Origin of the sequence: Citrobacter sp. Cpo012, from assembly GCF_030333015.1 — a bacterium.
Taxonomy (GTDB): Bacteria; Pseudomonadota; Gammaproteobacteria; order Enterobacterales; family Enterobacteriaceae; genus Citrobacter; species Citrobacter portucalensis.
Map to the genome: position 1 here is coordinate 228,338 of NZ_JAOWGR010000037.1, position 114,692 is coordinate 343,029.

At 49.9% G+C, this 114,692-nt stretch carries 112 protein-coding genes, 2 tRNA genes and 1 pseudogene (1 of these 115 cut by a window edge); 47 read left to right on the top strand and 68 right to left on the bottom strand.

Annotated features, from left to right (window positions below):
• Positions 1 to 58 carry the 3' end of a c-type cytochrome gene (locus tag OGX90_RS10995; RefSeq protein ID WP_125363183.1) on the top strand. The gene continues 1,151 nt to the left of window position 1, outside the view, so the window shows 58 of its 1,209 coding nt (coding positions 1,152-1,209); the start codon falls outside the window, past its left edge; its stop codon occupies positions 56 to 58.
• Positions 59 to 101: 43 nt separating this feature from the next.
• Here the strand turns inward: OGX90_RS10995 and pdxR are convergent, their stop codons facing one another.
• The gene (gene pdxR / locus OGX90_RS11000; protein ID WP_286623812.1) at positions 102 to 1,577 is read right to left on the bottom strand and encodes a MocR-like pyridoxine biosynthesis transcription factor PdxR; all 1,476 of its coding nucleotides are present in this window, start codon (positions 1,575 to 1,577) and stop codon (positions 102 to 104) included.
• Between the two features lie 106 nt (positions 1,578 to 1,683).
• On the opposite strand from pdxR, the gene puuE reads away from it, so the two are divergent.
• The 6 genes from puuE to OGX90_RS11030 all read left to right on the top strand — a co-directional run bounded on the left by puuE (position 1,684) and on the right by OGX90_RS11030 (position 9,265).
• The gene (gene puuE, locus OGX90_RS11005; RefSeq protein ID WP_286623814.1) at positions 1,684 to 2,946 is read left to right on the top strand and encodes a 4-aminobutyrate transaminase; all 1,263 of its coding nucleotides are present in this window, start codon (positions 1,684 to 1,686) and stop codon (positions 2,944 to 2,946) included.
• Positions 2,947 to 3,159: 213 nt separating this feature from the next.
• Positions 3,160 to 5,292 (top strand): TonB-dependent receptor, encoded by a 2,133-nt coding sequence (locus OGX90_RS11010; protein WP_234692309.1) that lies wholly within the window; start codon positions 3,160 to 3,162, stop codon positions 5,290 to 5,292.
• Between the two features lie 9 nt (positions 5,293 to 5,301).
• Entirely contained in the window at positions 5,302 to 6,312 is a 1,011-nt protein-coding gene (locus OGX90_RS11015) for an ABC transporter substrate-binding protein (RefSeq protein ID WP_234692308.1), read from the top strand.
• A 157-nt stretch (positions 6,313 to 6,469) separates the two neighbouring features.
• Positions 6,470 to 7,525, top strand: a complete 1,056-nt coding sequence (locus OGX90_RS11020; protein ID WP_008784637.1) for an ABC transporter substrate-binding protein — start codon at positions 6,470 to 6,472, stop codon at positions 7,523 to 7,525.
• Entirely contained in the window at positions 7,512 to 8,516 is a 1,005-nt protein-coding gene (locus OGX90_RS11025) for a FecCD family ABC transporter permease (RefSeq protein ID WP_234692307.1), read from the top strand. Before OGX90_RS11020 ends, OGX90_RS11025 begins: the two co-directional genes overlap by 14 nt.
• Positions 8,513 to 9,265, top strand: coding sequence for an ABC transporter ATP-binding protein (locus tag OGX90_RS11030; RefSeq protein ID WP_234692306.1), 753 nt, complete (start codon positions 8,513 to 8,515; stop codon positions 9,263 to 9,265). The genes OGX90_RS11025 and OGX90_RS11030 overlap by 4 nt, the downstream gene beginning before the upstream one ends.
• Here OGX90_RS11030 and OGX90_RS11035 read toward each other — a convergent pair.
• From OGX90_RS11035 to OGX90_RS11065, 7 genes are all read right to left on the bottom strand, one after another.
• Complete coding sequence (locus OGX90_RS11035; protein ID WP_057067216.1) at positions 9,252 to 9,974, bottom strand: substrate-binding domain-containing protein; 723 nt, start codon at positions 9,972 to 9,974, stop codon at positions 9,252 to 9,254. The two genes, OGX90_RS11030 and OGX90_RS11035, sit on opposite strands and share 14 nt — an antisense overlap.
• Before the next feature lie 186 nt (positions 9,975 to 10,160).
• Positions 10,161 to 10,237, bottom strand: a tRNA-Val gene (locus OGX90_RS11040).
• 4 nt (positions 10,238 to 10,241) lie between these two features.
• A tRNA-Val gene (locus OGX90_RS11045) sits at positions 10,242 to 10,318 on the bottom strand.
• A gap of 199 nt (positions 10,319 to 10,517) precedes the next feature.
• Positions 10,518 to 11,000, bottom strand: coding sequence for a glutathione peroxidase (locus tag OGX90_RS11050; RefSeq protein WP_032943274.1), 483 nt, complete (start codon positions 10,998 to 11,000; stop codon positions 10,518 to 10,520).
• A gap of 168 nt (positions 11,001 to 11,168) precedes the next feature.
• Entirely contained in the window at positions 11,169 to 11,717 is a 549-nt protein-coding gene (locus OGX90_RS11055; protein ID WP_234692305.1) for a GNAT family N-acetyltransferase, read from the bottom strand.
• Between the two features lie 33 nt (positions 11,718 to 11,750).
• A complete protein-coding gene (locus OGX90_RS11060; RefSeq protein WP_063941528.1) occupies positions 11,751 to 12,083 on the bottom strand; it encodes an EmrE family multidrug efflux SMR transporter in 333 nt (110 codons plus the stop codon).
• A gap of 161 nt (positions 12,084 to 12,244) precedes the next feature.
• Positions 12,245 to 12,427: a GNAT family N-acetyltransferase gene (locus tag OGX90_RS11065; protein WP_128611921.1), complete on the bottom strand. Its 183-nt coding sequence runs from the start codon at positions 12,425 to 12,427 to the stop codon at positions 12,245 to 12,247.
• A gap of 168 nt (positions 12,428 to 12,595) precedes the next feature.
• Between OGX90_RS11065 and OGX90_RS11070 the strand changes: the two genes are divergently transcribed.
• Together OGX90_RS11070 and OGX90_RS11075 are read left to right on the top strand one after the other, a co-directional pair.
• Positions 12,596 to 13,231: a GNAT family N-acetyltransferase gene (locus OGX90_RS11070; RefSeq protein ID WP_234692304.1), complete on the top strand. Its 636-nt coding sequence runs from the start codon at positions 12,596 to 12,598 to the stop codon at positions 13,229 to 13,231.
• 159 nt (positions 13,232 to 13,390) lie between these two features.
• The gene (locus OGX90_RS11075) at positions 13,391 to 15,268 is read left to right on the top strand and encodes an ATP-dependent nuclease (protein ID WP_249358558.1); all 1,878 of its coding nucleotides are present in this window, start codon (positions 13,391 to 13,393) and stop codon (positions 15,266 to 15,268) included.
• 316 nt (positions 15,269 to 15,584) lie between these two features.
• Here OGX90_RS11075 and OGX90_RS11080 read toward each other — a convergent pair whose 3' ends face one another.
• Entirely contained in the window at positions 15,585 to 16,187 is a 603-nt protein-coding gene (locus OGX90_RS11080; RefSeq protein WP_286623822.1) for a site-specific integrase, read from the bottom strand.
• Between the two features lie 144 nt (positions 16,188 to 16,331).
• Positions 16,332 to 17,102, bottom strand: coding sequence for a DeoR/GlpR family DNA-binding transcription regulator (locus tag OGX90_RS11085; RefSeq protein WP_003832721.1), 771 nt, complete (start codon positions 17,100 to 17,102; stop codon positions 16,332 to 16,334).
• Positions 17,103 to 17,364: 262 nt separating this feature from the next.
• Here OGX90_RS11085 and OGX90_RS11090 point away from each other — a divergent pair, with 262 nt between their 5' ends.
• The 3 genes from OGX90_RS11090 to OGX90_RS11100 all read left to right on the top strand — a co-directional run bounded on the left by OGX90_RS11090 (position 17,365) and on the right by OGX90_RS11100 (position 20,206).
• Entirely contained in the window at positions 17,365 to 18,501 is a 1,137-nt protein-coding gene (locus tag OGX90_RS11090; protein ID WP_032934445.1) for an MFS transporter, read from the top strand.
• A gap of 1 nt (position 18,502) precedes the next feature.
• Positions 18,503 to 19,618 (top strand): gluconeogenesis factor YvcK family protein, encoded by a 1,116-nt coding sequence (locus OGX90_RS11095; RefSeq protein WP_032942972.1) that lies wholly within the window; start codon positions 18,503 to 18,505, stop codon positions 19,616 to 19,618.
• Positions 19,619 to 19,690: 72 nt separating this feature from the next.
• Positions 19,691 to 20,206, top strand: a complete 516-nt coding sequence (locus OGX90_RS11100; RefSeq protein ID WP_003832724.1) for a phosphoribosyltransferase — start codon at positions 19,691 to 19,693, stop codon at positions 20,204 to 20,206.
• Between the two features lie 529 nt (positions 20,207 to 20,735).
• Here the strand turns inward: OGX90_RS11100 and OGX90_RS11105 are convergent.
• Complete coding sequence (locus OGX90_RS11105; RefSeq protein WP_267451926.1) at positions 20,736 to 21,650, bottom strand: LysR family transcriptional regulator; 915 nt, start codon at positions 21,648 to 21,650, stop codon at positions 20,736 to 20,738.
• A gap of 114 nt (positions 21,651 to 21,764) precedes the next feature.
• Here OGX90_RS11105 and OGX90_RS11110 point away from each other — a divergent pair, with 114 nt between their 5' ends.
• The 4 genes from OGX90_RS11110 (at position 21,765) to OGX90_RS11125 (ending at position 27,338) form a co-directional block, all read left to right on the top strand.
• Positions 21,765 to 22,913 carry a M20 family metallopeptidase gene (locus tag OGX90_RS11110; protein ID WP_286623824.1) on the top strand — a complete coding sequence of 383 codons (1,149 nt, stop codon included), beginning with the start codon at positions 21,765 to 21,767 and terminating at the stop codon, positions 22,911 to 22,913.
• A gap of 108 nt (positions 22,914 to 23,021) precedes the next feature.
• A complete protein-coding gene (dcuC, locus tag OGX90_RS11115; RefSeq protein WP_208744345.1) occupies positions 23,022 to 24,404 on the top strand; it encodes a C4-dicarboxylate transporter DcuC in 1,383 nt (460 codons plus the stop codon).
• Between the two features lie 40 nt (positions 24,405 to 24,444).
• A complete protein-coding gene (locus OGX90_RS11120; RefSeq protein WP_286624012.1) occupies positions 24,445 to 26,139 on the top strand; it encodes an NAD-dependent malic enzyme in 1,695 nt (564 codons plus the stop codon).
• A 155-nt stretch (positions 26,140 to 26,294) separates the two neighbouring features.
• Complete coding sequence (locus OGX90_RS11125; RefSeq protein WP_286623827.1) at positions 26,295 to 27,338, top strand: hypothetical protein; 1,044 nt, start codon at positions 26,295 to 26,297, stop codon at positions 27,336 to 27,338.
• 109 nt (positions 27,339 to 27,447) lie between these two features.
• Here the strand turns inward: OGX90_RS11125 and trpS are convergent, their stop codons facing one another.
• From trpS to OGX90_RS11145, 4 genes are all read right to left on the bottom strand, one after another.
• Positions 27,448 to 28,452 (bottom strand): tryptophan--tRNA ligase, encoded by a 1,005-nt coding sequence (trpS, locus tag OGX90_RS11130; RefSeq protein ID WP_204191742.1) that lies wholly within the window; start codon positions 28,450 to 28,452, stop codon positions 27,448 to 27,450.
• A gap of 215 nt (positions 28,453 to 28,667) precedes the next feature.
• Positions 28,668 to 30,452: a diguanylate cyclase gene (locus OGX90_RS11135; RefSeq protein ID WP_286623830.1), complete on the bottom strand. Its 1,785-nt coding sequence runs from the start codon at positions 30,450 to 30,452 to the stop codon at positions 28,668 to 28,670.
• A gap of 119 nt (positions 30,453 to 30,571) precedes the next feature.
• Complete coding sequence (locus OGX90_RS11140) at positions 30,572 to 31,681, bottom strand: AI-2E family transporter (RefSeq protein ID WP_003832733.1); 1,110 nt, start codon at positions 31,679 to 31,681, stop codon at positions 30,572 to 30,574.
• Positions 31,682 to 31,980: 299 nt separating this feature from the next.
• Positions 31,981 to 32,346 carry a VOC family protein gene (locus OGX90_RS11145; RefSeq protein WP_057067224.1) on the bottom strand — a complete coding sequence of 122 codons (366 nt, stop codon included), beginning with the start codon at positions 32,344 to 32,346 and terminating at the stop codon, positions 31,981 to 31,983.
• Between the two features lie 320 nt (positions 32,347 to 32,666).
• Between OGX90_RS11145 and OGX90_RS11150 the strand changes: the two genes are divergently transcribed.
• Positions 32,667 to 33,626 (top strand): YbgA family protein, encoded by a 960-nt coding sequence (locus OGX90_RS11150; RefSeq protein WP_234692952.1) that lies wholly within the window; start codon positions 32,667 to 32,669, stop codon positions 33,624 to 33,626.
• Positions 33,627 to 33,638: 12 nt separating this feature from the next.
• Here the strand turns inward: OGX90_RS11150 and OGX90_RS11155 are convergent, their stop codons facing one another.
• The 7 genes from OGX90_RS11155 to OGX90_RS11185 all read right to left on the bottom strand — a co-directional run bounded on the left by OGX90_RS11155 (position 33,639) and on the right by OGX90_RS11185 (position 40,032).
• Positions 33,639 to 35,567, bottom strand: coding sequence for a putative bifunctional diguanylate cyclase/phosphodiesterase (locus OGX90_RS11155; RefSeq protein ID WP_048235445.1), 1,929 nt, complete (start codon positions 35,565 to 35,567; stop codon positions 33,639 to 33,641).
• A gap of 17 nt (positions 35,568 to 35,584) precedes the next feature.
• Complete coding sequence (locus OGX90_RS11160; protein WP_003832739.1) at positions 35,585 to 36,079, bottom strand: putative pterin-binding protein; 495 nt, start codon at positions 36,077 to 36,079, stop codon at positions 35,585 to 35,587.
• 410 nt (positions 36,080 to 36,489) lie between these two features.
• The gene (locus OGX90_RS11165; RefSeq protein WP_008784655.1) at positions 36,490 to 37,131 is read right to left on the bottom strand and encodes a helix-turn-helix transcriptional regulator; all 642 of its coding nucleotides are present in this window, start codon (positions 37,129 to 37,131) and stop codon (positions 36,490 to 36,492) included.
• Positions 37,132 to 37,258: 127 nt separating this feature from the next.
• A complete protein-coding gene (locus OGX90_RS11170; protein WP_100272521.1) occupies positions 37,259 to 38,227 on the bottom strand; it encodes a threo-3-hydroxy-L-aspartate ammonia-lyase in 969 nt (322 codons plus the stop codon).
• A 27-nt stretch (positions 38,228 to 38,254) separates the two neighbouring features.
• A complete protein-coding gene (locus OGX90_RS11175; RefSeq protein ID WP_003832744.1) occupies positions 38,255 to 38,650 on the bottom strand; it encodes a RidA family protein in 396 nt (131 codons plus the stop codon).
• Between the two features lie 245 nt (positions 38,651 to 38,895).
• The gene (locus OGX90_RS11180; protein ID WP_234692951.1) at positions 38,896 to 39,204 is read right to left on the bottom strand and encodes a monooxygenase; all 309 of its coding nucleotides are present in this window, start codon (positions 39,202 to 39,204) and stop codon (positions 38,896 to 38,898) included.
• Between the two features lie 36 nt (positions 39,205 to 39,240).
• Entirely contained in the window at positions 39,241 to 40,032 is a 792-nt protein-coding gene (locus tag OGX90_RS11185) for a PhzF family phenazine biosynthesis protein (protein ID WP_208744339.1), read from the bottom strand.
• Between the two features lie 129 nt (positions 40,033 to 40,161).
• Between OGX90_RS11185 and OGX90_RS11190 the strand changes: the two genes are divergently transcribed.
• On the top strand, positions 40,162 to 40,860 hold the full coding sequence (locus OGX90_RS11190) for an RluA family pseudouridine synthase (protein ID WP_286587671.1): 699 nt from the start codon (positions 40,162 to 40,164) through the stop codon (positions 40,858 to 40,860).
• 37 nt (positions 40,861 to 40,897) lie between these two features.
• On the opposite strand, the gene mdtK is transcribed toward OGX90_RS11190, so the two are convergent.
• Positions 40,898 to 42,271 (bottom strand): multidrug efflux MATE transporter MdtK, encoded by a 1,374-nt coding sequence (gene mdtK / locus OGX90_RS11195; protein WP_008784661.1) that lies wholly within the window; start codon positions 42,269 to 42,271, stop codon positions 40,898 to 40,900.
• Positions 42,272 to 42,488: 217 nt separating this feature from the next.
• Between mdtK and OGX90_RS11200 the strand changes: the two genes are divergently transcribed.
• Positions 42,489 to 43,136 carry a riboflavin synthase gene (locus OGX90_RS11200; RefSeq protein ID WP_003832752.1) on the top strand — a complete coding sequence of 216 codons (648 nt, stop codon included), beginning with the start codon at positions 42,489 to 42,491 and terminating at the stop codon, positions 43,134 to 43,136.
• 41 nt (positions 43,137 to 43,177) lie between these two features.
• Here the strand turns inward: OGX90_RS11200 and cfa are convergent, their stop codons facing one another.
• A complete protein-coding gene (cfa, locus tag OGX90_RS11205) occupies positions 43,178 to 44,326 on the bottom strand; it encodes a cyclopropane fatty acyl phospholipid synthase (protein WP_048214272.1) in 1,149 nt (382 codons plus the stop codon).
• 290 nt (positions 44,327 to 44,616) lie between these two features.
• The gene (gene punC, locus OGX90_RS11210) at positions 44,617 to 45,822 is read right to left on the bottom strand and encodes a purine nucleoside transporter PunC (protein ID WP_032943314.1); all 1,206 of its coding nucleotides are present in this window, start codon (positions 45,820 to 45,822) and stop codon (positions 44,617 to 44,619) included.
• Positions 45,823 to 45,934: 112 nt separating this feature from the next.
• Between punC and punR the strand changes: the two genes are divergently transcribed.
• Positions 45,935 to 46,867 carry a DNA-binding transcriptional activator PunR gene (punR, locus tag OGX90_RS11215; RefSeq protein WP_003029215.1) on the top strand — a complete coding sequence of 311 codons (933 nt, stop codon included), beginning with the start codon at positions 45,935 to 45,937 and terminating at the stop codon, positions 46,865 to 46,867.
• Here punR and purR read toward each other — a convergent pair.
• Positions 46,864 to 47,889 (bottom strand): HTH-type transcriptional repressor PurR, encoded by a 1,026-nt coding sequence (purR, locus tag OGX90_RS11220; protein WP_003832757.1) that lies wholly within the window; start codon positions 47,887 to 47,889, stop codon positions 46,864 to 46,866. The two genes, punR and purR, sit on opposite strands and share 4 nt — an antisense overlap.
• Positions 47,890 to 48,186: 297 nt before the next feature.
• Here purR and cydH point away from each other — a divergent pair, with 297 nt between their 5' ends.
• Positions 48,187 to 48,276, top strand: coding sequence for a cytochrome bd-I accessory subunit CydH (cydH, locus tag OGX90_RS11225; protein WP_003029209.1), 90 nt, complete (start codon positions 48,187 to 48,189; stop codon positions 48,274 to 48,276).
• 175 nt (positions 48,277 to 48,451) lie between these two features.
• Complete coding sequence (locus OGX90_RS11230; RefSeq protein ID WP_008784665.1) at positions 48,452 to 49,621, top strand: MFS transporter; 1,170 nt, start codon at positions 48,452 to 48,454, stop codon at positions 49,619 to 49,621.
• A 39-nt stretch (positions 49,622 to 49,660) separates the two neighbouring features.
• Here the strand turns inward: OGX90_RS11230 and sodB are convergent, their stop codons facing one another.
• The gene (sodB, locus tag OGX90_RS11235; RefSeq protein ID WP_003029205.1) at positions 49,661 to 50,242 is read right to left on the bottom strand and encodes a superoxide dismutase [Fe]; all 582 of its coding nucleotides are present in this window, start codon (positions 50,240 to 50,242) and stop codon (positions 49,661 to 49,663) included.
• 127 nt (positions 50,243 to 50,369) lie between these two features.
• Positions 50,370 to 51,200, bottom strand: coding sequence for a C40 family peptidase (locus OGX90_RS11240; protein WP_008784666.1), 831 nt, complete (start codon positions 51,198 to 51,200; stop codon positions 50,370 to 50,372).
• Positions 51,201 to 51,534: 334 nt separating this feature from the next.
• Here OGX90_RS11240 and grxD point away from each other — a divergent pair, with 334 nt between their 5' ends.
• The gene (grxD, locus tag OGX90_RS11245) at positions 51,535 to 51,882 is read left to right on the top strand and encodes a monothiol glutaredoxin 4 (protein WP_003832760.1); all 348 of its coding nucleotides are present in this window, start codon (positions 51,535 to 51,537) and stop codon (positions 51,880 to 51,882) included.
• Between the two features lie 53 nt (positions 51,883 to 51,935).
• Here the strand turns inward: grxD and rnt are convergent, their stop codons facing one another.
• The 4 genes from rnt to OGX90_RS11265 form a co-directional block, all read right to left on the bottom strand.
• Positions 51,936 to 52,583: a ribonuclease T gene (gene rnt / locus OGX90_RS11250; protein WP_003029200.1), complete on the bottom strand. Its 648-nt coding sequence runs from the start codon at positions 52,581 to 52,583 to the stop codon at positions 51,936 to 51,938.
• Between the two features lie 95 nt (positions 52,584 to 52,678).
• Positions 52,679 to 53,086: a lactoylglutathione lyase gene (gene gloA, locus OGX90_RS11255; protein ID WP_286623834.1), complete on the bottom strand. Its 408-nt coding sequence runs from the start codon at positions 53,084 to 53,086 to the stop codon at positions 52,679 to 52,681.
• A gap of 97 nt (positions 53,087 to 53,183) precedes the next feature.
• Positions 53,184 to 54,281: an alkene reductase gene (locus tag OGX90_RS11260; RefSeq protein WP_286623836.1), complete on the bottom strand. Its 1,098-nt coding sequence runs from the start codon at positions 54,279 to 54,281 to the stop codon at positions 53,184 to 53,186.
• Positions 54,282 to 54,335: 54 nt separating this feature from the next.
• On the bottom strand, positions 54,336 to 54,935 hold the full coding sequence (locus OGX90_RS11265; protein WP_003832766.1) for a TetR/AcrR family transcriptional regulator: 600 nt from the start codon (positions 54,933 to 54,935) through the stop codon (positions 54,336 to 54,338).
• Between the two features lie 101 nt (positions 54,936 to 55,036).
• Here OGX90_RS11265 and OGX90_RS11270 point away from each other — a divergent pair, with 101 nt between their 5' ends.
• The 3 genes from OGX90_RS11270 (at position 55,037) to sodC (ending at position 56,828) form a co-directional block, all read left to right on the top strand.
• Positions 55,037 to 55,276: a DUF1289 domain-containing protein gene (locus OGX90_RS11270; RefSeq protein WP_003832768.1), complete on the top strand. Its 240-nt coding sequence runs from the start codon at positions 55,037 to 55,039 to the stop codon at positions 55,274 to 55,276.
• A gap of 49 nt (positions 55,277 to 55,325) precedes the next feature.
• The gene (locus tag OGX90_RS11275; protein ID WP_048214269.1) at positions 55,326 to 56,222 is read left to right on the top strand and encodes an aldo/keto reductase; all 897 of its coding nucleotides are present in this window, start codon (positions 55,326 to 55,328) and stop codon (positions 56,220 to 56,222) included.
• An 81-nt stretch (positions 56,223 to 56,303) separates the two neighbouring features.
• The gene (gene sodC / locus OGX90_RS11280; protein WP_128611931.1) at positions 56,304 to 56,828 is read left to right on the top strand and encodes a superoxide dismutase [Cu-Zn] SodC; all 525 of its coding nucleotides are present in this window, start codon (positions 56,304 to 56,306) and stop codon (positions 56,826 to 56,828) included.
• Here sodC and OGX90_RS11285 read toward each other — a convergent pair.
• The 3 genes and pseudogenes from OGX90_RS11285 to OGX90_RS11295 all read right to left on the bottom strand — a co-directional run bounded on the left by OGX90_RS11285 (position 56,804) and on the right by OGX90_RS11295 (position 59,943).
• A pseudogene (locus OGX90_RS11285) lies at positions 56,804 to 58,844 on the bottom strand (FUSC family protein). The gene sodC and the pseudogene OGX90_RS11285 sit on opposite strands and share 25 nt — an antisense overlap.
• A complete protein-coding gene (locus tag OGX90_RS11290; protein WP_286623838.1) occupies positions 58,841 to 59,704 on the bottom strand; it encodes an efflux RND transporter periplasmic adaptor subunit in 864 nt (287 codons plus the stop codon). Before OGX90_RS11290 ends, OGX90_RS11285 begins: the two are co-directional and overlap by 4 nt.
• Positions 59,705 to 59,706: 2 nt before the next feature.
• A complete protein-coding gene (locus OGX90_RS11295) occupies positions 59,707 to 59,943 on the bottom strand; it encodes a DUF1656 domain-containing protein (protein WP_003029180.1) in 237 nt (78 codons plus the stop codon).
• Positions 59,944 to 60,135: 192 nt separating this feature from the next.
• On the opposite strand from OGX90_RS11295, the gene slyA reads away from it, so the two are divergent.
• Positions 60,136 to 60,576, top strand: a complete 441-nt coding sequence (gene slyA / locus OGX90_RS11300) for a transcriptional regulator SlyA (protein WP_234692945.1) — start codon at positions 60,136 to 60,138, stop codon at positions 60,574 to 60,576.
• Positions 60,577 to 60,622: 46 nt separating this feature from the next.
• Here slyA and slyB read toward each other — a convergent pair whose 3' ends face one another.
• Positions 60,623 to 61,090: an outer membrane lipoprotein SlyB gene (gene slyB / locus OGX90_RS11305; RefSeq protein ID WP_003029175.1), complete on the bottom strand. Its 468-nt coding sequence runs from the start codon at positions 61,088 to 61,090 to the stop codon at positions 60,623 to 60,625.
• Positions 61,091 to 61,364: 274 nt separating this feature from the next.
• Between slyB and anmK the strand changes: the two genes are divergently transcribed.
• From anmK to pdxY, 5 genes are all read left to right on the top strand, one after another.
• Complete coding sequence (anmK, locus tag OGX90_RS11310; protein ID WP_008784673.1) at positions 61,365 to 62,486, top strand: anhydro-N-acetylmuramic acid kinase; 1,122 nt, start codon at positions 61,365 to 61,367, stop codon at positions 62,484 to 62,486.
• Positions 62,487 to 62,573: 87 nt separating this feature from the next.
• Positions 62,574 to 62,903, top strand: coding sequence for a C-type lysozyme inhibitor (gene mliC / locus OGX90_RS11315; protein ID WP_003029170.1), 330 nt, complete (start codon positions 62,574 to 62,576; stop codon positions 62,901 to 62,903).
• A 59-nt stretch (positions 62,904 to 62,962) separates the two neighbouring features.
• A complete protein-coding gene (gene pdxH, locus OGX90_RS11320; RefSeq protein WP_003029169.1) occupies positions 62,963 to 63,619 on the top strand; it encodes a pyridoxamine 5'-phosphate oxidase in 657 nt (218 codons plus the stop codon).
• Between the two features lie 126 nt (positions 63,620 to 63,745).
• On the top strand, positions 63,746 to 65,020 hold the full coding sequence (gene tyrS / locus OGX90_RS11325; RefSeq protein ID WP_100272513.1) for a tyrosine--tRNA ligase: 1,275 nt from the start codon (positions 63,746 to 63,748) through the stop codon (positions 65,018 to 65,020).
• 64 nt (positions 65,021 to 65,084) lie between these two features.
• Positions 65,085 to 65,945, top strand: coding sequence for a pyridoxal kinase PdxY (gene pdxY, locus OGX90_RS11330; protein WP_100272512.1), 861 nt, complete (start codon positions 65,085 to 65,087; stop codon positions 65,943 to 65,945).
• 76 nt (positions 65,946 to 66,021) lie between these two features.
• On the opposite strand, the gene gstA is transcribed toward pdxY, so the two are convergent.
• From gstA to blr, 12 genes are all read right to left on the bottom strand, one after another.
• Complete coding sequence (gstA, locus tag OGX90_RS11335) at positions 66,022 to 66,627, bottom strand: glutathione transferase GstA (protein ID WP_003832787.1); 606 nt, start codon at positions 66,625 to 66,627, stop codon at positions 66,022 to 66,024.
• A 104-nt stretch (positions 66,628 to 66,731) separates the two neighbouring features.
• Positions 66,732 to 68,237 carry a dipeptide/tripeptide permease DtpA gene (gene dtpA, locus OGX90_RS11340; protein ID WP_020996425.1) on the bottom strand — a complete coding sequence of 502 codons (1,506 nt, stop codon included), beginning with the start codon at positions 68,235 to 68,237 and terminating at the stop codon, positions 66,732 to 66,734.
• 613 nt (positions 68,238 to 68,850) lie between these two features.
• A complete protein-coding gene (gene nth, locus OGX90_RS11345) occupies positions 68,851 to 69,486 on the bottom strand; it encodes an endonuclease III (protein WP_234692944.1) in 636 nt (211 codons plus the stop codon).
• The gene (locus OGX90_RS11350; RefSeq protein ID WP_008784678.1) at positions 69,486 to 70,178 is read right to left on the bottom strand and encodes an electron transport complex subunit E; all 693 of its coding nucleotides are present in this window, start codon (positions 70,176 to 70,178) and stop codon (positions 69,486 to 69,488) included. Before OGX90_RS11350 ends, nth begins: the two co-directional genes overlap by 1 nt.
• 2 nt (positions 70,179 to 70,180) lie before the next feature.
• Positions 70,181 to 70,801, bottom strand: a complete 621-nt coding sequence (rsxG, locus tag OGX90_RS11355; protein WP_008784679.1) for an electron transport complex subunit RsxG — start codon at positions 70,799 to 70,801, stop codon at positions 70,181 to 70,183.
• 9 nt (positions 70,802 to 70,810) lie between these two features.
• Positions 70,811 to 71,863 carry an electron transport complex subunit RsxD gene (gene rsxD, locus OGX90_RS11360; protein ID WP_234692943.1) on the bottom strand — a complete coding sequence of 351 codons (1,053 nt, stop codon included), beginning with the start codon at positions 71,861 to 71,863 and terminating at the stop codon, positions 70,811 to 70,813.
• Positions 71,864 to 73,981: an electron transport complex subunit RsxC gene (gene rsxC / locus OGX90_RS11365; RefSeq protein ID WP_286573773.1), complete on the bottom strand. Its 2,118-nt coding sequence runs from the start codon at positions 73,979 to 73,981 to the stop codon at positions 71,864 to 71,866.
• Positions 73,974 to 74,552 (bottom strand): electron transport complex subunit RsxB, encoded by a 579-nt coding sequence (rsxB, locus tag OGX90_RS11370; protein ID WP_252429896.1) that lies wholly within the window; start codon positions 74,550 to 74,552, stop codon positions 73,974 to 73,976. The genes rsxC and rsxB overlap by 8 nt, the downstream gene beginning before the upstream one ends.
• Positions 74,552 to 75,133 (bottom strand): electron transport complex subunit RsxA, encoded by a 582-nt coding sequence (gene rsxA / locus OGX90_RS11375; protein ID WP_003029144.1) that lies wholly within the window; start codon positions 75,131 to 75,133, stop codon positions 74,552 to 74,554. The genes rsxB and rsxA overlap by 1 nt, the downstream gene beginning before the upstream one ends.
• Before the next feature lie 75 nt (positions 75,134 to 75,208).
• Positions 75,209 to 75,649, bottom strand: a complete 441-nt coding sequence (locus tag OGX90_RS11380) for a DUF2569 domain-containing protein (RefSeq protein ID WP_020996422.1) — start codon at positions 75,647 to 75,649, stop codon at positions 75,209 to 75,211.
• A 91-nt stretch (positions 75,650 to 75,740) separates the two neighbouring features.
• The gene (gene ydgT, locus OGX90_RS11385) at positions 75,741 to 75,956 is read right to left on the bottom strand and encodes a transcription modulator YdgT (protein WP_008784684.1); all 216 of its coding nucleotides are present in this window, start codon (positions 75,954 to 75,956) and stop codon (positions 75,741 to 75,743) included.
• 291 nt (positions 75,957 to 76,247) lie between these two features.
• Entirely contained in the window at positions 76,248 to 76,373 is a 126-nt protein-coding gene (gene blr / locus OGX90_RS11390) for a division septum protein Blr (protein WP_003029134.1), read from the bottom strand.
• 241 nt (positions 76,374 to 76,614) lie between these two features.
• On the opposite strand from blr, the gene OGX90_RS11395 reads away from it, so the two are divergent.
• A complete protein-coding gene (locus OGX90_RS11395) occupies positions 76,615 to 77,655 on the top strand; it encodes an oxidoreductase (RefSeq protein WP_060682249.1) in 1,041 nt (346 codons plus the stop codon).
• A 104-nt stretch (positions 77,656 to 77,759) separates the two neighbouring features.
• Here the strand turns inward: OGX90_RS11395 and add are convergent, their stop codons facing one another.
• Positions 77,760 to 78,761, bottom strand: a complete 1,002-nt coding sequence (gene add, locus OGX90_RS11400) for an adenosine deaminase (protein ID WP_008784687.1) — start codon at positions 78,759 to 78,761, stop codon at positions 77,760 to 77,762.
• Between the two features lie 443 nt (positions 78,762 to 79,204).
• On the opposite strand from add, the gene OGX90_RS11405 reads away from it, so the two are divergent.
• Positions 79,205 to 79,621, top strand: a complete 417-nt coding sequence (locus OGX90_RS11405; protein ID WP_048235434.1) for a hypothetical protein — start codon at positions 79,205 to 79,207, stop codon at positions 79,619 to 79,621.
• A gap of 44 nt (positions 79,622 to 79,665) precedes the next feature.
• Here OGX90_RS11405 and OGX90_RS11410 read toward each other — a convergent pair whose 3' ends face one another.
• The 3 genes from OGX90_RS11410 to malX all read right to left on the bottom strand — a co-directional run bounded on the left by OGX90_RS11410 (position 79,666) and on the right by malX (position 83,989).
• Positions 79,666 to 81,015 carry a sensor domain-containing diguanylate cyclase gene (locus OGX90_RS11410; protein ID WP_286623843.1) on the bottom strand — a complete coding sequence of 450 codons (1,350 nt, stop codon included), beginning with the start codon at positions 81,013 to 81,015 and terminating at the stop codon, positions 79,666 to 79,668.
• A 198-nt stretch (positions 81,016 to 81,213) separates the two neighbouring features.
• A complete protein-coding gene (locus OGX90_RS11415; RefSeq protein WP_286623847.1) occupies positions 81,214 to 82,386 on the bottom strand; it encodes a MalY/PatB family protein in 1,173 nt (390 codons plus the stop codon).
• Between the two features lie 10 nt (positions 82,387 to 82,396).
• Complete coding sequence (gene malX / locus OGX90_RS11420) at positions 82,397 to 83,989, bottom strand: maltose/glucose-specific PTS transporter subunit IIBC (protein WP_032943348.1); 1,593 nt, start codon at positions 83,987 to 83,989, stop codon at positions 82,397 to 82,399.
• 169 nt (positions 83,990 to 84,158) lie between these two features.
• Between malX and OGX90_RS11425 the strand changes: the two genes are divergently transcribed.
• Positions 84,159 to 85,187 carry a Mal regulon transcriptional regulator MalI gene (locus OGX90_RS11425; RefSeq protein WP_048226587.1) on the top strand — a complete coding sequence of 343 codons (1,029 nt, stop codon included), beginning with the start codon at positions 84,159 to 84,161 and terminating at the stop codon, positions 85,185 to 85,187.
• Positions 85,188 to 85,234: 47 nt separating this feature from the next.
• Here the strand turns inward: OGX90_RS11425 and OGX90_RS11430 are convergent, their stop codons facing one another.
• A complete protein-coding gene (locus OGX90_RS11430) occupies positions 85,235 to 86,743 on the bottom strand; it encodes a YdgA family protein (protein WP_079934113.1) in 1,509 nt (502 codons plus the stop codon).
• Positions 86,744 to 86,849: 106 nt separating this feature from the next.
• Positions 86,850 to 88,025 (bottom strand): mannose-6-phosphate isomerase, encoded by a 1,176-nt coding sequence (gene manA, locus OGX90_RS11435; protein ID WP_103285159.1) that lies wholly within the window; start codon positions 88,023 to 88,025, stop codon positions 86,850 to 86,852.
• 262 nt (positions 88,026 to 88,287) lie between these two features.
• On the opposite strand from manA, the gene fumB reads away from it, so the two are divergent.
• Together fumB and fumC are read left to right on the top strand one after the other, a co-directional pair.
• Positions 88,288 to 89,934 (top strand): class I fumarate hydratase, encoded by a 1,647-nt coding sequence (gene fumB, locus OGX90_RS11440; RefSeq protein ID WP_008784695.1) that lies wholly within the window; start codon positions 88,288 to 88,290, stop codon positions 89,932 to 89,934.
• Positions 89,935 to 90,075: 141 nt separating this feature from the next.
• Positions 90,076 to 91,479 (top strand): class II fumarate hydratase, encoded by a 1,404-nt coding sequence (fumC, locus tag OGX90_RS11445; protein ID WP_286623850.1) that lies wholly within the window; start codon positions 90,076 to 90,078, stop codon positions 91,477 to 91,479.
• Here the strand turns inward: fumC and tus are convergent.
• From tus to OGX90_RS23835, 3 genes are all read right to left on the bottom strand, one after another.
• Positions 91,476 to 92,405 (bottom strand): DNA replication terminus site-binding protein, encoded by a 930-nt coding sequence (gene tus, locus OGX90_RS11450; protein WP_234095842.1) that lies wholly within the window; start codon positions 92,403 to 92,405, stop codon positions 91,476 to 91,478. The two genes, fumC and tus, sit on opposite strands and share 4 nt — an antisense overlap.
• Before the next feature lie 73 nt (positions 92,406 to 92,478).
• Positions 92,479 to 93,780 (bottom strand): two-component system sensor histidine kinase RstB, encoded by a 1,302-nt coding sequence (rstB, locus tag OGX90_RS11455; RefSeq protein WP_103285163.1) that lies wholly within the window; start codon positions 93,778 to 93,780, stop codon positions 92,479 to 92,481.
• Between the two features lie 230 nt (positions 93,781 to 94,010).
• Positions 94,011 to 94,529 (bottom strand): hypothetical protein, encoded by a 519-nt coding sequence (locus OGX90_RS23835; protein ID WP_103014909.1) that lies wholly within the window; start codon positions 94,527 to 94,529, stop codon positions 94,011 to 94,013.
• 234 nt (positions 94,530 to 94,763) lie between these two features.
• Here OGX90_RS23835 and OGX90_RS11465 point away from each other — a divergent pair, with 234 nt between their 5' ends.
• Entirely contained in the window at positions 94,764 to 95,108 is a 345-nt protein-coding gene (locus OGX90_RS11465; RefSeq protein WP_032944411.1) for a DUF1294 domain-containing protein, read from the top strand.
• A gap of 25 nt (positions 95,109 to 95,133) precedes the next feature.
• Here OGX90_RS11465 and OGX90_RS11470 read toward each other — a convergent pair whose 3' ends face one another.
• The gene (locus tag OGX90_RS11470) at positions 95,134 to 95,925 is read right to left on the bottom strand and encodes an MBL fold metallo-hydrolase (RefSeq protein WP_250670954.1); all 792 of its coding nucleotides are present in this window, start codon (positions 95,923 to 95,925) and stop codon (positions 95,134 to 95,136) included.
• 189 nt (positions 95,926 to 96,114) lie between these two features.
• Here OGX90_RS11470 and OGX90_RS11475 point away from each other — a divergent pair, with 189 nt between their 5' ends.
• Both OGX90_RS11475 and OGX90_RS11480 read left to right on the top strand, forming a co-directional pair.
• Positions 96,115 to 96,957 carry an aminoglycoside phosphotransferase family protein gene (locus tag OGX90_RS11475; protein ID WP_286623853.1) on the top strand — a complete coding sequence of 281 codons (843 nt, stop codon included), beginning with the start codon at positions 96,115 to 96,117 and terminating at the stop codon, positions 96,955 to 96,957.
• A 119-nt stretch (positions 96,958 to 97,076) separates the two neighbouring features.
• Positions 97,077 to 98,105, top strand: a complete 1,029-nt coding sequence (locus tag OGX90_RS11480; protein ID WP_286623857.1) for a HoxN/HupN/NixA family nickel/cobalt transporter — start codon at positions 97,077 to 97,079, stop codon at positions 98,103 to 98,105.
• Positions 98,106 to 98,171: 66 nt separating this feature from the next.
• Here OGX90_RS11480 and rstA read toward each other — a convergent pair whose 3' ends face one another.
• A complete protein-coding gene (gene rstA / locus OGX90_RS11485) occupies positions 98,172 to 98,915 on the bottom strand; it encodes a two-component system response regulator RstA (RefSeq protein ID WP_003832842.1) in 744 nt (247 codons plus the stop codon).
• 117 nt (positions 98,916 to 99,032) lie between these two features.
• Here rstA and OGX90_RS11490 point away from each other — a divergent pair, with 117 nt between their 5' ends.
• Positions 99,033 to 99,368 (top strand): GlpM family protein, encoded by a 336-nt coding sequence (locus OGX90_RS11490; RefSeq protein WP_008784705.1) that lies wholly within the window; start codon positions 99,033 to 99,035, stop codon positions 99,366 to 99,368.
• Here OGX90_RS11490 and folM read toward each other — a convergent pair.
• From folM to ydgH, 6 genes are all read right to left on the bottom strand, one after another.
• Complete coding sequence (gene folM, locus OGX90_RS11495) at positions 99,365 to 100,087, bottom strand: dihydromonapterin reductase (protein ID WP_128611546.1); 723 nt, start codon at positions 100,085 to 100,087, stop codon at positions 99,365 to 99,367. The genes OGX90_RS11490 and folM overlap by 4 nt on opposite strands.
• A gap of 265 nt (positions 100,088 to 100,352) precedes the next feature.
• A complete protein-coding gene (locus tag OGX90_RS11500; protein WP_286573765.1) occupies positions 100,353 to 100,832 on the bottom strand; it encodes a hypothetical protein in 480 nt (159 codons plus the stop codon).
• Positions 100,833 to 100,885: 53 nt separating this feature from the next.
• Positions 100,886 to 101,413, bottom strand: a complete 528-nt coding sequence (locus OGX90_RS11505) for a hypothetical protein (RefSeq protein WP_079933999.1) — start codon at positions 101,411 to 101,413, stop codon at positions 100,886 to 100,888.
• Between the two features lie 45 nt (positions 101,414 to 101,458).
• Positions 101,459 to 102,604, bottom strand: a complete 1,146-nt coding sequence (locus tag OGX90_RS11510) for a hypothetical protein (RefSeq protein ID WP_167819913.1) — start codon at positions 102,602 to 102,604, stop codon at positions 101,459 to 101,461.
• A gap of 653 nt (positions 102,605 to 103,257) precedes the next feature.
• The gene (locus OGX90_RS11515) at positions 103,258 to 104,640 is read right to left on the bottom strand and encodes an amino acid permease (RefSeq protein WP_048214240.1); all 1,383 of its coding nucleotides are present in this window, start codon (positions 104,638 to 104,640) and stop codon (positions 103,258 to 103,260) included.
• A 245-nt stretch (positions 104,641 to 104,885) separates the two neighbouring features.
• Entirely contained in the window at positions 104,886 to 105,830 is a 945-nt protein-coding gene (ydgH, locus tag OGX90_RS11520) for a DUF1471 family protein YdgH (protein WP_003832856.1), read from the bottom strand.
• 525 nt (positions 105,831 to 106,355) lie between these two features.
• Between ydgH and pntA the strand changes: the two genes are divergently transcribed.
• Together pntA and pntB are read left to right on the top strand one after the other, a co-directional pair.
• Positions 106,356 to 107,885 carry a Re/Si-specific NAD(P)(+) transhydrogenase subunit alpha gene (gene pntA / locus OGX90_RS11525; RefSeq protein WP_286623861.1) on the top strand — a complete coding sequence of 510 codons (1,530 nt, stop codon included), beginning with the start codon at positions 106,356 to 106,358 and terminating at the stop codon, positions 107,883 to 107,885.
• A 10-nt stretch (positions 107,886 to 107,895) separates the two neighbouring features.
• Positions 107,896 to 109,284, top strand: a complete 1,389-nt coding sequence (pntB, locus tag OGX90_RS11530; RefSeq protein WP_003832859.1) for a Re/Si-specific NAD(P)(+) transhydrogenase subunit beta — start codon at positions 107,896 to 107,898, stop codon at positions 109,282 to 109,284.
• A 42-nt stretch (positions 109,285 to 109,326) separates the two neighbouring features.
• Here pntB and OGX90_RS11535 read toward each other — a convergent pair whose 3' ends face one another.
• Positions 109,327 to 110,178: an aldo/keto reductase gene (locus OGX90_RS11535; RefSeq protein WP_032943372.1), complete on the bottom strand. Its 852-nt coding sequence runs from the start codon at positions 110,176 to 110,178 to the stop codon at positions 109,327 to 109,329.
• Positions 110,179 to 110,440: 262 nt separating this feature from the next.
• Here OGX90_RS11535 and OGX90_RS11540 point away from each other — a divergent pair, with 262 nt between their 5' ends.
• On the top strand, positions 110,441 to 111,637 hold the full coding sequence (locus OGX90_RS11540; RefSeq protein ID WP_286623863.1) for a multidrug effflux MFS transporter: 1,197 nt from the start codon (positions 110,441 to 110,443) through the stop codon (positions 111,635 to 111,637).
• A 31-nt stretch (positions 111,638 to 111,668) separates the two neighbouring features.
• On the opposite strand, the gene OGX90_RS11545 is transcribed toward OGX90_RS11540, so the two are convergent.
• Entirely contained in the window at positions 111,669 to 112,703 is a 1,035-nt protein-coding gene (locus OGX90_RS11545) for an AI-2E family transporter (RefSeq protein WP_003832866.1), read from the bottom strand.
• A gap of 138 nt (positions 112,704 to 112,841) precedes the next feature.
• Here OGX90_RS11545 and OGX90_RS23900 point away from each other — a divergent pair, with 138 nt between their 5' ends.
• The 3 genes from OGX90_RS23900 (at position 112,842) to mdtI (ending at position 113,801) form a co-directional block, all read left to right on the top strand.
• On the top strand, positions 112,842 to 113,012 hold the full coding sequence (locus OGX90_RS23900) for a protein YdgV (RefSeq protein ID WP_087050578.1): 171 nt from the start codon (positions 112,842 to 112,844) through the stop codon (positions 113,010 to 113,012).
• Positions 113,013 to 113,119: 107 nt separating this feature from the next.
• The gene (gene mdtJ, locus OGX90_RS11550) at positions 113,120 to 113,485 is read left to right on the top strand and encodes a multidrug/spermidine efflux SMR transporter subunit MdtJ (protein WP_162623449.1); all 366 of its coding nucleotides are present in this window, start codon (positions 113,120 to 113,122) and stop codon (positions 113,483 to 113,485) included.
• On the top strand, positions 113,472 to 113,801 hold the full coding sequence (gene mdtI, locus OGX90_RS11555; protein ID WP_003832870.1) for a multidrug/spermidine efflux SMR transporter subunit MdtI: 330 nt from the start codon (positions 113,472 to 113,474) through the stop codon (positions 113,799 to 113,801). The genes mdtJ and mdtI overlap by 14 nt, the downstream gene beginning before the upstream one ends.
• A 34-nt stretch (positions 113,802 to 113,835) precedes the next feature.
• Here the strand turns inward: mdtI and OGX90_RS11560 are convergent, their stop codons facing one another.
• A complete protein-coding gene (locus OGX90_RS11560) occupies positions 113,836 to 114,657 on the bottom strand; it encodes a trypsin-like serine peptidase (RefSeq protein ID WP_286623865.1) in 822 nt (273 codons plus the stop codon).
• Positions 114,658 to 114,692: the final 35 nt, after the last annotated feature.

Genomic DNA, 114,692 nt, shown 5'->3' on the forward strand with positions numbered 1-114,692 from the left:
AGGGAATGGCGAAGTAAGCCAGGAAGACCTGGCTGGCGTTAAAAAAGCGTCACATTAAACAGTTTGCCGGAGAAGGTGCTTGCACCGTTATCCGGCAGTGCTTACACGGTGTTTACCCTGATAATATCCGCGAGTCGGGTAAACGCCGACGTCATTTCATTTTCTTCGATACTGGCAAATCCCAGCAACAGGCCGCTGCGTTTCTCTTCATTCACGTAGTAGCGTGACAGTGGGCGCACCAACAACCCTTGCGCATTCGCCTGTTGGGCAATGACTGCATCATCGCTCCCGGAGGGTAACTGTAAGATCATATGCAGCCCGGCGTTGCTGCTGAAAGAACCAAGAAAATGTTCACCAAGTTGGCGGCTGATAAGCTCTACCAGCATCTGGCGACGACGACTGTATAGCTGACGCATTTTCCGAATGTGTGCCGCGTAATAACCCTCGCGAATAAACTCCGCCAGTGCGGCCTGAATCAACAGATGCCCACCACGATAGAGGTCGTTATGAACCTTTTTCAGCGGAGCGGCTAACGATTTAGGTAGCACGACATACCCGAGTCGTAGTGCGGGATAGAGTGTCTTACTGAATGTCCCGATGTAAATGACCGGTGTCTCTTCTTCCAGCCCCTGCAAAGAGGGAATCGGCTGGCCGGAAAAGCGGAACTCACTGTCGTAATCATCTTCCACTATCCAACTTCGCGTTTCACGTGCGCGAAAGAGAAGTTGCCGGCGGCGGCTCAGACTCATTACCGAACCGAGTGGGTATTGATGTGACGGTGTCACAAAAATAAGTTTTGGCGGTGTTTCACCTGCATCCGGCGGGACCATGCCTTGTTCATCAACCGGGATAGCCGAAAAATTAACGGCATTGATGCGCAGAATATTTTTGATTCCCCAGTAGCCCGGTTCCTCAATCCAGGCGTGATCGCCCGGGTTGCATAAAGTCCGGGTCACCAGATCCAGGGCCTGGTGAATACCTTCAGTAATCAGAATTTGCTCCGGTGAGCACCGTACGCCGCGAGCGGTGCGCAGATAGTCTGCCAGTGCTTCTTTTAGCTCATTCACGCCGCCTGTGGCATCGTAAGTGAGATACTCCGGGCGCAGTCGTCTTGCCAGCCTGTCCTGAATTTTCTTGAGCACCCGGTGCGGGAAATGCTTTACATCAGGTACGCCTGGAATAAATGCCCCCCACTGACGGGGACTGGCGCTGGCATGACCCAGCAGCTCAAGGCAGCGGTCGGATAAGCGGGTGTGATCTTCCAGAGCGGCAGCAACAGGCTCTTTGTCAGGGTGCAGGTCGAGATTGTCCAGCACGCTGTCGGTCACAAATGTGCCGCTGCTGGTGCGCGCGGAAATATACCCTTCAGCTTGCAACTGTTCATACACCCGCAGGACGGTATTGCGCGATAGCGTCAGCTCTCCTGCCAGGTCACGCGACGGAGGCATTCGGGTAGCCGGTTTCAGGCTACCTTCGAGGATGCAACTACAAATGGCGGCATACAGGCGGCGATGTAGTTTTTCGTCAGTCTGCTGATTAAATGCATGCTTGATCACATCTCCGGCAAGTGAACGCATTTGGATCCTTAAAATAAAACGATTTGGCTCTCGATTAAAGTACCAGACGGCGTCTAAATTTAAAGGGTAATTCAACCGAAATGTATTAATGGACAAGGTGTAGAGAATGAACAATAAAAACCTGCAACAACGTCGTCTGGATGCCACCCCGCGTGGCGTGGGTGTGATGTGTGATTTTTATGCCCAGTCGGCAGAAAACAGCACAATTACCGATATCGAAGGCAATCAGTACATCGATTTTGCCGCCGGGATTGCCGTGCTGAACACCGGACACCGCCATCCTCGCCTGGTGCAGGCAGTCGAAGCGCAACTTCAGGCTTTTACCCATACGGCTTATCAGATTGTCCCGTACGAAAGCTATGTGTCTTTGGCTGAGAAAATCAACGCCGTTGCGCCAATCGACGGCAAGCGTAAAACCACATTCTTCACTACCGGGGCTGAAGCGGTAGAAAACGCGGTGAAAATTGCGCGCGCGCATACCGGCCGTCCTGGCGTTATCGCATTTGGCGGTGGTTTTCATGGGCGTACTTACATGACGATGGCGTTAACCGGCAAGGTGGCACCCTATAAAAAAGGTTTCGGCCCGTTCCCAGGCTCTGTTTACCATGCGCCGTATCCTTCTGAATTGCAGGGCATTTCCACGGCGGATTCCCTAAAAGCGATTGAGCGTCTGTTTAAAGCCGATATCGATCCAACCCAGGTTGCGGCGATTATCTTCGAACCCGTCCAGGGCGAAGGGGGCTTCGTGGTGGCGCCGCCAGAATTTGTGGCTGCCATCCGCCGTATTTGCGACGAGCATGGCATCGTGATGATCGCTGATGAAGTACAAAGCGGGTTTGCCCGTACGGGTCAGCTGTTTGCGATGGATCATTACGCCGATAAAGCGGACCTGATGACCATGGCGAAAAGCCTTGCGGGCGGCATGCCGCTGTCAGGCGTCGTGGGCAAAGCCGAAATTATGGATGCGCCTGCGCCGGGTGGTCTGGGGGGAACCTACGCCGGAAACCCGCTGTCGATCGCGGCGGCCCATGCGGTGCTGGATATCATTCGTGATGAGCAGTTATGCCAGCGTGCGGCGGTTCTCGGTGAACAGCTGCGCGCTGCTCTGACAGACGCGCAAGCAGGGTGTCCTGAACTGGCCGAAGTGCGAGGTTTAGGCTCTATGATCGCCGCTGAATTCTGTGATGCAGCGACAGGAGAACCCAACGCTGCCGCCGCACAACGCGTGCAGAAGAAAGCCCTTGAGCAAGGATTACTGCTGCTGACCTGCGGTCAGTATGGCAACGTTATTCGTTTCCTTTACCCGCTGACAATTCCGCAGGATCAGTTCGCCAAAGCGCTCGATATTATCAAAGCAGCAACCAAGTAATTCGTTAGTTGTCATTTACCCAAAGCCGACGGTCGTCATCACCGTCGGCTTTTTTGTTGCCGTGGATTTACCAACCACATTCCGTTATATATTTACATATATATCGATTGGATCTATTCTATTCATCATACAAATATAATAACTGTACTCTTCAAGAGAAGGCGCTTGCGTTAGCGGCCTCCAGTCTTTCTATCTAACGAATTGAATTAACGAATGTTAAATAACAAATTTACCCCAGTGGCCTCTGGGTTGTTAACCTTTGCCTGTTTTTCCACCGCCGTCACGGCTCATGCTGAAGATACCGTCATCGTTTCGGCGCCAGCCACGTCACAATCCTCGTTATCGGAACATGAACCTCCGGCGAGCGAAAAAAAAGTCACGTTAGGTAGCCTCGGCGAGCGAGAGTTGATAGACGTTCCCTGGTCGGTGCAGACGTTGTCGAAAAAAGTGCTGGATCAGCAACAAATCAAAGATGTGAAAGACGCCTATCGCTACCTACCGTCCGTTCAGGGTGACGGCGTCCGCCCACAAACCCGCGGCATGCAGGGGAGCGTGGTACAAAACCATATGATTGATGGCCTGAACGCCGTCTCCACGACGGAATATTCGACCGAACAGTTCCAGAACATTGAGGTGTTGAGCGGCATCGCTGGATCGCTGTATGGCCCTGCTAATCCAGCAGGGATGTTTAATTTGGTGTCTAAACGACCTGTCGATACACCGTTGCATCGCGTCACAGTAGGGCAAGGTACAGGGTCGGGAACGTTGGCATCGATGGATTTCAGCGGCCCAATCGATGCGGGAGACCGGGTGAAATATCGCCTCAACTTGCTGAACGATGAGGGCCATAGCTACACCACCGATAGCCATGTCCGTCGACAGTACGCTGGCTTGGGGCTGGACTTTCAACTGACAGATCAAACGGTGCTGGAGAGTAATTTCAGCTATTACCATTATTACGAAAAAGGCATGCCGGGTAGCTTTGCCCTGGCGAAAGGCGTTCACTTTCCCGCGGCATTTGATCCTACGGACAGTAAATATGGTCAATCTTATGCGGGTCATGATGACGAAACGACTACCGTCGATATGCATATTAAGCATGATTTTGACGGCAACTGGATGCTGGACCTGGGGGCGCTGCACCAGGTTGCAGACCGCGAGTCGACGGCCGTGACCAACACCCTGACGGATAACCGGGGCGATTACACCACTACAACCTCTAATTCGGCGGCCAGTCGGTTTACCATCAACAGTTATTTAGCGAACCTGACCGGTAGCATTGATACCGGCTGGCTGACGCAGGATATTGCTACCGGAATGCGTGGATTTGTGTGGAAAAACTATAATCCAAGAAACGGCGGCACTTTCACTCTGGGGCATTCTTCCCTCGATCAACATCCCGACTATCCACGACCACCGTATCCAGATTTTAACGATCGCTATCATTCAGCGACCACCACTCAACATGCATTTTTGCTCAGCGATACGCTGCATTTTTCCCCGCAGTGGAGTTTGCTGCTTTCCGGCAGTGAGAACCTGTTTACCGTCAGTAACTACAACAAAGCTGGACATGAAAGCAGCCATCAGCAGGACAATGGCATGAGCGGTTCTACCAGCCTGATGTATAAACCGGTGGAGAACGTCACGCTGTATACCACCTGGGCGGACAGTTTGCAGCAGGGCGATACCGCGCCCGCCGGGGCGCGCAATGCCGGGCAGGTGTTAGATCCCTACCGTAGCCATCAACTGGAGGTGGGCGCAAAATATGCGCCAGTAAAAGATCTGCTGCTTACCGCTGCGCTTTTTGAAGCCAAACGCCCCTTTGCCTATACCAACGACAATGGCGATTTTGCTCAGGATGGTACGCAGAAAAACCGTGGGCTGGAACTGATGGCTGATGGGCATATCACCCGTAATTTGCGCGTGTTAGGCGGCGGAGCCTGGCTTGATCCAACGCTTCATAATACCGCGGTCAGCAATGCGGATGGTAAGCAAGTTGTTGGTTTGCCGCGCTTCGCCTCGAATATCCTCGCAATCTACACCATCGAACGGGTTCCGGGACTGGATGTCGACACGAACGTGCATTACGTCGGACGTCGGGCTACCGATAATGCCAACGACAGCTGGGTCGGGAGTTACACCACGGTGGACATCGGTACGCGTTATGCCACCAGACTGTGGAACACACCAACCACTTTCCGGTTTGATATCACCAATCTCACCGACCGTCACTATTGGACCAATATTGTTCCGGGCGCATTGACTGGTTACACGGGCGCAGGGGCTGCCAGCGCTCAACTTGGCGCACCGCGCCAGGCTCAGTTTTCTGTTCAGGTTGATTTTTAGGGGTTGCTTATGAAAACGTGCCACACATGGCTGCTTTGTGTGTGGCTGGCGTTTCCTGCCCTGGCAACACGCCAGGTTGTGGATGATGCTGGTCACACAGTTACCGTTCCCGCGCATGTTGAACGTATCGCGGATGGCTGGTTTGCCCATCATTCGGTGCTGATGACGCTGGGTGCTGGTCGTAACATTGTTGCGACGGTCAACCATGAGGAAAACCAGCCATGGATGTTCAAAATCAATCCTTCTCTGAGACAAGCCTTACATATACGAGGAACATCATTTAATAGTGAGGATTTGCTTGCCCGGCACGTCGACGTGGTGTTTGTGGCAAAAGGAAAAGGGGATGCTCAAAGCTACAGACAGGCGGGTATTCCGGCCCTTGTAATGGCATTTACTGACTATGCTTCGATGGAAAAATCGGTCACTACGACCGCAGAGGTTCTGGGTACCGAGCAGGCTCGCGTCCGGGCAACGGCTTACAATCAGTATCTCAACCGTGTACTCGCGGATGTGCAGGTTAAAACTGCGGAGCTGGCGGAAAATCAGCGCCCTCGGGTACTTCATATTCAATCGCTAAATCCGCTTAAAGTCGACGGCAGGAACACGTTGATCGATACCTGGATTACGCTGGCGGGTGGACGGAATGCGGCAGGTGAAGTTGACGGCAACATGAAAGAGGTGTCGCCCGAGAGGGTGCTCTACTGGCAACCGCAGGTCATTATTCTCGGTGCGGGGTGTGGTGATATCGCCAGTTCGCCATACGCAGCATTGTTCAAAGAACTTAACGCAGTGAAACAGGGTAACGTCTGGCGCAATCCGGCGGGCGTGTTCCCCTGGGATCGCTACGGCACTGAAAGCGCGTTGCAGCTACAGTGGGCTGCATCGAAACTGCATCCGGCATTGTTTAGCGGCCTGGATATGGTCAGCGTAACGCGAGATTTTTATCGCCAGTTCTTCGATTATTCGCTCACTCAGGAGCAGGCGATGCGAGTTTTAAACGCGTTACCCCCACAGGAGTAGCGCTCACGTATAAAGACAGGCGTGATTAGGATTGCACGCCATTTTTACCCCTCTGAAATGTGGGGTTTGGTGCGCTCATGATGAAAATGGTTTGCCAGGCCTCTCGTTATATAATTTAATGCATATCGTTTTTACTCCTCTATTCAGATGGTATCCCATGTTAACTTTCCGCTCTTTTGTGCTGGTTTGCGCCAGCATGTTGTTTGCGTTTTCTGCTCAGGCCGACCGAACGATCACCGATCAGCTTGGTCGACAGGTTACGATTCCTGACCACGTGGACAAAGTGGTCGTGCTGCAACACCAGACGTTGAATATTCTGGTCCAGCTCAATGCCCAGCAGGACATTGTTGGTGTGATGTCGAGCTGGAAAAAGCAGCTCGGGCCTGAATTTGCGCGCTTTATGCCGACGATTACTACATTGCCGACGCCAGGCGATCTCACCAGCGTGAACATCGAAAGCCTGTTGGCGATTCATCCGCAGGTGGTTTTTGTCGCCAACTATGCGCCCGCGGAAATGATCCAGCAGATTCAGAACGCCGGTATTCCGGTCGTGGCTATCTCATTACGCAAGGATGCCACCGGGCAACAGAATAAAATGAACCCGACCATGGCCGATGAAGAGCAGGTCTACAACGAAGGGTTGAAGCAGGGTATTCGCCTGATTGCGGACGTGGTTGGGCGCAAACCGCAGGCCGAAACGTTAATCGACTACGTTTTTGCCGCGCGGTCAAAATTCAATGCGCCGGTTGCAAAAATCCCGGATGCGCAAAAAGTCCGTATTTATATGGCTAACCCCGACCTGATGACTTACGGCTCCGGGAAGTACACGGGACTGATGATGCAGCACGCGGGGGGATTAAATGTGGCGGCTGCCAGTGTGAAAGGTGCCCGTCAGGTTGCGCTGGAGCAGGTATTAGCGTGGAACCCGCAGGTGATTTTTGTCCAGGATCGCTATCCGCAGGTGGTAACTGAGATCCAAAACGATCCGAACTGGCAGGGGATTGATGCGGTGAAAAATCATCGCGTCTGGTTGATGCCTGAATATGCCAAAGCCTGGGGCTATCCGATGCCGGAAGCGTTGGCGATCGGTGAACTTTGGATGGCCAAAAAACTGTATCCGGATGCCTATAAAAACGTGGACGTTGATGCGCAGGCCCAGGACTACTATCAACGTTTTTATCGTGTGAACTGGCAGCCTGATGCAGCTAAGTAACCGTATTTTGCCCCGGCAACCGCTCTTAATCGTTGTGGTCCTGTTGCTGGGCGTCAGTTCGCTATGCCTCGGACAGTATCCTCTGTCGTTAAGCGAGGTGTTTTACCACCTGACACACTATAGCGACGCTGAGGGAATAGGCAGCCAGGTTATCTGGACGGTCAGGCTACCGCGTATTCTGATGGCACTGCTGGCGGGGGGCGCGCTTGGGTTATGCGGCGCGACGCTGCAAGGGATATTTCATAACCCTCTGGTCGACCCGCATATTATCGGCGTGACGTCGGGGGCGGCCTTTGGTGGAACACTGGCCATCCTGCTCGGTCTTTCGCCCTGGCTGATGATGGGATCAACGTTTTTCTTTGGTCTGACAGCGTTGATCCTGGTGTATGCCATTGCTGCGTTACAGGGGCTGGAGAATACGCTGGTATTGATCCTGTCGGGTATCATTTTGAGCGGTTTTTTTGCCGCGCTGGTGAGCCTGATCCAGTATCAGGCTGATACCGAAGAGACGTTACCTAATATTGTGTTCTGGCTACTGGGCAGCTTCGCGACGGCCAACTGGCATAAAGTGCTGCTGTTGGCGGTCCCGGTCGGTATCGCCGCGACGGTTTTGTACCAGCTACGCTGGCGGATAAACCTGTTGTCGCTCAATGACAAAGATGCCAGAGCACTGGGTGTGGCGGTGGTTCCTCTGCGACGCAGCGTTTTGGTGTGCTGCGCATTTTTGGTCGCTGCTCAGGTGGCGGTCAGCGGCAGTATTGCCTGGGTTGGATTAGTGATTCCGCATCTGGCGCGTTTGCTGGTGGGGGTTGATCATCGTCGTTTACTACCGTGCGCCTTCTGGTTGGGGGGCGGATTTATGATTGTGGTGGACGATATTGCTCGCACCCTGATGCACGCGGAGATACCGTTGGGGATTATTACCGCATTGTTCGGCGCGCCGTTGTTTGCTTTCTTACTCATTCGTACCAGTCGTCGGGAGAAATCATGATACCTGCCGCACTGCGTGTAAATCAGCTTACTTATGGGTATCGTACGCCGCTATTTGAGCCGCTAACGTTCTGTTGCCAGAAAGGTGAGATCTGGGCCGTGCTGGGACGTAACGGTCTGGGTAAAAGTACACTGCTCGATACGTTAACCGGCACGCTGCCTGCTTTAGGCGGGAATATTGAAAATAACGGTGGGATAGGGATTGTGGCACAGCATAGCCATCTGCCGTTTCCGTACACGGTCAGCGACGTGGTGTTGATGGGGCGAGCACAGCACGTGAAGCTGTTTGCGCAACCCAGTCCGCAGGATCAAAAAAGAGCAATGCAGGCGTTAGAGCAGTTGAATATCGCGCATCTCGCCTCCAGCTCATTTGGCTCACTTTCTGGCGGGCAGCAACAGTTGGTGATGATTGCCCGGGCTTTGGTGACGGAGTGTCAAACGCTGTTACTGGATGAACCGTGTTCCGCGCTGGATCTCGCCAATCAGCAGGTGGTGCTGCAGCTCATCAGCGATCTGGCCCATCAACAGGGATGCAGTATTCTCTTTTCGACTCACGATCCGCTTCATGCGTTACAGGTTGCTTCCCATACTTTGCTGCTACTCCCTGAAGGAAAATGGCGGGCAGGGCCCACGAACAGCATTGTGACGGAGGAGAATTTATTCCTGGCCTATGGCTTAACGCTGAGAAAACTCAGCGTGGAGAACTACCAGACGCAGTTTATCGCACCGTTGTTTTCTATTCGTCGTTAAGCGTTAAGAATCCTGCGGCGCTAAGAAATTCCTGCCCGCCGCGGGAGAGTATGAAATCAACCAGCGCCATGACTTCATTGGATGCATCAAGCACCGCCAGTTGGTATTCGCAGCGAATATTGTGCTCATCGGGAATAGCCACGTAATGTACGTCGGGCATTGCGCGCAGCGCGTGTGCGTAATGCGCGTAACCGATAAACAGATCGGCCAGTCCCTGGCGCAGGATCCAGGCGCTCGCCAGTTCTCCTTGCGGGATTTTTACCGTATCACGACCACCCACCAGCGGGATTGCGCGCGTCCGAAGCTGTTGCCCGAGTCCTGGTTCCAGTACATCCATATTGTCGAAAAATGCCCAGGTATAGTCTCCGGAAGGGTCGCAGCCGGGCGTTGATGTACCTGGTCGCAGCGTTGGGTCGCGGAGTAAATCCAGCCAGACACCGGTTCGGTTGCTGACAAGGCTCAGTTTGTTCCAGCAAAAAGTGTGCGTAGAGACGGCTTTATTACGTGCTAACAGGTTTTGCGGATGTTCCCGGTTGGCCGAGGCAAAGAGCGCACACGGTTCTCCCGCTTCAATACGTTCACGCAATAAACCTGCCGGACCATATTCAACATTAACGTCTATTCCACTCATGCGCGTGAACTGGCTTATCAGTGGCGTAAATGCAGGGCGCAAACTGCCTGCGGCTAACAGGAAGATGGAAGAGGGCATGGTATCCGATCTCTGGCGAATGACATTATGCGAAGAAGATGAATGATACGCGTTGAGCATGGAATTTAGAATGATTTAGCGCAGTGCTATTGAATCATCATGGGAAATGATAAAACTGACGGATACAAACTGAAGATAAAAAGATAGTTTTGAAGTGAAATAGCACCAAATCAAAGGGATATGATTTGGTGCGTCCGAGTGGACTCGAACCACCGACCCCCACCATGTCAAGGTGGTGCTCTAACCAACTGAGCTACGGACGCAAAATGGTGCGTTCAATTGGACTCGAACCAACGACCCCCACCATGTCAAGGTGGTGCTCTAACCAACTGAGCTATGAACGCAACGTTGTAGGTGACAACGGGGACGAATATTAGCGGCACAGACCGAATGAGGCAAGAGGGAAATAGCATTTTTCTTCCTGATCTCACGCGATTGCAGAGTAATTAAGCAAGTTGATTATATTTTGTTGATTTTGCAGCGTGTTTTTTATTCAGACAGCGAACTGGGGCATACCAGGGGCGGTTTGAATTACAGAGGTGCTCAGACTTTAAGCGCTGTAAGGATAGTGGTTTCTATTTTCTCTGGGGTAGTGAAGGGGGCAAATCGCTTGAGCGGCTTGCCGTCACGCCCGATCAGGAACTTAGTAAAATTCCACTTGATCCGCCCACCCAGCACGCCGGGTAATTCGTCTTTCAGGTAACGAAATACCGGGTGCGTAGCGGCACCGTTGACTTCCACTTTCTCAAACATCGGGAAGCTCACACCGTAGTTGATGTGACAGGTTTGCGCGATTTCGTCGGCTCCACCGGGCTCCTGGTTACCGAACTGGTTGCAGGGAAAACCAAGCACCACCAGACCCTGCGCGGCGTACTTCTTGTAGAGCGCTTCGAGGCCTGCATATTGTGGAGTGAAACCACAATGGCTGGCGGTATTAACCACCAGAACCAGTTTGCCAGCGTAGTCGGCCATACAGATGGGCTGGCCATGCAAACTGGTGGCAGTCAGTTGATGAAAGGGGGCCATGCCAGAATCCTCAAATAAGATAGCATTACTCATGTTGCCCGCGAGTGACAGGCTTAGCTGCGTATCTATTTATTATGATCGCAACTGCAGGATTAATAAACTTGCCATTGGTGCAGGGCAAAAATAGAAATTCTCTGCGGTTCGGTTATGGACATTCCATAATTTATATTAACCAACCTGACGAGCGTTCCATTCGTCGCGCGTGATTTCCCAAAGTTCAGAATCCAGCAAACCGCTGACATACTCTTTCTTTTCCGTCTTGATAAGCCGCATGCCGCTACTGTCTGAAATACGTTTGGAACGGATATTGAGAGAGGCTTTCGGCGCACGCAATACCGTCTTATTTAACGTATTAAACCAGTAATCCGTAGCGACATTACTGGCCTCACGCATAAAACCCTGCCCCTGATATTCCGGAGCTAACCAAAATCCACGGTTATTATCCTCAACGTCATAAAGGCATATTAAACCTATGAGAACGTCAGGGGCCTCACGGAGTCTGATAGTCCAGATCCACGCAATCCCTTTATCCATATCAGGCAGGGCAACGTTATTGACGTAATTCTCCGCACCGTTATCAGGATAGGGCCAGGGTACTGAGGAGACCATATAGCGAACTATCTCCCAGCGGGGATAAAGCACCTGAATCTGCGAGGCATCTTCGGCTTCTAATGGTTTTAACAGCAAGCGTTCCGTATGGAGTATTGGTATTTTCATATGCACTTTTCCTACTCGATCAAGATAAGAGGATCAATGTGGGGAGGATTTTGAAAAAATATTAATAACCAGAACCCCAGCACAAATAAGAAGCATACCTGCGATCGCCGGAAAATCTAGCTTTTGCCCACTTACCAACCAGCCCAAAAGACTGATTAATACGATTCCAGCACCTGACCAAATTGCGTACGCAATACCCGTTGGAATAGTCGACAGGGTCTGAGAGAGAAGATAAAAGGCTGTGCAGTAGCACACAATAGTTGCTACAGATGGCCATAGGCGTGTGAATCCGTCAGAGAACTTCATCAGGGTTGTACCTATGACTTCAGCTACGATGGCCCCGGCAAGGAAAATGTATGAATTCAAAATCTGACCCCATGTGACAATCTAAAGCAAATATCGTATCACAAAGGGGTGGGTGAGTTTGAACACAGGAGTTATCCGCCCAAGACCTCGAAGCTGCCGTACTGAACTCATAGCGATTAGATTTCCGTTGGTGAGTTCTCCTGCCAAGAGCATAAGAAAACTCAGGCTGATAATGCGATGGACATATCCATACAACGCAGATCTGTTTGGGCAAGTCTTGATGGGGATGTCGTTTCCTTGATAAACATAAAACCATGCTTTTCGTAGAAAGTTTGTGCGTTTGGTGTTGAGGTCAAGGTTAACTGTTTCAGCCCTCTTTTAATCGCCTCATTACATTTATAGATTTATCATGAAACGGTTTCGTTTCAACATCGTTGTTTAACAAAAGAGGGAAGTCCATTACTGGCACGGAGTTGACAAGTTACCATCATGAGCAGTGAGCAGATAATCGACTCTTGATGAGTCGATTATTCAATGCAAACGGGGCATAGTAATTCATTCAGTACAGGATTATGCAGCTCAATCAATCGACACAAAATAATTGTGAGGTCACAAATATGACGCCTACATTGCAAGGATCTCTTGTCACGCTCCGTCCTCTGCTTGAGACAGATGCTCAGCTATTGATTGATGCGGCTGCGGATGGGGAACTCTGGTCCCTGCCATTTACGGTGGTTCCGTCTGCTGACACCGCAGATTCGTACATTCAGAAAGCCCTCAAGGGGCAGATCGAAGGCACAGTCATGCCGTTTGCTGTAACGCTTTCGTCCGATCAACGTGTCATTGGATCAACACGTTTCTGGAAGATTGATAGAGAAAACCGAAAGCTCGAAATTGGTCACACCTGGTATTCACAAAGCTGGCAAAAAACAGCTGCAAATACCGAGAGTAAACTGTTATTGCTGCGGTACGCCTTTGAGCAACTGAAGTGTGTTCGCGTTCAGTTTACGACTGATGTATTGAATGAGCGCTCGCAGGCTGCCATTCTCCGTATTGGTGCGATCCAGGAAAGCATCATCAGAAATGAACGAATTATGCCTGATGGTCGAAAACGTACTTCCATACGGTACAGCATAATTGATGATGAGTGGCCGCAGGTTCGGACCAACCTTGAGCACCGCCTTTCCAGCTACAGGAAAGAGAAATAACTCGAGGTTTTGCGGACAGAAGGTCTGCTGTGAGCGAGAAGCGGACATCTGCTTTAAAATTTTTTTCGTTTATTAAAAATTATTATGATAATGAAATTTTTTTTAGTATTCTCAGAGTTCGCACTTTACAAAATGATACCATAAGGGATTGAAATAATTGTGAATAATGAATCTGATGAGTTTACTTGGCCTATTAGTGTTAAATATCCACTGGTCGATAATCTAGGTACAATAGCGACAATAAAAGTCGGCCCTGGTATTACAGTATTGGTTGGACCGAATGGTAGTGGGAAAACCAGAGCACTACGTGCAATAAAATCACAGTTAATGAGTGAAAACCTATTAAACGCTAATAATAGGAAAGTACATTTTCTCTCGGCAGGACGTAGTAGCCCATTAGAATCTTATAGGTCTAGTTCAAATTCTCCTCATGGTGTCGATACTAACAATGCTGCAGTTGGTAATATAGGTTACATGGATAACTGGTGGAATTTTGAAAGTATCACTGGGGACTTAATGGTCTTAGATCGGAGACCTGATCTCAAGTTAAAGATTGAAGCGCGCTTGCAGCAATTGTTTGACAGAAGTGTTGAGCTAAAGTGGTCTCAGAGCGGAATGATTATTAGGATGACATCCGTCACTAGTGGTGATGGCTATCCAGCTAATCACGAAGCAAGTGGAATTCTACAGGTTATCGCGTTACTTTCGGCAATTCATAACGACGAGATAGGTACATTAATAATCGATGAGCCAGAAATCTCACTCCACCCACAGCATCAAGCATTTTTGCTCGAAGAAATGGAGTTGGTAGCAGGAGATCCTAGTGATCCGACTAAAAAATTAATTATCATAGCAACACATTCACCTTCCATGTTACCGCTTCGGCGAATTGAAGAATTATCAAAAATAATATTTTTCAACTCGGCACAGCGGGTTCCAGCTCAGATAGAAAGCAAATCAGAAATTCTGAAAAGTAGAAAGCTGACCGCATTGATAGCACGCCTTAGCGCTACCCATCGAACAGCAATGTTTGCTGAGCATGTATTACTGGTCGAAGGCCCGAGCGACGAAATAATTGTAACACAATTGGCAAGAAAGTTTGGTCTCCGCATGCTTGCGCGTAATGCCCAAATACTTCCCGTTACTGGAAAGGGCGAATTTATAGAGGCTGCTAAGCTTTTTAGATTAATGAATAAACAAGTAAGTTTGCTGGCAGATCTTGACGCTTTGGCTGATGAGAATGATTTAGTTAATTATTTTAGCGGATTACCAGAAGCTATGGCTATTGCAGATCAAATCGGGCGAACAAATCTCGCTGATTTTGACAGAGATTTGAGAGGAGAAATTACAAGTTTCATTGCTGACTTCAAAGCGGAGATCGATATGGCAGCTGATGATTACCCTGATTGGTCAAGTAAAGAATCTGGAGCAGATACTAAACGTCGAGTTACGTTAGCTCGTATTCTTACTAATCCCAGAAGTTTTGGTACAGAAACATCTTCCAGTGCTGAAAGACTTCTCATAAAATATAATTTACTCTTGAGTTCATTAGAAAAGGTTGGATGCTATTTTTTACGTCGGGGAGCCATCGAAAATTATTACCGTGAGACAGCAGATATTGGAGCAGGAAAGCCAGATCGTGCAGCATTAGAATCAGCTGGGTTCGATGTTAGAGAAAAGCACGAACTTGAAGCAAGTTATAAAGACATTTATGCTGCCTTACAATATGCTGCTCCAAATAAGATTGTAGATGAAGATACACTCCTCCGTATGAAACTTGGTGCTATTTTATTACCAGTAATGCTCGGTATGAAATTTAACAGTAGCGACAAAGAGATCGAAGCGTTGGCTAGCTCTACAATTGGGAATGATGCAACAGTTTTCAAACTTTCGAATAAATCCGATGAGCAACAAATTAAGCTCGAAGTGGATCTCCGCTCACCGTTGTTCAAGCGTGAAAATTTCCCCTTCGAAATATCAACTTCTGAAAATCCAATCGCTGTTTTGCAAAAAGTGCTACCTGGAATTAATAGATAAATTACGAGATTTAAACTCTTAAATAGATAGGTTTTATCGATCGCCAATGTTATTGGCTGATGATTTAATAAATTTTAAATTAGTAATAAAAAGTCCTTAACCAAGACTAAAGTAGTCTTGGTTAATTAATATTGCTATCATCCAGAGCATAACTAATGCATTCTAAATTCTAGGTTATATATATAAATCATGCTTCCCTTTGTTATTAGTGATTCTAAGAAATAGTTCATTCGTGATTTCTTAGTTTCATGCACACAAGATAAGGACAAACAGTGTCCGCTCCTGGCACAGGGCTGCTGTTGCAGCCCTGACAACCTTAGACTTCAATCGATTCAGAAATCTCTAACGCATCATCGACTTCAATGCCCAGATAACGGACCGTGCTTTCCAATTTCTTATGACCTAACAGGAGTTGAATCACACGAAGATTCTTAGTTTTCTTGTAGATCAGGTAAGGTTTTGTTCTTCTCATGGAATGTGTACTGTAAAGCGAATCTTCGAGACCAATTTTTGCTACCCACCCATGAAAAATTCGGTTGTATTGCCGGGGTGATATGTGTTGGTTAGTACCGACCCGAGATCGGAACAGGTAGTCTTTACTGTGTAAATTGCCAAGCTTTATCAATACAGAAACAGCCTCTCTTGTCCCTTTGGTTATCTCAAATTGGACAGGGCTGCCGGTTTTCTGTTGTAGCACCGTAGCTCTGCTTGAAACAGAGCTACCATATGCAACATCAGATACTTTGAGTTTTACCAGATCACAGCCTCGACGCTTACTATCTAGGGCCATATTGAACAGAGCCAAATCGCGCGTTTTACCTTCCAGTTCAAGCCTGATTCGGATCCCCCAGATATGAGATATCTGAAGTGGTCTTTTTTGGCCGATGATACGGTCTTTGTTCCACGGTGATGTGTTCATACTCAAATCTCCTGAAATGTGGGTGATCTGAGTATGGCTGTCCCTCATGAGCGAACAGCAGACGTTTGCACTTCCCCCCCCACAACGGCGTTAGCATAAACAGTCAGACATGGGGGTTATGCGGACTGGCGGCACAGTCTTACTCTAAATTTCATAAATCTGAAGATCAGCTTCCTGGAATACTTCAGCATATTTTTTGCTCACACCCCCCTCAATGACGAGCACATCTATCTGGCTGCTACTTGCAACGACATAGCGAGCGGCCGCAGGGATCTTGTCGGATGTTAATCCCACAATCACTTCGCTGCACTGTCTGATAACCGCTTTCTTGAACTCACAATCAGCATAATCGAAACCAGTCAGACCTGATTCTAACGACATTGCACAACCTCCGATGAAACCCTGATCGAAGATAATTGCTTTAATTTGTTCAAGGGCAGGACTGCCAACACACCCTCCAGATGAGCGTTGAACCGCTCCACCCAGCATGATGACTTCGCATAACGGTTTTCTTAATAGAATGGCAGCTATTTCTGGCGAGTTTGTCACCACAGTTAAAGCCACTGACTCCGGAAGAGCTATGGCCATAGCAAGATTCGTCGTGCCTGAATCGATAAAGATACAGCTATTTGCTTTGATAAGTTGCGCGCACTTTTGCGCGATCATGCTCTTTTCATCTGTTTTTGTAGTTGTGCGATCAGCATAATTCCCTACTTCAGGCAGTGTGGCCACAGCCCCACCGTATACCTTTTTGCAAACGCCATCCTTACTAAGCTCATGTAAATCACGGCGAATTGTGTGTTCTGACACACCTAGTTGAGCAGAAAGCTCGACACAAACAACCCGTCCTTTTTCTTGTAAGAGCTCACGAATTAGGGCTTGTCGTTGATCCGGGAAAGCTGCATAATCGAGCACGTTAACTCCTAAGTTCATTTAAACGAGCAAGAGGGTGCATGATCGTGCATTCATATTATCTGTGTCAACTCCGTTGATTTACATTACTCCCTGGCGCATAGGGGATTCATAAATCAACATAAATTTCAGCTGGTTAAAGCATGTTTCGACCGTGCCCCTTTATCTCATTATCAGAGCAACATTTGTGTATCCATGAGTCAGGCTGGTGCAGTGCGAAAATGCGAAAGACCGCTCTCGTAACGAACGCAAAGCGAGCACAAGAATGAACGAAAAAGTTGCAACACGATGCATATTCTTCATCGCAGGATTGGCAACGTCAGCCTGGGCTGTGATGGTCCCTTTTGCAAAAATTAATACTGGAGCTAACGAGGCAGTTTTGGGTGTTTTACTCCTGTGCCTAGGAGGGGGCGCTATTATTTCTATGCCCCTTGCAGGGCCTCTCACAGCTCGCTTCGGCTGTCGTAAAATTATCGGCTGTGCAGTACTGATTATTCTGTTATCCATGCCGTTTTTAACATTAGCCAATGACCCCGTTTCACTTGGCCTTCTTCTACTCACGTTCGGCACTGGGATTGGCCTTGCCAACTGCGCCATGAATATTCAGGCAATACTGGTAGAGAAAAACGAAAGCATCCCACTTATGTCCGGTTTCCATGGGATGTATAGCGTAGGAGGTATTGCGGGAGCTGGCGTAATGACCGGCCTGCTCACTGTTGGTCTGAACATTCACACAGCATCATTGTCAGTCTGTCTCATTATCTTCTTGTTGTTAATAGCCAGTTACAGACAACTTCTTACCTATGCCAGCCCAGCAGAAGGCCCATCATTTTCCTTTCCTAAAGGAGATGTCCTGCTCTTAGGTGTCATCTGCTTTATCGTTTTTCTGGCTGAAGGAACCGTACTTGACTGGAGTGCTGTTTATCTGTCGGAAGTAAGGCAAGTTGCGGATTCTCAGGCAGGTCTCGGTTTCACTTGCTTTGCTGTCGCTATGACGGTGGGAAGACTTAGCGGTGATGCGGTCATTAGTCGCCTTGGCGCTTTGCCTGTCGTCATTTACGGTGCAATTCTGGCCTTTTTCGGTTTTTGCCTCATTATCCTGGTTAGCTCAATTCCCGCACTCCTTGCCGGCTATTTCTTTATAGGCGCAGGCTGCGCAAACATTGTACCTGTTATGTTCAGCCAGATTGGCAAACAGCAGAGCATGCCGCAGGCAGTTGCAGTTCCAGCTGTGACTACGATGGGGTATATCGGCGTACTTGCAGGACCAGCCATGATTGGTTTTATTGCCCACCGAAGTTCTTTGCCTGCTGCCTTTATCTTTGTAGCGGCACTCATGATTCTCGTATTAATGCTAAGTCTGGCATTAAGTAAAACACTAAAATTGCACCAGGAGATTTAAAGTGAAGCGTATTGTTTTGTTTTCTGGTGGCAGTGCATGCCGTTCTCTGAATATTGCGCTTTGCCACCATCCAGTTTCTTTGACTCGTATTGTTCCTGCGTGGGATAGCGGTGGAAGCTCACGATCAATTAGAGAAAATATCGATGTATTATCTGTAGGTGATATCCGCCAGGCGCTAATGACCATGGCCTATGGTGAAAACTGTTCGGGTGATATCGTTCGCATCTGCAATACCCGTTTATCATCCGAGGGGGAAACTCAGGAAGCTTTGAGAGAATTTCAGGCTTATGCGGAGGACAGACATCCTTTGCTTGAGCGCCTCGATACTGGATTGAGAGGCGCAATTGTTAATTATCTCCAGATTTTTTCTACCACGGTGGGTGTCGCATTTGACTACCGTAATGGCAGTATCGGGAATTTCATCTTAACCGGCGCCTATTTGGCACATAATCGGGATATGAATACCGCGATTTTTGTTTTCAGAAAACTCTGCGGCATTACAGGAGAAGTCTGGCCTTCTTCACTCAATAATGATCTTGTGCTTTCCGCTAATCTTAATGATGGGCAGCATGTTTCACCTCAGGACAGAATTACCCATCTTTCTAGGCAACAGGCGGAGATTGGCATCAATTCTGTCACATTACAAACGTCCAACGGAAGCAATGCTCAGGTAAATACTGCCGTGCTGGAAGCCATAAAGAACGCGGATCTTGTCGCTTTCGGTCCTGGCAGTTTTTATACCAGTATCATGCCACATCTTCAGGTTAAGGGCGTAATCGCAGCCATAGCAAAAGCAGGATGCCCCGTAGCACTGATCGCTAATATTTTAGAATGCCGTGAGAGTCATGGACTGGGTTTGCAGGATGTTGCTAATCGTTTTATCCAGCAATGGCACGATGCAGACGCATCCATTGCCTTGCCTGAGTTGATGGTTCTGGGAAATCAGAGATTTCTTTCAATTGAAAAATATGTGGGTGAATTTGCCTATCTCTCGGATGAAATCAATGAATCAACCCGCTACACCTGTGTGCTGGATGAGTTTGAAGATGTCTGGGTGCGTGGTAAACACGATGGTGAAATACTTGCAAACAGGCTATTGTCTCTGGTTGAAAATTAATCGGAAAGAAGTCTTTTTGATTGATAAGTTGAATGCTTAGTTCGTTATTACAACATACGTGGAGTTCGAACGATGAATCATCATATTGGTGAAGTTATTCTTGATGAAGAAAGTATTGCTGTCGGTGTCAGTCGTGTGGCTGAGCAGTTGAACAATGACTACACCGATGCTGTTGTTATAACTGTTGTTCCAGGCGGTATTCTCTATACAGCAGACTTAACAAGAAAGCTGAAGTTTGATGTAAGCATGGATTACATATCCTGCCCTCACACACCTGGGGAACGAAATAACAACTCCACTATTGTTTACCATCAAAATATTGAGATTGAAAATCGTCATGTCATTCTTATTGATGATGCAATAGAATCAGGTGGTACAATGAAGCGCCTTATTAAATATATCTTAGATAATTTCAATCCAGCATCCCTGTCTGTTGCCGTCCTCTTCGTCAAACCTGGAAGAGTGAATATTCCTGTAAAACAGTATTTTGCCTATGAAATGGAGAGTGATGATCTACTCATTGGCTATGGTATGCCATGGGATAATAAATATCGCAATCGGCCCAATATTACTAAATTAATGAAATAACCAGTCGTGCACTTATGTTAAGTGGGGCTCGGTTACGGATAAATTGCCTTTAATGGTTAATTTTCTGGATCACTTTTCTGTGTGCTCGCAGATTCAATTCCCGCCAGTCCCACAAAAACAGTCAGTTAAGAAAAGTTACAACACTGACAGTAGACCGAAACAATGTCCGCTGTTGGCACTGAGCGGTCGTATGAGGAGGTACTGTTTTCCACGTGAAATTTGAATAGTTGAAGGCCATAAGTACTGATGATGAGAGGCTTGAATAACCTGTGTGGCTTTGGAGTGGTTTTTACCCCACTTGAAGCGTGATTTGGGGGCATCTTTTGGAGCAGGGACATAAAAAGGGACACATTAATAGCTGCTATAACCCGCTATTAACTGTCCCAGCAATTGTTTATCGTAATGATTTATATGTTTTTTTTGAGTTTTGAAATGATTGTATTTTGTTAATTTTGCAGAATGCAATTTACTCAACCTGTGCGTCGGGCGAGTCGCACCTGATTGTTAAACTGCGTGATGTTTTGCATTTCTACGTGCTGGAGTCACTTAAATAATTACACAGCAACTTCCATAAGTAATGAGCAGCCGGTGTAAAACGATGATCGGAGCTACGCAATACATGCCACTGACACTCTCTGGCAATATGATGATCAATCGGTATTGCCGTCAATTCCCCAGAATAAGAATTTGCATTAGCGGTTTGTTCTGTCATAAAAGCAATCCCCAGTCCCGCACGGCACAGGGCTATTGCGCTGGTAAACAGATTACAGCAGTAGGATGGCCTGAACATAATCGCTTCATCGCGAAACATCGCAGTGAGATATCGCTGAAGCCCAAAATTGTCATGCATAGCAATCAGGCGATGCCGGGAAAGTTCCTGAAGCGTTACTTTCTTTAAATCAGAAATAACATGATCCTTCCTGACAATGGCACAAATGGCTCCCCGGTTATAGCTATACCGTTTAAGTGCCGGTTGCCCAACGGGACCAAATCCCACGGCCATATCCACTTCACCTCTTGCAATGAGTTCCATCGACGTTTCCATGTTGCCAGAAGTGATATCTACAAACACATTCGGGTAGATTTGGGCAAAATCGCTCACGACGTGGGTAATGATTTCCTGGACCATCCCTTGTCCAACGCGCAGCGTAACTGTCCCTCCACGCATATGGCGCATATCGCTGAGTTGCCGCTCAAGTTCATTGCGTTTTTGTTGAGTAATAGCGTAGTCATCAGCCAGTAATCTTCCCGCCTCGGTGAGGACAACGTTACGTCCTCTTTTCTCCAATAATGGCAGTTGTATTGTTCTTTCCAGAAGAGAGATTTGGCGACTGACAACCGAAGGGTTAAAGCCAAGGATGTCGGCGGCTCTGCGGATCCCACCGTACAATCCGACCATATATAAATAACGGATCGCTTTTTCTGGATAGGTGCTCAATGTCATGTTTTTGCCATTATTGTTGACCTGAAAGCAACAATAATAGCATAGGAGCCTGATTCTTTTTCAACCGGGATTCATCACATACTAATGCTAAATACCTATGCGGAGAGTGTGGCAATGAAGAGCGTTGTTAATTACTTACAGAAACATACTGACCTTATCATGGAAGATATCAGCGATTTGGTACTGGCTGAGTCTCCTTCAACGGATAAAGCTGCTGTTGACCACTGTGGTGACGTTTTAAAAGCTATTTTCGAAAAGCGTCTGGGTATACAGGCTGAAACTGAAAAACAGACACATTACGGTAACCAGTTAAAATTTGTTCTGGGAAAAGAGGGCCCGCAAACCACAATTTTGGGGCATTTTGATACGGTCTGGGATAAAGGGGTACTCTCACTTCGCGAAGAAGAGGGGAAATGGTATGGCCCGGGGATCCTCGATATGAAAGCCGGGATGATTCAGTCTATCTGGGCAGTTCGTGCGTTAAAAGAGAGCGGGCAGCTCGGCGGTAAGCGCATTGTTTTCCTGTGCAATAGTGATGAAGAACTCGGAAGTCCAAGTTCGAAGGAATGGATTATCCGTAATGCTACAGGATCTGAGCAAGTATTGGTTGTTGAACCGGCGACAACTCATGGTGATTTAAAAATTGCCCGTAAAGGCACTGGCCGCTACCGCATTGCTATCACAGGTCTTGCTGCGCATGCAGGCAATAATCCTGGTGAGGGGGTTAGTGCTATTGAGGAAATGGCTTTTCAGATCCTCAAATTGCGAGAGTTGAATGATCCTGAGCGCGGTACCACCGTTAACGTTGGTATTGTACGGGGTGGCAGTAGGGTCAATGTCGTCGCGGATTATGCCGAATTAGATATTGATACCAGAGTGGAAAATCAGTCAGAAGCTGCACGGATCCATGATGCTATCACCCGTTTGACACCTCATTTGCAAGGTAGCCAACTCAGGATTGAAGGAGGGCAAACTCGCCCACCGATGGAACGTTCTTCAGCTTCCGAACAGCTATTTGAAAAAGCGCAAAAGATTGCGGAAATACTGGGCATTACGATTACCGCGAAATCGGCTGGAGGTGGTAGTGATGGAAACTTCACCGCGGCGTTAGGTATTCCTACATTAGATGGACTTGGTGCGACAGGAGCCGGTATCCATGCGCTCCATGAGCATATATTACCCGAAAATATCGTTACCAGAACCGCACTGGTTGCTGGAATGATGCTTAACGATATTAATTCTGATGATGGGGCAAAATTTTAGCTAATTACATCATGCACACTCAACGACATTATTGTTTGTTATCCTCATGTAACCACTGTGGCTATATGGATCATTAATATCTTGACGAATAAATAACAGGACATATCCATGAGTGCTTTTATTATTGCGATAGTTATTACTGTCGTTGCGGCTTGGTTAATTATTAAGAATTACCAGCCGCAAACTATTTTGCTGTTAGCGGGGCTTTCCTTGTTAACAATTACAGCCATTTTCTACCCTGAAAAAAGTATCTTATATGGAAATGCAAAATCCACAGGGTCTGTCTGGATTGATATATTTGCTTTTGTAAAAGGTTCATTATCAACGCAGGTAGCAGGGATCGGTTTGATTATTATGGCGGCCGGTGGTTTCGCCAGCTATATGGATCATATTAAAGCTTCAAAGGCCATGGTTGATGTCTGCATTCGGCCGCTGGAGGCTTTAAAAGCACCTTACCTGATCCTTGCCATCGGCTACATTTTTGCGCAATTGCTCCATGTTGCCATCTCCAGTGCTGCGGGCCTTGCAATGTTATTGCTGGTGACATTTTTCCCGGTCTTGGTTCGACTTGGGGTAAGTAAGGCTGCTGCCGCGGCCATGATTGGCATGTGTGCCTTTATGGATCTTGGGCCGGCCGTTGGCACCGCGAACTTAGCTGCTGAATATGCTGGCATGGAAACAGCACTGTATTTTGCTCATTATCAGATGCCGGTAGCTGCGGCGGTGATGGTTGTCGTTTCTATATTAATCTATTTTACGGCGAAATATTTTGACAAAAAAGATGGACATGTTGTTGCGTCACAACGTGCTGTGCCTCCCGAGATTGCTGAAAAAGATGACGCGTCAGCACCTAAGTTCTACGGGTTATTGCCCATTTTTCCTGTCGTTCTGGTATTGGTGTTCAGTCCGTTGGGTGTTGATACCATTAAAGTCGATGTCGTGACTGCAATGGTTATCGGAACTATTGTCGCCTTTATTTTTGAGCTATGTGTAAAACGAAACTTTAAAGAGTGCTGCAAGGGAGTACAAGTCTTCTTTAAAGGTATGGGGAGTATGTTTACCAGTATCGTTTCATTACTGGTATGCGCCGAAATTTTCGCACAGGGATTACAAAAAATTGGTGCAGTGGATTATTTACTCGATGCGACACATAACGCTGGTTTTGGTTTCACCAGCATGACGATTGTAATGGCATGTTTGGTCGGGGTAACGGCCGTACTGACAGGGTCGGGGGTTGCAGCCTTCTTTTCATTTGCCGGTATGGCGCAGTCTATTGCAACAAAATTTGGTATGAACGCCGTACATATGCTTCTGCCAATGCAACTGATGGCTGGGATGGGACGCGCAATGTCGCCTGTTGCCGGTATTATTATTGCCGTCAGTAAATCGGGTGAGTGTTCCCCATTTATGATCGTGCGCAGAACGGTCATTCCGGCACTTGGTGGAATCATAACTATGCTAATCGCTAATACGCTAATTTCCAGTATGTAATAGTAACTGAATACGGAAGGTTTTTATCTGGATGAACACGATGTTAAATGAAAATGTAGATAATTTACTCTATATTCCTTACTCAGGTTCTGTTCTACTCGAATCTCCTCTTCTTAATAAAGGAAGTGCTTTTAGCGAAGAGGAACGAGTGATATTCAATCTGGAAGGATTGCTACCCAATGCAGTTGAAACAATTGAGGAGCAATCCCATCGAGCATATCGCCAGTTTAGCGATTTTAAGTCTGCTATCGCACAGCATATCTACCTTAGGAACATTCAGGACACTAACGAAACGCTATTCTATTATCTGGTAAATAAACATTTAGCAGAAATGCTACCTATTATTTATACACCTGTTGTTGGCCATGCATGCGAACATTTTTCTGATATTTACCGTAGGGCCAGAGGGTTATTTATCGCATGGCCGGATCGCCATAAAATCGATGATATATTGCACAATGCCACGAAACAGCATATTCGTGTCATCGTCGTCACCGATGGTGAACGGATCCTGGGACTTGGGGATCAAGGTATTGGCGGCATGGGGATTCCAATCGGCAAACTGTCTTTGTATACCGTCTGCGGTGGTATAAATCCGGCAAATACATTACCCATTCTGCTGGATGTTGGAACCAATAATTCTCAACTGCTAAATGATCCTCTTTATATGGGATGGCGTCACCCAAGAATTACCGGGGAAGAATATATTGAGTTTGTGGATATGTTCATAAACGCGGTTAAACGTCGATGGCCTGAGGTCCTACTGCAATTCGAGGATTTTGCTCAGCAAACGGCACTTCCTCTTCTGGAGCGATACAGAGATGAGATGTGCTGTTTTAATGACGACATCCAGGGAACTGCTGCCGTCGCGCTAGGATGTTTAATGGCGGCAAGCTCAGTCTCCGGTCGTTCATTATGCGAGCAAACAGTTGTATTTCTGGGGGCCGGATCGGCTGGTTGCGGTATTGCGGAGCATATTATTCAGCAGATGATCGCTGAAGGCTTGTCTGAAGTGGAAGCTCGCGCCAGAATTTTTATGGTGGATCGGTTCGGATTGTTGATTGATGACCAGGCAAACCTTCCACCTTTTCAGCGACAACTGTCACAGCCTCGAACGATCGTCGAAAGCTGGGGTGTGGAAAGCGAAAAAATGACGCTGATGGATGTTGTTTGTCACGCGCATCCTACGGTGTTGATAGGTGTTACCGGCCAACCAGGCTTGTTTAGCGAAGCTATTATTAGGGAAATGTACAAGTACTGTAAGCTCCCAATAATCATGCCGTTATCCAACCCAACTTCACGGGTTGAGGCGAGGCCGGAAGATATTATTGAATGGACAGAGGGAAACGCCATTGTTGCAACGGGAAGTCCATTTAATCCCGTAACTTACAAAGGAAAGGAGTATCCCGTTGCACAATGTAATAATGTTTACATCTTCCCTGGTATTGGTCTAGGGTGTCTGGCAAGCCGCGCCACACGAATTACAGAAAATATGTTAATAACGGCAAGCCGAACGTTAGCCTCTTTTTCGCCAATGAAAAGCAATAAAGATTCTCCATTATTACCGGATATAAATAATATTCAGGAAGTAACAAAAGCTATTGCCTTTAGTGTTGGTATTGCAGCGCAACGCGATGGCGTAGCCATTCGTATACCGGAGGAATCATTACTCGGCAAAATTGACGAGATTTTTTGGCATCCGCAGTATCGTCAATACAGACGGACCTCATACTGACGCTAATCAACCCCCTCTCTGGAGGGGGATTGACGCCACTCATCGATAGGGAGGTTGGATTTTGGCACAATGCATCTTATTCTCAACGCAAGACACCCTTGCTGACCGATGGCGAAGGTCATGGGATATTAACCCGTAACTCAGGGAAGGCGGCAATGACAGATTATTGGTGGAAAGACCTGGTTGATCGTAATAACCAGTGGCAAGGGTTGGAACTGACCGTCAAAGAAAATCAAAGAACTGAGCCAGCGATGGAAATGCTCAGTGGCCATTTTGGACGCATGGTATTGCAGCTCGCCGGAGAGCCGTTATTCTGGGCTTCAATGCTTGAAGATCATTCCGGCGTTTGGCTGGTTTTTAATGCAGATCATCCACGGAGCCAGGAGATGTTACCTGCGGTAACTTCTGAAGATATTGAACGGATAAAAGCCAAAGGCGAGCAGATGTGGATCGGCGAATGGTGCCGGTATTTTGTTCGTCAGTTAATGAATGCGCCAACACCATTACTCTCACCGCAGCGTTGGTTGATAAGACCGATGTTACCGATTCAATGTTCATCGCGCTATTCCAGTCCCCAACCCGTTGCGTTAGAAAACTGGCGTTTCTCAGCGCCAGAAAGCACTGAAAATATTAACTGCCAGTGGACGCTGTACGGTGAAGATTTCCCTGATCTGACGCAGCCGGAAAACGTCAGATTGGTTGACTGGTGGTGGGGCGGTTATTTGCTGCGGGGGCGTTATGCCATTCAACCCAATACGGGGAGAGTAAAATGGTGGCGTAAAAAATGCCGAGAGGGGACGTTGCCGCCGATACAGGTCTGGTATATCGCCGGATTAGGATCTTATGTGATCCTTGATGGGCATTATCGATTACAGGCGGCGATCGAAGAGCAGATCCCCCCTTTATTTCTGGTGCTGAGCGAGCTTAATGAAACGGAATATCCTGCCGATGCTGCCCATCAGGCGCGTATCGTTCAGTCGCTGGAAAAGCAGCTGGCTAACAACCCCAATTACAGTGTCAATGCGGTAAATCAGACGCTGATTAGTCTCTATGACAGACGATATCTTTACGCGTCAACGCATAGCCGCGTTACTCTTGGTGAGGGAACCCAATGGGCTACTGAGGTGGAACGTTATCTGCAAAAACATCATCTTGATGCGTATCGGGACAAGATTTTTCAGCGGGTTAAGGGCGATTGATTTTTACCCTACATTTTGTCGATATAACGCGAGCCTGCTTCTGATAACTCCCGGTGGTGGCATTCAGACGGGAGTCATCGTTACTTATCGCTCCTGTTGCAACTCGATATCAGAACACCGGCAAACCCAGTCCTTGCTTCACTTCTCTTAATGTCTGCTGCGTAATCTCGTACGCCTGCTCGCTTCCTTTTTTGAGCATCGCCATCAGCATGCCTTTATCCTGAATGTAGGTTGCACGCCGCTCGCGCATAGGCGCGATGAGTTCTTGCAAGCACACTTCCAGCTCGTTTTTGCATGTCCGATCACCCAGTCCCCCCTGTTGGTAATGCGCTTTCATTTCCGCCACTTTTGCTTTATCCGGATGAAAAGCATCGAGGTAAGTGAATACCATATTTCCGTCTATTTGCCCTGGGTCGGACACTTTCAGATGATTAGGGTCGGTGTACATTGCGCTAACCGCGCGGTGAATGGTTTCTTCGCTGGCTGACAGGAGCAATGTGTTACCAAGCGATTTTGACATTTTGGCATTTCCGTCGATCCCTGGAAGGCGGCTGGTTTCACTCAGCAGCGCTTTGCAGTGCGATAGGACGGGGGCCGGTAACAGGCTATTCATCTTATGCACTATCTCATTAGTCTGTTCAATCATTGGCAACTGATCGTCGCCGACGGGAACGACTTCGGCTTTGAAGGCCGTAATATCTGCCGCCTGACTGATGGGATAAACCAGAAAACCAACCGGTAACGAGCGGGCGAACCCTTTCTGCGCAATTTCGTTTTTGACCGTAGGATTACGCTCCACGCGAGCCACGGTGACGATGTTCATATAAAGCGCGGTTAACTCTGCGAGAGCAGGCAGTGCAGATTGCAGACAGATGGTGGTAAGTGACGGGTCTATTCCTGCGGCAAGATAGTCGGCAAGTACTTCGGGAATATTGTTGCGGATCTTTTGCGGTGTGCTGCCGTTATCGGTTAACCCTTGTAGGTCAGCCACCAATATAAACTGCTGATAATCGTGTTGCAGCGTGGCGCGCTGGCGCAATGACCCCACATAATGGCCAAGATGCAGCGGGCCGGTGGGACGATCGCCAGTGAGGATGATGGTTTTATTGTTCATGTCAGACTCCTTAGTCATAAAACCGAAAGGGGTCTCTAAATGCAAATAACCGCCTTTCGGCGGTTATTTAAAATGAGGAAAACACATTCTGACCGCCTTTAAGAAGGCAGCCACCACAGGTTGTGATTAAAACCGTTGATATCGTGTTTTGTGTTCATCCAATTAACATACCACCTGGCGTAGAGGTAAAGCAATGCCCGAAGTGCTGGCGCATATCAGCTCGCTTCCAGCATGCCAAAGCTCACAATGCGCGAACGACCTAACTCTTTCGCGCGGTACAGTGCGACATCTGCGGCGCGTAACAGGTTGTCGCTCTGGGCGTGCTGCGGGTAACTGGCGACGCCTATAGAGACATCCACGTGTCCAATATCGGAAACGCCAAAGCGCAGCGACAGTTCGCGTACGCCGTTGTAGATTTCCGTAGCAAAGCGGTTAGCGGCCTGTTCATCCGTATTGGCCAGCAGTACCAGAAACTCTTCACCGCCGTAGCGGAAGGCCATGCCGCTGTTGTGGACAACGCGCTGAATAGTCGCAGCGATACTTTTAATCACGCTATCGCCAGCCTCATGGCCAAAGCGGTCATTAATACTTTTAAAATGATCGATATCGATCATCAGGCAACTGATTGGTTCTTTGTTACGCACTGCCTGGCTCATCTGGGTACGCAGTGTATCTTCAAGATGATGACGGTTGCGCAGTCCGGTTAGCGGGTCATAGAGCGCTTTCTCCAGCAGGGCGTCACGCAGACGCTGGTTGGCTAATGCGAGGCCGAGTGCTTCTGCCATCAGCTCCAGATATGCACGGGAGGGGGCGGAATCATCGCTAAGGTTCTGGAATGAGAGCAGGCCGATGGCTTCGCCCTGGGCAATCAGCGGAACACACAGGGTGTGGTGCTGGCATGACTCTGGCAGATGGTAGCAGGCGATATCGGGTTCACCTTGTACTGGAGGATGACTCTGGCCGCGGCGCACAGCCCAGCATTCGTCCGGGTGGAACGCATCCGCTTTACCCTGCGGAGAAAGCCATTGTGCAACGCAGCGCATTTGCCAGGGTTCCTGGTCCAGTATGTAAAGCCGCCCGGCAATACCTGGAGCAATATTCGGTGCAAACAGCTCTGCCACATTGATGACATCGGCAAAACTCTCGCAACCCTGCAGACGTTGCGTCATGCGCGCCAGCAGATCGCGGATTGCCCAGTCGGCATCTCGCTCTTTCTCCAGTCTCTGACGCGCCAGACCGTTCTCGCGAAATATCCGGATCGCCTGCGCCATGTCGCCTATTTCATCTATCTGGTTAAAGCTGGGCGTCTCAACGGCATAATCCTGCGATGCGAGACGGTTTACGACATCGCTCAAACGCACGACGGGACGCAGTACGCGACGCTTTAAAATGAAACCAAGAACGAATAAAAACAGCAGCGCTGTCAGACCGACCATCACTTCAGAGGCTGTTCGTAGCATGCGGGATGACTGGGTTGCATCTTCAATCGTATTACGTACGCGGTTATCGAGCAGTTGGCGGAAATGATCTATCCGGTCCTGGGCGCGTTCCAGTTCCTGTTCATAGCTTTTCCCATAGAGCAGGGCAATAGCCTGCGACTCTTCTGCGCGCGCGACGCTGGCAAACGCCGCAGCTTGCTCGTCCTGCAGGGCATCAACAATCTGCAGCCCTTCGTGCAATAGCGCCAGCTCTTCATCCGTTGCCCCAAGGTCTTTGAGCTTTGACAGCCGATGCTCAACAGCTTTCAGCGTCGCTTCTTTCTGACGGTAGGCGTTAAGCACCTCAGGATCTTTTGCAATAACATAGTCGCGTGCCAGGTCTGACAGCGACCAGGCATCGAGTTCGACTTCTTCGGTAAGTTGATCGAACTGATAACGCTGTTCTACCACCTGGCGTTCTGTGTTATCGGCGCTGGATGCCATCAGCATGACAACGCCTGAAGCGATGGTCAGGCATACCGTCGCGCTATAGGCCCAGTTGGTGATTGTGGCAATTCGCACTGATTAGTTCCTTCTGCGACGATTAATGAATACGCATGATTGCAATTATAGGAAACGCATGATTTTGCGTGAAAATAAAAAAGGCGGTCCCGAAACCGCCTTCTGTTATCGTCCTGCAATCATAAATCTGGAGGATTTTTTCCTTCTTCCATAAAGGCTTCGTCGATTCCTTCCACGTTACCTTCATGGTCACGCCCGGAAAACAGGTTCCAGCAGGTTATGAATAGTGCAGCAATCAGGGGGCCAATCACAAAGCCGTTAATGCCGTAGATCTCCATGCCGCCGAGAGTGGTAATCAAAATCAGATAGTCCGGCATTTTGGTGTCTTTACCTACCAGCAGCGGGCGCAGGATATTGTCCACCAGCCCAACGATAATCACGAAGAAGCCAACGATAAACAGCCCTTGCCATAGCTGGTGGGTGGCGAACAGGAATATTGCTGCAGGTACCCAGACGATCGCTGAGCCCACGGCAGGCACGAGGGAGAGAAACGCCATCAACGCCCCCCACAGAACGCTGCCGTCGATATCCACAATTGCAAACGCGATGCCGCCAAGAATACCCTGAACCAAAGCGACGACCGCCGTGCCCTTAACGGTTGCCCGCGTCACGCCGACGAATTTGGCAAACAGGTGCTGTTTGGCAAAATCAGAAAGGGGTAATGAGTCCAGAATCTGGCGCACCAGATACGGTCCATCCTTCAGTAAGAAGAACAGCAGATACAGCATGATGCCAAAGCTGATAGCAAAGCCGAATGTGCCTTTCCCGATCAGAAATGCACTGCCAGCGAGATATTGCCCGCCTTGCAGCACGACATCGGACAGTTTTTTCTGGATCTGCGCGACATCATCCAGATTGTGTTCTGCCAGAAATCCTCTGGCCCAGTCAGGAAGGTACGAAAGAATAGAAGTGACGACTTCCGGGAACTGCGTGTCATTCTGTTGCAGTTTGGTGTATACCACGTTCAGTTCAATGGCCAGCGATGACAGGATTACCATCAGCGGGATAAAGACAATCAGACAGATAATGACGATGGTAATCAACGATGCCAGCCCGTTGCGTTCGCCAAGCGCGCTACGCAGTCTGTTTTTTACCGGGTTAAAGATAGTCGTTAATATCGCGGCCCATAAAATGGCGGAAAAGTAGGGGGACAATACATCGAAGAACGCCCAGGTCACGAGGGCAAGTATGAAAATGAAGAAACCTTTAGTCAGTCCGTTAAATCGCATTAGTAAACCCTGTAATGAGAAGCAGTCCCGACTATAGAACCGTTCAGGGAATTTACCAACTTTAGCTGCAGATATTTAGAATAAAGATGTTGCACTAAGGCTACATTCTTATTGTCCTTGCTTCACTGGCGGGAGAGCTATCCTCGCCTCAGTTCAAACTTAATCTTAGACATATACGAATTCCTTCTTTTCAACGATACTCTTATGCTATGAGTTCAAATAAGCAGCGTTATTACAGCTCTTCAGGCAGATTCAAAATCAACATCGAATAATTTTTCGATATCCAAACTGCACCTTAATCAGTCCGGCGCATGGCAGACAGCCTCAATATTATGGCCATCAGGTGCAATGACAAATGCGGCATAGTAGTTTTCGCTATAGGAACGTAAGCCAGGTTCTCCGTTATCCTGGGCTCCTGTGCGCAAAGCAGCATTGTAAAATTCATCAACTTGCTGCCGGGTTTTTGCGACAAACGCCAGATGCAGAGGAGCCGGTTTGTCATTCGTGTGGAATAGACAAAGTGAAACATTATCGGAACCCATTTCAACACCGTAGCTTGGTGTGCCTTCATCGATGAGTTCTACGCCAAGCGGCTGAAGCGCGTTGAGAAAGAAAATTTTACTTTTTTCGTAATCACTTACACCGATTTTCACATGATCGAACATTCTTTATTCCTCATGAAGATATGAACAAATAAAGAGTATATAAAGAGATTGAAGTCGAATTCACGTAAGAACCTGTCAATGTGATGAACATCAATTTAGAGATCTATATATCTACAGTACCTGCCTTTGCTATTTTAATTGGATTCTTTGATTGCCTGGTTTGTATCCCGCCTAAATATTCATTAGGAATGGCACGATTATGGGGGATACTTACACTTGCATCTATCAGTTCAACTCACAGCAGATGACGTACGCTATGATTTAATAGTGAAACCGTCATTTTTTTCCGAAAAGGGTCGTCAATTAACGAGGGGGGCGCTATGAACACTCAGCCTGTCATCGGGATTAGTGGATGTTTAACTGGTTCAGCCGTGCGATTCGACGGTGGGCATAAACGGATGGGGTTTGTGATGGACGACCTGGCTCAGTGGGTGACTTTCAAACCTGTCTGCCCAGAGATGTCCATCGGTTTGCCTGTACCACGTCCCGCGTTGCGTCTGGTTCAAACCGCCCAAGGGAATGTCCGCATCTGTTTTAGCCATGCGCCTGGTGAGGATGTAACCGATAAAATGTCCGATTTCACCAACTCATATCTTCAGGGACTTGGTGGCCTCTCGGGGTTTATCGTCTGTGCTAAATCACCGAGTTGCGGTATGGAAAGAGTGAGACTGTATGACGAGAAGGGAAATCGTGGGCGAAAAGAAGGGACTGGTCTGTTTACTGGCGCGTTAATGGAAACCTACCCGTGGTTGCCAGTCGAAGAAGATGGCCGCTTGCACGATCCAGTGCTAAGGGAGAACTTTGTCGAACGCGTGTTCGCATTGCATGAGCTTAATAGGCTGCGGGCCAATGGTCTTACTCGCCATGGCTTACTCAACTTTCACAGTCGCTATAAGCTCCAGCTTCTGGCTCATCACCAGGCCGGTTACCGGGAAATCGGCCCATTCGTTGCCTCGCTTCACCAGTGGGATGATTTGGACGCTTTTTTTGTTGTCTATCGTGAAAAGCTCATGACGATCCTCAAAAAGCCCGCCTCACGGAAAAATCACACCAACGTACTGATGCATATCCAGGGCTACTTCCGCGAACAGTTGAACACCCGCCAGCGCGGAGAGTTACGTGACGTTATCCTCAACTATAGCGGTGGGCTGCTGCCAATATTGGCGCCTCTGACGCTACTCAAGCACTATCTGGCTGAATACCCAGACAGCTATCTGCTTACCCAGAACTATTTTGATCCTTATCCGAATGATTTAGCGCTACGGTTGATGATCAAATAGGCTGAGAGCGATTCAACCGTTTCTGATTTTCTCATCGATACAAGGCTGAGGTTTACCAAACAGATATCCTTGGGCGAAATCGCAGCCCAGCGCCTGAAGGCTTTTTAGTTGTTCCTGCGTTTCAACACCTTCAGCAACAGCCTTCATATTGAGGGATTTCGCCATGCCGGTGATCAGTTTGATGATATTAAGCGCATCTTCCTGTGTGGATATTGAATGGACAAACGACTTGTCTATTTTAATTTTATCGAAGGCAAGCCTGCTCAGGCGCGAAAGGGAAGAATATCCGGTACCAAAATCATCGATGGAGATTTTTACACCCATGGCTCTGAGTTTATTAAGTGTATTCATCGGCGTCGTACTCTCAGTGAAGAGAGAGGACTCTGTTACTTCCAGTTCAAGACGATCGGCTGGGAGTCCAGTTTCTTTCAGAATAGACAGTACGATACCGACAAAGGCTTTGCTGCTTAGCTGGACAGGAGAGACATTCACTGAAATTTTAGCCGGAACCGCCCAACAAGCCGCTTCCCGGCAGGCAATTTCAAGCACAGCTTTCCCCATCTCATTAATCATTCCGGTTTTTTCAGCAACAGGAATAAAGTTATCCGGCGACAGGAGGCCCTTTAGAGGATGGAGCCAACGAATTAGGGCTTCATAGCTATAAATTTCCTGGCTGAAGGAGTCAACAATGGGCTGATAATAAACCACGAATTCTTTGTTCACTATTGCCAATGCCATATCATGCTCAAGCGTTCTGCTTTCTTGTAGCTTTTCTAACATTCGTTGTCGGAAGACTTTTATCTTACCAGAGCCTTCACCTTTGGCTTCATAAAGGGCCAGATCGGCAAATTTATAAAGATAGTCGGAACGACGTTCAGTGTCTGAGATAACAATGCCAACACAGGTGGTTATGTTGATAATCGTGTTATAAATAGTGTAGGGCTGGCTGATAAATTCACATATTTTCTGGGCGCGCGAAACGGCGTGGCTTTCTGTCAGGCCACTTGAGAGAAACGCAAATTCATCTCCACCCAGGCGATACAGCGTATCCGAAGTAAGACTCATCGAAACCAGTCGGTCAGATATCTGGCGTAGCAACATATCACCGGCATCATGACCATACGTATCATTTACTTCTTTGAATCGATCTAAATCAAACAACATCACAGTCACAGAATCGTGATTTTTTTCTGCTCTCTCAATTGTTTTATTTAAATCGCTCCAGAATAGCTGACGGTTATTCATCTCGGTAAGAGAGTCATGGTAGACGTCATATTCCAGTTTAGCATTCTGAATTTGCAGTTTTTCTTTAGATTTCTGCAGTTCTTCGGCAAGACTCTTGACCTGCAGGTGCGCCCGCAGAATATTTCTGTTTTGATAGAAAATGAGCACGCCCAGAATCGCACTCAGTATTATCAGCAGCACAGAGGTTGCAGAATAAATATAGTACAGCGTCTGGATTTTTTGGTTGGCGTTATTGATCGAGTTAACATCTTTGTTTAACGCACCAGATGAAAGACGACCCAGTGGCGCATCCAGAGTATGCATTTTTTTCAGATAAGCCTGGAGTGCTGAACGGTTCATTTTTTCTAGATTAACATCCAGAAAACTAAGGGTATTTTCAAGTTTTACCGCCAGCTCGCGGTGGGCTATATTGCTTTCGATGTAGCGCCCCAGGTCACCTTCTTTTATCAAATCACTCTGGCTAAGCATAATGTCGAGGCGCATGCGTACATCATCGAGATTCATCGTATCATCGATAGTGTAAAGACCAAGCAACGATTCAAATCGGTAATATTGTGATACCAGCTGAGCAGCAGACCAGGAATCGGTGTAGTGAGTCAGTTTCTGTAACTCTTGTTGCCGTTCATGCACGAGGAAAGAGATATACCCGGTAGATATAAAAAGAAAAAAGATGATGCCAGCCAGTATTCTGTTCATGATGTTCCTCTGAACGCTTACTCAATATCCATACTACTGACCTGCCATGCAGACCTTGAATAATAAATCTGATTATTCAATTCTGGCATGCTGTCATAGGGGTACACAATGAATAACGGGCCTTTGTCACGGATGCGCATATATTTTCCGTTGATTTTTAACGCAAGGATAGCATTGTATTTTTTGAAATCACTAAGAGGGATAACAGTGGTGTAGTCATTGAGTGCAGTGACCTTAACAACAGAGCCGTTCGCCCCGACATAATCCATGAGCTTTTGTAGCGGAATACCCGTAAAGGTAGTGCGCCCATTATACCAGGGGGAGGTGGTCTGGAAACTGACCATGCCCAGCTTCTCAAGGCTGGCGGTATCAAAAACGGCTTTCCCGTCTGCATTTGTATTTTCAATATTACCCGACAGCGTTAAAAGCACTTTACCGGTGGGCCTGGAAAGTTCACCTGCCCATAGCTGGGTGGAGAGTACAAAGCTTACCAACATGACCATTAATCGCATTCTTACCTCACCAATCAGCCGGATGTTAAAGAATTATAATTTAGATATCACGCTATTTATATATATTGCATGGGTATTATTGGTGTAATAACTTCAATGGTTTTTTAACTCTTTTAAATCAGTTAGTTAGTTGTTACCTGTTCTGCTGTGATGCATTAAAATGCTAGTGTGTTATTTGAGTAAAGCTAAATTTCACTATGTATGTACAAAAATAAATCATCTATTTACTCAGTGCCAATAAATGCGCACGAAAATAAAGGTTAATTTTTTTCACTGCAGCTGGATTTGGTTGTTTACTGGTGGGTAACTATATCGGGCACGAAGCCGCCTTTAGTGGAGCGGGAGCGCTTCGTGTCGGTAATCAAGGACAGAAATTCTCTACGTGGCAAGTGTGGTCTATCTGAACCCGTTTATTCACCCGCCTGAGCTGACTGGCGGGCATACAGATAGGCGGTGGCCCTCGATACGCCCAGATGCTGTGCAACCGTATCCATAGATTTGCGTACGTTCAGCAAACCGTCCTGGCGTAATTGTTGAATCAGCAGCTTACGGTCTTGAGGTTTAAGGGCTCGGGCCGTCGTCGCGCGTTTAGCGGCAAAGTCATCAATACGCTGGCGGATGACTTCATTACTGCCGGGATCGATATGTTCCTTAATGGGGGAATTTTCAGTTTCAGTAAAACGCGCAAGAGCACTCTGCATACCACGGAACAGCGTCATATCGACATTCAGGCAAAGTGCCGCTACGTATTTGCCGTCTTCGTCCTTGATGCCAATCGATGTACTTTTCACCGGGCGGCCATCGGCAAACTGATTACTGTAGTTCGCAATGATGCTGGGAAAGTCAGGTGATGCGATTCTCGCCAGGCCAAGCTCGGTTGCTGGCTGACCGGGTTGACGTCCGGAAAGATTATTATGGATGGACAAAATGGCATGTTCAGGATTTTTGAGGTCATGAACCACCACTTCGCAAAACGGAGAGAAGGTCTCACTCAATCCCCTGGCGATAGTATCAATTTGGCTGAGAAGCGAGTTATTGTCGGTTTTTGGCATGCCAGTCTCCTGCGGTGATGTCTGTTGCCATGATTGCGAGCAGTTTACAGTGACCTGGGAGCGTTTTTCCAGACGGGAGTGTACAGACAGTAAAAGTAGGGTATCTGCATGGCAGATACCCTGTTTATCATCCGGCCAGAAATTCACTGTAGCGACTGATATCCACATTTCCGCCGCTGATGATAATGCCGATTTTCTTGCCGCGAAGCTCAGCTTTACGCGCTCTGGCGGCAGCAAAACCCAGACACCCGGTCGGCTCTACGACGATTTTCATGCGTTCAGCGATAAATTTCATTGAGGCAACTAACTCAGCGTCTGAAACAGTCAGAATATCGTTCACGTTTTGCTGGATAATCTGAAACGTATAGTTCCCGAGATGTTGAGTCTGAGCACCGTCAGCAATGGTTTTGGGCGTATCGATATGAACTATTTTTCCACTTCGGAACGACTGTTGACCATCGTTACCCGCCTCAGGTTCGACACCATAGATGATGCAGTCAGGAGACAGATGTCTGGCCGCCAGGGCGGATCCTGAGAGCAGGCCGCCACCGCCCAGACACACGAAAAGGGCGTCTAACTGACCCACTTCTTCAATTAGCTCTTTTGTGGCGGTGCCCTGGCCTGCGATCACGTGCGGATGGTCGTAAGGGGGGATCAGCGTTAACCCCTGTTTCTCCGCCAGGTCCCGACCAATTTTTTCACGATCTTCAGTATAGCGATCGTAAGTTACCACTTTTCCGCCATAGCCTTTCGTCGCCGCAACTTTGGCCGCCGGGGCATCATGCGGCATGATAATTGTTGCTGGAATACCCAACAACTTTGCCGACAGGGCAATGGCCTGTGCATGGTTGCCGGAGGAAAACGTCACGACGCCCGCAGCGCGTTGTTGTGGCGTGAACTGGCGTAGCGCATTCATAGCGCCACGAAATTTGAAGGCGCCCATTCTCTGGAAGTTTTCGCACTTAAAGAAGACTTCCGCGCCAAATTCTTCATTTACCGTTCGGGAGGTCATCACCGGCGTTTTGTTAGCATAATCTGCGATGCGCTCTGCCGCAGCGGCAACATCGTTATAATCAGGCAGTGTCATTTCAGTCATTGTTGTTCACCTGTATGTTGTTAAACGTCACGCTTGCGGGGCCAACGCAATAGCTTCAACTTCCAGCGCAAAACCATAATGAAGTTCCGCAACACCTGCTACTGCACGGGATGGACGGAAATCACCGATCCACTCTCCATAGATTTTGTTAAACGTCGGCCACTGGTTCATATCCGTCACATAGACGCGAACAGACACCAGATGCTGACGTGATGCCCCAGCACCAGCCAGACAAGCATCAATATTCTTGAGTACCAGCCGGGTTTGATCTTCAAAAGAGGCATCCGCTTTTTTCTCGCCGTCGAAAGTGACCGGCAATTGCCCGGAAATGAAGACGAACCCGCCAGCCGTTGTACTGTGCGAGTAATGACCTGCTGGCGGGAAGCTTCCAGCAGATGAGTTCAGTGTAATGTCCGCGGTCATATGAGAATCTCCAGTCGCCGTTTGCGATTCATTTTGTATAAAATAATACTGTTTGTATTATTTTATACTCCTTCATAGTGCGTTCGGCCAGCGATAGTTTTCGCTAACGCTGATTTTGTGAACTACTGCAAACGTGGCCCAGCCTAAATCACTGTCCTGGAGCGGTGACGGGGATATCGCTGTTGAAAGGGGAAAGCAGGGGGAAATGAAGAAACGCCCCGGGAGGGGGCGTCTAAGGCAAAAGTTTAGCTGATATGACCGTGGTTAATTTTACTTAGCGGTTTATTGATATCGAAGATTTTGAACGTTACTTCCTCCACACCCAGGTGCTTCAGGCGGGCGGTATGCTTTTTGATATAGGCCTGAGCGGTGTCTTCGTCCTGGAACAGGTAGATGCCTCCCGCTTCGTGATTTGCTTCGTTCTCGGTCCAGATTTTCCAGATGAACCCCGGCTCCTGGTTGATTGATTCGGCCAGTTCAACGAGCTGATTCGACATCTCAGCCCCAAACGGACCATGAAAATCAAAGTGTATCTGCACGAGTTTGTTCGACATAAATCCTCCATGGATTGGTTATTTTGGGTAAGGCTGCTAGCGCAACAGCACTTTACCGGTCAGATAAGTTATCGCCTGCCCACTGATATATACACGCGTTCCTGCTAACTGACAGCGTAAATCCCCGCCGCGTTCAGAGACCTGGCGTGCCAGCATCTGTGTTTTATTCAGTTTTCCAGCCCAGTAAGGGATCAGCATGCTATGTGCCGAGCCTGTGACCGGGTCTTCCGCGACGGCTTCGCCCGGGCAGAAGAAACGGCTGACAAAATCGTATTCCCCGTCACCTGGCGCGGTGATGCATACCATTTTCCCCAGCGGAATCATGGCGTGGATGTTTGGGCGCACAGCCTCAACCTGCTGTTGATTTTCCAGCACCACCATGTAATCGCGTGCCACACGCACCTCTTTGTATTCGGTGATGCCTAATGTTTCCAGCAGTAAAGCGGGCGGCACGGCAGATTCGCTTTGCCAGGCTGGAAAATCAAGCGTCAGCCATTCACTGCAGCGCGTGACCGTCAGCGGTCCCACAAAGCGGGTAGCAAATTGGATTTTGGTATCCGGGTAATCCAGATGTTCAAAGATGACATGCGCGGCGGCAAGCGTGGCATGCCCACACAGATTAATTTCACCCTGAGTGGTAAACCAACGCAGCTCAAAGCCATTCTCATTGGCGACAAAAAAAGCGGTTTCTGACTGGTTATGCTGCTGCGCCATCTTTAATAATGTTTCATCGGGCAACCAGTCCGTGAGCGGACAGACTGCTGCGGCATTACCACCAAATGTCGTGGTGGTAAAGGCATCCACCATGTAAAAATCGATTTGTTGCACAGAGTAACCCTCTCATCGCACTCAGGATAAATCACACTCTACCATGCCAGCCATTGGGTCAATGCTCAGATTCGCCACTGTGGTGAAAATTCGTTATCATCCGTTCCCACACCTCATTCTGGCCGCCTGATGTCTACGATCCTCGATACCTTTATTGCCCCGCCTTGCCATGACGAGATAGAGACCCTCTATCAGGACGAGCATCTGGTGCTCATCAATAAACCCAGCGGGTTGCTTAGCCTGTCGGGCAAAAATCCGCAGAATCTCGATTCGGTACATCACCGGCTGGTACAGATTTACCCTGGCTGCACGCTGGTACATCGGCTTGATTTCGGCACTTCTGGGCTGATGGTGGTCGCTCGTAACAAGGCTATTAACGCCGCGCTTTGCCAGCAGTTCAGCCAGCGGACGGTCACTAAGGTGTACAGTGCGCTGTTATGCGGGCATCTGGAAAACGACGAAGGGGTTATCGACGCCGCAATTGCCAAAGACCCGGCGCTGTTTCCATTGATGTCGATTTGTGCTCTCAACGGCAAACCCGCGTGCTCGCGCTATCAGGTTGTCGAGCGTTTTTATCATCGTCAGGAAGAGGGGACGTTGCTCCCCTTGACGCGGGTACAACTGACCCCTGAAACCGGGCGCACCCATCAACTACGGATCCATTGTCAGCAGTTGGGACATCCTATTTTGGGGTGCGATCTGTACGGTGGACGTCTGCTGCCGGGGACTGAACAAACGCCACGGCTGATGCTGCATGCCAGTGAACTGCATTTCAGGCATCCCATTAGTGAAGCGTGGATGAACGCCAAAAACGCCAGCCCGTTTTGAGGCGAAAAAAAGCCGCCTGGTGGCGGCTTTTATGAGGTTATCGCGCAGCGCGTTGTAAAATAACCGCTGACGGCTGGCGTTGTAGAAACCGCATCCGCAGCATCATCAGTATCGCCGCAGATGTCAGGCCGATAATAAAGCCCATCCAGAATCCCGCCGGTCCCATCCGGTCAACTACCAGATCGGTAAGCGCCAGAATATAACCGCTCGGCAGGCCCAGCACCCAGTATGCCGTAAAGGTAATAAAGAAAATGGAACGCGTATCTTTATAACCACGCAGGATCCCGCTGCCAATAACCTGGATAGAGTCCGAAATTTGATACACAGCGGCCAGTAACATGAGCTGAGCCGCCAGGGCGACAACTTCCGGGTTATTGTTATAGAGCAGGGCAATATGCTCGCGGAATGTCACGGTGAAAATCGCTGTTACGACCGCCATGCACACACCAACACCCAGACCCGTTCTGGCTGCGGTTTGCGCATCCAGCGTGGAACCCTGGCCCAGACGATAACCGACACGAATGGTGACGGCGGCAGCCAGAGACATTGGAAGGACGAACATTAACGAGCTGAAGTTCAGTGCGATTTGGTGTCCGGCTACGTCGACAATCCCCAATGGAGAAACCAGCAGCGCGACCACCGCAAACAACGTCACTTCGAAAAATAACGCCAGCGCGATAGGTAAACCCAGCTGTACCAGACGCTTCATTACTGCGGTGTCAGGTTTCTGGAAACCACGCTCATTACGGATATCGCGCATTGAACGCGCACGTTTGATGTAAGAGAGCATGGCGATAAACATCACCCAGTAAACCGCTGCTGTTGCCACACCACAACCCACGCCACCCAGTTCCGGCATGCCTAAATGCCCATAGATGAAAACATAGTTAACCGGAATGTTCACCAGCAGGCCGAGAAATCCCATCACCATCGCCGGTTTAGTCTTGGCTAATCCTTCGCACTGGTTACGGGCTACCTGGAAGAACAGATAACCCGGTGCGCCCCACAGCAGGGCACGCAGGTAGCCAACGGCTTTATCTGCCAGCGCCGGGTCGATGTTATGCATGGAGCGAATAATGTACCCCGCGTTCCATAGCACAACCATAATCAGCACGGAGACGCTGCCCGCCAGCCAGAATCCCTGACGTATTTGATGGGCGATACGGTCGCGGCGTCCGGAACCATTGAGTTGCGCAATCACCGGCGTCAACGCCAGCAGTAGTCCGTGACCAAACAGAATGGCCGGTAGCCAGATGGACGTACCAATGGCGACTGCCGCCATATCCGTCGCGCTGTATCCGCCCGCCATGACGGTATCAACGAATCCCATTGCGGTTTGAGCGATTTGCGCAAGAATCACCGGAATTGCCAGAGCTAATAACTGACGCGCTTCACTTACATACTTTTGCACGTGTACACCACTATATTGTTGTTATTTGAGAGACTAAAAAAGCCGCCTTAAATGGCAGCAAGGAGAAAAAGCAGGGGAAATTTCAGTCTATTGTAGCGAGGAATACGTAATTCTCCAGTGAAAAAACAGGCGCTGGTGGCGCATTGCTGGCAACCTGAATTTCCACCTGCTATTGTGCTGTGCAGAGATGTCTTAATTGAGTTCAGGAGTAGGAAGTATGTTTACGGGTATTGTGCAGGGCACTGCAAAATTGGTGTCCATTGATGAAAAACCGAATTTTCGTACGCATGTTGTGGAGTTGCCTGAATATATGCTGGATGCGCTGGAGACCGGCGCATCGGTTGCCCACAATGGATGCTGCCTGACGGTCACCGAAATTAACGGTAACCAGATAAGCTTCGACCTGATGAAAGAAACGCTGCGTATCACCAACCTGGGCGATCTGAAGGTTGGAGATTTGGTTAACGTTGAACGTGCGGCAAAATTCAGTGATGAGATTGGCGGACATTTAATGTCGGGCCATATTATGACCACTGCCGAAGTGTCGAAAATTCTGACCTCGGAGAATAACCGTCAGGTGTGGTTTAAAGTCCAGGATCCGTCGCTGATGAAATATATCCTGTACAAAGGATTTATTGGTATTGACGGTATCAGTCTGACGGTCGGTGAAGTGACGCCGACACGTTTCTGTGTGCATTTGATCCCGGAAACGCTGGAGCGTACGACGCTTGGCAAGAAAAAGCTGGGCGCACGGGTTAATATCGAAATCGATCCCCAAACGCAGGCGGTGGTTGATACCGTTGAGCGTGTCCTGGCGGCGCGTGAAAGCGCCATCAGCAACATAACGGGCGAAGCGGGAGCCTAAGCCTGAGAGTAAAGCCCCCGTTGCTACGGGGGCGAAAACGATTAGCGGGGAACGCGCAGACCGTGTTCAACACCGCGGGAAAATACCACCTGCCATAACTGAATATCTCGAGCACGAAACGCCCCCGCGCAGGCGTTCAGATAATAGCTGAACATCCGTTTGAAACGTTCGGTATAGTTATCGGCGATTTCAGGCCAGGAGCTCATGAAACGCTCGTGCCATGCCATCAGCGTCGTGTCGTAATCCGCGCCAAAATTATGCCAGTCCTCCATCACAAAATGCGGTTCGCTGGCGTTGGCAATCTGGCGAACTGACGGCAAACACCCGTTTGGGAAGATATACTTATTGATCCACGGATCAACGTTATTGTCGGTCTTTTTGGAGCCGATGCTATGCAGTAAAAAGAGACCATCCGGTTTTAAATTACGATCGACCACCTCAAAATAGGTGGCGTAGTTCTTCGGTCCAACATGTTCAAACATGCCGACGGAGACAATGCGGTCGAATTTGTCGTTCAGGTCGCGATAATCCTGCAGCAAAATGGTGACATCCAGCCCAGCGCAACGTTCCTGTGCCATTTTCTGCTGTTCTGCCGAAATGGTCACACCCACCACGCTCACGCCATATTGCGATGCCATAAACTGGGATAAACCACCCCAGCCACAGCCAATATCAAGCACCCGCATTCCTGGCTTCAGTTGCAATTTTTCAGCAATCATTTTGAGCTTCGCCTGCTGGGCAGACTCCAGAGTGTTGGCATCTTTCCAGTAGGCGCAGGAATACTGCATATAGGGGTCAAGCATGCGGGTAAAGAGATCGTTGCCCAAATCGTAATGTTCTTTGCCGACCATCCACGCACGTTTTTTGGTCTGTAAATTGAACAGGCGAGCCGTGGCGATACGTAGCGTATCTTTAAAGTGGCGGGGGAGTTGGTTTTCAAGACCGGCGCGCAAGACTTTACTAAAAAACATGTCCAGCCGGTCGCATTCCCACCAGCCATCCATATAACTTTCACCCAACCCTAACGATCCTTCCTGCAATACGCGTTTGAAAAAATCAGGGTTCTTTACTCGAATATCAGCCGGTGCAGGGCCATTAATAGCAATACCTGCACGGCTCAATAATTCATTGGTAATGCGGTACCAGTCATCATCCGGTACGCTGACGTCTTCTATACATGATGAACTCATAGCTTCTCCATCACTGGTCGGTGATCAGAACCTTAAAACAGCGTAGACGCTTTTTTGGGCTTTGTGAGAAATCTCACGGAATTAATCCGCGAATCTATAATCCGACGTAGAACAGAGGAAGGGAGAAACCCTTGCCGAAAAGGCCATCCGTGGTAAAACGGGAACGTTCTTGTCCCCGTTAACGCATTAAAATTATCGTTTTTTTAACAACTGAAAATCAGTATATGCCTGAATTTTTGACGATTCAACCAATAATTGTTAGCGAGCTAACTAAATGCCCGCAACCATTATTAGTGCGACTCTCCGTGGGCAACTTGCGCACGATCATCTGTTTGCGGGGCGTCAGTTTTCTGCGACTGCATTTTGTAACCCACAGCAGCCAGCAATACTGTTGTCAGCATAACGCTGGTGGTGGTGAGCAGTGGGGTGGCAATCAACCAGGAAACGACAAGGCTTGCCAGGAAGCATAAACCCAGTTGCAGCGTATTCTGCAATGCGGCTGCGCGTCCAGTGGCCTGTGGGAAAGGGCGTAATGCCTGCGCGACAACGATAGGGTAGATTGCGCCGTTCGCAATCGCCATAACGCAGAATGGGATCAGGATTTCAGCCAATGCAACATGATGAATAAAGCCGGTCGCCCAGGTGCCTACAACGCTGAAGGCATACAGAATGAGTAACCAGGGTAGCAGCTGACGACCCTGCCATTTTTGCAGCGCTGCACGACAGCCGTAACCACCAATTAAGAAGGCGATAGTTTGCGGAACATAGCTCAGACCAATTACCGCTGGGCTATAACCCATTTCGCTGAGGATGAACGGGGAACCCGTCAGCCATGCGAAAAAGCTCGCGGAACAGGCGGCATAAATCAGCACGTTTCCACGGTAAGTTTTCGAGCGCAGCAAGGTGGCGAAAGTCAGTTTATCCTGGCTGTCATCGCGCGCTTTAGCCGTTGGCTTTAGACGCAGAGCCGGAAGCATCAGAATCAGAGTAATGGCAAACAGAGTTGCAAAAATGGCCTGCCAGGAAAAATGTACCAGGATCCAACTGCCTAAAAGCGGGGCGAGTGCAGGAGATAACCCGACCAGCGGCATAATAGTGGCAAAGATGCGGTTTACTTTTTGTGAAGGATAATAATCGGTAACCAGCGCTTGCCAGATAACCGATGCCGCACAGACGCCAACGGCCTGAACAAATCGCAGTACCAGCAGACCAGTGGCGTTTTCAACCCATAGCATGCCCAGACTGCCCAGTGCGAAGATAGATAAACCCAGCAGCAAAATAGGCTTGCGGCCATAGTGGTCAGAAAGCGGCCCCCACAGCAGTTGCGCGACGGCAAACCCCGCTAAGAACAAGCTCAGGCTGGCGCTGACGGCAGATGCAGGTGTTTGCAGATCGGACTGAATAGCAGCAAAGGCGGGTAGATACATATCCGTTGCCAGAAAACCGAGCACGCTAAGACCTGCCAGCCAGACTAAAAACCCTTTCCCAGGTTGCATCATCATTTCTCTTTTTTAGCAGTAGAACAATGCCGCTGAGTGTAGTGAGTGTAATTCTCGCTGTGAAACGCTAATATTTGCTTACTGATTTCAAATTTTTTGCAGGCAGAATATGTGGTCGGAATATTCACTTGAAGTGGTTGATGCGGTTGCGCGTAACGGCAGTTTTAGTTCGGCCGCGCAGGAGCTGCACCGTGTACCTTCGGCGGTAAGCTACACCGTGCGCCAGCTGGAAGAGTGGCTGGCGGTGCCACTTTTTGAGCGACGCCATCGGGATGTGGAATTAACGCCTGCCGGGGCATGGTTTTTAAAAGAAGGCCGCTCTGTTATCAAAAAAATGCAGATCACGCGCCAGCAATGTCAGCAAATTGCCAACGGCTGGCGCGGACAGCTGGCGATCGCCGTCGATAACATTGTCCGCCCGGATCGTACCCGACAGATGATCGTGGATTTCTACCGTCACTTTGATGATGTGGAGTTGTTAGTTTTTCAGGAAGTGTTTAACGGCGTGTGGGACGCACTGTCTGATGGGCGTGTGGAGCTGGCCATCGGGGCCACACAGGCCATTCCGGTCGGGGGGCGCTATACCTTCCGCGATATGGGAATGCTGAGCTGGAGCTGCGTGGTAGCCAGTCATCACCCACTGGCGTCAATGCCCGGACCGTTAAGTGATGACACGTTGCGCAACTGGCCGTCACTGGTGCGCGAAGATACCTCCCGAACATTGCCGAAGCGTATTACCTGGCTGCTGGACAACCAAAAGCGCGTCGTCGTGCCGGACTGGGAATCCTCTGCGACCTGTTTGTCCGCGGGATTGTGCGTGGGCATGGTACCGACGCATTTTGCCAAGCCGTGGATCGATAGCGGTAAATGGGTTGCGCTGCAACTGGAGAACCCTTTTCCTGATGCCGCATGCTGCCTGACATGGCAGCAGAACGATACGTCACCGGCATTGAGTTGGCTGCTGGACTATTTAGGAGATAGTGAAACGTTGAACAAGGAATGGCTGCGGGAGCCAGATGAGACTCCCGCGCAACAGGCTTAACGGCGGTAATCGCGGAACGGACCGTCGGCAACGGAGCGACGCTCAACCAGGCGCGGATGCACCTCGATAGACTGTGACTCTTCACGTTTATTCACGATACGGTCTAACAGCATGTTGAAGGCCGTTTCACCCAGTGAATCCTTCGGCTGGTGAATGGTCGTCAAGGCCGGCGTGAAGAAGCGGGCGTTGCGCACGTTGTCGTAGCCGATGAGTGAGACATCCTGCGGTACGCGCAGCCCCATTTCGTCAGCGGCGCACAGCGCACCCATTGCCATAATATCGCCACCGCAGAAGACAGCGGTCGGACGATGTGACTGCGACAGAATTTGCTGCATGGCGCGATAGCCGGATTCAGGCTCGAAATCGCCCTGAACAATCCAGTTTTCAGGCACTTTAATCAGCGCTTCTTCCATCGCTTTCATAAAGCCAGCCAGACGCCCGGCCCCGGTGTTACGTTCCATTGGGCCAGGGATCACGCCAATCTCACGATGACCGCGTTCTACCAGATACCGGCCCGCCATGTAACCGCCTTCGAAGGCGTTATCAATGACCGTATCGGTAAAGTCGGCTTTTGCTTCGCCCCAGTCCATGACGACCATCGGGATATGGCGATACTCTTCGAGCATCGAAAGCAGCGACTCCGGATACTCAGAACACATCACCAGCAGACCATCAACGCGCTTTTGCGCCATCATCGACAGATAAGCCTGCTGTTTTTCGAGACTGTTCCATGCGTTACCCAGGATCAGGGTATAGCCTTTCTGGAAACAGTTTTTCTCAACGGCTTCGATAATTTCGGCGAAATAGGCCGCTTCGCTGCTGGTCGCCAGCAAGCCGATAGACTTGGTGTGATTTACCTTCAGGCTGCGGGCAACTGCGCTCGGAGAATAGTGCAGTTCTTTGATTGCTGCCCAGACAGCATTACGTGTTTCTTCCGCGACAAAGCGCGTCTTGTTAATTACGTGTGATACGGTTGTAGTGGAAACGTTTGCTCGCTTCGCTACATCTTTAATTGTTGCCATTACATCTCACTCCAGACCATATCCTAAGCTCCTGAGAATACTCCAGGTAAACGTTTGCCTTTACACACCCTTATCGCAACGTAAGGGTTGCGGCACGCCGGGAAAACGACACGGAACGTCAGGAAGGGGTCAATGGCCGGTACGCTAATCAAGTAAGCGTGGAATTTTGTCTGATCTTAACGAAAAGGGGAAGAGTTAAAAGCAGTTATCAATATAAATCGTGAGAGATTTTTGCTTTCAAGTGTGTAAAAATGCGCAATATCACTTTTTGTGTGGGAATAAAAAGGAGAAAACTTGATGAGCACCGATCTGAAATTTTCGTTAGTGACTACCATTATTGTTCTGGGTTTGATCGTCGCGGGTGGTCTGACCGCAGCGCTGCATTGATTTCCCCGAGGGAGTTAGCTCTCCCTCATCCCTTCGACTCGTTTTTCCCCTCTATTGTTTGCGAATAAGCAAAAGTCTTTTGCAGTTTTGTTAACTTTATTAATTTTGCGATCAATGTCATGCTTTTGACTCTTATTTTATGTCGTGCCACGGCTCGACGATATGGAGTCGAAATATGAAAATCAATTACCCTTTACTGGCGCTGGCAATCGGGGCGTTTGGTATTGGCACCACCGAGTTTTCGCCAATGGGGTTGTTGCCCGTCATTGCCAAAGGTGTGGACGTCTCGATTCCGGCGGCTGGCATGCTGATCAGCGCTTATGCAGTAGGTGTGATGGTAGGTGCACCGCTGATGACATTGCTGCTGTCTCATCGTGCGCGACGTAATGCTTTGATATTCCTGATGGCGATTTTCACGCTGGGTAATGTGCTTTCGGCTATCTCGCCGGATTACACCACGCTGATGCTATCGCGTATTTTGACCAGTCTTAATCATGGAGCCTTTTTTGGTCTCGGTTCTGTGGTTGCAGCCAGTGTGGTACCCAAACATAAGCAGGCCAGCGCTGTGGCAACGATGTTTATGGGGTTAACCATCGCCAATATTGGCGGCGTTCCGGCGGCGACCTGGCTTGGTGAAACCATCGGCTGGCGCATGTCGTTTATGGCCACTGCGGGGCTGGGTGTCATTGCGATGGTCAGCCTGTTCTTCTCATTACCCAAGGGTGGAGCAGGAGAGCGCCCGGATGTCCGTAGCGAACTGGCGGTACTTATGCGCCCGCAGGTGCTGTCGGCGTTACTGACTACCGTACTGGGTGCTGGGGCGATGTTCACGCTGTATACCTACATCTCGCCGGTTCTGCATACTATCACTCATGCTACACCGGCATTTGTTACCGGCATGCTGGTGTTGATAGGCGTTGGCTTCTCGATCGGTAACTATTTTGGCGGCAAACTGGCTGACCGTTCAGTCAACGGTACGCTGAAAGGCTTTTTACTGCTGCTGATGGTTATTATGCTGGCCATTCCTTTCCTTGCGCGTAATGAGCTGGGAGCGGCGGTCAGTATGGTGGTCTGGGGCGCGGCGACGTTTGCGGTCGTTCCACCGTTGCAGATGCGTGTGATGCGCGTTGCCAGCGAAGCGCCTGGATTATCATCGTCAGTCAATATTGGCGCGTTTAATCTGGGGAACGCCCTTGGTGCAGCGGCCGGTGGGGCGGTGATATCTGGCGGCCTGGGCTACAGTTTTGTGCCGGTGATGGGGGCGATTGTGGCGGGACTTGCGCTGCTGCTGGTGTTCATATCCGCAAGAAGACAGCCTGAAGAGGCTTTCACTACCGCGAATTAATGCAAAAACGCAGAAGGAAGCCCTTCTGCGTTATCTTTTTTATGCTGCGAAGTTCTTCGCAACAAATTCCCAGTTCACCAGTGCCCAGAAATGTTCCAGGTAGCCAGGACGGGCATTGCGATAATCGATGTAGTAGGCGTGTTCCCATACGTCAACGGTCATCAGCGGCGTCGCGTCGGTAGTCAGCGGAGTACCTGCGTTGGAGGTGGAGACGATAGCCAGTTTGCCATCCGTTCCTTTTACCAGCCAGGTCCAGCCAGAACCGAAGTTTTTGATAGCGGCATCGGTGAACTGCGCTTTGAAATCTGCAAAGCTGCCAAAGGAGGCGGCAATTGCATCAGCCAGTTTACCGGTCGGTTCACCACCTGCGTTTGGTGCCAGGCAGTTCCAGTAGAACGTGTGGTTCCATACTTGTGCTGCGTTATTGAATACACCGCCTTCAGAGCTACGAACGATCTCTTCCAGTGATTTGCCTTCAAACGCCGTGCCTTTAATCAGATTGTTCAGATTGGTCACGTAGGTTTGATGGTGTTTGCCATAGTGATATTCCAGCGTTTCGGCAGAAATGTGCGGTGCCAGAGCATCTTTGGCATACGGTAATGCAGGTAATTCAAACGACATTGCTTCTCTCCTTATTATTTATATTGAGTACACACAATAGCCTCATTGTGAGTAAGGATAGGGTAGCAAATTGAAAGGTTATGCAAAAGAAGAACTTACCCTACAGCATGTTCTGTAGGGTAAGTTTTTAGCGAATTGTTTTTGGCGTCATTACCCGACGAGCGCCCACATAGTGGCGCTGCCAGTAATCTTCGCTCAGAGAGGTGATTTGAATTTCCTGCCCGCTGCGCGGTGACTGAATAAACTTACCGTTGCCGACGTAGACGCCGACGTGATCGGCTGTTCCGCGACCCTGGGTACGAAAGAATACCAGATCACCATTTTTCAGCTCGCCACGTTCAATTGGTGCGGCATCACGCAGATGGTACATTTCATTCGCGGTACGCGGAATGCGGAACTTCACCAGATCTTTATAGGCGTAATAAACCAGACCGCTGCAGTCAAACCCGGTTCTTGGCGAGGAGCCGCCCCAACGATAAGGTTTACCGATTTGGTTCATCAAGGTGGACATAGCGGTTTTAGTCGCTTTCTGCACTTTCACTTTATGTGCGTCAGCAAGCGTAGTCGGTGCAGTGGTTTTCACCTTCACGCAGCGTGGTTTATGACCTTTGCGCGGTGTGCATTTTTCCGTCCAGGTAACGGCTGCGGTTTGTGCTGCGGCAGTTTTACCACGGCGATTTGCAGTTTTAGTCGACTTTGCCGGAGTGGCTGTGCGTTTTTTAGAAGAGGAAGCGGTTTTGGTGCTGGTTTTGCTGGTGGTCTTTGTCGCCGTTTTCTTGCTGGTCTTTGTTGTTTTTTGGCTGGTTGTTGCGCTTTTCTTTTTATCTACCGTCTTGAGTGGGTGAGTACTGGTAGGTGTCGTCCTGGCCTGCTTGGAAGCATGAGCCATAGGCGTAAAGGGCAGTGTAGTAAAAAGTAAAGCACAGAGCGTGATCGAGATTCGGTTTATCCGCGCCACTGAGCAGTCCTCTGGTAAGGCAGGTCTATCGTGCCTGCGTGTGATTTTCAAAACTTGATGATTCTAATCTATAGAAAGAGGGAAAGTTAATAGCTTTTTTTGTTTAAAACTATGTTTCGTAACCGACCGCAAAAAAAAACAGCAATTAACGTTTGAGTTGGTGAACGGATAATCAAATCCACATGTTTGAAGGGGATAAGTGAGATTGTGAATGCAACTTTTAGCGTCAGGGGATAAAATAATAACGCGTAATGAAAATGTTATTTTCCGTTGCCTGTCTGACCCGTTACAATGTCAGACTACTGCCGTAAAAGAAGTTTAAGGAAGCAAGATAATGAGCACCACTATCGAAAAAATCCAGCGCCAGATCGCTGAAAACCCGATTCTCCTGTACATGAAAGGTTCCCCTAAACTGCCAAGCTGCGGTTTCTCCGCACAGGCTGTGCAGGCGCTGTCAGCCTGTGGTGAACGCTTTGCTTATGTTGATATTCTGCAGAACCCGGATATTCGCGCCGAACTGCCGAAATACGCAAACTGGCCAACTTTCCCACAGCTGTGGGTTGATGGTGAGCTGGTTGGCGGTTGTGACATTCTGATCGAAATGTACCAGCGCGGTGAGTTGCAGCAGCTGATTAAAGAAACAGCAGCGAAATACAAAACCGAAGAGCCGGACGCTGAGTAATACCAGCAGAAGTAAAAAAGCGACCTGAAATGGTCGCTTTTTTTATGTCGCCGTTACGCTTCTTCAGGTACGGGAAGAGGCCAGCCGCCGAGACGTTTCCAGCGGTTAACGATTTCGCAAAACAGCACGGCCGTGCGTTCGGTGTCATACAGCGCCGAGTGCGCCTGATTCCCGTCAAACTCCATTCCCGCCGCCAGGCACGCTTTTGACAACACCGTCTGCCCCAGAGACAGACCGCTTAATGCCGCCGTATCAAAGGTTACAAATGGGTGGAACGGATTACGTTTGAGCGAGGCGCGTTCTGCTGCAGCCATCATGAAACTGTGGTCGAACGTAGCGTTATGCGCCACCATGATTGCCCGATTGCAGCCGCTGTCTTTAATGCCTTTACGCACCATTTTGAAGATGGCATGCAGAGCATCATATTCGCTGACCGCACCGCGTAGCGGATTGTTAGGGTCAATACCGTTAAAGGCGAGCGCTTCCGGTTGCAAATTGGCACCTTCAAACGGCTCTACGTGGAAATGTAACGTCGTGTCCGGCATCAGCCAGCCTTGTTCATCCATTTTCAGTGTGATGGCGGCAATCTCAAGCAGCGCATCGGTTTTGGCATTGAACCCTGCGGTTTCGACATCAATGACGACAGGATAAAAACCACGAAAACGGTCACACAGACCGGAAAGTTGAGCGTTATCGGACATCTGGGTCTCTTAATACGGGAAAATTGCAGCGCGTATTATGGCAAAATGATGAGTATAAAACTATGGGCACAGACGATCTGCGCCCGAGGGGGAGATTAATCGCCCAGGCCGCGCCCGGCGTCTTTCTCTTCGATCAGCTCAATTTTGTAGCCGTCCGGATCTTCAACGAACGCAATCACTGTGGTGCCGCCTTTTACTGGACCTGCTTCACGCGTTACGTTACCGCCATTCTGGCGAATACGTTCACAGGCTTCAGCCGCGTTGTCTACGCTCAGGGCGATATGGCCATAGGCAGTACCCAGATCATACTTGTCGACACCCCAGTTATAGGTCAGTTCGATTACTGCTTCACTGGTTTCAGGACCGTAGCCGATAAAAGCCAGAGAGTACTTGTATTCAGGGTTTTCGCTGGTACGCAGCAGCTTCATGCCCAGCACGTTGGTATAAAACTCGATGGAACGCTGCAGGTCACCCACGCGCAGCATGGTATGGAGTAAACGCATCTTTTTCCCCTTCGAAAATGGCTAATACATTCAAAATGTTGTTTTAGTATAGCGGCGTTGTTACGCCGCTATCAATGGCAGAACGGAGATTGTGACGTTAGAGGGTAGGATAGTCGGTGTAACCTTCCGCGCCGCCGCCGTAGAAACTCTCGGCACGTTGCGGATTCAGTTCTGCTTTTCGTTGCAGACGCGCCACCAGATCCGGGTTAGCGATATAGGCGCGACCAAAAGCAACGGCGTCGATCAGACCTTTCTCGATCAGCGCTTCTGCTTTTTCTGGGGTGTAAGCACCAGCACCAATGATAGGGCCGTAGAAGCGCGCGCGAACTTTTTCGCGGAACGCATCGGAATACGGCTCGCCACCGGCCCAGTCCGGCTCAGACATGTGCAGGTAAGCGATTCCGCGCTTGCCCAATTGTTCAATCAGATAAAGCGCATCGGCTTCTTCGTTTGGACCATTGTCTACGTTCTGGAAAGTGCCAATCGGGGAGACGCGAATACCAATGCGATCGGCACCCCATTCTTTAATTCCGGCATCAACCACTTCCAGTACCAGACGCGCACGATTTTCGACGCTGCCACCGTATTGATCAGTACGCTGGTTAGACGTTGGCGACAGGAACTGGTGCAGCAGGTAGCCGTGGGCAGAGTGCAGTTCAACCATATCGAAACCCGCTTCGCGCGCATTGGCTATCGCCTGACGGAAGTCATTAACGATGCCCGGAATCTCTTCGGTTTCCAGCGCACGCGGCATTGAGGTATCGGCACGCGTTGCCAGGCCGTTTTCATCGCGCAGCGAGGTGCGGGTTCCAGCGCTAATCGCGGAAGGTGCAACTGGAGCTTGACCGTTTGGCTGCAGACTGGCGTGAGAGATGCGTCCAGTGTGCCACAACTGGACAGCAATATGACCTTGCTCAGCGTGTACGGCAGTAGTGATTTTCTTCCATGCGGCAATTTGCGCTTCGCTGTGTAAGCCGGGTGCTCCGGCATAGCCTTTCGCCTGTGCGGAAATCTGCGTCGCTTCGCTGATGATAAGACCCGCGCTGGCGCGTTGACGGTAATACTCGGCCATCAGCGGAGTAGGGATGTCGCCAGGCTCAATACTGCGCAGACGCGTCAGTGGCGCCATAAATACGCGGTTTGCTGCCGTAATGGCACCCACTTTCAGTGGGGAAAACAGTTTTTCAGATGACATGTGGCACTCCTGAATAGACCGGTCGTCTAGTGATGAAGAAAATAAAAACGCCTGTTAAACGGCAGGCGTTGTGATGATGTTTTTAACGTGCGCCAGCGCATTTTCCAGCGGAGTGGCGCTACGAGAAATCTTGGCCTGCAGGTTGGCGCCAAGCCACAGCGCATACAGTACCTGCGCCTGCTGTAACGGCTCGCCAACAAAAGACAGACAATGGCTGGCCTGACCTTTCTCCAGCGCCTGCGCTAACAGTACAATAATGTGCCGCGCGCCTTTATCCATCGCTGTGCGCATATCTTCTGACAGATCGCACACTTCGGCAGACAGTTTTACAGTTAAACAGCCGCTAATAATGCCGTGCTGGCTAAACTGGTTCAGGGTTTCCTGATAGTAGGCCAGAATGCGATCGCGGTAGTTTCCCGCTCCCGTATCAAAGTGCGTAGCCAGTCGCCGATGATAGGCCGCATAGTGGCGTTCCAGCATCGCGACACCGAACGCTTCTTTAGAGCGAAAGTAATGATAAAACGAACCTTTGGGTACTTCAGCGGTTTTCAGTAGTTCGCTTAACCCCATGCCGGTGAAGCCGCGCTGCATACACAGCAGTTCGCCAGTCGCCAGCAGATGTTCGCGTGTATCGTGTTCAGTGATTTTGTTCATGGGAAGGAGTGTAATAGACTAGTCGGTCTAATGCAATAGCGCTTGCGAGAAATTCAGTTAACGTCTTCAATAGGTATATCAATCTTATTAAAGGAGGGGATGTGGCCGAACAGCTGGAGTTTTTCCCCGTCCAGAGCCCATGCCGTGGAATATGTCAGTCAGACGAACGCGGCTTTTGCCGTGGCTGTTTTCGCAGTCGGGATGAGCGTTTTAACTGGCAAAAGATGAGCGATACCCAAAAGCAGGAAGTGCTGCGGCTTTGTCGTCAGCGCCTGATGCGTAAATTACGTGCAAACAAAGCCAACCCTTCGGAAGAACCGCAACAACCTTCACTCTTTTAAAAGCGTAATTGCGTATACTCGAGGCACATTCACTTAAAAGGAAGCTGCTATGGTTCAGCGTATTACTATTGCGCCGCAAGGCCCGGAATTTTCTCGCTTTGTGATGGGGTACTGGCGCCTGATGGACTGGAATATGTCCGCGCGCCAGCTAGTCAGCTTTATTGAAGAGCATCTGGATCTTGGCGTGACCACCGTCGATCACGCCGATATTTACGGTGGATACCAGTGTGAAGCGGCGTTTGGTGAGGCAATGAAACTGGCTCCGCATTTGCGTGAAAAAATGCAGATTGTGACCAAATGCGGGATCGCGACGACGGCGCGCGCGGAAAATGCGCTGGGCCACTACATCACCGACAGTGCACATATTATTGCCAGTGCGGAAGAGTCGCTGAAGCTGCTGGCGACCGATCATATTGATCTGCTGCTGATCCACCGTCCCGATCCGCTTATGGATGCTGACGATGTCGCCGACGCTTTTAAAAAATTGCACCATAGTGGCAAAGTGCGTCACTTTGGCGTCTCCAACTTCACCCCGGCACAGTTCTCATTGCTGCAATCGCGTCTGCCGTTTACTCTGGCGACCAACCAGGTAGAAATTTCACCAGTACATCAGCCGCTCCTGTTGGATGGTACTTTAGATCAACTGCAACAGCTGCGAATTCGCCCGATGGCCTGGTCCTGTCTCGGCGGTGGTCGCCTGTTTAATGATGATGCTTTCCAGCCTTTACGTAATGAGCTTGCCGTGATCGCTGAAGAGTTGAATGCGCAATCTATTGAGCAGGTGGTATACGCCTGGATTTTACGTCTGCCGTCTCAGCCGCTGCCGATTATTGGCTCAGGAAAAATAGAGCGTGTACGTGCTGCCATTGAGTCTGAGTCGCTGAACATGTCTCGCCAGCAATGGTTCCGCATTCGTAAAGCGGCGCTGGGTTACGACGTACCCTAATCGCGTTTTTGGCGCATCTCCGTTCAAATTTGTGTCACTGGTTTACACTTAACAATCAGACACCTTTTGGACGGAGGTCTTATGAAGCGTTTGAGTTTGGCCATCATCACTCTACTTGCCTGTGCAGGTGCGCAGGCTGCCAGTGAAGAAAAAGTGACGATGAATCTGGTCACATCGCAAGGTGTCGGCCAGGCGATTGGTACGGTCACTATTGCTGAAACCGCAAAGGGGCTGGAGTTTACGCCCGATCTGAAAGCGTTGCCGCCAGGTGAACATGGCTTCCATGTGCATATGAACGGCAGCTGCCAACCCGCGATTAAAGAAGGGAAAGCCTCAGCCGCAGAATCGGCTGGTGGCCATTATGATCCGCATCAAACCGGTAAACATGAAGGCCCGGAAGGCGCAGGTCATATGGGCGACCTGCCGCTATTGGTGGTGAATAACGAAGGTAACGCCACAACGCCGGTCGTTGCGCCGCGGCTGAAAACGATCGATGAGGTTAAAGGCAAAGCGCTGATGATCCATGTGGGCGGCGATAATATGTCCGATCAACCGAAACCGCTTGGCGGTGGCGGAGCGCGCTACGCCTGTGGTGTTATCAAATAATCAACGACTGAGAGTACCCGGCGGCGGCGCCTGTTCGAGTTGTGAAAGCGAGCAGTGTAGCCGCCAGACCAGTGCCGACAGTTCCTGCGCAGCGGGTTGATGATGGTGGGCAAGCGTATCGCAGATGCGCTGTAGCTCATTCAGCGTGGCATTCAGTGGTCGTTGCTGGACGCCACGTTCGCTCATTACATCGCGCAGCAGCGAGATACACACGTCCCTGACGCGAGCCAGCGGATCGGAACGCGCCTCCCAGGTGCGCAGTTGCCACACCACATGCGAGCAGTTCAGTAAAACGACCCCCCAACGTAATAACCAGCGTCGCGCCAGCGCATCCTGACTGTTGCTGAGCTGGCTGACGTGATGATACGTCAGCGATTCAAATTCGTTTTCACTGAGCGATGGATGTCGGCTGAGCTGATCGACAAAATCCCGGCGCAGGGCGCGAATATGGCGGCGACTTTTCCGTGCATCCGATCCGGGGCGCAGAATGGCGAAGGCCAGCCATGACAGCGCCACGCCGGTGATTTTCGCCATATTGTCATTCAGGAAATCAGCAAAATCATAAACCGGCGGATTGGTCACCGCGATAAACGAACCCATAAATACAATCAACTGCCCCCAAAGACCTGCCAGGGCAGGCATTTGTAGCTTCAACAGTTGCATGGTGGTGAGTAGTGGGAAGAGAAAGAGAATAAACTGCCAGAGGTCGGAAATTTGCACCATCAGGCCAAACTTAACCACAAAGCTAAATAGCGACAGTAGAACCAGCGTACGCATCAGCAAAGAAAGCGACTTGAACGGTGTGGCAACGGCGGAATACAGCACACTGCTGATCGCGGCGAGCGTGAGTGCGCCAGAGCCTGATTCCCATTGTGCACCAATGCTCCATGCGCCGATAAGCATCAAAGTGCAGAACGTACGCAACCCGCTCCAGATAGCTTCCGCATTATCGGTATGACGGGCAAGTCCCGGCGTGCGGGCGATATTAATACGCTCGGCGGTAACACCATTTTCCAGTAAATGCAGATAATGACTGCTGCGCAGGTAGAGCCGACAAAAATAACGCAGTCGTTGCCAGAAGGCGACGTGTCGATAGTCGCGGGCATCGACGGGCCGCAGTGGGGCAATTATACGTGCGACGGTGTAGCTATTCGCATTGGATTTTATTAGTTCGCTGAGCAACTGCTCAATGATTTCCCGGGTGTTGGACGGGGGATTAGGCCAGTTCAGCAGCATCCTGCGCAGACTGGAAATCACGCTGGTCATCCGTAACTGCTGGTGCAACAGCGAATTGAGCAAAGCATTCTGGCGACGAAAGCGGTAATGACTCCAGAAAGCCTGAATACGCAGCAGGTTCATGGTCAGAATCTGCCCGATAACACCTTCATGGGCTGTGCGAATGGCATCCGTGGTTTCTGGTTGCCAGAGTAGGCTGGCATGTTCCAGTAAACGTGAATGCATGTTTTTCAATGCAGTCAGTAACGTGGTGCCATCGGAGGTACTGGGCAGGATCATCATCATCACGCCGCCACACAGGATACCGACGATGACTTCACACACGCGTGCCTGCGCGATATCCCATAACTGCGTAATTTCCACGGTATTGACCATGGGAAACGCAATGATCGCCGCCGTATAACCCGCCAGTTGAAAGGCGTAGGCAACGTTATTGGTGAAGTGCGCGCATGCCCAGGTACAAAAACCGATCCACACTGACATGCTCAGCAAAAACAGCCACGGCTCATTGAGAGTATGACCGGCAATAATCAATGCGGCGGTGGCTCCCAGTAGGCTACCCGCCACGCGACCCAGACTTTTGCTGATAACCCCGCCAACGGTGGGAAAACTAACCACCGCCGCCGAGGTCATCGCCCAGTAGGGCTCGTCCAGATTCAGATAATAAGCAAAAGTTAACGCCAGACACATCGCAATGGTGTTACGCAGCGCATAACGCCACTGTGCCGCCGTGGCTTTAAACCACGGCAAATTGCCTGGTGTCAGGCGGGGCAGTTTCATTTACGCTGGCCGATGGATACGCTGCAGGTTGTACCTGACACCAGCGTGACATCCCGCGGCAGGGCGTCGAATTCGATGCGTACCGGGACACGCTGCGCCAGACGCACCCACGGCACGTTAGGTTTGATGTCGGGAATCAGGCCGGAATCACTTTCCACACTTTGATCGTAGATGGCACGGCCAATGCTGGATACGTGACCCTGTAACTTTATATTACCGCTGTAGAGCGTAATCGTCGCCGGTGCGCCTTCTCGAATATGGCGCAATTTGGTTTCTTCAAAATACCCCATCACATAAAAAGAGTGACTGTCGACAAGGGCAAACAGGGGCTTACCGGTTGAAGCGTAATCACCGGTACGGGTAGACAGGTTTGTGACCCAGCCCGCCACGGGGGATTTGACCACCGTTTGCGTCAGTTGCCACTGGACCTGACGCAGACTGGCTTCTGCTGCTTCAACGCTTGCCTGCATGGCTTTCACGTTGAGATTTGCGGTATCCAGATCCTCGGCTGAGATGTAATTTTGCGATAAATGACGGCGGCGGTTGGCTTCGTTATTGGCTTTCGCCAGGTCAGACTGCGCTTTTGCCAGTTGCGCTTGCGCATTCAGTTCAGCAATGTGAAATGGCGTCTTGTCGATAATAAAAAGGACATCGCCTTTATTCACAAACTGGTTATCTTTTACATAGAGTTCGCTAATGCTGCCTGACACCTGCGGCGTGATGCTGACCTGCTCAGCGCGTACTTTGCCATCACGTGTCCAGGGCGACTGCATATAGTAATTCCACATCCACCATCCGGCGAAAACTGCGATTGCAGCGACTATAATAGTGGAGAAGTATTTAACGGTTTTAAGCGACATAATCACCACGCTATCAGCATAACAAAGGCCAGACATACGCAAAGCGTAAAGAGTGACAGATCCATTAGCAGGGGATGCCAGATTTCGCCGGAGTAAATCCAGTCGCGCAGCAGGCGATGAACAACCAGCCAGAGAATAAATCCTGCTACAATCGCCTTGAAAACAGGAGGAAAGTAGACAGATGCGCCGATCATTAAATCTTGTAGGGGCAATCCTGTTGCATTAAACATAAACTTCACGGGCAAAATCCTTGGCGGAAGAGAGCATTGCTATAGGTTTAGCAAAAAAGGGACAATGAGTCTCCGTAACGCATAATGTCTGAAAAAATGTCAGCCGGTAAGCAAATTTGGCAATACATTTGTTTTGGGAATACAAATGCTGCACACTATTCTAAAATCAGCACAATAACTTAGCAAGCTAATTATAAGGAGATGAAATTGGAATCGCCATTAGGTTCTGATCTGGCACGGTTGGTGCGCATTTGGCGTGCTCTGATTGACCATCGCCTGAAACCTCTGGAGTTGACGCAGACGCATTGGGTTACGCTGCACAACATTCATCAGTTGCCGCCGGATCAATCGCAGATTCAGTTGGCTAAAGCGATTGGCATCGAGCAGCCTTCGTTGGTACGTACGCTTGACCAGTTGGAAGAAAAGGGACTCATTTCACGACAGACTTGCGCCAGCGATCGTCGAGCTAAGAGAATTAAACTGACAGAGAAGGCTGAGCCGCTGATCGCTGATATGGAAGCGGTGATCAACAAAACACGTGGAGAAATTCTGGAAGGGATTTCAGTTGAGGAAATTGATCTGCTGATTAAGCTGGTTGCCAAACTCGAACACAATATTATTGAACTGCAGTCACAGGGTTGAAACGATAAGTTACGTGTGGCCAGAGCCTGACCACACGTGAATTCGATTAGCGTGGAGACACGGTAACCTGGCTGCCGTTGTTAGCCATAACAACGCGCTGGCCGGCTGAAAACTTGGTCGCACCCTGTTTCTGAACCACCATGATGGTATTACCATCATCCTTACGGATTTCCAGTTCCACACCCTGGGTTTTATTCATCGCACCTTGTACGCCCTGACCCGCTACGCCACCGGCAACTGCGCCTGCAGCCGTCGCTAACGAACGACCAGTACCGCCGCCGACGGTGTTACCAAGGAACCCGCCGAGTACCGCACCACCAATAGCACCAATCACGTTTGCGTCATCGCCACCCTGGATTTGCACCGGACGAACATGAACAATCGTACCGTAGGTAACGTTCTGAACTTGTTTCGCTTCGGATGCGGTATATACGTCGCCTGAAAGGCTGTCATTGTTAACGCAACCCGCTAAAGATACGCCCATTAATGAAACAATCAGCACACGTTTAATCATTTACAAATCTCCTTTGTCACCACGAAACGCTAATAAAGCACCCTTCATGGCTAAATTATATGGCATTTGTGAGCCTGAGGTCACATGTTCTACTGGAACAATATGAAAATCTTAACCGAAATCGGATCAACCGAGTATAAACGAATCATTCATGTAATTGATGTAATTAAACGATCATTGTAATGATTAGCCACCAAAAATCATTAAGGAAGCATGGCATTAGTCGACACTTTATGGTTGAGTGTCAAGGCTAATTTGCTTAAAAGGATGACCTATGAAATCGGGCCGTTTTATCGGTGTAATGTCTGGAACCAGCCTTGATGGCGTCGATGTTGTGCTGGCGACAATAGATGAAACGATGGTTGCGCAGCAGGCGAGTCTGACCTGGCCCATCCCCATTCATGTTAAACAAGCGATTCTGGATATCTGCCAGGGGCAGCAGCTTACACTTTCTCAGTTTGGTCAGTTAGATGCACAGCTCGGTTATCTATTTGCTGAGGCGGTGAATGCGCTGTTGGCGCAAGAAAAATTGAAACCGCAGGATATCGTTGCGATTGGTTGCCACGGGCAAACCGTGTGGCATGAACCGAACGGTGCTGCGCCGCACACGCTGCAAATTGGTGATAACAACCAGATAGTCGCGCGTACCGGGATAACCGTAGTCGGTGATTTTCGTCGACGTGATATCGCCCTCGGCGGGCAGGGTGCACCGCTCGTTCCCGCGTTTCATCAGGCACTGCTGGCACATCCAACCGAACGGCGAATGGTGTTAAACATCGGCGGAATTGCCAATCTGTCTCTGCTTATTCCGCAACAACCCGTTCGCGGATACGACACCGGGCCGGGCAATATGCTGATGGATGCATGGATCTGGCGGCAATGTGGCCAGCCCTACGACAAAGATGCGCAGTGGGCCATTTCAGGAACGGTGATCCTGCCGTTGCTGCAGAATATGCTTAACGACCCTTATTTTTCCGCGCCTGCGCCGAAAAGCACCGGCCGTGAGTATTTTAATTACGGCTGGATAGAGCGTCATCTGGCGCAGTTTCCGGGAATTAGCCCACGAGATGTACAGGCGACGCTTGCCGAACTGACGGCAGTAACCATTTCAGAGCAGGTCTTGTTAAGCGGCGGCTGTGATCGACTCATGGTTTGCGGTGGAGGGAGCCGTAATCCACTGCTGATGATGCGTCTGGCGGCATTATTACCGGGTACAGAGGTTACCTCTACCGATGAAGCCGGGATCAGCGGTGATGATATGGAAGCGTTAGCCTTTGCCTGGCTGGCGTGGCGAACGCTGGCCGGATTACCGGGAAATTTACCTTCTGTGACGGGGGCGTCAGAGCCGAGTGTTTTAGGGGCAATTTATCCTGCCAATCCGCGAACTCAGAGTTAACTGAAATTATTCAGCGCGGTATGCCGGTAAACTAAGGATATTAGGGAGGGTGCCATTACCCTCCAGGACCAGGAAAGTCTTCAGGATATGGCTATGAAAAAACTGTTGTTAGTGTGTCTGCCCGTACTGCTTAGCGGTTGTAGTGTGTACAACCAATTTGTCGAGCGTATGCAAACGGATACGCTTGAATACCGCTGCGACGAAAAACCGCTGACCGTGAAGCTGAACAATACCCGCCAGACGGCAAGCTTTGTTTATGATAATCAGCTATTGAACCTCAAACAGGGCGTGTCGGCATCAGGTGCACGTTATACCGATGGTATCTACGTATTTTGGTCTAAAGGCGACGAGGCAACGGTCTATAAACGAGACAGAATTGTGCTAAATAACTGTCAGTTACAGAACCCGAAGCGTTGAGATTTTCACCTGGGCGGCGCACAATAGCGTCACCCACTGACAATCCGTAGCCCAACATCATGTCTGATAACGACGAATTGCAGCAAATCGCGCATCTGCGCCGTGAATACACGAAAGGCGGTCTTCGCCGCCGCGATCTTCCCGCCGAACCCCTTGCGCTGTTTGAGCGCTGGCTGGGGCAAGCCTGTGATGCCAAACTGGCCGATCCCACCGCAATGGTCGTTGCGACCGTCGATGAAAATGGTCAGCCGTATCAGCGCATCGTGTTACTCAAACATTATGATGACAAAGGGCTGGTGTTCTATACCAACCTTGGTAGCCGTAAGGCGCATCAGATCGAGAAAAATCCACGCATCAGCCTTTTATTTCCCTGGCATACGCTGGAACGGCAGGTGATGGTGATCGGCAAGGCAGAGCGTCTTTCCACACTCGAAGTGGTGAAATACTTCCACAGTCGCCCACGCGACAGTCAGATTGGCGCCTGGGTCTCAAAACAATCCAGTCGAATCTCCGCGCGCGGTATTCTCGAAAGCAAATTCCTCGAACTGAAGCAGAAGTTTCAGCAAGGGGAAGTTCCTCTGCCCAGTTTCTGGGGCGGCTTTCGCGTGAGTATTGAACAAATGGAGTTCTGGCAGGGCGGTGAAAACCGTCTGCACGATCGTTTTTTATACCAACGCGAAGATAACGCGTGGAAAATTGATCGTCTGGCCCCCTAAAGATGCAAATTTCTTGTTTTAAGCGCTGGTGCTGATCAATCCGGCGCTTTATTCTATGTTTCTTTCGCATCAGGCGAAAAGTCGTGTACCGGCAAAGGTGCAGTCGTTTTATACATGGAGATTTTGATGGCAAGCAGTAACTTGATTAAACAATTGCAAGAGCGGGGGCTGGTGGCCCAGGTGACGGACGAGGAAGCGTTAGCAGAGCGACTGGCGCAAGGCCCGATCGCGCTCTATTGCGGCTTCGATCCTACCGCTGACAGCTTGCATTTGGGGCATCTGGTTCCATTGTTATGCCTGAAACGCTTCCAGCAGGCAGGCCATAAGCCTGTTGCACTGGTAGGTGGCGCAACCGGTCTGATTGGTGACCCGAGCTTTAAAGCCGCCGAGCGTAAACTGAATACCGAAGACACCGTGCAGGAGTGGGTGGATAAAATCCGCAAACAGGTTGCACCGTTCCTCGATTTCGACTGTGGCGACAACTCGGCGATTGCTGCGAACAACTACGACTGGTTTGGCGGTATGAACGTACTGACTTTCCTGCGTGATATCGGCAAACACTTCTCCGTTAACCAGATGATCAACAAAGAAGCGGTTAAGCAGCGTCTGAACCGTGACGATCAGGGGATCTCCTTTACCGAGTTTTCTTACAACCTGCTGCAGGGTTATGACTTTGCCTGCCTGAACAAACTGCACGGCGTGGCACTGCAGATTGGTGGTTCTGACCAGTGGGGTAACATTACTTCGGGTATCGATTTAACCCGTCGTTTGCACCAGAATCAGGTGTTTGGTCTGACCGTTCCGCTGATCACTAAAGCTGATGGCACCAAATTCGGTAAGACGGAAGGCGGCGCAGTGTGGCTGGATCCGAAGAAAACCAGTCCGTACAAATTCTACCAGTTCTGGATCAACACCGCCGATGCGGACGTTTATCGCTTCCTGAAATTCTTTACTTTCATGGACATTGAAGAGATCAATGCGCTGGAAGAAGAAGATAAAAACAGCGGTAAAGCGCCGCGTGCCCAGTATGTTCTGGCCGAACAGGTTACGCGTCTGGTTCACGGTGAAGAAGGTCTGGTCGCGGCAAAACGCATTACCGAAAGCTTGTTCAACGGCAATCTCAGCGATTTGAGTGAAGCAGATTTCGAACAGCTGGCGCAGGATGGCGTGCCGATGATCGAGATGGACAAAGGTGCCGATTTGATGCAGGCGCTGGTGGACTCCGAGCTGCAACCTTCTCGCGGTCAGGCACGTAAGACCATTGCGTCAAACGCGGTAACCATCAACGGTGAGAAGCAGTCCGATCCGGAATATTTCTTCCAGGATAATGATATCCTGTTCGGGCGCTATACCTTACTGCGCCGTGGCAAGAAGAACTATTGTCTGATTTGCTGGAAGTAAGATTGAGTTAGCAGGGGCGTGGGAAACTACGCCCCTTTATTTTTTCAGGGTTGTGGTAAGTAAAATGAAGAATATCCTCGCCATCCAGTCCCACGTTGTTTTTGGTCATGCGGGCAACAGTGCAGCAGAATTTCCGATGCGTCGTCTTGGCGCAAATGTCTGGCCGCTGAATACCGTTCAGTTTTCAAACCACACGCAGTATGGCAAATGGACCGGTTGCGTTATGCCGCCGAGCCACCTGACTGAAATTGTTCAGGGCATTGCTGATATTGATAAACTCCAGACCTGTGACGCAGTACTGAGCGGCTATCTTGGCTCAGCAGAACAGGGCGAGCATATTTTGAGTATTGTTCGCAAAGTAAAAGCGGCAAACCCGCAGGCAAAATACTTTTGCGATCCGGTGATGGGACACCCTGAAAAGGGGTGTATTGTCGCACCCGGAGTGGCGGAATTTCATGTACGCCATGCGCTCCCGGCTAGTGACATTATTGCCCCGAATCTGGTTGAGCTCGAAATTCTGTGCGAGCATGCGGTGAACAATGTCGACGAGGCCGTTGCAGCAGCGCGTGAACTGATCGCTCAGGGACCAGAAATTGTACTGGTGAAGCATCTGGCACGCGCAGGTATCAGCACCGACCGTTTCGAGATGCTGCTGGTCACCGCTGAACAGGCGTGGCATATCAGTCGTCCGTTAGTCGATTTTGGCGCACGTCAACCGGTTGGTGTGGGTGATGTGACGAGTGGCTTGTTGCTGGTAAAACTGCTGCAGGGCGCATCTTTACAGCAGGCGCTTGAGCATGTGACTGCGGCGGTGTACGAAGTGATGATTGCCACTAAAAATATGCACGAGTATGAGCTGCAGGTTGTGGCCGCACAGGATCGTATCGCGAAGCCTGAACACTACTTTAGTGCAACTCAGCTGTAATTAATGCCCGATGGCGCTCACGCTTATCGGGCATATTTTAGCTGTAGGCCGGGTAAGTGCCACCCGGCAACAACTATTAATTTAACCCTTCTGCTTTCAGCGCTGCGGCAACCGCCGGGCGTTCAGCCATTCGCGCCATATAGGCGTCAATATTACTTAATCCTGCCATATTCAGCTTAACCGCATAGGCCCAACGCAGTACGGTAAACAGATAGGCATCGGCGATGCTGAAGCGCGGGCCGCAGATCCATTGGTTATCTTTCAGCGAGTCGTTCACATACTGCATTTTTTTCTCCAGCAGCGCACGAACGGTTGGCTTAAAGTCTTCCGGCGTATCGGGACGGAACAGTGGCGTAAAGCCTTTATGCAGTTCAGTCGCAATGTAGTTAAGCCATTCGATGGTTTTGTAACGGGAGAGGCTGCTGGTAGGGGCAAGGAGCTGGCGGTCTGGCACGCTGTCCGCCAGGTATTGCATGATGGCGACACCTTCGGTAAGTAGCGTACCGTCATCCAGCAGCAGTGCAGGAACTTGCCCTTTTGGGTTTACCGCGAAAAAATCATCGCCATTTTCCAGACGTTTCTTCATCAGATCAACACCATCCAGCGTGAAATCTTTACCGCTCTCACGAAGTGTGATGTGGGAAGCGAGAGAACAAGCGCCCGGTTTGTAGAACAGTTTCATCGGTAACTCCTTTTGGCTGAGGTATATCGTATGGTAGTGCTACCTCAGGCAAAAAAAAAGCCGCTAACAACAGTTAGCGGCCTGAAAATGAGTTTCCCTGAGAATTACGCTGTCGCGGCCTTAGAGGCTTTCTCATTGACGTCATCGTCCTGAGTCATACGGTTCAGTTTCGGAGCCGTCAGCAGCATCAGAACAGCGATAACAGCCGTTGCGACACCAATCTGCAGGAACACACGACCGTAGACTTCAAGGGACATCAGCGGGTCAGTCACGTTCTCTGGTACAGCCATCATGTTAGCGACGTAGCCACCGATGATGTTTGCACCGGCAGTGGTCAGGAACCAGCTACCCATGATGAAGCCCATCAGGCGTTGCGGAACTAACTGTGCCACCATTGCCAGACCCAGACCGGAGATCATCAGCTCACCGATACTTTGCAGACCGTAGCAGATAATCAGCCAGTTAACGGAAACGATGCCTGCATCGGTAGCGAATTTCGCGCCCAGCGGCAGGATCAGGAATGCACCGGAACACAGCACCATACCAATCGCAAACTTGGTCGGCATCGGCAGGGTATCGCCCATCTTGTTATAGATAGCAGCGAGGATTGGGCTACCAATGATGATCCAGAACGGGTTCAGTGCCTGGTACTGTTCAGGTTCGAAAGCAATGCCAAGAATAGAGTGCTCAACGTTACGAATCGCAAAGAAGTTCAGTGAGGTCGGCATCTGGCTGTACAGCACGAAGAAGATAATCGCTTCCAGCATCAGGATGAAGGCGACGATCATTTTACGACGCGCAGCACCGTGCATGGTGAAGGCTTCTTTACCGAAGATGAACACGATACCCAGTGCAATGACGCCCAGAACCATACGTGCGATCTGCTGGTTGTGCAGCAACCAGGTTGCAATCGCGATCAGTACCACAACGCCAGCAATGGTCAGTAGCAGGTTACGGAAGTTGATCGGTTCAAAGTCAGGTTTAGAACCGTACTGTTTAACCCAGCGCTGACAGAATGCGAAGTTAACAACGGTAATCAGCATACCCACGACGCTCAGAGCGAACGCGGTGCTCCAGCCGTAGCGCGCAGCCAACCACGGTGTTGCCAGCATAGAGAAGAATGAACCGATGTTGACGGACATGTAGTACATGGTAAATGCACCATCAAGACGCGGGTCATCTTTGGCATAGCAGGTAGAGAGCAGGGAGGATGGGTTTGCTTTAAACAGGCCGTTACCGACCGCGATGGCCGCCATGCCCATATAAACGATACCCGCATCGTGACCGGACCATGCTACCAACGCATAACCGATGGCCAGCACAACGGCACCCAGCATAATGACACGTTTTGTTCCCAGAACTTTATCACCTAACCAGCCGCCAATGGCAACCAGACCGTACACCAGGGCGCTAAAGGACGAGAAAAGGGTGATGGAATCCGCTTCTGACATACCCAGCTGTTTAACCAGGTAGACGGCCATAATCCCTTGCAGGCCGTAATAACCAAAACGTTCCCACAGCTCAATAGAGAAAATGAGATAGAACGCTTTTGGTTGTTTGAAGGCGTTTAAACTTACGCTTTCTGTTGGTTTATTGTTTGCAGTAGACACTTTTACCTCTTTTTTTACATCCCATATCAACGGGGGTGTTCAGGTACGTGATGAGTCAAGTTCATCCGTCCGATTGTTATAGTGGGAGGGGAAACGGCAAGTAATGTTCACTATCTTGACCCTTCAGACAAGTGGTTTGTAATAATCTGTTACATATATCATGACTGGTGAAATCGTCGGGGCTGTGAAATGTTATCTAGCGTTAAATTTCTTCATTTCTAAAATGGCAGATTTTTACACTATTTAATCACCACCACAACCGCAATGTGGCGATATGTTCTGCTATTTAAGGTTGAATCCAGTGATATAGGCCATTATCTGAAAAATAGGCAGTGTAATGTTTTGTTTAGAAACTGTGCAGTTAGGTCATCTAATTGTCACCTTAACTAAAAAATAAAAATTTATTAACATTGTGTTAGCTGGATGATCTGGATCACGTATAGATAGAAATTTCTTTTGCTAAAAAAACGATTAACCTGCTCAGGTGTTAATTAACAAGAATATTGCATTAGATATGAGCAATTGAATGGCATCATTGTCGGGAAAATAAACGCTGGGGAGTGCATAACTAATCGTTATGTATGTAAGGGGCGAGGAGGATGCCCCGGCAGCATTAGATATCGACTTTCTCTTTGAATTCGCAGAGATCTTCAATAATACAGGAACCGCAGCGCGGCTTTCTGGCGATGCAGGTGTAGCGACCATGAAGAATTAACCAGTGATGGCAATCGACTTTAAATTCACTGGGTACGACTTTCAGCAGTTTCTCTTCAACCTGCTCGACGTTTTTACCCGGGGCGAATTGCGTGCGATTACAGACACGAAAAATGTGGGTATCTACAGCGATAGTGGGCCAGCCAAAGGCGGTATTTAACACCACATTAGCCGTCTTTCGCCCAACTCCGGGGAGAGCTTCTAACGCCGCACGGTCTTCTGGCACTTCACCATTATGTTGTTCCAGCAGAATGCGGCAGGTTTTAATTACGTTTTCCGCTTTGCTGTTAAACAAACCGATTGTCTTGATGTAGGACTTAACACCTTCAACGCCGAGCTCCAGCATCTCAGCAGGCGTATTGGCGACGGGGTATAGCTTAGCTGTCGCTTTATTGACGCTGACATCGGTCGCTTGTGCGGAGAGCAAGACCGAAATCAACAGTTCAAACGGCGATGTAAAATTAAGCTCGGTTGTCGGATGCGGGTTGTTATCCCGCAGGCGCGTCAGTATTTCCAGACGTTTTGCTTTGTTCATTACGCATTCCCTGTTTCACCCGCGGGACTGTCCACGACAGCCGCCTCGGCACGACGTTTCTTCATTTTCTCATCAATCAGATACTTCACCGCCAGCATCAGACCCAGGCCAATAAACGCGCCCGGTGGCAGCATGGCCAGCAGAAACGGTGTATCAGTATGGAAGATCTCAACGCGCAAGACTTTGGCCCAGCTACCCAATAAACCGTCTGCACCATCAAACAGTGTACCGTTACCAATTATTTCACGCAGCGAGCCCAGAACAAACATGGCACCTGTTGCGCCCATGCCGATGGAGAAACCATCAAGTGCGGATAACGCAGGGCCCTTTTTGGCGGCGAAGGCTTCTGCACGGCCAACAACAATGCAGTTGGTTACAATCAGCGGGATGAAGATGCCCAGAGACTGATACAGGCCGAAGGCGTAGGCATTGATCAACATCTGTACCGCACTCACCACGGAGGCGATAATCATGACATAAATCGGAATACGAATTTCTGGCGGTGTCCAGCGGCGAAGGGCTGAAATCGTCAGGTTGGTCAGCGTCAGGACGAGCGTAGTCGCAAGTCCAAGACCCAGCGCGTTAGTTGCGGTAGAAGTGACGGCCAACAGCGGACACATCCCGAGTAGTTGCACAAGCGCGGAGTTATTTTTCCATAACCCCTGGACAATCACGTCTTTAATTTCGCTCATGGTTATTCTCCACAGGCGCTAAGTTGAGGGAGTTGCGCAGGCAGCGTCTGCGCATACAGGCCGGCACGTTTAACCGCGTTAACCACCGCACGTGGTGTAATGGTTGCGCCAGTAAACTGGTCAAAGTCGCCGCCATCTTTTTTCACTGCCCAGTGAGAGGTGTTATCCGCAGAAATTGTTTTACCGCTAAAATGGGTGATCCAGTCGGACAGTCGCAGTTCGATTTTATCGCCCAGCCCAGGCGTTTCATGGTGTTCGGTAACACGCGTACCCAACACGGTACCCGTGAAATCGACACCCACCAGCAGTTGAATCGCCCCGGAATAACCATCTGGCGCCGTAGCTTCAAGAATCGCAGCAACAGGACGATCGTCCTGGCGGGCAATATATACACGGTGCGTACCTTTGCCTAACGCCGGCGCATTGACCAGATAACAACTTTCAGACAAGTTATTATTGTAGCGATTGCCAGGCAGAACCTGATCGAACAGCGTTTTTTGCTGTATCGCGGCCTGTTCATCAATGGTTGACTTGGTTAATTGATTGATTGCTGCGGTTAACCCCGTTGAGCCCGCAGCAAACAGCGCCAGTGTAATACCGTGTTTACGAATCGTTTTCAGCATATCTAGTCCTTAGCGATGTCCGTACACGCGAGGGCGGGTGTAATAATCAATCAGGGGAACCGTGATATTGGCCAGCAACACGGCAAAAGCCACGCCATCAGGATAACCACCAAAACTGCGTATCAACCACACTAACAGGCCCGCAAGCGCGCCAAAAATCAGACGACCACGGTTGGTTGTTGATGCTGTAACGGGATCGGTAAGAATAAAGAACGCACCTAACATCGTCGCGCCGGAAAGCAAATGCAACTGAGGCGATGCCAGTGAGTCTGGCGAAAAAATCCAACCTAAAGTGGCGCAAACGGCGAGCGACAGCAGGAAGCTAACCGGGATATGCCAGCGAATCGCTTTTTGCCATAACAACACGATGCCACCAACCAGCCAGGCAAGGTTCACCCACTGCCAGCCAGCGCCTGCCAGCATGCCGCTGTAGATCGGGTATTGCATCACCTGCTCAACGGTACGTCCGGCATGCAGGGATGTCTTAAAAGTATCAAGAGGTGTTGCCTGACTGATACCATCGATACCCATACGCAGCGAATTCATATCCCCTCCGCTGGCGGTATGCCCGTTAAAGATAACGTTCAGGGCGTCAAAGAAACCAGGCACCGTGGCTGCAATTTCATGCGGCGGCAGCCAACTGGTCATCTGTACCGGAAATGAGATGAGCAGCACGACATAGCCAATCATGGCAGGGTTAAACGGGTTCTGCCCGAGCCCGCCATACAGCTGTTTCGCAATGATAACCGCAAATACCGTGCCTAATACCACCATCCACCATGGCGCGAGGGGCGGAATACTGACGGCCAAAAGCAACCCAGTGAGTAACGCAGAGTTGTCTTTTAAAATTGCCACAATGGGTTGTTTACGCAGTTTAAGCACACCCGCTTCGGCAGCAATAGCGCTGATGGCAGCGAGAACGATCTGGAACAACGTGCCCCAGCCGAAGAACCACAGCTGAGCGGCGATCCCCGGCAATGCAGCAATTAACACCAGCATCATGATACGCGATGTCTGGCGCTGGTTATGGGTATAAGGGGAGCTTGCTATTCTGAATACCATTTATTCCTCGTTTACAACCTGCTGCTGTGCGGCTTTCTTTGCCTGAGCGCGTGCGATGGCGGCCGCGACGGCGGCTTTACGTGGATCAACCGGCTCGGCTGTTTCTGTTACCGCTTCTTGTTCAAGCTTGCGGGCTTTGGCGCGGGCGATTGCCGCTTCCACGGCAGCTTTACGCGGATCAACCGGTTCGGTTGTTTCTGTTACCGCCTGCTGCTCGAGCTTGCGAGCTTTGGCGCGGGCGATTGCCGCTTCCACGGCAGCTTTACGCGGATCAACCGGTTCGACTGTTTCTGTTACCGCTGCTTGTTCAAGTTTGCGGGCTTTGGCGCGAGCGATTGCTGCTTCGACGGTGGCTTTACGTGGGTCAACCGGCTCGGCCGTTTCTGTTACCGCTTCTTGCTCAAGCTTGCGGGCTTTGGCGCGGGCAATTGCCGCTTCCACGGCAGCTTTACGCGGGTCTGTACCCGTGCTGCTGCCTTCACTTTGCGGCGGATTTTCCTTACGGGAAGCACGAGCTTGCGCCTTACGCGCCTCGCGTGCGGCAATCACGGCGCTATTGTCAGGTTTTTCACCTGCCTGAATGACCACCGGTTGCAGTGCCTGAGCCTGCTTTTCTTTTACGCGAGCCAGCGCGGCGGCAATGGCATCATGATCTTTGGCCGCCGGCTGAGCAGCGGCGCTCTTATGGCGTTCAAGACGTGCTGCTTTTTCACGTTCAAGGCGCGCCTGTCGGGCTTCAAACCGAGCTTTTGCTTCTGCGGCGCGCTTTTCTTCCTGACTAATGGCGTAAATCTCGGCTTTTTCCTGACGGAAATACTGTACCAGTGGAATATTGCTTGGGCATACCCAGGCGCAGGCACCGCATTCAATACAGTCGGCGATATTGTGGGCCGTCGCTTTGTCGTGCTGTTGCCCTTTACTGAACCAGTAAAGCTGTTGTGGCAGGAGATCGGCCGGACAGGCATCGGCGCATGCGCTACAGCGAATGCAGCCTTTCTCTTCTGGCGTTTCACCCATTTCACTGGCAGAGGGGGCCAGAAGACAGTTGGTTATCTTCACCACTGGGACATCCAGCCACGGCAGCGTAAAGCCCATCAGCGGCCCGCCCATAATCACCATCTGGTCGGCGGAAGGGCAGAAACCCGCGTCGTTGAGCAGATGACGAACCGGCGTACCTAAACGCGCCCAGACGTTGCCCGGACGACTGACTGCTTCTCCGGTTAGCGTCACGACACGTTCGGTGATCGGCTCTCCGTCGATTACTGCACGTTTAATTGCATAGGCGGTTCCGACGTTTTGCATCAATACGCCGATATCAGAGGAGCGTCCACCGTGGGGAACCTGCTTGCCGGTCAGGATTTGTGTTAACTGCTTGGCCCCGCCGGACGGGTACTTGGTGGGGATCACGCGTAGGCTAATGTCGTGTGAATCAGCCAGCACCGCGCGCAGCATAGATATTGCCTGCGGTTTGTTATCTTCGATACCAAGGAGGATCTCGCGTGGCTGAAGAATGTGCGCCAGGATGCGGATACCTTCGACGACCTGAGCGGCACAGTCCTGCATCAGGCGGTCATCTGCCGTAATGTACGGCTCGCATTCGGCGGCGTTAATGATCAGCGTTTCAATTTTATCTCCGCCGCCCTGCAGTTTAACGCCGGTGGGAAAACCTGCGCCACCCAGCCCGGCAACTCCGTACTGATGAATACGCGCAATCAGCTCTTCCCGGCTGTGGGAGCGATAATCGGTCCAGCCGTCTCGCTCAATCCAGCGATCTTCGCCATCGGCGTCTATGATGACGCTCAACTCAGCCAGTGCCGAAGGATGCGCGGTGGAGTGCGGGGCAATGGCAACAACGGTGCCTGATGTTGGCGCATGGACTGGAAGCATTCTGCCACGTCCGCGGGTTAAGGGCTGACCACGCAGCACGGTGTCACCCACGTTTACGCACAGTTCACCCTCCGCACCAATATGTTGTTTCAGCGGAATAACGAAACGCGGCGCCAGCGGAACCTGTCGCAACGGCGTTCCGTTTGACTGGGTTTTCATTTCTGGTGGATGAATGCCGCCATCAAAGTCCCAGATTTTATTTTTTCTGAATGCAGAGAATAACTTAAACATGTTGTTCCACGGGAATGATGCGCACAGGGATGGTGTTTAAATCCCATTTCCAGCTATCGGGTGTCTCGGCTACCGGGCGTAATTCAATACATTGCGTCGGGCACGGGTCAACGCACAGGTTGCACCCGGTGCAGAGATCGCTCATTACCGTGTGCATGGCGCGGGTCGCGCCCACGATGGCATCGACCGGGCAGGCCTGAATACACTTAGTGCACCCAATACAGTTATTTTCATCAATGACCGCCAGCATTCGCACCGGCGTAACGTCTTGTTCATCGCCATCAATAGGCTGCGGTTCGACATTCAGCAGGGCGGCAATTTTTAACATCACCGCTTCGCCGCCGGGGGCGCAACGGTTAATTTTTTCACCCTGAGACCCGATCGCTTCAGCATAAGGACGACAGCCCGGATAGCCGCACTGGCCACACTGGCTTTGCGGGAGAATTTCATCAATTTTCTCCACGACCGGATCATCTTCAACGGCAAAACGTCGTGAGGCGTACCCCAAAATAGCGCCGAACGCCAGACCCAGTAGACTCACTGCGGCAACGGCAATCCAGATAGCATTCATTACAACTTCACCAAACCACTAAAGCCCATAAAGGCCAATGACATTAAACCAGCGGTAATCAGCGCAATTGCATTGCCGCGAAACGGCGCTGGGACGTCCGCCACGGCGAGGCGTTCGCGGATCGCGGCGAACAGTACCATCACCAGCGAGAAGCCGACGGCGGCGGAAAAACCGTATAGCGCCGACTGTAAAAAGTTATGGCCGAGGTTGATGTTCAGTAGCGCCACACCTAACACTGCGCAGTTAGTGGTGATCAGCGGTAGAAAGATCCCCAGCAGGCGGTACAGCGCAGGGCTGGTTTTGCGCACAACCATTTCGGTAAACTGCACGACGACGGCGATAACCAGAATAAAAGCCAGCGTGCGCAGATAGATGAGATTGAGCGGAATTAGGATCCAGGTATCAATCAGCCAAGCGCAGATGGATGCCAGTGTCATGACAAACGTCGTGGCAAGGCCCATACCCATTGCGGTTTCCAGTTTTTTGGAAACGCCCATAAACGGGCAAAGGCCCAGAAACTTCACCAGTACAAAGTTATTGACCAGTACAGTTCCGACAAACAGCAGCAGGTAATCAGTCATTTTTCGGCCTGAAATAAAAAGCCGCCTATTATCTGACAATCTTCAACAGGCGACAACAGGTTAACTGTAGGGTTATTACGGGTTCACAAACGTCGATTTAACGCGCTGCGATCGTTTGAAGTAGGGCACCAACAGTGCTGCAGCCAGTAATGGGAACAGCAGTTGGCGCACGGCAAAAGCGTCTGGGACGGGTGAAAACGCAAACGCTTTAATCGCCAGCAACACGGAGATCAGCAGCCACAGAATGTAATGCTTAGGTACACAGGCTCTGCGTTTGAAAAACGCAATCGTCAGCCACAGTGTGTAATACCACATGGCGATCGCGGTAATAAAGGAGACGCCCCATAACAGCAAATTTGCCGTACTTTGCTCACCCAGCGTTTTGAAGGTTTGCGGTGTAGCCAGCGCAGTGACATAAAGTAATAACGCCAGCGAAGCGCTCAACAACGCGACTAACAGCCAGGCCAGTGGCCCAAGTAGCCAGCCTCCGATACGTTGTGCCGGTGTCGTAGTCATCTCTTCTCCAGGTTTACGCGCGCAATCAATCATGCCATTCATTTTGGGGCAATTATTATAAAGCTTTTAACGTTGAGCGCTACTTTCTTCTTTATTGCACGTAATGCCAGACTGATTTAGGTACCTGACCAACATCAAACAGACGACCTCCGGAGATAAGCTCCGCACGGCGATGGTCTGCGGCACGGTACATATTGATAATGTCGTTATCATCGGTGAGCGTGTAGTTAAGATGGTCGAACAGTTTTTCCAGACTTTCGAGCGAACTGATTTTGCGGAATTTTAATAAGTAATCCTGAACGGTCATAAATGCAGATCCATATTAATAAAATAATACCAACGGAGTAGAAAATATAAAAATAAACAACGAGCACAGGTCAAAGCGCATTTACGTGCAAATGTAAGAAGAGTGTTCATACCTGTGAAAAATCAGGCGCTATGCGCGTCTTGAGCAAGGGTAACGCGCTTAGCGATCGCTGGCAATATGCAGCGGAGCGGGACGCGGCATAATTCGCTTTTTTTGACAGAAAGCGATCTTTTGCCGGCAGACCCTGCAACTACCAATGTTAATTGCCGGGCAATAAAAGGCTGCGGATGCTTATTTCTTCTGCACTGCTGCAACGGGCTCTGGTGGCTGGTAATTGTCAATATGATTGGCAACACCCAGCAGGATCACGGAGACGGCGAGAACAATCCAACCTGTTAATTCAATAAGACGATTCATTACTGATGACATTTGCTTTGATTTATCCATAAACACAGACTGCAAATGTTACTAATCTCTCATTAATACAGCAAGATGATTGGGAACGATTTCTACCTCTTTTTCGCTGCAAGTTAAGCATAAGTGGCATATGTTTGACTTAAGTTAAAAAACAACCTTTGTAGCGCAAAGGTTATTAAACTATTGAGACGTTGCAAGGTATGGTGTGAAATAGGTCAGTCCTGAATTGAGAGGCAATAACATGAGTGACAACATCCGCGTTGGGCTAATTGGCTATGGTTATGCCAGCAAAACCTTCCATGCCCCACTGATTGTGGGCACGCCGGGTCTGGAACTGGCTGCAGTGTCCAGTAGTGATGAAGCAAAAGTGAAGGCAGACTGGCCTACGGTAACGGTTGTTGCTGAGCCTAAGCATCTTTTTAACGATCCAAATATCGACTTGATTGTGATCCCCACGCCAAACGACACGCACTTCCCGTTAGCGAAAGCAGCGTTGGAAGCGGGCAAACATGTGGTTGTTGATAAGCCCTTTACCGTGACACTGTCACAAGCGCGTGAGTTGGATGCGCTGGCGCGCAGCCTCGGGCGCGTGCTGTCTGTGTTCCATAACCGTCGCTGGGACAGTGATTTTCTGACGCTGAAAGCTCTGCTGGCGGATGGTGTTTTAGGTGAGGTGGCGTATTTCGAATCCCATTTCGATCGTTTCCGCCCACAGGTTCGTGACCGTTGGCGTGAACAGGGCGGTCCGGGAAGCGGTATCTGGTACGATTTAGCACCGCATCTTTTGGATCAGGCGATTAATCTGTTTGGTTTGCCCGTCAGCCTGACGGTAGACCTGGCCCAGCTGCGTCCGGGCGCGCAGGCGACGGATTACTTCCATGCCATCCTGACGTATCCGCAGCGTCGTGTGATCCTGCATGGCACCATGCTCGCTGCCGCAGAATCGGCCCGTTATATTGTGCATGGATCGCGTGGCAGCTATGTGAAGTATGGTCTTGACCCGCAGGAAGAGCGCCTGAAAAATGGCGAGCGACTTCCACAGGAAGACTGGGGTTATGATATGCGCGATGGCGTATTGACGCGAGTCGAAGGCGAAGAGCAGGTTGAAGAAACCTGGCTGACCGTACCGGGCAACTATCCGGCGTACTATGCTGGCATTCGGGATGCGCTAAACGGCAACGGTGAAAACCCGGTACCGGCGAGACAGGCTATCCAAATTATGGAGCTGATTGAGCTGGGTATAGAATCTGCGAAACATCGTTCGACGCTGTGCCTTGCCTGATTAGGTAAATGGCGCAAGGCGATACCTTCCTGGCATTGTATCCGGCCTACAATGAAAACCAACGTAGGCCGGATAAGCGTTAGCGCTATGCGGCACTTTACCTGTTACGCTGCGGCGACTTTCTCGCGCAAGGCTCGTTTTTCCTCGTTACTCAGGAATGCCATTTCCAGACCGTTGATTTGCGCCTGGCGGATCTGTTCGGGCGTTAGGCCTGCAGCTGGTGCGGCAATGGTGTACTCGTGAATAATATCCACACCCTGAACAGCCGGGTCGTCCGTATTCAAACTGGCGATAACGCCATGCTCAAGGAACGTTTTCAGCGGATGGTTCGCTAGTGAGGCAACGGTGCTGGTCTGAATGTTTGATGTCAGGCAGGATTCGATGCCGATACGGTGCTCGGCGAGGTAATCCATCAACGCACGATCTTCAACGGCTTTAACGCCGTGACCAATACGCTCAGCGCCTAGCTCTTTAATGGCCTGCCAGATGCTTTCTGGTCCCGCGGCTTCGCCCGCATGTACGGTGATATGCCAGCCGGCGTCGCGTGCCTGGTTGAAGTGAGACAGGAACAGGCTGCCCGGGAACCCCAGTTCGTCACCGGCCAGATCCAGTGCCGTAATATGGTCTCGGTGGGCTAACAGCGCATCCAGTTCCTGCAGACAGGCGGCTTCGCCGAAAGTACGGCTCATAATGCCAATTAAGCGAGCTTCGACGCCAAAGGTCTTGCAGCCCTCGCGTACGCCTGCGATGACGGCTTCAACCACACCTGCAACCGGGAGCTGATGCGCCATCGCCATGTAGCCTGGGGAAAAACGCAGTTCAACATAGTGCAGGCCGTTACGTGCTGCATCCTCAATATTTTCAAATGCCACGCGACGACACGCATCCAGCGAGGCCAGTACCTTCACGCCCCAGTCGAGCTTGGATAAAAAACTCACTAAATCTGGCTCAGTTGATGTGACTTGCACATGAGGGATCAGCGTTTCCAACGTTTGTGCCGGAAGCGTTAAGTTGAACTGACGGCCCAGATCCAGGATCGTTTGTGCACGGATGTTACCATCAAGGTGGCGATGGACGTCGGTCAGGGGGAGGGAAGTATCAATCATGGTCGCACTCGTGTATTTAGGTAAAGTGCAGGCCATTATACAACAGAAAAATGTCCCTCTAAAAACTTTAAAAAAAGCAGTGCAGAGTTCGGGGTTATGGGGAAGCAAGCATCGCCAAATTGTTGACCATGCTGTTAGCGTACCAACAGAGTGGTGTTCCGACTCCCTGATCCTTGAGACCGTATCACGATGCTTTTGCTTGCGGTGGTAAGACGGGCGTAAAATAAGCAATAACGCATTTCCTGCAGCATGTGTGTAATAAGAGGATTTCATTTTTTAAGATTATTTACCTCGTTTTTATTTAATTACTACCTGTCAGTGTTATTTTATTCAGATATTTATTGAGTAACATTGCTAATGGCGAAAAATGGACACTTTCCAGTTTATGAATGTGCTGCGAAGTATGTTATAAAAACACAATAACGACTGAGGGTATTAATAAAGTGAAAAGTGTAAAGCTAATTGTCAGTACAATGTTCTGTGGAAGTTTGCTGCTGGCAACTGTGCCTGCGCATGCGGCGTATAAAGCGGATGAAACGCATGTAATCCAGTTTAAGAAAGGCACCAGTGGCGCAGATATCAAGGGGACAATTACGGGTGATAAAACAAAAGATTATACGTTTGTCGCCAAAAAAGGGCAGACCATGCAAGCAGTTCTGAAAAGCGCCTGGCCTCATCCTTTCATGAGTATTATTGCACCGGGCGAACAATTCATTTTTGATGGCATGATGAGTGGTGACACTTATAAAAATACGCTGCCTGCCAGCGGTAAGTATACCATCAGAATATATCAAAAAGGCGCGGCGAAGGATGAGGGGAAAACCAACGCATTCCAGCTGCACATGAAAATTACCAACTGATCATGAGGAAAAGATCGCCCTGGTGGTGATCTTTTCCTTTGCTATTAAACTTCTTCGCCAGAATAGGCCACAACGCAATTACGGCCTCGGTTTTTTGCCATATACAGGGCGCGGTCTGCGCAATCTGCAAGTTGTTCGGGGGCTGAACGGTTATCAACCGAGGTTACGATACCCAGGCTGATGGTGATGATGCGTGGAAAATCACCTTTAGTCGTGGCCTGAGTTTGTTGTTCTACGTGTTTTCTGATTCGCTCTGCGATGTTAAATGCTGCATCAGCGTTAGTTTCAGGTAGCAGAATAGCAAACTCTTCTCCGCCAATGCGTGCCACGATGTCGTTACGCCGACTCAGTCGCTGCATACTTTCTGACAGTTTGATTATCACTCTGTCACCCTGCAAATGTCCCCAGGTGTCATTGACCGACTTAAAGAAATCAATGTCGCAAAAGACAATGCTCAGGGGTTTATGGGGCGCTGTCATTTTAATCTCATTGCTGAGTGCGTTATAAAAATAGCCACGGTTGAAAAGTCGGGTCATCGGGTCGCGGACTGAATTTTCATAGGATAATTCATAGGCCTGACGTGAGGCTTTGTAGCGCTTGAAAATATCAGACATGAGCACGATCATCACGGCCATTGCGCTAAGGCACTCCAGGCCTCTGGCGAGATACCATCCAGCGGAGTCTATATGCGTGTACTTCAGCATAATGATGACACTTAACAGATTGCTCAGGGCAACCAGTGACATACTTACCCAAAACTGTGTTTTTAGCCGGGTTAATTTTGCCCCTAATAAAACGATACAGGTCCACAAGATAATGAGGACATAAATAAAGCTACCACGCCAGGGTCTAAGCCATTCAAACGTTTCTGTGTCAACCAACTGAAACGATATTGGCGTAATACGGATGGAGTAGAGGATAGCCATTACCAGATGCAACATGCACCATAAATAAGTGGCGTAAATAACTGTTTTACCGTGCTTTTCTTTTTTATTTTTAAACGTATATAAATAGTATGTTGCAAAAAACAACCCTGTAATTAACATGTTCCTCATAAAGTATAAAACAGCAATGTCATTGTAGATGACACCAGGAAGGCCGTTTTTATAAAAATAAATATAGAGCGCAAGAAATAAGAAAACCCCCGAGAAATAAAACGCGCAGGCCAGGGGTAAAAGATATTTTTTGCGCCGATAACTCATGTAATTCATCGTCATAAAGCACCCCGTCTGAATGTGCAATACACCAGCAAAGGTTGCAATAACCGGGTAAAAAGAGAGGCTATAACGCTGATTACTAAAAGGGATATACCAAAGAAAAATGGATGTTGTTAGGGACAGGAGTAAAAAAAAAGTTAAATTCTTTTTGTGAATGTTTATTTGTGTTGTATTCATGATTTTTATGTATATAAAACAGCGCTATATTTCGGCTATCTTCTCAGCTTTGTATCTTGTCTTTTTGATTTTTATTGCTGTTGATTTTGACTGGCAGGAAAAGTCAGGGAGGAATTAGTATTAAAAAAAACGATAAAAAACAGATTTGTTTTTTTATATAAGGAGTTGCGCAATGAGTTCTTCATTGCGCAAGACTATTTAACGTATTGTGCGGATGGCGTTAATCAACCCCTGAACGCCTTTTTCAAGTTTGGAACGTGGACATCCGGCATTGAGGCGCACAAAACCGCGTCCTTCTTCTCCGTATGTGTATCCGGGCATGATGGCGACTTTCTGCTGATGGATGAGTGCATCCTGCAGTGCGTGGTCATCAAGGTTGAGTGGACGCAAGTCAATCCATGCCAGATAGGTGGATTGCGGAACCTGCCAGTTCAGTTCGGGGAATGCGTTATTCAGCTCGTGCGCGATGTAATCCAGGTTACTGGCAAGATATTCCCGCAGCGCATCAAGCCAGCTAGCGCCCTGTTGGTAGGCTGCGATATGTGCGCTAAGCGCGAGCACTGCAGGCGAGGAAAGACCATCCCGACCCTTTAACGCACTGAGGTAATCGTTGCGACTCTGCTCATCCTCAATAATCCCGTAAGCCCCGGTTAATGCCGGAATATTGAAGCTCTTTGAACCGGAGGTGAACAGCGCCCAACTGTCGCGCGCGACGTTACTCCACGGGATGTGCGGCTGGTCTGCCCATACCATATCCATATGGATCTCATCAGAGATGACTTTTACACCGTGGCGCTGACACAGCTCCGCCATGGTTTCCAGTTCATCGCGCGTCCACACCTTACCGGTTGGGTTGTGCGGGCTGCAAAGCAGGAGAATTTTGCTTTCAGGCCGGGACAGGGCTTTCTCTAGTGCAACCATGTCGCAAAACCAGCCGTCAGCGCGTTTTTCAAGTCCGATAGCGCATACCTGGCGCTGATTACCTTCAATCGCTTTGTAAAACGCGTCGTAAGCCGGCGTATGAATAACCACCGCATCACCCGCAGAAGACCACTGGCGGATCAGCTCCGATACCATATAGATGACCGAGGGGCCATAAACCAGCGACTCAGGATCGATTTGGGTATTATGACGCGATAGAAACCAGTGGCTAATCGCCGCCAGAAATTCATCATTTTTCCAGCGACTGTAACCCAACACGCCATGTGACAGGCGCTGAGTCAGCGCCTCCAGAATGCAGGGGGCGGTGGCAAAATCCATATCGGAGATGGTGAACGGCAGAAGGTCGGCTGAACCAAAACGGTCGGCAACGTAATCCCACTGAGTACACCAGGTACCATGCCTGTCCACAACCTTTGAAAAATCAAACATATTGTTGTCCTTAAGCCTGTACGGTGTTCATAAGAACTGCGATTTCATCTTTCACTGACTGGACCTGCGGACCAATAACAACCTGAAGATTATGCTGATTGAGTTGCACTACGCCAATGGCGCGATTGTCCTTCAGTGCCTGTACGTTCACAAGCGACATATCCTTTACTGACAAGCGCAGACGGGTAATGCAGTTATCAAGGCTGACAATGTTTTCCGCACCGCCCAGCGCCGCCAGAATGGCAGGGACGTTGTAACCGGATTTACCCGGTGCTCCCGCCATGACTTTATCGATATTGCTGGCAATTTCGACGTCCCGACCCGGGGTCTTCAGATTGAAGCGTGTGATGGCGAAACGGAAGATCACGTAGTACACCGCGAACCAGATCGCAGCCACGACAGGGACCAAATACCACTTGGTAGAGAGTCCGTGCAGGATGCCGAATACCACAAAGTCAATCAGGTTACCGTCCGTGTTACCGATGGTGACGCCTAACACCGCCATCACGGTGAAACCAAGACCGGTCAGCAGGGCGTGGATTACATACAAAACAGGGGCAACGAACAGGAATAAGAACTCGAGTGGTTCGGTTGTACCGCCGATCACGCAGGCAATGAGACCAGAAATTAACAACCCTTTAATTTTATGACGATTTTCAGGGCGAGCACAGTGGTACATAGCGAGCGCTGCCCCCGGCAAACCACCGAGGAACGCCGGCATTTTACCCTGCGACAGGAAGCGGGTTGCGCTTTCAGAGAAACCTTGTGTTGTCGGGCAGCTCAGTTGAGCCTGGAAAATAGTCAGTGCGCCGCTCACGCTGTGACCGCAGACTTCCTGCGTGCCGCCAGCTTCGGTGAAGCGAATGAGTGCCACCAGAATATGATGCAGACCAAACGGCAGCAGTAGACGTTCACCAGTACCAAACAGCATTGGACCAAATTCGCCCGCGCTGTTGATGATGTGGCCTAGCCCGTTAATGCCCATGGCGAAAACCGGCCAAACCAGGGGAATGACCAGGCCGACCAGTCCCATCACCACCGAAGAGATAATTGGTACAAAGCGGGTACCGCCGAAGAAGGCCAGTGCATCCGGCAGGCGAATGTTGTGGAAACGTTCATGCAGCATCCAGACGATGATCCCGGCAATAACAGCGCCGAGGATCCCGGTGTCGATCGACTGGATCCCCAGGATATTCTGTACGTTGTTAGCCTTCAGGATCGTGGCATCCGTGGTAGGCAAGATACCTTTCGCGGTTAACCAGAAGTTGACGGCAAGGTTCATCACCGCATAACCAACAAAACCGGCAAATGCCGCTACGCCTTTGTTCTCGCGGGCCAGGCCGAGAGGTATGGCAATACAGAACATTACCGGTAAGAAGCTAAACGCAAATGAGCCTACTTTGCTCATCCAGGTAAAAATAGCCTGCAGTACCGGATTACCCAATGCCGGAATCAGCGTTAAGACATCATGACTACTTAACGAGCTGCCGATCCCTAACATGATCCCGCAGAATGAGAGCAGAGCCACGGGCAGCATAAAGGTTTTGCCCAACTGCTGGAAAAATTCCCATAACGTAATTTTTGGTGTGGTTCTCGTCGTCATCAAACGACTCCTCGTAAAAGCTAGCTGACTAATGATGGCGAGAAGATAAAACGTTTTACCTAATTTTAGTGCGGTATAAATCACATTATCGAACGATAATAGGGCGTATAAATATATGTGATTGATAAAACGTTTTATCCGTCACGTTATCAGGGAGTTTTCCGTTTTTATGGCTATAGCCAAAAAAATAACCATCCATGATGTTGCGCTGGCCGCGGGCGTTTCGGTTAGTACCGTCTCATTGGTGCTCAGTGGAAAAGGCCGTATTTCATCCGCGACCGGCGAACGGGTGAATGCCGCTATTGAGCAACTGGGGTTTGTGCGTAATCGCCAGGCATCAGCGCTGCGTGGCGGGCAGAGCGGGGTAATTGGTTTGATCGTGCGCGACCTTTCCACCCCGTTTTACGCCGAGTTGACGGCGGGTCTGACGGAAGCTTTAGAAGCGCAGGGGCGCATGGTCTTTTTATTACATGGTGGCAGAGATGGCGAACAGCTGGCGCAGCGTTTCGCTATGCTGCTTAATCAAGGGGTTGATGGTGTGGTGATCGCCGGGGCTGCCGGCAGTAGCGACGACCTACAACAACTGGCCGCCGATAAGGGGATTCCGGTAGTGTTTGCGTCTCGGGCCAGCTACCTGGATGACGTCGACACCGTCAGGCCTGACAACATGCAGGCAGCGCAATTGCTGGTTGAACATCTGATACGCCATGGGCATCAGCGCATCGCGTGGTTGGGGGGGCAGAGTTCTTCATTGACCCGCGCAGAGCGTGTCGGCGGCTATTGTACGACGTTGCTAAAGTATGGTTTACCGTTTCATAGCGACTGGGTGCTGGAGTGCTCATCCAGCCAAAAGCAGGCCGCAGAGGAGGTGACCGCGCTGTTACGTCGTAACCCAACGATCAGCGCAGTGGTGTGCTACAACGAAACCATAGCCGTTGGCGCTTGGTTTGGCCTGATGAGAGCAGGGCGTCAGAGTGGTGAAATTGGCGTAGACCGCTACTTCGAACAGCAGATCTCGTTAGCCGGATTTGCCGATGTAGCGGAAAATGCACTGGACGATATCCCCATTATTTGGGCCTGTACGCCCGCGCGTGAAATGGGATATACCCTTGCTGAGCGCATGCTACAGCGCATTGGGCACGATGATGGTCATTCGCGTAACTTAACGCTTTCCGCCCGTCTGGTGGTGGCAAAATAAAAAAGGCCCGATAAACACACGGTTATCGGGCCTGTTGTCACGCGTATTTACTGTTGCGGAATAGCCGGGGCATCCGGTTCGCCGAGAGAAGGCATACCGAACATGCCAACAAACTCATCCAGCGACATTTTTTGTCCGTTTAAGGTAACCTGGCCGTTTGCGTATTGCAGGCTGGAGCCGATGACGTTGTCCTGCATCGTTGTAATACGGAACATCTGACCCATTGCCGCCAGGCCATTCACCTGTTGTTTCGCCAGATCGGCCGCTTGTTCCTGCTGATAGCCTTCAATTTTGGCAATCTGCGTCATGAACTCAGTCGCCATATCAACCGGAATCGTCAGCTTAGCATCCAGTGATTTGACCGAACGATCCACTTCCTGAGCCAGCGTTTGTGGTTCCTCAGTATTTGCTGTCGGATCTTTTAGCAGCAGTGACAGATTAAATGCAGTTTCACCTTTTGCATTTTTCCAGCTCAGCGGGGCTATGGTGATAGCCGGCTCGCCTTTCATCAGAATCGGCAGCGCATTGAAGAAGGCTTCAGTGACTTTTTGCTGATAAAGCTCAGGATTTTGTACCACATCAATCTGCGCCATCAGCGCCTTGGTTTGGGCGCTATACTGCTGACTGAACTGGTGTAATGCTTCACCGTCAATCTGGCCAACTTTCAGCGTCAGTTTACCGCTACCCATATCCTGACCCTGCAATTTCAGACTGTTCAGCGTGTAATCCAACTGGCTGTTGACAGTTTTACCGTCGTTGATCAGATCGGATTTACCATCAATACCCATGCCTTCCAGAACCGCCAACTCTTTACCTTCGACGGAAATCGACAGTTTATCGAGTGACAATTTCTGGTCGCCTATGCGCTCACCAAAGCTGGCAATACTGCTGGAACCCTCAGTTTTCAGGTTATTGAAAGTCATTTGTACTTTCTGGTCATACTCGTTGACCGCATTGACCACGCCGCTTTGCGCATTGCCTGTCAGCGAGACAGCGTTACCTTCTTTGTCTGCTGTAAACTGGAATTCCCCGCCGCTGAAGGCTACTTTTTCGTCGCCTTTCTCATAGTTCAGTGGTTTGAGGGAGAGATCGGAACGGGTATCGCCGCTGTAGCCGATTCGGGAATTAATGACAAATGGCGACTCACCTTTGGCAATATCAAACAGTGGTTTGGTAACGTCGTTATTGACCAGAGTCGTTTTCACGGAGGCCATAGCCGGGACCAGATTCAGTGATTTCAACTGAGCCAGCGGGAATGGACCGTGATCGACGGTTTCATTCAGGACGATACTTTGCCCCGGTTTTAGCCAGGAATCTGCCTGCCCGGCGATTGGTTTCACCACCAATTGCAGTTGGCTATTGAACACCCCGCGCTGGTAGTTTTGATAACTCAGTTCAATGCCCGCCTCAGGGGAGAAACGTTTTAACTGATCGTTTGCCTGTGTCACCATCTCGGCGAGATGCGTTTCAAGTTTCTTACCTGTGTACCAGGCGCCGCCCGTCCAGACGATACCCAGCGCAACCACCACACCCGCAGCTACCAGCGATTTTTTCATTTCGATATCCATAAAATAAAACCAGGCGTTTGAAGACGCCTGGAGGAGTGACATGTCTTTAACACACTACAGCTTAGCAAGAGTTGTTAAAAATATCAGTATCTTGCTATAGCTTGTTATAAACCCGGGCTAAACGACCTGCGCCACTGATGTTAACCGGCGATTCATTCGCGCCAATAAAGGCCGATTCACCCGGTCGCAGAACCAGACGTTGCTCGCCTTTGCTCAGCACGGCTTCACCCTCGATGCAGAACAAAATAGCCGCACTTTGCTGGCTGATATCTGCGCCACTGGTAGTAAGCTCATGCAGGGAGAACGCAAAATCATCAACCGGGATTGGGAAGTCCAGTTCACCATCAGATTCAACCGGCGTGGTCAGTAACTGGTTTGCTGGCTTGGCGACAAACTTCACGTTGGCGACCAGTTCCGGGATATCAATATATTTTGGCGTCAGTCCGGCACGCAGCACGTTGTCCGAGTTAGCCATCACCTCAAGCGCCACACCTTGCAGGTAAGCGTGCGGGGTTTCGGCAAATAAGAACATAGCCTCGCCTGGATTGAGTTTCACCACATTGAGCAGCAGCGGGGAGAAAAGCCCACTGTCGTTCGGGTAGACGTCAGCGATCAGACGGATGGTTTGCCAGGGTTCACCCTGCTGGCTGTTCAGCGCTGATTTCAGGATCGCCAACGCATGGGATTTCTCCTCATCCTGCATATTCAGCAAGCTGGCGAAAAGATAGCTCAGACGTTCCGCACTCGGCTCTTCCAGGAAATGTGCAATAGCCGGATGTGCGGCGGAAACGGGTTGTAACAATGCAACAATGTCAGAGAACTCGCGGAATGCGTTCATCGCCAGGAAAGGCGTCAAAGCAAATACCAGTTCTGGTTTGTGGTTAGGATCTTTGTAGTTGCGCTCGGCGGCATCCATCGGGATCCCCGCAGCGTTTTCTTTGGCAAATCCAATTTCAGAATTGTGCTTGTTAGGATGAACCTGAATCGAAAGCGGTTGAGCAGCACAGAGCACTTTAAACAGGAAGGGCAGTTCACCAAAACGTTGCGCTACGGCATCGCCTAGCAGTGCGGATTTATCGTGCTCGATAACGTCGCGCAGAGCAACCGTCTGACCGTCAGCGCCCAGAACCTGCGAACTGCTTTTCGGATGCGCGCCCATCCACAACTCAGCCATCGGTTGCTGAGTGGGGTTGGCAATGCCATAGAGTTCCGTTAACGCCGTTTTACTTCCCCAGGCGTAGTTCTGCACTGAGTTGATGAGTTTTTGCATTATCAAGCCCTGTTTCAATGTTGAATTTTCTACGGCTATTAAACCAAGAAACCCTGAGGGAAGTAACCTGCACATGTAAAAAGTCGTACTTGTCTCAGTTTTTGTTAAAAAAATGTGTAGGATATGGTGACTCGCTTTTAATACCCTGAGTAATTCCGGTTGCAGAAAGCTCTTTCTTCTACAACCGGATCTGCGGCAGGGAAGCAGGGCAATGGAACATCTGCCCAGAGAATAACCAGACCGAGCAGTAAGTGAGAGCACAATGTCAAACAAACCCTTTCATTATCAGCATCCTTTCCCCCTCAAAAAGGATGATACCGAATACTATCTGCTGACCAGCGACTATGTCTCTGTTGCCGAATTTGAAGGGCAGGAGATTGTTAAAGTTGCACCGCAAGCCTTAACCCTGCTGGCTCGTCAGGCCTTTCATGATGCGTCGTTTATGCTGCGTCCCGCACATCAACAGCAGGTAGCTGATATTCTGCGCGACCCGGAGGCCAGCGAAAACGACAAATATGTGGCCCTGCAATTCCTGCGTAACTCTGACATCGCGGCAAAAGGCATTTTGCCGACCTGTCAGGACACCGGAACTGCGATTATCGTGGGTAAAAAAGGTCAGCGTGTCTGGACCGGTGGGGGTGATGAGGAGGCGCTGGCACGAGGCGTCTATAACACCTACATCGAAGACAACCTGCGCTATTCACAAAACGCCGCGCTGGATATGTATAAAGAGGTGAACACCGGTACCAACCTGCCAGCACAAATCGATTTGTATACCGTCGACGGAGATGAATACAAATTCCTGTGTATTGCCAAAGGTGGTGGTTCGGCGAATAAAACCTATCTGTACCAGGAAACCAAAGCGCTGCTAACACCGGGCAAATTAAAAGATTACCTGGTTGAGAAAATGCGTACGTTGGGCACTGCGGCCTGTCCGCCGTATCACATCGCGTTCGTAATCGGTGGAACATCGGCAGAAGCCACGCTGAAAACGGTCAAACTGGCTTCTGCAAAATACTACGACGAATTGCCGACAGAAGGTAACGAACATGGTCAGGCATTCCGCGATGTAGAGCTGGAAAAAGAGCTGCTGATTGAGGCGCAGAATTTGGGGCTTGGCGCGCAGTTTGGCGGGAAGTACTTCGCGCATGATATCCGCGTGATCCGCCTGCCGCGTCACGGCGCGTCGTGTCCGGTTGGAATGGGCGTTTCTTGCTCAGCCGATCGAAATATCAAAGCCAAGATCAACCGTGAAGGTATCTGGATCGAAAAACTGGAACATAATCCTGGCAAATTTATACCGGAAGAGCTGCGCCAGGCGGGAGAGGGTGAAGCGGTGCGCGTTGACCTCAATCGCCCGATGAAAGAGATCCTAGCCCAGCTGTCGCAGTACCCGGTTTCTACGCGTCTGTCACTTAACGGTACAATCATTGTTGGTCGTGATATTGCGCATGCGAAACTGAAAGAACGGCTGGATAACGGCGAAAGTTTGCCGCAGTATGTTAAAGATCACCCGATCTATTACGCAGGTCCGGCAAAAACGCCGGAAGGCTATGCCTCTGGTTCGCTGGGGCCAACCACTGCCGGACGTATGGACTCGTATGTTGACCAGCTTCAGGCCGCTGGTGGGAGCATGATTATGCTGGCGAAAGGCAATCGCAGCCAGCAGGTGACCGATGCTTGCCATAAACATGGCGGCTTCTATTTGGGCAGTATTGGCGGCCCCGCAGCGGTACTGGCTCAGGGCAGTATTAAGAGCCTGGAGTGCGTGGAATACCCGGAACTCGGGATGGAAGCCATCTGGAAAATTGAAGTAGAAGATTTCCCGGCATTTATCCTGGTAGATGACAAAGGCAACGATTTCTTCAAGCAAATTCAGACGTCGCAGTGCGCACGCTGCGTTAAGTAACGTCAGCCGCCCTTCGGGGCGGTTTTTTTTACCGCACGAACCACCAAACGACAGCTTTATCCTCGTTAATACTCATAAGACCAATGCAAATGGGCAATGTCGAAACATAACCTAATCAACTGTTAATGTAAGGAGCAGGTAATGGTAACGGTACGCCGCGAGAATGATTCAATGGGGGCGATTGATGTTCCTGCCGATAAGCTTTGGGGCGCGCAAACCCAACGTTCGCTGGAGCATTTTCGTATCTCTACGGAGAAAATGCCGGTCTCGCTGATCCATGCGCTGGCGCTGACGAAACGCGCCGCGGCAAAGGTTAACCAGGATCTGGGGCTGCTGGCGGAGGATAAAGCCAGGGCTATTATGCAGGCTGCAGATGAGGTGTTGGCAGATAAACACCGCGATGAGTTTCCGCTGGCCATCTGGCAAACCGGCTCAGGCACGCAAAGCAATATGAACATGAACGAGGTGCTGGCAAACCGGGCCAGCGAATTGCTGGGCGGCGTGCGGGGGATGGAGCGAAAAGTACACCCCAACGATGATGTCAATAAAAGCCAAAGCTCGAACGATGTCTTCCCGACCGCAATGCACGTTGCCGCACTGCTGGCGCTGCGTAAATCTTTGATCCCACAATTAAATGTGTTGACCAAAACGCTCAGTGATAAGTCCCACGCTTTCGCCGATATCGTTAAAATTGGTCGTACACATCTGCAAGATGCAACTCCACTTACGCTTGGCCAGGAGATTTCCGGCTGGGTAGCAATGCTTGAACATAACCTCAGCCACATTGAAAACAGTTTACCGCATGTGGCAGAACTGGCGTTGGGGGGAACCGCGGTAGGTACCGGACTGAACACTCATCCCGAATACGCCCGCCGGGTCGCGGACGAACTGCGGGTCATTACCTGCGCGCCGTTCGTTACCGCTCCGAATAAATTTGAAGCGCTGGCCACCTGCGATGCCCTGGTTCATGCCCACGGAGCGCTAAAAGGGCTGGCAGCGTCGCTGATGAAAATCGCCAACGATGTACGCTGGCTGGCATCTGGCCCGCGCTGTGGTATTGGTGAAATTTCAATTCCGGAAAACGAACCGGGCAGCTCGATCATGCCGGGTAAAGTCAATCCTACCCAGTGTGAAGCGCTGACCATGTTGTGCTGCCAGGTGATGGGTAACGATGTCGCCATCAATATGGGCGGGGCGTCAGGTAACTTTGAGCTCAACGTCTATCGACCGATGGTCATCCACAACTTCCTGCAGTCGATACGCCTGCTGGCGGACGGTATGGAAAGCTTCAATGAACATTGCGCGACGGGAATCGAGCCCAACCGTGAACGAATAGATCAACTGCTCAATGAGTCGCTGATGCTGGTGACCGCGCTCAACACCCATATCGGTTACGATAAAGCGGCTGAAATTGCCAAAAAAGCGCATAAAGAAGGGCTGACGCTAAAAGCCTCCGCTCTGGCGCTGGGATATCTAACCGAAGCGGAGTTCGACAGCTGGGTACGTCCGGAGCTGATGGTTGGCAGCATGCGGCCAGGCAGTTAATCCGCAACGTACAGGTGCAGCCGGGGAATAATCAATCTCAACGGCTGCGCCTGAGGTTTAAAGCGATGCTGAACGTTATCGGCATCGTAATTCAGTAACTCGCCGATATCCGGTACGGTCATACCGTTGTCGTCATTAAGCAGTGCAATTAGTGGCGTCGGGCAGGCATATTGCACCTGTTTTTGCTCTCCTTTGTACCAGACTCGGGCAATAGGCTGCACTTTTACCGGCCTTTTAATTTTCAGGCGGGCCTGCTGCGGTAAGTCGGCGATATCCTGATATTCGCGTTCAAGCTTCGCCTGCCATTCTTCACGTGTCCAGGGATGTACGCTGCGCGGTGAGGTCAGGCTTTTTTCCAGTTGCTGCAGTACTTCATCACGTTTCAGGTTTTTAATAATGTGCTTGTTAGCCCAGCCGAATCGCAGGGTGGCAGGATCTCTGACAACGGTGAGCGTGCGATAGGCATTTAGTGTAATCAGCCCCGGCAGGTGGCGATGCACCCATTCGAAACGTGCTGCAGGCGCCAGCCCTGATTCTACTGTAACAATGCGCTCGAAGGTGGTTTTCAACTGGTTTATACGCTGGATTTGTTCTTCCAGAGCACATTGCCCCGCATTATCAACCTGGTAGCACAATACACCCGGTAGGCGGATGGCCGCTTTGCTACTGCGGTTTTCGGACTGCTGCTGAATAAACAGGTGACGGTAATGGCGCAGTGCCAGCGCTTCAGCCTCTTTGCCTAAATGCTGCTTAACATCAATGCTCTGCAGAGGGGCATGCTCTGCCTCTTTGACCACTTCCGGTAACGAGAATACGCGGGCAATAAGCAGCGTCTGCTGCAACAGGTTTTCGTTCAGAAGCGCCAGTTCTTGTTCCATCTGGCGAAAGGTGCCGTTCAGGCGGTCAACGAGATCGTAACGGGCCATAGATTTACCATTTTAGTTACAACATACCTTTTTATAGCACAACATCTACCGCCTGGCCACCGAGCAGAATAGGTCAGGCAGCCGAAATTTCAGGAATGTTATGCCAGACGGGCCAACAGAAAGTAAACCGGGCGCCGCCAAGTTCACTTTCATCACAGACGACCGTCCCTCCCATAGCCAACGCTATTGAGTGGACGATGGCTAACCCAAGCCCACAACCCCCGGTCGCCCGGTCACGGCTGGGGTCAAGGCGTACAAACGGTTCAAAAACCTGTTCGCGAGCGTCTGGTGCAATACCGGGACCGTCGTCTTCCACTACCAGCGTGGCTTGATTGCCGTTCAGCAGCAGACTGGCTTGCACCGTTGACTGGCAATAGCGCAGGGCATTATTCAGCAAATTATCCAGGACCCGCTCCATCAGGCGCATATCCAACGCGCCGTAGTCGCCAGTTTCGAGATGACGTAATTGCACCGCACGGTCAGGATTTACGCTTTGCACATCCTCCAGATGGGTTGTCAACCAAGCAGGCAGGTCCGGTACGCTGAGTTTCAGTTCATTTTGCGGGCGATCCAGGCGGGCGTAGGTCAGTAACTCTTCGATCAACGCTTCCAGTTGGCCGATATCACGATTCAGCGCCTGAGATTCCTGCTCGGTGAGGTTATCACTCATTTCCAGCCGGTAACGTAAACGTACCAGCGGGGTACGAAGCTCATGGGCAATACCATCGATGAGCTGTTTTTTACTGGCGATCAGCGCATTGATATTGTCGGCCATTTGGTTAAACGCTACGCCCAGGCGCTCAAAGCTGGAACCGCTGTCAAAATGAAGGCGTTCACTCAGATGTCCTTCACCAAAACGTTGTGCGGCGGATTCGAGTCTGAGCATTTCCTGCCAGTGCGGGCGCATCCAGATCAGTACCGGGAAGGCCAGTGAGATAGCAATAAACGCCATCAGAGCGATGTCCAGCAAGCGCATTTGATGGAGAAAATAGAGGTAGGGAACCGGACCGACGGCCAGCACATAATGGCTGCGAGGAATGCGTTGAATGAAGGTGTATTGATCGTCAAGTGCCACAATATCGCCTTCGCGCAAACGCTGCATGGTTGGGGCATCCAGTGTGTACTTATTCAGCGGTTCAACGCGCAGGTCAAATGAAAGGTTTAAATCCATCTCCTTCAGCGTCTTACCCCAGTCGCGTGGCGGGATTTCGCGTAGTTCACTGCGCATCAGGTACAACGAGCTTTTCATCAAATCGTCGAGCGACTGTCTGCCTGCGCGTTCTGCGGTGAATTTGTATACCAGACCGACCAACAGGGTCATCACCAAAAAGCAGACAAACAGCAGGAGGTAAAACTGCACAAACAGTTTCTTCATAAAAAATCACCGAACGCTCAATAAGTTAGCGAGTGCACGTGTCCCACAGGGGAAAAGTGAGCACAGCGGTATCCGCCGATGCGTGGGTTCAGAAAGGTTCTCCGATCACCATCCGGCGTGCTTGTCCACGCAGAGTACACTGTATATCTCTTTTCTGCATTCTTATGGCTCCTACGGGCGCGGAATGACCTTTCGCTGGATCACGCATTGCTTTCTACGCTGTAAGTTAATCAAAATCGGGATGGGGTTGTTCTGGCGTATGTCACGACCGCACCTAAAAGGTTACTTCGTTTCTCAACGTAGATGGTGTTGTTATATTCGTAGTTACCTTCGGGATAGCAAATTCTTATGTTAGTCCCGAGATCCGGATCGTCAACATCAGCCCCCGAACAGCTTTTAGAACTTCCTGTAGCATAGACGTATGTGGCGGTATAGGACGAGGGGACACCCGGAATGAACCAGGTTATCGCCATAACCATGATCACTGAAAACAGCACCATGGCAATGCTGATGCCACCAAATAATTTCAGATAGGTTTGGAAGGGACTTTTTTTCATTATCCCATTACCTACCAGAAATAAGGTAATTAACAATGACACTGCCAGAGAAATAAGCATGAGGTATTTGGATGTGAGCGGGTAGAGAAATGTCGCTCTGTAAATCGTTACCTTCCACCAGTAAAAGAGAAATATTGCGCCGAGAGATGAGACGGTAACAAAAAACAAATATGGATATGAGTATTTTCTCATCCTTGTGACTCCAGAACAATTTCTCCATTTGGGTTTAATAAATTACCATTTGTTTTGAATAATGAAAACGGCTCTCTTGTTTGAATTGTTAGGTACGCCGCAGACCAGAGAATTTGCGCTATCTTTGGGGATATAGGCATAATAATAAAAGGGATATTCTCACCCGTGGCAGGGATGACTGACCTTGCGTATAATGCGTGCCGATACTTCCTGAAAAGTGCTGTGACTGAAAATATGAATCTCAATCGCTGTTGTTATTCGCTACTCATTTTCGCAGCGGTCGGCTGCATTTTCACCGCTTATCCTCTTGTTATATGGTTTCTACTCGCCAACGTTCTGACGCTGCTGTTATACGGCGTGGACAAAATGGCGGCACGCAAGGACTGGCGCAGAGTGCCGGAATCCACATTGCTGGTGTTTGGCGTTGTGGGCGGATGGGGCGGCGCGATAGCGGGTCAACAAATCTTTCGCCATAAAACACAAAAGCAGCCTTTCAAAACCTACTTCATTATCAGTGTGATAGTGAGTGTTTCTGTGATGGGCGTGATTTATAAGTTCTATCCATTTTTACCTTCCTGAGCATGGTTGGTGAATAAACTGCGGTTTATTTGAGGCAGGAAATATATTTTTCACCTGAACGGCGCACAATTTCATCGGCATTTTGCGTAATATCTTTTCCTTCAAATGCGCCGTAAAGTTGCTTAAATTTCACTGTTCTCAGGCGTTGGATGATGTCGCTGACGGTGGCGGCTGGCAACGGTAGCATATTGGGGTAGCTCCACATAAATGAGACTGCATGGGCACCTGGTGTAACTTGAACGATGTCGCCAGAAAGCACCACGCCTTCGTCACGCGCCCAGTGCAGGACGCAGCCGCCAGCAAAGTGCCCGCCGAGACGTATCATCGTGACGTCACGGGTTAACTCAATGGTGTCGCCATCCCAGAATCTAATCCAGGGGCTGTCACGCATTACCCACCTTCTGTCGCTGGTATGAAGGTAAATCGGCGCGTTAAATTCCGCAGCCCAGTCCTGCATGGTGGTGTAGTAATGAGGATGCGAAATCGCGATAGCCTTAAGGCCGCCAAGGGACGTTATTAGCGTTTTTGTGGCATCGTCGAGCGTGGCAATGCAGTCCCACAGAATATTTCCTTCTGGGGTACGCACAAGAAACGCGCGCTGATCAATTGCAAAATCAGGAACGGTGCGGATGCTGAGGAGGGTACTGTCGTGTTGCTTCCACTTATTTGTATGCGATGCACACAGGGTGTCAAAATCGATCCATTTCTGCCCGCTTGTGGGGACATATTGACGTTCATCCAGGCAGATATCGCAATGTTCCGGATGGGCGCCAGTTACCTCATAGGATGTTCCACAGGTTTTGCATAACGTGATCATCGTGTCCTCCTCATATACCGAACACAGTCAGCATGGCACACAGATACACAAGGATGTGCCTGTTAGTGCTCTACCCGATAAGTCAGTGATGATGGAAGTGGGGGTTGTGGCTCAACCAAAAGAAAACAGGAATAATGCCGACACGGATCCTTTTGATTACCATCTTCCAGAGAAAAATGAGGATATTGTTTGGAAAATCGTCAGTTCAACACCTGGCTCAACCGTTGGGGGCTCACTCCAGATGGTGAACCGTTTGAAACGCACACATCGCAGCTTTTGCCTGTGGTGGTGGTCAAGGACGGGCAGAAAGCCATACTAAAGATCACCGATGATGACAGTGAACGGATCGGCTGTGAACTCATGGTCTGGTGGAACGGAAATGGCGCAGCGAAAGTACTTGCTCATGCAGCAGGGGCGATTCTGCTGGAACGTGCGACAGAGACATGGTCTTTAGCGGACATGTCCTGGACTGGCAACGATGCGCAGGCCTGTCGCATTATTTGCCATGCTGCCAGTAGACTCCATCTCTCCCGAAATGCGTCTACGCCTGCGTTAACACCTCTGCACCATTGGTTTCGCGATCTGGCTCCAGCCGCGAAAAAGCATGGCGGTACCCTGACGCGTTGTGCTGCGGTGGCAAATGTACTGCTATCTTCACCCCATGATGAAGTCGTATTACATGGCGATCTACACCACGGCAATATTCTTGATTTCGGAACGAGAGGATGGCTGGCTATCGATCCCAAAGGGCTGGTGGGCGAGCGTGGCTTTGATTATGCCAATATCTTTACTAACCCCGATCTTGCCGAACCTACCAGACCTGTCGCCATTGAGCCGGAAATATTCACGCAACGAGTCAACATTGTGTCTGAAATCGCCAGAATTGAACGGCAGCGTTTACTGATGTGGATTGTTGCCTGGTGTGGGTTGTCGTCCGTTTGGTTTCTGCAAGAGGGTGACAGCGCAACGGTACCTCTGCGTATTGCGGAGCTAGCGATGGTAGAACTTGCTTCAGGTGGTAATCAATTTTGATCTACGACACTGGGTTAGTAATTCTTAAGAGTTATCATTAGCCTGGTAAACGTGTATTAATCAATCAATGAACGGCGGTGTGGTGTGTTGTTGAGCGAAAATTTGACAGGCCGGAAACAATGAACGCATTGTTTTCATTATTAAAAAAACGCCCGAATATTCTTTTGTTGATGGTCTTACTCATCGGGGCAAACATCGTAGCGTGGCTGTGGGCTTTCACCGCGTTTAGCAACAATACTTCCTTACTGGCACTGAGTCTGATTGCGTGGTGCTATGGTTTGCGCCATGCCGTTGATGCCGATCATATCGCCGCGATAGACAGCGCGACGCGTAAACTCATGCAGCAGAAAAAACGTGCCCTGACAACGGGGGCCTGGTTTTCTCTGGGACACTCTACCATTGTGGTGCTGGCCAGCATTGGCATTGCGTTAACTACCAGCGTGTTTAAGCTACATATGGCATGGTTTCAGAATGTCGGTGGTCTGATAGGAACTACGGTTTCTGCCGTATTTTTGCTGATTCTGGCTACTATCAATCTCATTATTTTCTGCCAGGTCTGGAAGGCATTCCGCCATCTTAAACGCACCGGTACTTACGATGGCACCACGGAAGACATTACAGTTTCAGGCCCTCTAAACTGGCTTTTCCGCTCAGCGTTTCGGCTGGTAGGTAAAGACTGGCATATGTATTTTGTCGGCTTTCTGTTTGGTCTGGGTTTTGATACCGCCACTGAAATTTCTCTGCTGGGAATTTCTGCTTCAAGCGCGTCCAGCGGCATGTCGATTTGGTCAATTCTCGTGTTCCCGGCGCTGTTTACCTGCGGTATGGCGTTAATTGATTGTCTCGACAGTATTCTGATGGTTGAAGCCTACGGATGGGCGTTTAATAAGCCGCAACGTAAACTCTATTACAATATGACCATTACCGGGACTTCCGTGATTGTTGCGCTATTTATTGGCGGGCTGGAGGCGCTGGGACTTCTCTCTGACGCGTTTTCGCTTCAGGGTGGTTTGTGGGATACCGTCAGCAATTTGAGTGACCATATGGGGAATGTCGGTTTTGCGATTATTGGCGTCTTTATCGGCTGTTGGATTATCTCCGCCGTAAACTACCGTTGGAAAAAATACGACGGACTGACGTTTAGTTAGCTATCAATGTGACAGTGTAACGCCAGGTAATTAAGAGGGCCGATCAAAGTGACCGGCCCGGTTGGATTACTTCTGCGGCTCGTCGTCCCAGGCGTGCGGTGCGAACAGATAACCTTTGTTGCGTACCGTTTTGATTCGATAGGGTTCAGTCGCGTTATCGAGCAGTTTTTTGCGTAAGCGGGAAATCGCGACATCGACACTGCGATCCATGCCGTCATAACTTACGCCACGCAGGTTTTTTAGCAACGCATCACGGTCCATAATCTGCCCGGCATGGGTTGCCAACTCCCACAGTAATTCAAAATCAGCGGTAGAAAGAGAGATTTGCTCGCCGCCGAGCAGCACGGAGCGGTTGGTGGGATCGATTGTGAGTGTGCCAAAGCGCAGCGTTGTGTGCGGTGTGATGGTTGCCGCTTGAATGCCTTTAGACTGTGCTGAGTGTTCATTCTGGCGCAGGTGCAGGCGCAGGCGAGCCAGCAGCACAGCTGGCGGCGTTGTCTTCAGGATGTAGTCACAGGCGCCCATTTCCAGCGCCAGGATATGGTTCATGTCGCTGTCCAGCGAGGTGAGCAGAACAATCGGGCCTTGCCAGCGTCCGCGTAAATCGCGGCAGATAGTCATCCCGTCTTTGCCCGGCAGCATGATATCTAATAACACCAGATCGGGTTGAACGTGCAGGATTTTCTCCTCGGCCAAATCACCACGAGGTTCAAGGATAACCTCAATATCATGCCGGGCCAGATAGGCTGCAATCAGTGAGCCAACTTCGGGATCATCTTCAACAAATACGATGGTGTTCATATCATTCATTTTGAATATAAAACGCCAACATACACCGCCCTGGTTTTTCCTTCCATTAATCTTTTCTAAACAAGAACGCTTCCGTTATGCTAGAGGCTGATGTTATTGATGTGTTAAGGCAGAGTGATGGGACTCGTTATAAAAGCGGCGCTCGGTGCGCTGGTGGTGGTGTTGATAGGTTTGCTGGCGAAAACAAAGAATTACTATATTGCTGGATTAATTCCACTGTTCCCGACGTTTGCGTTGATTGCCCACTACATCGTGGCCAGTGAGCGTGGGATCGAGGCGTTACGTACAACCATTGTATTCAGTATGTGGTCGATTATTCCCTATTTTGTCTACCTTGTTTCACTGTGGTATTTCACCGGGTTTATGCGCTTACCCATCGCGCTCGGCGGTGCAGTAGTGTGCTGGAGCCTGAGCGCGTGGTTGCTGATCTTTTGTTGGATCAAACTGCACTAACGTAGATGACGCCCGCCATCAAGGGCAAAACTACGTCCGGTGACAAAACAACTGGTTAGTAGATAGTCAATTAAATCAATGACCTCTTTTTCACCAGGCGCGGTTTTCATCAGTGATTTGTTTAGTGCCTGCTGGCGATACTCTGCATCGTCGCCCTCGTTAAACAGGATAAGTGAGGGGGCAATCGCGTTCACTTTCACTTCCGGTGCCAGTTTGCGCGCGAACGAACGGGTCATATTATCCAGCGCCGCTTTGCTGGCAGCATAAGCAATGTGCTTGTCGCTGCCACGCTCCACAACATAATCCGTGAAATGGATGATGTCGCTGGCTGCGTGCCCATGACCGCGTAGCAATCCTTCCAGCGCGTGGTTGAGCAGGTAGGGCGTATTGACGTGGATCTGCATCATACGTGACAGTACTTCGCTAAGCGGTGTGCCGGGTTTTTCGGCGACCCAGGCGCTGGCATTATGCACAATGGCGCGCAAGCCATCCGTCTGCGCTTTGACCTCCTCAGCAAAGGCCAGTACGCCTTCATCCGTGGAAAAGTCAGCCGGGATACAAATCGCGCCCGCTTCTCGCAGGCCGTCAATGGCAGGATAGTGAGTTCGGTAGCTGACGATAACTGGCTGTTTTTGGTTCAGAAAGTGCCATGCGACGGCGAGGCCGATACGACGACCACCTCCGGTGATAAGAATTGGCAAAGGAGGTTTTTTACCCATTGTTATACTCAGGCTCCGTTAAAAACAGCATCTTATAAGAGAAAGGGTGTAAGTGGTGTATGAAACATTGGTGATCAGTGCAAACTCATTTGTACACAGTAGCACACAGGAATAAAGTTGTTGGGGTTTGTTACAGCATCCTGATTTAGCGGTGAGCACATTTTAGTCGGGCTATGGTTGAAGGAGTAATAGAGAGAGGGGGATTAACGTAATAGAATGATTAGTCATTAAAAAAGGGAACCAGAAAACAGGCTCCCCATTGTAGCTACGTTTTCCTAAGCTCTCTCAGTTTATCCATTATTTTATTGAATTCTTCTGTGAACTTTCTGTGATCTCTTTCTTCTGCTTCTTGCATAATACGAGCGGCTTCAAGCCTTCTTGCTTCAATCAATCTTTGTTCTCGTTCTTTAATCTGAATCTTCAATCTCTGTTCAAATTCTGATATGTCGATAGAAGCAACAATCACCGGATTCTCTAAGAGTTGGTAGAGTGGGGAAAATAAATCTGAATACTGATCTATAGCGTCTTCTGGCGGTGGTGAACGATAGAAGGTTAAACCTTTTCTCCATCGTGATAGTTGTGCATAGTTCAGCTTAGGTTTCTTGCCTGTGCCTTCATACGCCTCTTTCACAGCATCTAACACAGCGGCAGGTTTTACGTCCTTGCTTATCTTTAACGCTTCTTTCATTCGGCGTTCTTGTGGCTGTGTGCTGTCTCCGAGTAAGATCAGATTTACGTTCTTCATTGTCTACCCTTAAATGATTAAGGAAGCATGATAATACACACAGCCTCTTGTGTTCAATCTGATGGCTTCCAATTAGGAAAGATAGCCATCATCATCTCTATTGCTTTCTGTTTTGCCCGTGTTGCTGCCTTCTCTGCAAAGGCTTTTAGTTCAGCTTGTGATTCTTCTTCGATACGTTCGACGATACCCGCAAAAATGGCTTTCTGATTGTCCTCAGAAGCGATAGAAGCAATAACCTGATTTTGTTGCTGTGATGCTCTCAGTTCCGCTGTGAGACGGGCAACTTCTTCCTTTAGCTTTTCTTCTGTGCTCTTACTGGGGGACTGCTGAAATCGTGCGGGAATTTCTCCGAGATCATCGGCGAAAAACTTGTTTAACCATCGTTCTTGTAAACGGCAACCAGCAGATGCATTTAACCATTTGAGGAAAAAACGGAGATTTACATGACCTTCTTTTACAGCAAGGCGTAGCTTTTCTAATTCAATACCACGCTGAACAGAGACACCTGCTTCATTGTTTGGCTTCTTGAATGGTTCAAGATCAATAAGTTTTAGAAAATCTGCTGCTGTTAAAACTGACATAATTATTTCCTCTAAAAAGGCTGGATTGCTCCAGCCTCATTTAGTTTAGATATTCCAATACAAGATGACACTATCACCGAGTTTATCGTTATACACGGTAGTCGCTGGTGTGGCTGGGGTAATCGTTGATGCTGGAACAACGTGAACCACGACAGGAGGATTCACAGGCGTCGCAGGAGTCAGAGGAGTTACGGGTACAACGTGTACGACAACTGGAGTTGGTTGTGGTTGTGGCGGAGTGATATCGGTGATTGTTTTCACTTCACCCGTTTTCAGATTTTCTGCCTTCTCAGCATAGTGACTAGGGCCATATGCACCAACAGTTGCTATGCCAAGTGAGTTGACTGAAGTTTCGATTGCATAACCATCTTCTTTAGCTACGCCCTTAGAGAAACCATACCCAACAGTCTCATTGCCAACATAACCACGAAGGTGAGTGATTGTGAGATCACCTTCTTTCACCATAACATTATGAGTACGCATGGTTGGTGCAATCACTGTTGATGCTACACGAGTCAGGTCAGCGTTTTTGAGCGCGTGGGTAGTTTTCACTGCGTTGGATACATCGTTGTATGCAGTGACTGTACCAATAGCTTCATCACCTTCTTTAGTGCCGTGAATCGACAGGCCGCCAACGCCTTCAACATAGCTATGGTCGGAGAAATGCGTTACATCACCGTTCGTCACGTCAACGGTGTGGGAACGCATTTCAGGCGACACAACAGTTGATGCTGTTTTGGTCACACCATCACGAGTAACTGTTGAGGTACGAACCACACCTGTTTCTTGACTGATTGTGGTTGTCGCAGAATATTGTTCATTAACACCGTTGTAGGCAATGTTTTTAGTAACGACACCATCTTTCACACTGATGGAACGTGTCGTGTTATCTGCAATGGGGTGATCGCTCATATTGATGGAGCCTTTAGAGAATCCTGTGAAGCCACCACCTGCATTCATGCGCTCCGCAAAGTGACCACCAAACGAATGACCACTAAAAGCATGACCAATGTTACCACCATGGCCATGGCCACCAAAATTGTGACCGCCCATACCTCCATGGCCACCGTGACCATGAGCAAAAGCAGACATTGGAAGAACTATTAATACTGCAACCACTGATTTCTTAAACATTTTAATACTCCATTTAGGATTAATAGGGGGTGTCATCATTAATTCTTTATTTCTCATTTTGTTTGTCCCTCAATGACTAAATACTGCCGATTACATAATTAATCGATGCAGTAGCAGCTATTAATAAACCTTTTTTATTTCCGACATAATTGACGAGGGGAGTGTAGCTGGTGGGACCAGCGCACGGGTTGCATTATCATCAAACACAAATACCAACACAACTGCATGATAAACTCAACACAAGATAAAGCACAAATAGTTAATTGTGTGATGATTAATTGTTCTTTTATTTATCCATATATTATGATGTGTATGTGTTCGTTAAGTGTTTCTTTTTTATCTTTTATCAATATGAAAAGTGAACAAAGAATTGAGAAGGTTATGATGTGTTTCTGTATGTTATGTTGTGATTCATAAGAAGATAAAGCAGGTGATCGTGACTGACTGTTGCGCCGTAAAGCAGTTTGCGATTGTGAAGTGTAGAAAGAATAACTCGAACTCAATAGGGGGATCACACCTTGTGATGAGTCATCATCTGGAGAGCCGTGATAAGCGCTTCACACGCAGCAACAAATAGTGTGGGGGGCAAGCATGAAGGGAGAGCGAGAGCGATTATTTTCGATTAATCAGCGTTAACCATGATATCCCGATAATCCTTTATCAGGATATTCATAGTCTGATATTTTCCGAAGCCAGCGATGGGTATAACGTTAGCCTATCAGCATCCAGGTAGCTGGCACAGCAGCAACAAGCAGCAGGCCGATCAGCGCCATCTCCTGGCGTTTTAATACGTTTTCATGCGTGTGCGTTTTACGGGCATAAAGGAAAACCAACAGCCCTGGCGCATATAACACCACAGACAGCAGCAGATGCATCGGACCTGACGCATACAATAACCAGATGCCATAAATACTCGCGCCGATACCGACAGCCTTATGAATCGGACGGGTGGCAATTTTTAACAGAAATGCGCCGACCAGCAAATAGGGCACCAGAATCATCTCTGAGGCGATTGTCAGTAACGTATTGTAGTCGGAGCCTGTGAGCCAGATTAGCACAAGGCAGATTTGTACACAGATGTTGGTTAACCACAGCGATGCCGATGGCGCACCCTGTGCATTCTGTCGCGCAAAAATACGCGGAAACGCTTTGTGCGTGGAGGCGAGGAACGGCACTTCCGCCGCCATAATCGTCCAGCTTAAATAGGCACCGCACACGGAAACAATCAGACCCGCGGCAATAATAATTTCGCCCCATGGCCCCATCATTTTAACCATCAGACCGGCCATTGATGGATTGCGGATCTCTGCCAGTTCTGGCCGCGCGACAACGCCGAGGGATAGCAGGGTGACTAACAGGTAAACGCCCAGTGCGGCGAGTACAGCTAACAGCGTGGCGCGACCAACATCGCGTTTATTTCTGGCGCGGGCAGATACCACCACCGCGCCTTCCACACCAATGAAAACCCACAGGGTGATGAGCATGGTGTTTTTGACCTGCTCCCAGACAGGCACGCCCAACGCGACGCCGGTAAAATCGAGAGTAAAGGTGTCGAGCTTAAACAGCATGAATGCCAGCACGATAAAGAGGCCTAGCGGCAATAGTTTTGCCAGAGTAGCGACCAGGTTAATGCTGGCCGCGGTTTGTACTCCCCGCAACACCAGAAAATGGACTATCCATAACAGTACCGATGCGCCGACAATCGACTGCCAGGTATTACCGTCGCCGAACAGACGTAATTCCGGTGTGTCGGTAAAGAAACTGAGCGCAGAGAAGACGATGACCAGATACGAAACGTTAGCGATAACAGCGCACAGCCAGTATCCCCACGCAGAGCAGAAGCCAATCAACTCGCCGAAACCTTCACGTGCATAGGTGAAGATACCGCCGTCCAGTTCAGGACGGATACGCGTCAGGATCAGCATGGCAAAGGCGAGCAAAAGAATACCCGCACCGGTAATCGCCCAACCAATTAGTAATGCAGCCGGGCTGGCTACTGCCGCCATATTTTGTGGCAGGCTGAAAACGCCAGCGCCGAGCATTGAGCTTAAAACCAGCGCGGTCAGTGCGCTCAGACCCAATTTCTTTTCCATTTGTATCCAGTTACAAAAATGAGAGTGAGAGAATAATTATTTTGGCAAACCGCATAAAAATGGTGAAAGCCACTAAGGCGCGGGATTTTACGGAGAGAAGAGAATGCATGCAATGGGGATAGAGAGATTTGTGACTAATAGTGTGAAAAGTTGTCTTAATACTGCTGTTTTTGTTTTGTCTGGAAACAGAACTGCGCGAAATTATCAGGTCTACAAGGACTGTAGACCTGATAAGGCATTGGGTATTACTTATACAGATCGGCGCTGATCGTCACGTTGTTACCACGTTCTGACCACTGGCGGGTAATGTGATAGTACTTCGCGCCTTTCTTCGCTGCGCGTTTTGCTACCTGATAAGAGACTTCCGTCATGTTGCCGTAGTTACCGGTGAACTTGATGCTGTCGAACGGTACCATCATGGCGGCGGTCGCTTTGTTCAGCTCCTCAACTTTGGTTCCATCCGGTAGCGTGACAGTGTAACGTCCGCCTTTGGTGGATTGCGTTTCGAAGAAGCGGCCGACTTCAGCACTCGGAGAAGCGGTAGTTGCTACGCCCGGGATCTCAACTTTCTTCGCGGCTTCGCCACCTGCTGCTAATGCGGCACGACCAGCATCTGAATCTGCTGGGATCGCATCAGGGCTTTGTACAATGCGTTTTTTCGCATCAGCTTTATAGATGAATGCAGTAATACGCTGGTTGCCGCCCTGGTTAGCATCGACCTGACGCACGATATAGAAGGAGTAAGCACCTTTCTCTTTCGCTGCTTTGGTGATGGCATCGTTTACTTCAGGCTGGCTACGGTAGAAACCTTGCACTGTAACGGTGTCGTAAGGTTCTATCAGAACGGCCTGATCTTTTGGCAATTCCATAACGCCGTTAATGACACGGTTTTTTGACGCTTCCGCTTTTTCAGCGTCGGCTTTATAGACGTCGGCAACAACGCGCCAGTTACCGCCGCTGCCAAAATCTGAGGTATCAACAACATAAAAGGAGGCTGCACCGTCTTTATCTGCACGGCGCGAAACGGCAGCAACCGCATCACCGATAGCATTAAAACGACCGGTGACCACAATGCGGTCATAGGGTTTCAGGGCAGCCGCTTGCTCCGGCGTCAATTCTGTCGCTGCATTTACAGAAAAAGCAGTCGCAGAAATTAGTGCGGACGCCAGGAGAGTGTTCTTAAGCTTCATAAAAATAATCCTTCGCCTTGCGCAAACCAGGTACTGGTATTGTTATTGACTAGAAACGTCGCTGATTATTGCATTTAAATTGTGTCAGTGTCTGCGTCATTTTTCACTCATCGTGTCACGTTAGGTAACAACAGCGATAACATTTTGTGATATGCCGAAAATTTCGGCGTTTGGTGACCAAAACTGATAAAGCAGTTGAATTTCATAAGTTAATTTAATGTTAATTAATTGTTTTTGGCAGGTAGGTAATCATGTTTTGCCGCTTCGCTTGAGCGAATTATCAGCCTTTGTGGGCTATTTTTAGGGCATTTTATCTGTCTGAGGTTCGATTCATCTCTATTTCGCGAATTTCATAATAAATACTGTTTTTTGGCGCTAGATCACAGGCGTCATTTTCAGTAGGTTATACAGAGTTTGTTACTGTTTTATTTTATTGAGGTAACACTGACCTCTTTCGAGAGTGCGCGCATGCCTCGTGCGAACATTGATAAACCATCATCATAATTACAGATGGAAGGGAACATTATGCGAATTGGCATACCAAGAGAACGGTTAACCAATGAAACCCGCGTTGCAGCCACGCCGAAGACGGTTGAGCAGCTGCTTAAACTGGGTTTCAGCGTCGCGGTTGAAAGCGGTGCAGGTCAACTGGCGAGTTTTGACGATAAGGCGTTTGTACAAGCAGGCGCAGAAATTGTTGATGGAAATGCAGTCTGGCAGTCAGAGATCATCCTGAAGGTCAATGCGCCGGGGGAGGCGGAAATTCCGTTACTCAATCCGGGCACGACGCTGGTGAGTTTTCTTTGGCCCGCGCAAAACCCTGAGCTGCTGCAAAAACTTGCAGAGCGCAACGTGACGGTCATGGCGATGGACTCCGTGCCGCGTATTTCGCGCGCGCAGTCGCTGGATGCCTTAAGCTCGATGGCGAACATCGCCGGGTATCGCGCTATTGTTGAAGCTGCACATGAATTCGGTCGCTTCTTCACCGGCCAGATCACCGCCGCAGGCAAGGTTCCACCTGCCAAGGTCATGGTGATTGGTGCCGGTGTGGCAGGTCTTGCGGCGATCGGTGCGGCAAACAGCCTGGGCGCTATCGTGCGCGCTTTTGATACCCGTCCGGAAGTGAAGGAACAAGTGCAGAGTATGGGCGCAGAGTTCCTTGAACTGGACTTTAAAGAAGAAGCGGGCAGCGGCGATGGCTATGCCAAAGTGATGTCCGAAGCGTTCATCAAAGCCGAAATGGAACTCTTTGCTGCGCAGGCGAAAGACGTCGACATTATCGTTACCACAGCGCTGATTCCGGGCAAACCGGCCCCGAAACTGATCACCCGTGAAATGGTCGATTCGATGAAAGCGGGCAGCGTAATTGTCGATCTTGCCGCGCAAAACGGCGGTAACTGCGAATATACCGTGCCTAATCAGGTGACCACCACCGAGAACGGGGTGAAGGTTATCGGCTATACCGATCTGCCAGGCCGTTTGCCAACGCAATCTTCCCAGCTGTACGGCACGAACCTCGTCAACCTGCTCAAACTGTTGTGCAAAGAGAAAGACGGCAATATCACTGTCGATTTTGACGACGTGGTTGTGCGTGGTGTCACGGTGGTTCGTGATGGTGAAATCACCTGGCCTGCGCCGCCGATCCAGGTTTCTGCTCAGCCGCAGGCAGCGCCAAAAGCCGCACCTGTGCCGAAAGAAGAGAAAAAACCTGTCTCTCCGTGGCGCAAATATGCGCTGATGGCGCTGGTAGTGATTTTGTTTGGCTGGCTCGCCGACGTCGCGCCGAAAGAGTTCCTTGGTCACTTTACGGTGTTCGCGCTTTCCTGCGTGGTGGGTTACTACGTGGTCTGGAATGTGTCACATGCGTTGCATACTCCGCTGATGTCTGTGACTAACGCCATCTCGGGGATTATCGTGGTTGGGGCGTTATTGCAAATTGGCCAGGGTGGCTGGGTGAGTTTCCTGAGCTTTATCGCGGTGCTTATTGCCAGCATTAATATTTTCGGTGGCTTCACCGTGACTCAGCGCATGCTGAAAATGTTCCGGAAAAACTAAGGGGTAACATATGTCTGGAGGATTAGTTACAGCTGCATACATTGTTGCCGCGATCCTGTTTATTTTTAGTCTGGCGGGGCTTTCGAAACACGAAACCTCTCAGCAGGGTAACAACTACGGCATCGCCGGGATGGCGATTGCGCTGATTGCCACGATTTTTGGTCCGGATACCGGCAACGTTGCGTGGATCCTGGTAGCGATGATCATCGGCGGCGCGATTGGTATTCGTCTGGCGAAGAAAGTCGAAATGACCGAGATGCCGGAGCTGGTGGCAATTCTGCACAGCTTCGTTGGTCTGGCTGCGGTACTGGTGGGTTTCAACAGCTACCTGTATCACGATACGGGCCTGGAGCCGATTCTGGTGAACATTCACCTGACGGAAGTGTTCCTGGGTATCTTCATCGGTGCGGTGACCTTTACCGGTTCTGTGGTGGCCTTTGGCAAACTGCGCGGCAAGATCTCCTCTAAACCGCTGATGCTGCCGAATCGTCACAAAATGAACCTGGCGGCGCTGGTTGTTTCTTTCCTGCTGCTGGTGGTGTTTGTTCGTACCGAAAGCGTGGGCCTGCAGGTTCTGGCACTGCTGGTGATGACCATTATTGCACTGGCCTTTGGCTGGCATCTGGTGGCGTCCATTGGCGGTGCGGATATGCCGGTTGTCGTGTCAATGCTTAACTCCTATTCAGGATGGGCGGCGGCGGCAGCGGGCTTCATGCTGAGCAACGATCTGCTGATCGTTACCGGTGCGCTGGTCGGTTCTTCTGGTGCGATCCTGTCTTACATTATGTGTAAGGCGATGAACCGTTCATTTTTCAGCGTTATTGCGGGTGGCTTTGGTTCTGACGGTTCTTCTACCGGGTCTGATGAAGAAGTGGGTGAACATCGTGAGATTACTGCGGAAGACACAGCAGAAATGCTGAAGAACTCGCACTCCGTGATAATCACCCCGGGCTACGGCATGGCAGTGGCTCAGGCACAGTATCCGGTCGCGGAAATCACTGAGAAACTTCGCGCGCGCGGCATCAAAGTGCGTTTTGGTATTCACCCGGTAGCAGGGCGCTTGCCAGGTCATATGAACGTGCTGCTGGCGGAAGCCAAAGTACCTTATGACATCGTGCTGGAAATGGATGAGATCAACGATGATTTCGCCGATACCGATACCGTGCTGGTCATTGGTGCCAACGACACGGTAAACCCGGCGGCGCAGGATGACCCGCGCAGCCCGATCGCCGGCATGCCGGTGCTGGAAGTGTGGAAAGCACAGAACGTAATTGTGTTCAAACGTTCAATGAACACCGGCTATGCAGGTGTGCAGAACCCGCTGTTCTTTAAAGATAACACCCATATGCTGTTTGGCGATGCCAAAGCCAGCGTGGATGCGATCCTGAAAGCGCTGTAATTGCCAGTAAAAGTAAGACGGCCTCTGCGGAGGCCGTTTTTTTTATACATCCAGTTTACGCTGGGTGATCCATTCCACACGAGCCGGATCGCGATGCGAGAAGAACGCGCTGGTTCCGCTGTCCATCGCGGCAATTTGCGTCATCTCTTCCGCCGTTAGGGCAAAGTCCAGCACCTGAATATTCTCGGCCATCCGCGTTTTACGCACGGTTTTCGCCAGCGAAATAATCCCACGTTGATAAATCCAACGCAGCACGACTTGGCCAACGCTTTTGCCATATTTTTCACCAATAGCCGCTAAGACCGGGTTCTGAAACAGGTCATTGCGTCCTTCAGCGAACGGTGCCCAGGCTTGCGGTTGAATATTCCGGCTCTGCATCCAGGCCACGGCATGCGGCTGCTGATGAAAAGGATTCACCTCAATCTGGTTAACGGCTGGAATAATGCGGTTGAAAGCGATTAAATCCGCCAGACGATCCGGATGAAAGTTACTCACGCCAATCGCGCGGATTTTCCCTTCTTCATATAATTCTTCCATCGCGCGCCAGGCACCGTGCACATCGCCATAGGGCTGATGAATCAAATAAAGGTCAATATAATCCAGTTGAAGCCGTTGCAGAGAACGTGCGAATTGCGCCTTTGCGCCTGCATAGTTGGTATCTTGTAACCACAGTTTGGTAGTCACAAAAAGCGCCTCGCGGGGGACTCCGCTTTGCTTAAGTGCATTGCCGACCTGAGTTTCATTCTGGTAGGAGGCAGCGGTATCAATCAGGCGATATCCTGTATCAATGGCATCCCGTACGGCTTGCTCACATTCGCTGGCATCAGTCATTTGATAAACGCCAAATCCGAGCAGGGGCATCTCAACACCGTTATTCAGAACTGTTGTATTCATTGGGTTCTCCTGAGCATCATCGTTGCATTGGCTGCAGATTAGCAAATCTGTGTTGATACGATTAGTCTGTGAAATTCGCATGGACCTATGAGTAGAATTCATTTCTGAAAGGTAATTGTTGGAAGTCAGTCACAAAATATGACGCATATGATTTCACCATTCATGATCTCAGTTCATAAACTCATGCGGTTTTAACCGTCTAATCACGGCAATACGTTGTCTATATACTGCGACCTGACTTTTTAGAACATGACAGGGCACTATGCGTACACGTGAACATGCCTCACCGGTAACTACCGCAAGCCAGACCGGTCTTACTTTTATTCTGATCCTCAGTGGCCTGATGGCCTTTACATCGCTTTCTACCGATATTTATCTTCCAGCAATGCCGACGATGGCCGAGGATTTACATGGCAATGTTGAGCTGACGATTACTGGTTTCTTAATTGGTTTTACTATCGCACAGTTGATTTGGGGGCCGATTAGCGATCATATGGGACGGCGCAAGCCGCTGTTTATCGGCATGGTGCTATTTATCATTGGTTCCGCAGGGTGTGCGCTGTCTACAAGTATCACGCAAATTGTTTTCTGGCGGGTATTTCAGGCGCTTGGAGCCTGTACCGGACCTATGCTGGCGCGAGCGATGATCCGCGATCTCTTTGCACGTACTCGTGCGGCGCAAATGCTCTCGACCCTGGTGTTGGTTATGGCGATTGCGCCAATCGCCGGACCGTTGATTGGCGGGCAAATTATTCGCCTGAGCACTTGGCACTCTATTTTTTGGCTACTGGTAGTGATTGGTGCGCTGATGTTTATCTCCCTAAACTGGCTGCCCGAAACATTGCCGGAAGATAAACGGGTGAAAGCCTCTTTGGCTGGCGCATTTCGTAATTACCGCTCGTTGTTAACGAATGGGCGTTTTATGCGCTATACCCTGAGCCTGACGTTTTATTACGTCGGTGCGTACGCGTTTATTACCGGGTCACCGTTTGTTTATATTAGCTATTACCATGTTGATCCACAGCATTACGGCTGGTTGTTTGCGCTAAACATTATCGGTGTTATGGCGATGAGCGTGGTTAACCGTCGTCTGGTTCAACGACATGCTCTGGAACAACTGCTGAAATATGCGACGATGCTGGCGGCGCTGGCCGCAGTGGCGCTTGCACTGCTGGTTAAGCTGGAGTCAGGCGGAATTGTTGCCATTATCGTTTCCATTTTTCTGCTGTTCTCGATGAATGGCATTATTGCCGCGACGTCGACTGCCGCGGCGTTGGACGCGGTACCGAACATTGCGGGTTCAGCTTCGGCGCTGATTGGCGCGTTGCAATATGGCAGCGGTATTATCTCATCGTTGCTGCTGGCCGCCTTCAGTGATGGCTCGCCCTGGACCATGGCGTGGATAATAGCGCTATTTACGCTGTTAAGCGCCGTTTTGGCTTTCCGCGTGAAACGATAAAGGAAATGCCCCGCAATGGCGGGGCGAAAACTCATTCTTTGTTCAGATCGCTAAGTAGTACGGCAATACTTTGACCGCCGTTGGTTTGCTCAAGCGCGATTTTCACGATGATGGTCAGCGGCACAGAAAGCAGCATCCCCACGGGACCGAGCAACCAGCCCCAGAAGATTAACGACAGAAATACTACCAGCGTGGACAGCCCCAGCCCGCGGCCCATGATCCGCGGCTCGAGGATATTCCCGAATACCAGGTTGATGACCAGATAGCCTGCCAGAACCACCAGCGCATCATAAAGACCGCTGAATGCCAGCACCTGAGCGATAGGGGGAATGGCCGCCAATACAGAACCGATATTAGGGATGTAGTTCAGGGCGAAGGCCAGTAATCCCCAGACAAAGGCAAAGCGCACATCCAATGCAGCAAGCATGCCCCAGGCGACCAACCCGGTCACAATGCTGATTGCCGTTTTAAGCACCAGATAGTGGGAGACGCTGTCGATGGCGCGTTGAATCGCCGCCATACCTTCAATGGGGCGACTCATCATTTGTTTGAGTTTGTTGGGCAGTTGCGGTACTTCCAGCAGCATAAAAACTACCGTCAGTAGCAGTAAAAATATCGATGACATAGCATTTGAAAGCTGCGCCAGTAAATTGGTCACCAGCGTCATTGCCGCGTTTGGATCGATATATTTGACGAGCTCGTCCACGGAAACGCCGATCCCTGCGCGTTGTAACCATGGTTCAAGATTTTTTAGTGGGATAACCAGTGAAGAGCGATATTGCGGTAGCGTTCGCGCAAGTTCATTTAAGGATGTACCTAAATACGCCAACAGCAGCACCATTAACATTACAATAATAACGATAAGCAATGACACCGCAATTACGCGCGGTATGCGAAGCTTGACCATCCGCTGCACCACGGGATTGAGCACAACGGCTATAAATAACGCCAGAATAAAGGGGACGATGATATCTGCGGCAAAGCGAATACCGCTCAGGATGATAACCAGCATGCCCAGCATAATGACTATTTTTAGACCGTTAAGCGTGATGATCGGTTTCGCCATGTGTATTCCCGCATTTTTCATTTTTGAATCTGCATAATAATGTGATTTGCGTCGAGCCGTTATAACAAAAATCAAACGGGGCAGGTAAAGAAGTGAAAAGACTTTGAGTTCGTCTTGAAGCTATGATACAAATCATCTGTGTTTAACTACCGAGGACAATTATCATCCGCGATGATGAGAAGCAACACTGCGGATAATTGTAATATTATGGACAATATGTTCAGGATGTTTTTGCGTTTACCTACACTTCTTCGTACCTCCTCCACTTTCTTGCTTGCGGGTGAGCAACACTGGCGCAACGCGCTATAGTCCCTTCTTCTGCCTGAGCTGGCGCTGTGCGCTGAGCTAACTAATTTTATTTTTTGGTTTACTGCATGCAGTAGGCCTAAAGGACTATATTCTCAAGCAGGAGAAGCATCATGTTTTACTGGATATTATTAGGTCTGGCCATCGCGGCTGAAATTACTGGTACGCTGTCAATGAAATGGGCAAGCGTTGGCCATGGTAATTCAGGCTTTATTTTAATGCTGGTAATGATCGCCTTATCATATATTTTTCTTAGTTTCGCTGTTAAAAAAATTGCCCTTGGTGTGGCCTATGCCTTGTGGGAAGGTATCGGTATTTTATTTATTACGCTGTTTAGTGTGTTGTTATTTGACGAAACCTTGTCCACGATGAAAGTGGCTGGACTGGTCTCGCTGGTATTAGGCATTGTGCTGATCAAGTCTGGTACTCGAAAACCTGCCAAAACGAGCAAAGAGGTGACCCATGCAGCAGTTTGAGTGGGTTCATGGTGCCTGGCTTGGCATGGCCATCGTGCTGGAAATAGTCGCTAACGTCTTTTTGAAATTTTCTGATGGATTTCGCCGCAAAATTTATGGCGTGCTGTCGCTGGCTGCCGTGTTAGCGGCCTTTAGCGCGCTGTCGCAGGCGGTAAAAGGTATTGACCTTTCTGTTGCCTACGCTTTGTGGGGCGGGTTTGGGATTGCCGCGACGTTAGCGGCTGGTTGGGTGTTGTTTGGTCAGCGCCTGAATAATAAAGGCTGGATCGGCGTGGCGCTGCTGCTGGCCGGAATGGTGATGATTAAACTTGCCTGATATCCGTGCTGCCCGTTAATGCGGGCAGCATATGTTACTCCTGCGCCAACTCTTCCAGCTTATCGCGAAAACCGGTCACGGATATGGCGCGATTATCGGCTCGCCAGCGATCTTTCGCTGCCGGAGCGGAGCTTTGTACGCCAATCAACTGCCAGCCTGAATCTGTCTTCAGCATCAACGGTGAACCGCTGTCGCCCGGGAGCGTGTCGCACTGGTGCGACAAGACGGTATTCTGTGCCCAGCCGGTCACCACGCAATCCTGATGGGTGTACAAATCGTCCAGATGATCTTCCGGATAGCCCGACTGTGTGACTTTGCGATCGGCGGTTTTCAACGCCGCGGTTAACGCCGCTTTATCACCTTCAAATAATGGTAGGGGCGTGATTCCGGAAGGCGGGTAACGCAGCAGCACCAGACCAAAATCCCACGGGGCTGCTGATGGCGGAACAATCCAGCCATCGCCATCTGCTTTCAAACGCTTACCGAGTGAGGGATCAACCCGTCCTTCGATTCCATGGATTTCATAGCGCCAGACACCCTTTTTCGACACAAAGCGTAACGCGACGGCTTTATCCGGTTTGCCTTTCGGTGGAGCGAGCAAGCAGTGTCCGGCAGTCAGGGCCAGATGCGGTGAAATGAGCGTGGCGGTACACAGATTACCATTGGCGGTTTCCAGTTGTCCGATAGCGTCCCACGGTGATTGCGTTGGGTCCGTTACTTTCGTGCGATCGTCATGACCAAAAAACAGCGTTTTTATGCTTTCTGCTTCAGCGGTGGTCGTTGCTGGCTGATCCGCATGCGCAACAACAGGAAAAAAACAAATTGAGCCCAGTAATACAGCAATGGTTTTATGCATATCACACTCTGGTGGGGAATTATGATTATAAACAG

What these genes read in the sequence shown, in the direction of transcription:
- pdxR (WP_286623812.1), bottom strand. Translation starts at nt 1,577, where the DNA reads ATGCGTTCACTTGCCGGAGATGTGATCAAGCATGCATTTAATCAGCAG.
- puuE (WP_286623814.1), top strand. Translation starts at nt 1,684, where the DNA reads ATGAACAATAAAAACCTGCAACAACGTCGTCTGGATGCCACCCCGCGT.
- OGX90_RS11010 (WP_234692309.1), top strand. Translation starts at nt 3,160, where the DNA reads ATGTTAAATAACAAATTTACCCCAGTGGCCTCTGGGTTGTTAACCTTT.
- OGX90_RS11015 (WP_234692308.1), top strand. Translation starts at nt 5,302, where the DNA reads ATGAAAACGTGCCACACATGGCTGCTTTGTGTGTGGCTGGCGTTTCCT.
- OGX90_RS11020 (WP_008784637.1), top strand. Translation starts at nt 6,470, where the DNA reads ATGTTAACTTTCCGCTCTTTTGTGCTGGTTTGCGCCAGCATGTTGTTT.
- OGX90_RS11025 (WP_234692307.1), top strand. Translation starts at nt 7,512, where the DNA reads ATGCAGCTAAGTAACCGTATTTTGCCCCGGCAACCGCTCTTAATCGTT.
- OGX90_RS11030 (WP_234692306.1), top strand. Translation starts at nt 8,513, where the DNA reads ATGATACCTGCCGCACTGCGTGTAAATCAGCTTACTTATGGGTATCGT.
- OGX90_RS11035 (WP_057067216.1), bottom strand. Translation starts at nt 9,974, where the DNA reads ATGCCCTCTTCCATCTTCCTGTTAGCCGCAGGCAGTTTGCGCCCTGCA.
- OGX90_RS11050 (WP_032943274.1), bottom strand. Translation starts at nt 11,000, where the DNA reads ATGGCCCCCTTTCATCAACTGACTGCCACCAGTTTGCATGGCCAGCCC.
- OGX90_RS11055 (WP_234692305.1), bottom strand. Translation starts at nt 11,717, where the DNA reads ATGAAAATACCAATACTCCATACGGAACGCTTGCTGTTAAAACCATTA.
- OGX90_RS11070 (WP_234692304.1), top strand. Translation starts at nt 12,596, where the DNA reads ATGCAGCTCAATCAATCGACACAAAATAATTGTGAGGTCACAAATATG.
- OGX90_RS11080 (WP_286623822.1), bottom strand. Translation starts at nt 16,187, where the DNA reads ATGAACACATCACCGTGGAACAAAGACCGTATCATCGGCCAAAAAAGA.
- OGX90_RS11090 (WP_032934445.1), top strand. Translation starts at nt 17,365, where the DNA reads ATGAACGAAAAAGTTGCAACACGATGCATATTCTTCATCGCAGGATTG.
- OGX90_RS11100 (WP_003832724.1), top strand. Translation starts at nt 19,691, where the DNA reads ATGAATCATCATATTGGTGAAGTTATTCTTGATGAAGAAAGTATTGCT.
- OGX90_RS11105 (WP_267451926.1), bottom strand. Translation starts at nt 21,650, where the DNA reads ATGACATTGAGCACCTATCCAGAAAAAGCGATCCGTTATTTATATATG.
- OGX90_RS11110 (WP_286623824.1), top strand. Translation starts at nt 21,765, where the DNA reads ATGAAGAGCGTTGTTAATTACTTACAGAAACATACTGACCTTATCATG.
- dcuC (WP_208744345.1), top strand. Translation starts at nt 23,022, where the DNA reads ATGAGTGCTTTTATTATTGCGATAGTTATTACTGTCGTTGCGGCTTGG.
- OGX90_RS11120 (WP_286624012.1), top strand. Translation starts at nt 24,445, where the DNA reads ATGTTAAATGAAAATGTAGATAATTTACTCTATATTCCTTACTCAGGT.
- OGX90_RS11125 (WP_286623827.1), top strand. Translation starts at nt 26,295, where the DNA reads ATGACAGATTATTGGTGGAAAGACCTGGTTGATCGTAATAACCAGTGG.
- trpS (WP_204191742.1), bottom strand. Translation starts at nt 28,452, where the DNA reads ATGAACAATAAAACCATCATCCTCACTGGCGATCGTCCCACCGGCCCG.
- OGX90_RS11140 (WP_003832733.1), bottom strand. Translation starts at nt 31,681, where the DNA reads ATGCGATTTAACGGACTGACTAAAGGTTTCTTCATTTTCATACTTGCC.
- OGX90_RS11145 (WP_057067224.1), bottom strand. Translation starts at nt 32,346, where the DNA reads ATGTTCGATCATGTGAAAATCGGTGTAAGTGATTACGAAAAAAGTAAA.
- OGX90_RS11150 (WP_234692952.1), top strand. Translation starts at nt 32,667, where the DNA reads ATGAACACTCAGCCTGTCATCGGGATTAGTGGATGTTTAACTGGTTCA.
- OGX90_RS11155 (WP_048235445.1), bottom strand. Translation starts at nt 35,567, where the DNA reads ATGAACAGAATACTGGCTGGCATCATCTTTTTTCTTTTTATATCTACC.
- OGX90_RS11160 (WP_003832739.1), bottom strand. Translation starts at nt 36,079, where the DNA reads ATGCGATTAATGGTCATGTTGGTAAGCTTTGTACTCTCCACCCAGCTA.
- OGX90_RS11165 (WP_008784655.1), bottom strand. Translation starts at nt 37,131, where the DNA reads ATGCCAAAAACCGACAATAACTCGCTTCTCAGCCAAATTGATACTATC.
- OGX90_RS11170 (WP_100272521.1), bottom strand. Translation starts at nt 38,227, where the DNA reads ATGACTGAAATGACACTGCCTGATTATAACGATGTTGCCGCTGCGGCA.
- OGX90_RS11175 (WP_003832744.1), bottom strand. Translation starts at nt 38,650, where the DNA reads ATGACCGCGGACATTACACTGAACTCATCTGCTGGAAGCTTCCCGCCA.
- OGX90_RS11180 (WP_234692951.1), bottom strand. Translation starts at nt 39,204, where the DNA reads ATGTCGAACAAACTCGTGCAGATACACTTTGATTTTCATGGTCCGTTT.
- OGX90_RS11190 (WP_286587671.1), top strand. Translation starts at nt 40,162, where the DNA reads ATGTCTACGATCCTCGATACCTTTATTGCCCCGCCTTGCCATGACGAG.
- OGX90_RS11200 (WP_003832752.1), top strand. Translation starts at nt 42,489, where the DNA reads ATGTTTACGGGTATTGTGCAGGGCACTGCAAAATTGGTGTCCATTGAT.
- cfa (WP_048214272.1), bottom strand. Translation starts at nt 44,326, where the DNA reads ATGAGTTCATCATGTATAGAAGACGTCAGCGTACCGGATGATGACTGG.
- punC (WP_032943314.1), bottom strand. Translation starts at nt 45,822, where the DNA reads ATGCAACCTGGGAAAGGGTTTTTAGTCTGGCTGGCAGGTCTTAGCGTG.
- punR (WP_003029215.1), top strand. Translation starts at nt 45,935, where the DNA reads ATGTGGTCGGAATATTCACTTGAAGTGGTTGATGCGGTTGCGCGTAAC.
- purR (WP_003832757.1), bottom strand. Translation starts at nt 47,889, where the DNA reads ATGGCAACAATTAAAGATGTAGCGAAGCGAGCAAACGTTTCCACTACA.
- cydH (WP_003029209.1), top strand. Translation starts at nt 48,187, where the DNA reads ATGAGCACCGATCTGAAATTTTCGTTAGTGACTACCATTATTGTTCTG.
- OGX90_RS11230 (WP_008784665.1), top strand. Translation starts at nt 48,452, where the DNA reads ATGAAAATCAATTACCCTTTACTGGCGCTGGCAATCGGGGCGTTTGGT.
- sodB (WP_003029205.1), bottom strand. Translation starts at nt 50,242, where the DNA reads ATGTCGTTTGAATTACCTGCATTACCGTATGCCAAAGATGCTCTGGCA.
- grxD (WP_003832760.1), top strand. Translation starts at nt 51,535, where the DNA reads ATGAGCACCACTATCGAAAAAATCCAGCGCCAGATCGCTGAAAACCCG.
- rnt (WP_003029200.1), bottom strand. Translation starts at nt 52,583, where the DNA reads ATGTCCGATAACGCTCAACTTTCCGGTCTGTGTGACCGTTTTCGTGGT.
- gloA (WP_286623834.1), bottom strand. Translation starts at nt 53,086, where the DNA reads ATGCGTTTACTCCATACCATGCTGCGCGTGGGTGACCTGCAGCGTTCC.
- OGX90_RS11260 (WP_286623836.1), bottom strand. Translation starts at nt 54,281, where the DNA reads ATGTCATCTGAAAAACTGTTTTCCCCACTGAAAGTGGGTGCCATTACG.
- OGX90_RS11265 (WP_003832766.1), bottom strand. Translation starts at nt 54,935, where the DNA reads ATGAACAAAATCACTGAACACGATACACGCGAACATCTGCTGGCGACT.
- OGX90_RS11275 (WP_048214269.1), top strand. Translation starts at nt 55,326, where the DNA reads ATGGTTCAGCGTATTACTATTGCGCCGCAAGGCCCGGAATTTTCTCGC.
- sodC (WP_128611931.1), top strand. Translation starts at nt 56,304, where the DNA reads ATGAAGCGTTTGAGTTTGGCCATCATCACTCTACTTGCCTGTGCAGGT.
- OGX90_RS11290 (WP_286623838.1), bottom strand. Translation starts at nt 59,704, where the DNA reads ATGTCGCTTAAAACCGTTAAATACTTCTCCACTATTATAGTCGCTGCA.
- slyA (WP_234692945.1), top strand. Translation starts at nt 60,136, where the DNA reads ATGAAATTGGAATCGCCATTAGGTTCTGATCTGGCACGGTTGGTGCGC.
- slyB (WP_003029175.1), bottom strand. Translation starts at nt 61,090, where the DNA reads ATGATTAAACGTGTGCTGATTGTTTCATTAATGGGCGTATCTTTAGCG.
- anmK (WP_008784673.1), top strand. Translation starts at nt 61,365, where the DNA reads ATGAAATCGGGCCGTTTTATCGGTGTAATGTCTGGAACCAGCCTTGAT.
- mliC (WP_003029170.1), top strand. Translation starts at nt 62,574, where the DNA reads ATGGCTATGAAAAAACTGTTGTTAGTGTGTCTGCCCGTACTGCTTAGC.
- pdxH (WP_003029169.1), top strand. Translation starts at nt 62,963, where the DNA reads ATGTCTGATAACGACGAATTGCAGCAAATCGCGCATCTGCGCCGTGAA.
- tyrS (WP_100272513.1), top strand. Translation starts at nt 63,746, where the DNA reads ATGGCAAGCAGTAACTTGATTAAACAATTGCAAGAGCGGGGGCTGGTG.
- pdxY (WP_100272512.1), top strand. Translation starts at nt 65,085, where the DNA reads ATGAAGAATATCCTCGCCATCCAGTCCCACGTTGTTTTTGGTCATGCG.
- gstA (WP_003832787.1), bottom strand. Translation starts at nt 66,627, where the DNA reads ATGAAACTGTTCTACAAACCGGGCGCTTGTTCTCTCGCTTCCCACATC.
- nth (WP_234692944.1), bottom strand. Translation starts at nt 69,486, where the DNA reads ATGAACAAAGCAAAACGTCTGGAAATACTGACGCGCCTGCGGGATAAC.
- OGX90_RS11350 (WP_008784678.1), bottom strand. Translation starts at nt 70,178, where the DNA reads ATGAGCGAAATTAAAGACGTGATTGTCCAGGGGTTATGGAAAAATAAC.
- rsxG (WP_008784679.1), bottom strand. Translation starts at nt 70,801, where the DNA reads ATGCTGAAAACGATTCGTAAACACGGTATTACACTGGCGCTGTTTGCT.
- rsxD (WP_234692943.1), bottom strand. Translation starts at nt 71,863, where the DNA reads ATGGTATTCAGAATAGCAAGCTCCCCTTATACCCATAACCAGCGCCAG.
- rsxC (WP_286573773.1), bottom strand. Translation starts at nt 73,981, where the DNA reads ATGTTTAAGTTATTCTCTGCATTCAGAAAAAATAAAATCTGGGACTTT.
- rsxB (WP_252429896.1), bottom strand. Translation starts at nt 74,552, where the DNA reads ATGAATGCTATCTGGATTGCCGTTGCCGCAGTGAGTCTACTGGGTCTG.
- rsxA (WP_003029144.1), bottom strand. Translation starts at nt 75,133, where the DNA reads ATGACTGATTACCTGCTGCTGTTTGTCGGAACTGTACTGGTCAATAAC.
- OGX90_RS11380 (WP_020996422.1), bottom strand. Translation starts at nt 75,649, where the DNA reads ATGACTACGACACCGGCACAACGTATCGGAGGCTGGCTACTTGGGCCA.
- ydgT (WP_008784684.1), bottom strand. Translation starts at nt 75,956, where the DNA reads ATGACCGTTCAGGATTACTTATTAAAATTCCGCAAAATCAGTTCGCTC.
- blr (WP_003029134.1), bottom strand. Translation starts at nt 76,373, where the DNA reads ATGAATCGTCTTATTGAATTAACAGGTTGGATTGTTCTCGCCGTCTCC.
- OGX90_RS11395 (WP_060682249.1), top strand. Translation starts at nt 76,615, where the DNA reads ATGAGTGACAACATCCGCGTTGGGCTAATTGGCTATGGTTATGCCAGC.
- add (WP_008784687.1), bottom strand. Translation starts at nt 78,761, where the DNA reads ATGATTGATACTTCCCTCCCCCTGACCGACGTCCATCGCCACCTTGAT.
- OGX90_RS11410 (WP_286623843.1), bottom strand. Translation starts at nt 81,015, where the DNA reads ATGAATACAACACAAATAAACATTCACAAAAAGAATTTAACTTTTTTT.
- OGX90_RS11415 (WP_286623847.1), bottom strand. Translation starts at nt 82,386, where the DNA reads ATGTTTGATTTTTCAAAGGTTGTGGACAGGCATGGTACCTGGTGTACT.
- malX (WP_032943348.1), bottom strand. Translation starts at nt 83,989, where the DNA reads ATGACGACGAGAACCACACCAAAAATTACGTTATGGGAATTTTTCCAG.
- OGX90_RS11425 (WP_048226587.1), top strand. Translation starts at nt 84,159, where the DNA reads ATGGCTATAGCCAAAAAAATAACCATCCATGATGTTGCGCTGGCCGCG.
- OGX90_RS11430 (WP_079934113.1), bottom strand. Translation starts at nt 86,743, where the DNA reads ATGAAAAAATCGCTGGTAGCTGCGGGTGTGGTGGTTGCGCTGGGTATC.
- manA (WP_103285159.1), bottom strand. Translation starts at nt 88,025, where the DNA reads ATGCAAAAACTCATCAACTCAGTGCAGAACTACGCCTGGGGAAGTAAA.
- fumB (WP_008784695.1), top strand. Translation starts at nt 88,288, where the DNA reads ATGTCAAACAAACCCTTTCATTATCAGCATCCTTTCCCCCTCAAAAAG.
- fumC (WP_286623850.1), top strand. Translation starts at nt 90,076, where the DNA reads ATGGTAACGGTACGCCGCGAGAATGATTCAATGGGGGCGATTGATGTT.
- tus (WP_234095842.1), bottom strand. Translation starts at nt 92,405, where the DNA reads ATGGCCCGTTACGATCTCGTTGACCGCCTGAACGGCACCTTTCGCCAG.
- rstB (WP_103285163.1), bottom strand. Translation starts at nt 93,780, where the DNA reads ATGAAGAAACTGTTTGTGCAGTTTTACCTCCTGCTGTTTGTCTGCTTT.
- OGX90_RS23835 (WP_103014909.1), bottom strand. Translation starts at nt 94,529, where the DNA reads ATGAGAAAATACTCATATCCATATTTGTTTTTTGTTACCGTCTCATCT.
- OGX90_RS11465 (WP_032944411.1), top strand. Translation starts at nt 94,764, where the DNA reads ATGAATCTCAATCGCTGTTGTTATTCGCTACTCATTTTCGCAGCGGTC.
- OGX90_RS11470 (WP_250670954.1), bottom strand. Translation starts at nt 95,925, where the DNA reads ATGATCACGTTATGCAAAACCTGTGGAACATCCTATGAGGTAACTGGC.
- OGX90_RS11480 (WP_286623857.1), top strand. Translation starts at nt 97,077, where the DNA reads ATGAACGCATTGTTTTCATTATTAAAAAAACGCCCGAATATTCTTTTG.
- rstA (WP_003832842.1), bottom strand. Translation starts at nt 98,915, where the DNA reads ATGAATGATATGAACACCATCGTATTTGTTGAAGATGATCCCGAAGTT.
- OGX90_RS11490 (WP_008784705.1), top strand. Translation starts at nt 99,033, where the DNA reads ATGGGACTCGTTATAAAAGCGGCGCTCGGTGCGCTGGTGGTGGTGTTG.
- folM (WP_128611546.1), bottom strand. Translation starts at nt 100,087, where the DNA reads ATGGGTAAAAAACCTCCTTTGCCAATTCTTATCACCGGAGGTGGTCGT.
- OGX90_RS11500 (WP_286573765.1), bottom strand. Translation starts at nt 100,832, where the DNA reads ATGAAGAACGTAAATCTGATCTTACTCGGAGACAGCACACAGCCACAA.
- OGX90_RS11505 (WP_079933999.1), bottom strand. Translation starts at nt 101,413, where the DNA reads ATGTCAGTTTTAACAGCAGCAGATTTTCTAAAACTTATTGATCTTGAA.
- OGX90_RS11510 (WP_167819913.1), bottom strand. Translation starts at nt 102,604, where the DNA reads ATGAGAAATAAAGAATTAATGATGACACCCCCTATTAATCCTAAATGG.
- OGX90_RS11515 (WP_048214240.1), bottom strand. Translation starts at nt 104,640, where the DNA reads ATGGAAAAGAAATTGGGTCTGAGCGCACTGACCGCGCTGGTTTTAAGC.
- ydgH (WP_003832856.1), bottom strand. Translation starts at nt 105,830, where the DNA reads ATGAAGCTTAAGAACACTCTCCTGGCGTCCGCACTAATTTCTGCGACT.
- pntA (WP_286623861.1), top strand. Translation starts at nt 106,356, where the DNA reads ATGCGAATTGGCATACCAAGAGAACGGTTAACCAATGAAACCCGCGTT.
- pntB (WP_003832859.1), top strand. Translation starts at nt 107,896, where the DNA reads ATGTCTGGAGGATTAGTTACAGCTGCATACATTGTTGCCGCGATCCTG.
- OGX90_RS11535 (WP_032943372.1), bottom strand. Translation starts at nt 110,178, where the DNA reads ATGAATACAACAGTTCTGAATAACGGTGTTGAGATGCCCCTGCTCGGA.
- OGX90_RS11540 (WP_286623863.1), top strand. Translation starts at nt 110,441, where the DNA reads ATGCGTACACGTGAACATGCCTCACCGGTAACTACCGCAAGCCAGACC.
- OGX90_RS11545 (WP_003832866.1), bottom strand. Translation starts at nt 112,703, where the DNA reads ATGGCGAAACCGATCATCACGCTTAACGGTCTAAAAATAGTCATTATG.
- mdtI (WP_003832870.1), top strand. Translation starts at nt 113,472, where the DNA reads ATGCAGCAGTTTGAGTGGGTTCATGGTGCCTGGCTTGGCATGGCCATC.
- OGX90_RS11560 (WP_286623865.1), bottom strand. Translation starts at nt 114,657, where the DNA reads ATGCATAAAACCATTGCTGTATTACTGGGCTCAATTTGTTTTTTTCCT.